The following is a 115,343-nucleotide window of genomic DNA, read 5'->3' as shown; positions in this document are numbered from 1 at the left end:
AATCCGATGATGTGCTGGAACGCGGCGCGCGAGCCGGCGGGCGCCGTCTGCAATACGGAGGTGGCTATGACCGACTTCAAGGAGGCCCGGGAGCGGATGGTCGAATGGCAGATCGTTCGCCGCGGCATTTGCGATCCCCATGTACTGGCGGCGATGCGTCGTGTGCCTCGCGAGGAATTCGTGTCCGCCGATCTGCGGGAATTCGCGTATGAGGACACGCCGCTGCCCATCGGCAACGAGCAGACCATCTCGCAACCGGCCATCGTCGCGGCGATGATCGAAGCGGCGGAACTGAGCCCGGGCGACCGGGTTCTCGACGTCGGCACCGGTTCGGGCTATGCCGCCGCTGTCGCCGCCGCGATTGCGGAGCACGTGTACTCGATTGAACGCCACGCCGGGCTTGTCGATACCGCTCGTGAAATCCTGCGGCGACTGGAGATCGGTAATGTGACAGTTCATCTCGGCGACGGCACCATCGGGCTCGCGGAACATGCACCGTACAACGCGATCATTGCGGCCGCCGGTGGCCCCCATGTGCCGGATGCGTGGCGTAAGCAACTTGCTATCGGCGGCCGGATCATCATGCCGGTGGGGCGCCATTTGCATTATCAGCGGCTCATCAAGCTGGTCCGCCGCACTGAACAGGACTATGACAGGAGCTGGCTCGGCGAAGTGCGGTTTGTGCCGCTTGTTGGTGAAGATGGGTGGGCGGCGGAGGACGGCGGGCCGCGAAACGCCGGTAGTGGCTTTTGTCGCGGGAGGCTTGGGGCGATTGCGCGTGCTGCGGGGGATTGGTTGTGAATTGCTGGAGGGTCGGGTGGCAGGTGGAATTTTTGAACTACAGCGGGAATATTTGATGTACAGCGGTCGTTTAGTCTCCTCTGGCACCAGCTCAAGCTTCTTTTCACCGGTAGCTAAGGAGGGTAGTCATGTCTCAGGTCTCTTGGGGTCTCAAAGCTGCGGCCGTGGTTGTCCTCGCCGCCGGTTTCACAATCGGGCATGCCGCTGACGATAATGCTTACGTGGTCACACCACTCGTGTCCAACGTGGCGGGCGCTGCACCGATGCCCGACACGGTACTACAGAACGCATGGGGTATTGCCTTTAGTCCGGCAGCAAGTCCATTCTGGGTCAACGACAATGCCACAGGCTGTTCCACGCTGTATGACGGCGAGGGGGCAAAGGTGGCGCTGCAGGTCTCCATCCCGCTGCCAGGCAATGTCGTACCGCACAGCGCCTGTCAACCCGTCTCTCCCACCAACCCACCGAATCCCGCGCCTGCGGCACCGACCGGAATAGTCTGGAATCCCTCAGCAGCGTTTCTCGTGCCTGGTACCACGATCCCCGCCGTATTCATTTTCGCGACGGAGGACGGCACGATCTCCGCCTGGGCCGGTGGGTTGAATCCGCCTGACCACGCCGTGATCGCGGCCGATAACTCGGCCTCTCCCTCCGCCGCCAATGGGGCCGTGTACAAAGGTCTCGTCTTCGGTGTCAATGCGAAAGGTGGATTCCTGTTTGCGACGAACTTCCGCTCGGGGCGGATCGATGTGTTCGGGGCGAGCGGCGGTACGAACGGCCTGTTCACGCCCGCGACGACGGACGGCGGCTTTATCGACCCACGCATCCCGGCCGGATACGCGCCGTTTGGCATCGCGAACATCGACGGCGATCTTTTTGTCACCTATGCGAAGCAGAACAAGGAGAAGCATGACGATGTTGCAGGCAACGGTCATGGATTCGTCGATGTATTCGATACAGACGGTCACCTGCTGCACCGCTTCGCCCGCCGGGGGCCGCTCAACTCACCCTGGGGAATCATGCGCGCATCGTTTGCATTCGGCCGCTTCAGCGGCAAAATCCTTATTGGCAACTTTGGCGATGGGCGAATCAATGTCTTCAACGATGATGGCACGTTCGTCGATCAGCTGGAGGATGCGAACGGCAATCCACTGGCTATCGACGGCTTGTGGACTCTGACGCTCGGTGGCGGTCGCAACTCGAGCCCGGACACGTTGTACTTCTCGGCTGGTCCAAACAAGGAGGTCAATGGACTGTTCGGTACCATAACTCCGAAGCGCGCCTCCAAGGGACATGCGTCGGCTGACGACGGGCAATAGCTGGCAATCGCGCGTGGCTCCCTGCGCCACTTTCTGGCGGCGACGTCGTCACCGCCAGAAAGTGCGAGCAGACGTCAGCTTGAAATATCGAGGCTGGATGCTATAAGGTGACTACCAGGCTTATTGCGCATCGCACCGAGAACACGTACAAGGGCGACGAACCGCGAAACGCTGGTGCCGATGATCCAGGAGGTGCTGCGCACACGCACCATCGCGCAATGGATCGGGCCGCTCGAAAGGGCAGGCGTGCCGTGCGGGCCGATCAACGACATTGCACAGACGTTCGAGCATCCGCGGGTCAGGCATCGCGCGATGCGCGTCGACCTGCCCCACCCGCTGTCGGGCAGCGTGCCGACCGTGGCGAATCCGATCCGGATGTCCGGTTCGCCGATCCACTATCGACACGCACCGCCGACACTCGGACAGCATACCGACGACGTGCTCTCAACTCTGGGCGGCATGAGCGCGGCGGAAATTGCGACTCTGAGAAGGGAACAAGTTGTTTGATGCCGCGAATGCTGTGATCTCGCGAAAGACGGGAACGTGCATGTTTGTTTTTCATGACAACGCTGGACAAAGTCCTCGCGCGAGCGTTGATCTGGTGCAAGAGAACTGTCATTCGCGAGAGCCCGTCACCGTGCAGCAGACGCTATTCTTAACGGAGTAAGATGGACGCGCGGCTAGGTCGGTGGAAAGTTGCGAAATAGCTGCGCCGTGTTCGCTGTCAGCACGAGTCTGCTGAACGGTCTGTTGAACGAAGTGCGAGCACCCCTGCCCTGCTGTTGACCCAAACCGGAAGGAGACATTCATGACCGCCATGATGAAAGCCGCCGTATTCATCGAACCGGGCCGTATCGAACTCGCCGACAAGCCCATGCCCGACGTGGGAGCCAACGACGCGCTCGTGCGTATCACCACCACCACGATCTGCGGCACTGATGTGCACATCCTGAAAGGCGAATACCCGGTTGCCAAGGGCTTGACTATCGGCCACGAGCCCGTGGGCGTTATCGAAAAGCTCGGCAGTGCGGTGGTCGGCTACCAGGAAGGCCAGCGAGTGATCGCCGGCGCCATCTGTCCTAACTTCAACTCATATGCCGCGCAAGACGGTGTCGCGTCGCAAGACGGCAGCTATCTGATTGCCAAAGGCCTGTGCGGTTGTCACGGCTATAAGGCTACGGCGGGCTGGCGTTTCGGCAACATGATCGACGGCACGCAGGCCGAATATGTGCTGGTGCCGGACGCGCAGGCGAACCTCGCGCCCATCCCCGACGGCCTGACCGACGAGCAGGTGTTGATGTGTCCCGACATCATGTCCACGGGCTTCAAGGGCGCGGAGAACGCCAACATCCGCATCGGCGACACGGTGGCCGTATTTGCGCAAGGGCCCATTGGTCTGTGTGCGACGGCGGGCGCACGCCTGCTCGGCGCCACCACCATCATCGCGGTGGATGGCAACGATCACCGCCTCGAAATAGCCCGGAAGATGGGGGCCGACATTGCCCTCAACTTCAAGAATTGCGATGTGGTGGACGAGATCATGAAGCTCACCGGCGGGCGCGGTGCGGATTCGTCGATTGAAGCGCTCGGCACGCAGGGTACGTTCGAGTCGGCGCTGCGCATCCTCAAACCAGGCGGCACGCTTTCGAGTCTTGGTGTGTACTCGTCGGATTTGACGATTCCGCTTGGAGCCTTCGCTGCGGGTCTTGGCGATCATAGAATCGTCACCGCGCTGTGTCCGGGTGGCAAGGAACGCATGAGGCGTCTTCTGAATGTAGTGGAGTCCGGGCGCGTTGACCTTGGCGTGCTGGTCACACATCACTACAAGCTGGACGATATCGTCGCTGCATATGATCTGTTTGCCAATCAGAGGGATGGGGTGCTTAAGGTGGCTATCAAGCCGCATTGAGTGAAGTGTGGCGCGTCATGAACTATCGTGAAACGTGACGCGCTGTCATGGCGCGTCACGATGTCATTGGGCGAATCTGCGCGCTCGCGATGAGCGCGACGCTTGTGGGACAAGATGCGTCAAAACGCCTTTTTTGGAGCGCCAGACTTTCGCATCCGAAAGCAGAGCATGAGCGAAACGAAATCCACCCGTGTACCGCACCCCAGTTGATTTGCCCCAGGTTGTCACCTAGAATTTTTGCTAGCGCCCTCTTTGGGAACCTGAAGACGTGGCTTCGAACAGCGGAAAACCGGTGTCGTCGTTTGTTCCTCAGGGCATGCCTGGCCTCTGGGTCGAACTGTTCGTGATCTGGATGATCGCCAACGCGTCGCTAGCAGTCGAGCCGGCACTCGTCGGCGCTGCGATCACATTCGTACTGGCCCGTGCCTTCGCGTCCTCCAGCGAAGCGTGGAGACGGCTGCGCCTGACGCCTCGCGCGCTCTATCACTTTGTCGCCTATAGCGGAACCTTCGTCGTCGAACTGGTGCGCGCCAACCTCAACATGATGGCGTATGTCTACGCGCCGCGTATCGACATCAAGCCAGGCATCGTCAAGGTTCGCACTCGCCTTGAATCGCCGATCGGCCGCCTCGCGCTGGCCAATTCGATCGCGCTCACGCCGGGCTCGCTGGTCATCGATATTCGGGACGACACACTATTCGTCCACTGGCTCGACGTCAAGACCACCGACATCGACGAAGCCACTCAGGCGTTGGTCGTTCCGTTTGAAAAGCATCTGGAGAAAGTCTTTGGCTGAGATCATGCTGCGGATCGCCACGGTACTGATCTTTTTCGCGATCCTGTTCGGCGTGATCCGCCTGGTGCTCGGCAAGACGCTGATCGACAGGATCGTCGCCATCGACATGCTCACGGTCATCTCGCTCTCGCTGATTGCGCTTTATGCCCAGCTGTCGGGCCGTTTCGTCTATATTGACGTGGCGCTCGTCTATGGGCTGCTGAGCTTTCTGGCCGTTCTCGCGATTGCTCGCTTTCTGGAAAGGGGGCTGTGAACCGTGCTCGAACTGCTCCTCCTGCTGGTGTGCGCCAGTATTCTCGTCAGCGGCATCCTGGCCGTCTGCCTGAAGAATCTGATGGCGGCAATGGTGAGTTCGGGACTGGCGAGCCTGTTCGCCGCGGTTGCCTTCCTGCTGCTCGCCGCGCCCGACGTGGCAATGGCGGAGGCGTCGATCGGCTCGGGGCTCGCGACCTTCATCTTCCTCTACGCGATTCGTAAGACCGGCTATGAGAAGGGCTAGCGCATGATCGAACTGATCGGCAGCGCGTTCATCCTGGTGGGCGCCGTCTTCCTGTTCTCCGCCGGTCTCGGCCTGCTGCGCATGCCGGATGCCTATACCCGTATCCAGGCCGGCACCAAGGCCTCGACGCTCGGCAACATGCTGGTGCTGATCGGGCTCGCCTTTTATCACCCGAACTGGACCTTCAGGCTGATCCTCGTCGCCTATTTCGTGCTGGTGACCAACCCGGTGTCCTCGCATGCGTTATCGCGTGCGGCGTGGCTGATCCGTACGCCGATGACATCGTCCACCGTGACGGACGCGCTCGCCGAAGAGGATGAGCGCGGCGCCGGAGAGAAGGAGGCATGATGCGCCGCGTGTTTGTCCTGCTGACGGTCGCGCTGTTTGCGCTGATCTTCTGGCGTCTGGTCGGCGGCTATAGCGAGTTGCAGGCGCTTCGGCCGCTTGCCGAACACTATGTCGTGCAGGGGCCGATCGAGCTCGGTGCGCCGAACATCGTCACCGGCATTCTGATCACTTACCGCGGCTTCGATACGCTCGGCGAGGTCGCCGTGCTGTTCATGGTCGCGGCGAGCGTCGGCGTACTGCTGAAGGGGGAAAGCGCCGCCGCTGAAGCTGAAGCCGAAACCGGGGCCGAAGCCAACGACGACAGCGGCCCGCGCCGGCCAGCCGGCGAGATCGTCCGGACCGGCATGCAGATCCTGCTGCCGATGATCCTGACCTTCGGCGCCTATGTGATCGTCAACGGCCACCTCTCCGCCGGCGGCGGCTTTCAGGGCGGCGCGATCGTCGCGTCCGGCGTCATGCTGATGCTGCTCGCGCGGCGGGGCGCCACGCTGAATGTCGCGCTGCTGAGCGTGGTCGAATCCTTCGCCGGCGTGATCTATGTGTTCATCGGTATTCTGGGTCTGGTGCTGGCGGGCGGCTTTCTCGATGCGCGCTTTCTGCCGCGAGGCGAGTTCGGCGCGTTTTTCAGCGCCGGCGCCATTCCGCTGATTTCGGCATTGCTCGGCGTCAAGGTGGGCGCGGAGCTGAGTGTCATCATCGACCGGTTCAGAAGCTGAGCAAGGAGAACAGCGCATGACCACGGGCCTGCCGGTTTCGACCATCCTTCTGATCACGGGCTTCTGCCTCGCGTTGATCGGCCTGTGGGGGATGCTGACCCAGCGCAACATCCTGCGCATCATCATCGGCTTCGCGCTGATCGACACGGGGCTGCACATCGTGATGGTCGCAACCGGCTATATCACGCGCGGCACTGCGCCGATCATCGACGCGGCGCTGAGCAAAGCGGACGCCGCGCGGCGCGCGATCGATCCAGTGCCGTCGGCACTGGTGGTCACCGCGATCGTAATCGGCCTGTCGGTCACGGCCGTCATGCTGGCATTCGCGATCCGCCTCTACGCCGCCAAAAAGACGCTTTCCATCGACGCCTTCACAGAGTCGAAATGGTAGCCGCGCTGTTTCATCCGCTGCACATCTTCATTCTCGGGCTGGGCGGCGGCTTCGTCATTCCGCTGCTGTACCGGCTCGGCAAGCCGTGGCTGACCGGCGGCTTCTTCGTCGCGCTCGGCGGCATCGTGCTGGTGAGCGGCGTGTCGTTCTTCGGTCTGCTCAATGGCGGCCAGACCATCGACGTGCTCACGGCGGGCGCGCAGCCGCCCGTCTCGATCAGCCTGCGCTTCGGTCTGTGGGAAGGCTTCTTCACGCTCAGCGTCAATGTGGTGGCGCTGCTCGGGGCGCTGCAACTGTGGGATCGCCTGCGCGGCAACTACGCCGCGCTGCTGCTGTATCTGATCCTCGTGATGGGCATCGACGGCATGGTGATGACCCGCGACCTGTTCAATCTCTTCGTGTTTCTCGAGATCGTCTCGATCGCCACCTACGGGCTGCTCGGGCTGGATCGCACGCCGGCCGCGCTGGCCGCCGCGTTCAAATACATCATGGCGACGGTCATCGCATCGACCTTCTTCCTGCTCGGCTCGGTGCTGCTTTACTACGTCACCGGCACGCTGAATATCGACGACCTGATCGCGGTGCGCGCCGAGCTCAACGGCCCGATCGCCGTCACGGCGGTGCTGCTCGTGTTCGCCTGCCTCATCATCGAACTCAAGCCGTTTCCGGCCAACGGCTGGGGACTCGACGTCTACGAGACCGCCCCGAGCGGCGTTGCGGCAATGGTGTCGGTCGGCGTCTCGGCCGGCGTATTCTTCGCGCTGCTCAAGCTGCTGCCGCTGTTCGAAAACCAGCTCGGCCTGATTGCCGTCTCCGGTGGCGTCACCTTCCTGTTCTCCAATCTGCTCGCGCTCAAGCAGACGAAACCGCAGCGGGTGCTCGGCTATTCATCAATCGGGCAGATGGGACTGCTGATGCTGGCTCTCGCGCTGCTGCACCAGGTGGGAGCCGATACGTCGATCCCGCTGGTGGTCGGCGGCCTGTTCATCAACCATCTGTTCGCCAAGGCAGGCCTGTTCTGGCTGATCGGCATTCTGCGTCGGCATGGCAGCGATGCGCGCGCCATCCTGTCGCGCAGTCCGCTACTGATCGGTCTGCTCGGACTCTTCATGGTGGCGATTGCCGGCCTGCCGCCCTTCCCCGGCTTCTGGGCGAAATGGGAGCTGGTCATGCAGTTGACGGTTGCCGGCAAGCCCTACTGGATCGGGCTGATTCTGACTGGCTCGCTGCTCGAAGCGGCCTACATGTTTCACTGGTTCGTGCGGGCGCTGCATCCGTCGGAAGAGGCGGTCAAGGCCGGCCCCGATCCGGTTGCGCTGTTGCCGCTGTTCGGCGTCGCGGTGCTCCTGATCGCCGCGGGCTATGCCGGTGCTTCATTCTCGGGCGCGGCATCGGCGTGGATATTTTCGCCTCTCGTCGCGGGTGCGTTGTTCTATGCGGGGGATCGTCTGCCGGGTCGGCTCAAGGGTGTGCTGACGCTGATCACGGTCGCGCTGGTGGGCTCATGGCTCGCCGAAGACGCGCATGGCATTGCCGTGCTTTTTGCGTGGCTGCTGCTGGCGGGCAGCTTCGTCATTGCCGCGGCGAGCCTCTACCGCAGTGATGTTCGCCACGGCTTCTATCCGATGCTGGTGGTCCTGCTGCTGTCGATCCCGGCGCTGCTGCGCTCCACGACGACCCTCGAATTCTTCTATAGCTGGGAGATCATCACGCTGTCTTCGTGCTTCCTGATTGCGAAATGCCGGAGCGCTGGACCGCACGTGCTGACCTTCCTGCTGTTTTCGCTGCTGTCGGCGTTTTTTCTGCTGGCCGGATTCGCCGCCGTCGCCGCGCTCGACGGCAGTATCGAACTGGCGGCGCTCATCCGCTCGGGCCCGGACGCGAGCCGTGCGTTCGTGCTGCTGGCCGTCGGCTTTCTCATCAAGGCGGGCGCCATCGGCGTGCATGTGTGGCTGCCGGGCGCCTACACGGAAGCGGAGGACGACGTCACCGCGATGCTGTCGGCCGTCGTCAGCAAGGTGGCGATCTTCGGCCTGCTGGTCGGCACCTATCTGACGATACGCTCGGAGGTCGGGCTGGAGCTCGCGCATGTGATGGCGTGGATCGGCATGCTGACGACCCTCGCGGGCGCGCTGATGGCGCTGCGGCAGAACGACTTCAAGCGCCTGCTCGCGTATTCCAGCATGAGCCAGCTCGGCTATATCGTCACCGCGATCGCGTTGATGAGCCACCTTGGCTGGGTCACGGCGCTCTATCTGGTCGCCAACCACATGATGGTGAAGGGCATTCTGTTCCTCGCGCTGGCGGGCGTCATCCTGCGCACGAACACGCACAACTTCGCTGAAGCCAATGGCCTTGGCCGCGCGATGCCGTTCACGTTCGCGATGGTGGTGGTCGCGCTCGCCTCGATGTCCGGCTTGCCGCCGCTGATGGGCTTCGGCGGCAAGTGGCTGCTGCTGAGCGCGATGACGGACAAGGGCTGGTACGGCCTGGCCGTAGGCGGGCTGATGGCGACGTTCATCGGCTTTCTCTACATGATCCGTTTCGTCAGCGGTCTGTTCCTCGGGCGCCGCCATCCGGGACAGCCGCCGGTCAGCGAGGCGCCGCTTCTGCTGCTCGTGCCGCAACTCGTGCTGGTCGTCGGCATCATGGTGCTGTCGTTCTTCCCGAAGCTGCTGATCGAACCGGTTTCGGCGGCGATCGATCCGCAGTTTGCTTCGACGCTGGTGTGGGAAGGGATGTCGCTGGAGAGCATCTACGGTTTCTGGAACCCGACACCTGTCGTGCTCGTGGTGCTGGCCGTAGCCGTCGGGCTGTTCGCTCTTTTCGTGCTGTTCTATCGCAGCCGAAGCCGCGATGCCGAGCATGTCCCCGGCTTCTTCAGGTTCTATCGGCCGATCCTCGCCCGCACGGTGCCGCCGTTTGCGCTGATGTTCTGGCGCGGCGTTTCGCACGCGGCGCTCGCCGCGGCGGGGAAAATACGCCTGGTCTATACCGGCAACGCGCAGACTTACGCGCTCTATGTGCTCGGCTATTTTCTTGTGCTTTATTTTGCCAGCACGGGGTTTGGCGGAACTTTGGCGCAATAGGGGTGGCACCCATCTCAAGCAACCGGCGAACTTCCGCCATAAGTCAGCCGGCCGTTCTTCGACAACAGAACGGCGACAGGTCTCGTCATCTCGAACTCCGAGAAAATAATCGTCACACTGACCGTAATCGGCACGGCAAGAAAAGCACCGGGAACACCCCATAACGCCGACCAGATCGCCATGCTTGCCAGAATCGCAAACGGACTCAGGTTAAGCGAGTTACCCATCAGGTACGGATCGAGTATGTTGCCGATCACGAAATGAATGATGGTCAGCGACAGCAGCACGATGAGTACTTCGTTGACCTGTCCAAATTGCAGCACCGACATGAGTCCCGGAAAGATGATGGCCAGCACCGAGCCGATATAGGGCACGTAGTTAAGCAGCGCAGTCAGCACCGCCCAAAGCCCGGAGAATTCAAGCCCGACGCTGAGCATCGCGCCCCAGCATAGGCCGCCGAGCACCACACCGAGCAGCGTCTTCAACGCGAGATAGGCGCCGATGCGCCGATTGATGTCGATGACGACACTCTTGATACGTGCAGCGTTGCTCGAATTCGCCGCCATGTTCGCCAACTTCTCGCCAAACGTTCGTTGCTCGACGAGCAGAAAGCTTGCATACAGGACGACGACAAAGATATTGACGATCACCGATGACAGCGAAGCCAGCATGCTTGCCACGAGCGCCTGAATGTTGAACTGCGCGAGCATGTCACGCCGCAGCGAATCCCAGGTAGGCTCGGCTTCCAGCTGTAGCAGCGCGGCGGCTTTCTGGATCAGCGAGAGGATCGATTCCTGATATCGCGGCGCCAGTGCGACGAGGCCGTCGTAGTTCGCAACGAGCATGTCGATCGCGAGAAAGATCCCGGCCGCGATCAGGAACACCGATAGCGCATAACGCAACTGAATGGGCAGTCGCGCTCCAACGACAGGGATGCGTTCCAGCAATCGCGTGAAGCCGACAATCACATAGACCACGATAACGCCGAACACAATGGGAACGAAAACCGTGCGCCCGATGTAGAGCACCCAGCCCACAATCAGCAGCAGTACGACAACGGATACGGACGCCTGCAATCTGTCGGTCATCTGTCAATGCTCCATTGATCTGCGAACTGCCCGCCCCTGGGTATCGTCGAATGAACGATGCAGGCGGCGACGAAACCGCGTGTCACTCGCCATATCGACTGGTGCTGCCGCTGCCGTACGATTACCTTACACGGTGTGCCGACAGCATGCACGGATGAAACCACGTCAGCACGAATGCTCGCATGTATTTCGGGGTTGCGCGGCAAGATTATCACCCGGCGCTGCCGGCATGATCCATTCACCATCGCGCATCGTTATGTCGAATCGCGGGCAGACGCCAGGTCTCGCCAGCCTTATGCGTCCTCCCGATACCGCTCTCTCAAGAACGACCACCGCGTCGCCCCGCTACGCCTTGACCTTCACCGCCACCTGGGCAATCCGGTCCCGCACGACGCCAATCGCCTGCTTGAGCGCATAAACGTCCTCGAAATAACGATGCGGAATCCTTATCTGGCTGGCATGCGCATCGATGTCCTCGATTTCAACGCGCCATTTCGCGATCTGGGCTGAAGTCGGTTGGGTGTTTCTCCAGGTCTCATCTTCCAGCGATTTGATTTCCCGATACCAAACCACCAGCCGTTTTTTGATCCGCGCCTCCACGAGGCGCGGCAGCGCCTGCAACAAGCCGATCAACAGGGCCATGAAGGGGACCAGGATCAGCAATCGCCTTTCGATAAGACTGGCCAGCCAGAATGGAAGATAGCGCTGCAGGAACGGCCGGCCGGATTTGAAGTAACGCGTGCTTTCATCGGCAATGGGAAATTCCTCGGTGCGCAGGTTGGGAAACGTGCCGAGCGGCGTGAAGTAGTCTTCGCCGCCGTGGACCGTTTTGGCCGCGTCCAGCAGCAGATAGACCAGCGCCGGGTGCAAGCTGTCCTTGGACACCAGCAGCGCCGTGGCGGCCAGCAAGGTGACATCGGTGCGCGGCAGATCGTTGACGATGCTGGTCGAGGCGCGCGGAAAAATGATCTTGGACAGAGACGGGAATTTCTGAACCAGAGCGTCGGCCTGGGCAAAATCCATTAGCTTCAGATTGCTGTTCAGCAGCATTTTCTGTACGGCGGCATCGGGTCTGCCGATAAAGAACGCGGCATCCAGCTGGCCACTTTCGAGGCCTTGATATGCATTGAGCGCGTCCATTTCCAGCAGCGTGGCGTTCTCGCGAGTGACGTCGCTATAGCCGAGCAATACGAGGGAGACGTTAAGCAGGCCGCTACCAGGAACGCCTACCGCAATTCTCTTGCCGCGCAGTTGTGCCAGCCGGTTGATGACGGTGTCGCCACGATAAAACACCCAGATCGGTTCGTATGAGACGGCGGCGATGGTCTGCAGTTGATCGGTCTCTTTGGGGCTTGTGGTGCCCGACTGGATAAAGCCCACTTCGTATTCGCTGTCCGGATTCGTCAGCCGCTGGTAATTGTCAACCGACCCGGAAGAATTGCGGATATCGAGCGTGATGCCATCGCGCTTCAGGATGGGGGCGTAGCGATCCGCAAAGCCTCGATAGATCCCATTGTCCGCGCCGCTTGTGATGACGATCGTGCGCTGCAGGGCGGGCCTGAGTGCTGTCTCCAGCGCCCAGCCCAGCACCGCCACGAGCACGAGAACGCAAATGATGAGAAATCGCCGGCGCCCCCGTGTCATCGGGGCTTTCTGAATACGATGAGGCGCCGGATCGTGTCTGGGCATCGTTAGCTTTCTCTCGTCACGCTTCCCGTGGGCGGACTGGGCTCACCCGAATCACTCGCTGGTCGAATCCACTGGCATCCCGGACCCGCTCCCGTCCACATCCCCTCGCGCTGGCCGCCGGACAGCTCTCACCTTCCCGCTGCCTCCACCGCCGCAGAAGAAGCAATCCTCACCATCGGACTCGAGCCCCGACACGCTCATCCCAGCCGGCATTTCGACGCTCTCCAGCACCTCTCCCGTTCGAGGATCGACCCGCCTCAACTCGCTCGCGTCGTCTTCCCAGGTGCCATGCCAGAGTTCTCCGCCGACCCAGGTGACCCCGGTAACGAAACGATTGGACTCGATGGTGCGAAGAATCGCGCCGGTTTCAGGATCGATCTGATAGATCTTCCGTTCCGGATATTGCCCGACCCAGAGTGTCCCTTCGGCCCAGGTGAGCCCCGAGTCACCGCCATTGCCAGGCGCCGGGATCGTGGCGAGCACGCGGCCGGTCTTCGGATCGATTTTCTGGATGCGCCCGGCGGCGATCTGGAACAGGTGCTCGCCGTCAAAGGCCGTCCCCGCGTCCGCGGCGACGTCGATCGAGCGCAGCGTCTTGCCGGTCGCCGGATCGAACGCATTCAGCGTTGCTCCGCTCGCAATCCAGACCTGCTGTCCATCATAGGTGACCCCATTCACTTTATCGACACCCGGAAAGGGTCCATATTCACGGATGATTTTGGCCGCTGATCGATTCATGTCGCCATCCTAATCAAGGGGGAGTGGAGCGGGAAGTAACAAGGTCGTCGCGAATCCCGGCACGGGCGGGGTCATCCAGCGGCGCGCTCGTCCACGGCCGAATGACTGCACCTTGCCGGCTGTCGCCAGCGCGTCGAGTGCCCGTTGCACGGTGCGCTGACTCGCGCCGAGCACCAGTGCGAGCGCCGAACTCGACCACGATTCGCCGTCGGCGAGGAAAGCGAGCATCTGAGCATGCTCCCCTTCCACGGGCCGTGCCAGCACGACAACCTCGCTGGCGCGGTGCGGCGTCAGCGCGAACCCGCGCTTCGTCGCACTCACGCCGGCTAGCGTCCCGAGCGCCGCGCGCAGCCGCCCGACTTCGACCCGCAGCCGCATGCGATGCGATTCATCGGCGTGCTTCGCGCGGAACGCCCGCGCGACGAGCGTGTCCCTCGGCACATCATCGGGCCACGCTTCGCCCAGCGCGCGGGCGAGCGCGAACAACACCGGGCGGCTCGCGAGCGAAACCACCGTGCCCGCGTCACGCACGACATGACGGCACGCGTCCACGACAAGCGCGTTCGACGCCAGTAACGTCTCGACCTCGTCGAGCAGCAGAAGCCTCTCGTCGCCACGCGCAATCAGGCGCGCCGCCGGCGTGTTCAGCACGAGCGATACGCTTTCGACCTCCGCCATCAGCGCCGGGATGCCGGCGTGGCGCGCCGCGTGCCCAGCCCGCGCGAGCGCGGCGCGGGCCGTCCTGGTCCGCAGGCGGCGCAGCGCGACGCCTGCCACGACCAGTTCATGGGCGGCCCTCAACGCGGGCGGGAACAGCGTGGGGGCGAGCCCGTCAAGCGTTCGTTCGGCCTCGTCGAGGCGGCCGACCAGCAGGAAGCGCCGGACTTCGAGATACCGCGCATGCGCGGCGTTCAGGCGGTCGCCGTGCGCTTCGAGCGTCACCCTCGCGGCGTCGAGCGCCTTCGCAGGCCAGCCCAGCTCGCGCGACGCGAGCGCGATCTCGGCTTCGGCGACGACACACCTCGCACGGGCCACCGCGTCGTCAGGACCGAACGCGCGCGCCGCGCTGCGCACGAGCGCCTTCGCTCGAACCAGATCGCCGAGTTGCGCCATCGCGATGCCGCGCAGCGCGAGCGCAGGCGCGTCGTCGCGCAATGCGACGCGGTCCAGCGCGCCGAGCGGATCACCCGCGGCGAGCGCCCGCGCCGCGGCCGTGATCAGCGAGTCCATGGGTCAGCCCAATCCCGCCACACTTGTCACTCCCATCCGTTCGATGCCCGGTACTAATCTAGCACGACCATCAACCCGTTCACGACGCCGGATCGGCAACCCGCCGAACGGCGCGGGACAACCAACGGAGGAACCCATGATGACGACACATATGACCGCAACGCGTGAAGAGTGGCTAGCCGCGCGGCGCGAGCTGCTCAACGCGGAGAAGGAATTCACCCGGCGCGGCGACGAGCTGGCGCAGCAACGTCAGGCGCTGCCGTGGGTTCGGGTCGACAAGGCCTACCGGTTCGAAACCGATGAGGGCAGCGCGTCGCTGGCCGACCTGTTCCAGGGACGCTCGCAGTTGCTTGTCTATCACTTCATGTTCGGCCCGGACTATAAGGCGGGGTGCCCGTCGTGCTCGGCAATCGCGGACGGCTTCAACGGCTTCGCCGTGCACCTGGCGAACCACGACGTGATGCTGTTGGCAGTGTCGCGCGCGCCGCTCGAGAAACTTCAGGCGTACAAGCGGCGCATGGGCTGGACGTTTCCGTGGGCGTCGTCGTCGAGCGGCGACTTCAACTTCGACTTCAACGTCTCGTTCACCGAGGAGCAGCAGCGCACGGGCGACATCGAATACAACTACGCGCGCGGCGACCACGCGATGGACGCGACGCCCACACCGCAGCCCGTCATCGAATTCGCGGCCATGTCCGGCACCGACGCGGCCACCTACTCGCGCGAGCGGCCCGGCGTGAGCGCGTTCGTGCTCGAGGACGGCGTCGTCTATCACAGCTATTCCACCTATGCGCGCGGCGTGGATGGGTTGTGGGGCATGTACCAGTGGCTGGACCGCGCGCCCAAAGGGCGCAACGAGTCGGGCATCTGGTGGCGCCGCCACGACGAGTACGACAGGCGATGAGCCAGCTCGTGCGCGCCGTTCGTGCAGCCGGCGAGCCGGAGGTCTCGCGACGCAGGGTTTTCGACGCTGCGTTCTTTGGCGTCGCCGCGCTGTGCTTCGCTGCCAGCGCGGCGGCGACGATCGCGGGCAGCGCGTCGATGTCGGCGATGGGCGAGATGCCGATGCCCGGCGGCTGGACGATGTCGATGGCGTGGATGCCGATGTGCGGACAGACGTGGGCCGGCGCGACAGCATCGTTTCTCGGCATGTGGATCGTGATGATGGTGGCGATGATGCTGCCATCTCTCACGCCGATGCTGTGGCGCTATCGTCAGGCGGTCGGCGGGACAGGCGGGACGCGTCTGGGACGGCTGACCGTGCTGGTGGGCGTCGGGTATTTCGCCGTGTGGACCGCGTTCGGCATCGCCGCCTTTGTGTCGGGCGTGGCGCTGGCGGCGCTCGCGATGCGGTTGCCGGCGCTCGCGCGCGCCGTTCCGGTCGCGCTCGGCGTGGTCGTTTTGATCGCCGGCGCGCTGCAGTGCACCGCGTGGAAGGCACGCCAGCTTGAATGCTGCCGCGCGGCGCCGGGGCATTGCGGCGGCTTGCCGGCGGATGCCGGCACCGCCTGGCGACACGGCCTGCGTCTCGGCCTCCACTGCGGTTACTGCTGTGCTGGCCTGACGGTGGTCCTGCTGGTTGTCGGCGTGATGGACCTGCGCGCGATGGCGCTCGTGACGGCAGCCATTACTGGCGAACGTCTGGCGCCGGGTGGAGAGCGCGTCGCGCAAGTCATCGGGGCCGTCGTTGTCGGCGCTGGAGTGGTTCTGATCGCGCGAGCAACCGGGCTCGGATGACGTCTGTTTTGCGAACAAAAGCACGTCTGATAGTGGCCAATCACGTCTCGCAGGGTCAAGCTGCGAGCGCCGTGACTGTGCACTAGACCGCATAACCGGTCGGCTTGCTCTGGAAATGTTCGCCCTATCACCTATTGTCTGCACTATCCGGCTTCAGCGCTCCAACAGACGCATACCAGCGAGGAGTCACATTGATTGCCGATTCGCTCGGGGACCAGACGCATCGCGGAGGCATTCCGATGGCCGAACTTCATGTCGCTAACCCACCCGTCGCTCAAGCCCAGTCGGGCACTTTCGACGAACTCATTTTCAGTCGCGACCTCAATGAGGTGCACCTGCTGTTGGACTATATCTCCGGGCGGCCCGATGTCCATATATCGGAAATAGGCGACATCAAGTTTCCGAATCGGCTTGTCGCCGGATCAATCCTCTCGGCCTACGAGGTTCTCCAACGCATTTGCGAAATGCGGTATCCGCCGCAACCTGCGCTGGATATCACAGCCAGGGCGGACAATGCCGCGCTCCTTCTGTCCGTCAAAGACAAACTGAACGCAATCGCCTATCCGGCTTCCGGTGTCACGATAGCCTATACGTATATTTTTCTTGCGGAGACGGACAAATCCATTTTCGGTAAAACGCGGCAAGAGCCTCGCCAGACGCGCGGTTCAGTGGCGCAGACGGCATATCCCGGCCTGATTACAAGCGCGAAGCGTTTTCGCTGGTTTCATAAAGGTGTGGCGCGGGTGGGTGCCGTGCTCACGCTGTTCGCGGCGTTGCTATTGTGGATCGTGGTTTTCGGGGTGCAAGTGACCTCGCGATTCGAGGAAGACCAGAAGAGCGCGGCCGACCTGACCAATCAGATTTACGCGCAGGCCGACAAGGAAAATGCAGCGTTGCCGGCCGGGCAGCAGACGCACGACCCCGCTCCGGTGCGTTGCAGTGACGAGAAGATTGCCCAGCAAAGCAACCCGATCAAGCTGCTGTGCAATCAGTGGTCCTACTATCAGGCGCGCTATGACAAGTCGATCAGCGACGCCGCGAGTTTTGCCAATCATTGGCCGTCGAAATGGTTGATGTGGCCGTTCCCAACTTCGCATGGAATTCAGCAAAACCGCGGCGACGATTATGTGGCGAAGCAGGAGAATATCCAGTCGATCACCCTGGTGCTTTCCGCGTATGCGAGCTACGTGTTGCCGGTAGTATTTGGCGTAGTCGGCACAATCGCGTCGTTTCTGCGTGACATCGGCAACCGGATCACCTGCAGCCTGCTCGCGCCACGCGACGAAACCCTCGGGATCATCCGCCTCATTATCGGCGCAATTGCCGGGCTTGCGGTCGGGCTGTTCTTTACACCGGCCTCAGTCGCAGCCCAGGTCCACTCCGGGGCGGGGGTGCTGACGTTATCGGCGTCAGCGATCGCCTTCCTCGCCGGCTATGGCGGCGACGGCTTTTTTAGAATGATTGACGCGATGATTGTGCGCGTGTTCAGCCTCGACCCGCCCAGCAGAGCTCCGGTCACCAGGTGAAGTAGGCGGCCCGTAACCGGGGGGCTGTCATCGATTCTGTGCGCAGGCATGACCAAACACCGGTGGTCAGCCCGCGTCGTGTTCACATTGAAGCGCGCTTGACCCGCGAGCGAGCGGTGTCTGCTTCAGAGCCGTCGCGATCGATACGAGCACGTCCGCCGCGTCGCTTGCGCGGGCGCGCTTCGAAGGATCATCGGCTTTTTGCAGGCTGACCCAGCATACGTGTGTCAGCGCAAACAGCGGAGCCATCTGCGCCGGAGCGAGACTGCGTGCGCCGTCGGCACTCCAACCCGTATTGCCGCCAGCCCATACCACGCCCACGCGCGGCAGATCGGTGCGGCGCCGGCCACAACTTGCGGATGATCCTCCAGAAGCTGCGGCTTCTTTCTTCGTTCTCGCTGCCTTGTTCAACCGCAGCGTTGCCGCGGTCCCATCGCCGTAACGCCGGTGGTCGGCAAAGCGAATTGTTCAGGACGGACTATTGAGCCGACGCGGCGTCGTTCGATGCGAATGCCACGAGGCCACGAAGATGCAGGCCGTCGGCGTGTGTCCCGTTCAGTGCGAACAGGTGATCGAGGGCCGCCGCCGCTGCGTCGAAGTGTCCGGCCTGATACGCGTTGAAGGCCTGGTCGTACCAGGCGGAACAGGTTTCGGCTGTCGATGAAAGAGCGGCGGGCATCGTCGGTGATCAATTGATTGGAGATTCGCGGTTCGCTGGAGAATAGTGTAAGCCGCCGAAGGATCAGTCAGATCTGAAATGCGGAATTCTCTGCCGCGAGTGGACTGCCGGCGATTTTCAGAACCGATGCAATGACCTGGTTTCGGACTGCGGCGTGCGGCGGCATCGTGCTTCAGCGCTCCCTTTCGCGCCCCCGCGCTCACGACGCTCAGTTCGCGCGTCGCTGATTCACTGGATCTATACTTCGCGATAGTGCGTGCGATCGAATCGGCAGCTTGATTAGCACAGCCGCTTAATGTCAAACAATCTAACGCGGCTCAGGAAGGTCGAACGCATTGACGCAGCGCCCGAAAACAGAGTACGACCTGTCCTCAACCTGCCCCATCATGCTTGCCCAACAGAGGTGACTTTGATGCTGCGACGTGTCCTGGCTTCGAGCCGCTACATCATGATCATTCCCGTCATCGGGACGTTTCTGGGTTCTGTGGCGTTGACCTTGTATGAGACGGTAGTCTTGTTCTCAAGTGCCATCGATGCGATCCGGGAACGCTCGCTGTCGGCCAAGTCGGTCAAGATTTTCGCGGTTGGGATAGTCGAGGCGGTCGACGTATTTCTGATCGCTATCGCGGTCTACATCATCAGTATCGGTCTCTATTCGCTATTCATCGACGACAAGCTGCCGTTACCGAAGTGGCTGGAAGTCAACAATCTTGAAGACCTGAAGGGGAATCTGGTCAGCGTCGTGATTGCGGTCCTCGCCGTTCTGTTCCTGCGCGAGGCCGTAGCCTGGGACGGATCTCGCGACATCGCCGCTTTTGGTGGCGCGCTAGCCTTGGTCGTTGCCGCCCTTACCTTCTTTCTCATGAAGAACAACGCCCGGCGGCAATGATTCCGCGTCGGAGCCAGCGATACGGCACGGGAAGACTTCATTCGCGCAGCCATGTCGGTCGGAAATCGTGCCGGCAGTTATGTCTTTGCCACCAGCAGTTCTTCCGCATTGTTCGGCGGACGCAGTCCATCTGTCCTGCCCGTGAAGTAGCGCCGGGTAAGATCTGCCGCCGACACGTGCCGTGCTTCTTTAAAGCCGGCTTCGTGGGCCAGCGCCAGCATCTCCTGCGGCGTGAAGAAGCTCAGGAAAGGTGTCCCGCTTGCTCGCGCTCCCTTCTCCGCCATTTCAAGCCCGGGACGTACCCCGGGGTCCGCCATCTCCAGCGGGAGCAGAAACGTCATCGCGAACGTCGATCCTGGAGCGAAGGCCGCGACCTCACGCAACGCGGCCGCGTTCGCATCCGTGGTGAGATACATGCTGACGCCCGTGGAGACCACGACGGCCGGCTTGCCGTCATCGAAGCCGGCCTGCTCCACGACCAGGTCCTCGATGAAGCGGGCACGCGCCACGATCGACGCGCGAAACGGACGCGTGAACTGCGGGTCCATGTCCCCGCGAGCGCGCCAGCCCTCGTCCGGGGCCAGCAGTTGAAGGCCGATTTTGTCTTCCAGCACATGCGGCGGCGGATCGGCCTCGACATGCAGAGCGCGCCACAAGGCAACTCGCGCTGCTGTGCTGTCTGGCGCTACATCTCGCTTGTCGTTCATGACTTTCAATCCTGTTTCTGCGTCTTCGTCTTCGCTTGAAGCTGACTCGCCAGCACTGTGCCACGCCTCCTTGCTGGCAAGCAAGACAACGCACGCACCCGGACGCGAAACACCGCGCCCGGGCGCGCTACAAACTACAACGCCTAGCTCCCTTGCAGCCGGATGTCACGCGACGACGCGCCCACATACACCGTGCCGCCAGGCACATAGCGCCAGCCGTTGCGCGACGTGTCCCACACGCTCTGCATGCGCGGCGTGACCGTGATGCGCACGCGGCGTGTTTCGCCCGGGTTCATGCCGATCTTCTCCCAGCCGACCAGACGTCGCGGCGGCTCGCCGCTGTAGGGCACGCCAAGGTACACCTGCGGCACTTCCGCGCCCGCCACGCGGCCATCGTTGCGCACGGTGAACGACACGTCGAGCGCGCCGTCATGGCGATGGGCAACGGACAGCCCCGAGTAGGTGAAATGCGTGTACGACAGCCCGTATCCGAACTCGAACACCGGCGTGATGTTCTTCGCGTCATACCAGCGGTAGCCCATGTTCAGCTGTTCCGAGTAGACGGGATCCGGCACGAACGCGCCGCTCTGCCCCCACGTCGGCGAGTCCTGGTCGCGCATCGGGAAGGTGACCGGCAGCTTGCCGGAAGGATTGACCTTGCCGAACAGGAGGTTCGCGATCGCCTTGCCGCCGCCTTCGCCCGGATACCAGGCTTCGACGATTGCCGCCACGCTATCCTTCCACGGCATCAGCACCGGGTTGCCGCTTTCCACGACGACGATCGTGCGCGGATTGGCGCTCGCCACCGCGCTGACAAGCGCGTCCTAGTTCGACGGATTGGCGAGGCTCAAGCTTTGCAGATCACCGAAGTCTTCACCGGCCGGCTGCGCGACGACGACCACCGCGACGTCCGAGTGGCTCGCGAGCGCCGCCGCCTGTTCGATCTCCTGCTGCGTGTAAGTGCGGAACGGGTTCTGCTGATCGCTGTTGCCGGCAAAGCTCACCTGCGCCGACGGCGCGAGCGCGCGGATCGCTGCAACGATCGGCGTATCCAGCTTCAGCCACGGATTGGTCCACCAGCTGCACCCTGTCGACGTGCCGAACGTCAAGCCGCCACAACCCGCGAACGAGCCCGTGACCGGATCACGCGTATTGCCCGACCCGCCGCCCGTCAGCACGGCCGCATCGGCGTGGCCGCCGATCACCGCAATCCGGCTAAGCGACCCGGCGGAGAGCGGCAACTGATTGTTGTCGTTCTTGAGCAGCACCATCGACTGCTCGGCGACCGCCTGCACGAATGCGTTCGCGGCAGCAAAGTTGATGGTGCCGCCGCCCTTCGCAGGATCATCCATCACGCCGGTGCGAATCATCACGTACAGCTTGCGGCGCACCATGTCGTCGAGGCGCGCGGTCGAGACCGAGCCGTTCGCGATCGCCTGCTTGAGCGCCGCCGGCGTCAGATAGACGGTCGAGCCGACGTCCTCTTCCTCGTCGAGACCGGCGTTAATCGCGTTCGCCGTGCTGTGCGTCGCCCCCCAGTCGGACTGCACCTGTCCTTCGAAGCGCCAGTCGTTCTTCAGCACGTCGTTGAGCAGATGCGAGTTCTCGCAGGCATAGGCGCCGTTGAGCCGGTTGTAGCTGCACATCACGCTGCCGGGCTGCGCGCGCCTTGCGGCGATTTCAAACGGCAACAGATAGATCTCCCGCAGCGTGCGCTCGTCGATCTGGCTGTTGCCGCCGCCGCGGTTGTGTTCCTGCTCGTTGCCGGCGTAGTGCTTGATCGTCGCGATGACCTTCTGGCTCTGCGTGCCGTCGGTGCGCTCGGCGAGCATCTCGCCGGCAAGCACCGGATCTTCGCCGAGATACTCGAACAGCCGGCCGCCGCGCGGCTCGCGTGCGAGATTGGTGCCGCCGCCGAGTCCCATTCCGAAGCCCTGGGCACGCAGCTCTATCGCGACCTGCTTGCCGAAGTCGGAAGACAGCCGGCGATCCCAGCTGGCCGCAAGCGCGATCGTTGCGGGGAAGGTCGTGCTGGTCTGCGAGGTGCTGCCGGAGCCCGTCGCGGAATCGACCATGTTCAGATCAGGAATGCCGAGGCGCGGCACACCTTGAATGTAGCCCGCACCGCCGCCCGGCACGGCGGACATTGCGTATTCCGAATGAATGAATTGCAGCTTCTCGTCGAGCGTCATTTTGCCGACGAGAGAGTCGGCACGCCGGTGCGCGACCGCTGATTCGAACGCGTTCATCACCGCTGAAGTGGGCGCGAAATCGAGTGGAAAATTGGGCACATCGGCGCGGGCAGCGACGCACACCGTCGCCGCTAACGCGACGACCGGCCATAGTTTCATCTGCATGTCTGTGTCTCCGAAATCCTGCTTGGGTGGGGCGATGCGAAAGCGGAGCGCGTCGGATGGGTTCATTGCGGACGCGAGGGCCGGCGACGCAGGGTGACTGCGTAGACGTGTGCCTGCCAGCAGGGGATTCGGGCCAGCCGGATTGGCTGTTAGCGATCCTCCGTGTGAGGTAATGTAAGAATGTAGTCTGACTACAGCATCGGTATTTTTACTAATGCGACGCGCTTTTATGCTGAATAGCGTCTGCTAATTAAAAACTATTGGCCATTCAGAGCGATTAACGCATGAATTACAATTTATTCAGCACGACAACGACTGAATATCGTTGTAGTGCTGGAACCGGGAGTGCGAATTGCTGCCATTTTCCGACGGATATCGCAGCAATTTTTTATCAAATTTGTGTTTATGCAATATGCACGCGAATAAGCTATTTGTAATATCCGATGATCGGTGCGCAATCGGCGACTACGGCGAACTTGTGGATTTTTCCGATTCGCCCCATTCAATCCAATTCGCATAATTAACGCGCTCTTCGCCGGTCCTTTACTCCACCTCGCACAGGCATGACCCATCGTGACTCAATCCGGATTTCGTTCATTTGCCGTGACATTGACGGCGTGGTCGGTCAGAATTCGGATTCACACGGCAGTCATAGCCGTGACGTCATGCTTGAATCGCGCGGTACAACCGCATGGCCTACTGTTTCAGGCGGCGCATGCGAACGGGGAGCGATCGTTGGGAGAAGAGACGCTCTGGAACTTGCTGGTAAATTCCTGGCCCCATACAAATGAGTACAACCGGAATATCGCCTTGGGGCATTCGCAAGCTGGTGTCGATGCGCCCGTTTCTTGCTCAGGCATTCGTCCCTGCTGCACGCAACCTCCAATACATGCGCCGCAGGATGCGCCCGTTCGCAATCATTGCGATCGTCGGCTTCCCGCTCTATTTCTACGTCTGGCACGCACTGTTTCCCCAGCCTTACGAAAATCTGCCGCTGCGGCTCGTCGGCTCCGCGCTGTTTATCCCCATCCTGTTTTCCGATCGCTGGCCGGCGCGGACCAGGAAGTTCTTGCCGTACTACTGGTACGCGACGATCTTTTATTCGTTACCGTTCTTCTTCACCTTCATGCTATTGAAGAACAACGGCTCCAACGTATGGATCGAAAGCGCGCTGATTGCGGCCTTTGTCATGGTGCTGCTGCTCGATTGGTTCATGCTGCTGCTCAATTTCGTCATCGGCATTGGTGTGGCGTACCTTGCCTATTGGCTGACGACGGACCCTGTCGTGCTCCATACGACCTATGCCGCCCATCTGGCGATCTTCTCGTTCGCGATCGCAATCGGCATCGTGGCGAACTACGACATGGACCGGATCAGAATCGAACAGGAACGCGCGATGCTCGCCACCGCCAGCAGCGTCGCGCATGAGTTGCGCACCCCGCTGCTGGCGATTCGCGCCGGCGCCTCGGGTCTAGGCCGCTATCTTCCATCGCTGCTCGAAAGCTATTCGATTGCGCAGCAAAGCGACTTGCCGGTTCCGAAGATCCGCCTCGTGCATCTTCAGTCAATGGACGGCGTGCTCTCCCGTATCGAGCAGGAAGCCATTCATTCGAATGCGATCATCGACATGCTGCTCGCGAACGCGCGCTTCACGGGCGGTTACTCACATGGCGCGACCGGCTGCTCGATTGCGCAGTCGGTCAGGAGCGCGCTCGAACGTTATCCGTTTCGCGAGGGCGAGCGCGAACGGGTACTCACCGACCTTGCCACGGACTTCACCTTCCATGGGTCGGAAATGCTGATGGTCCATGTTCTGTTCAATCTCCTGAAAAACGCGTTGCGTGGGATGGCAAGCGTCGACAGCGCGCTGATCTCGATCCGGATCGTCACCGGGCCGCGGACCAACCAGCTCCTGTTCCGTGACACCGGCGCCGGTATCGCGCCCGATGTTCTTCCGCACATCTTTACCCGCTTCTATACGTCGTCGGCCGGTATCGACGACGCCTCGATCGGCACCGGCATCGGTCTCGCTTTCTGTCGCGACGTCATGCGCGGGGTGGGCGGCGCGATCGACTGCAAGTCTGTCGAAGGGATGTTTACCGAGTTTGTCTTGACCTTTCCGCGGCCCTAACGATGCAGACGATCAAACCATTCTATTTTCCGACCACGGTCACGTTCGTCGACGACAGCGCGGCCTTCCTGTCGAATCTGTGCCTTCAGCTCGATCCGCAGCTGGCGTTCCGCCTCTTCAGTTCACCGGGGGAAGCGCTCGATTTCGTGAACAGCCGCCCTCGGCCGGGATCGTCCGACGAACCGCTATTTGCGCCGTTTCGCGACCGCACCGACGAGGACGTCGCTCAGCAGGTCATCGCGCTGAGTGTCAACACGGTCCGCAAACAGGTTCACAACGCGCAGCGCTTCCTGGCGACGTCGGTCGTGGTCGTCGATTACGACATGCCCGGCATGAACGGTATCGAGTTCTGCCGCCGCATGACCGATCCTGCCGTGCGCAAGATCATGCTGACCGGCAAGGCGGACGAACACATCGCGGTGCAGAGCTTCAACGAAGGCATCATTCATCGCTTCATTCGCAAGCAGGATGCGTCGGCGGTCCCGGCGCTCAATCGCGCGGTGCGCGAACTGCAGAACGCCTATTTCGACGATGTGTGCCAGTCGATCCTCGATACCCTGGCGGTGTCGGAGTACGCGTTTCTGCGCGACGAGGCGCTGGCTGCGCGGGTGGCCGAACTCTCCGGCTCGCTGGGCATCGTCGAGCACTATCTGTCGTATTGCCCGGGCGGCCTGCTGATGCTCGACAGTGCAGGCAAGTCGTATCTGCTGATCGTCCACACGAACGAGACATTGCGGGGTCTGCGCGAAATAGCCGTCGAACAGGAAGCGCCGGCAGACTTTCTGAAGGAGTTGGACAGTCGGCGCAGCTTGCCGTACTTCTGGCAAACCGAAGGCCATTACCCGACCGATTGCACCGCATGGGAAGACTACATGCACCCGGCAACGCGGTTCAGCGGCCGGCAGGATTACGTCTGCGCGGTCATTGCGAACCCGCCGGGGCTGGACCTGAGCCAGGTCCTCAGCTACGACCGCTACCTCGAACGGCTCGACCGCGACATGTAAAAGACATGGAGTTCGCGAAGCCGAACTCCATGTCGGGTCAGGCGCCTATCAGGCTGTCACAGCCGTCTGTTCGTTCGTGCTCTCGCGTTTTCGTCTGCGGGACGACAATTCATCGCCGCGACGCCGGGTGGACGGCCACTTGTCGAGTTCGACCTCGCTGCGGATGTCGCGACAGACACTCGCGATCTTTTCGACCTCGCCATCGCTCAGCGCGGCGTGAATCGACAAGCGGATCAGCGCGCGGTTTCGCGCAGTCGCGGGCGCACAGAACACCGAGCCGAAAATGCCCCGCGACTCCAATGCGTCGCGTAACACGATCGTGCGCTGCTCCGTACCCGCTTCGAGCGCGATGATCTGACTCTCGCTGCCGTTCAGGTTATACCCGAGTTCCGTCAACCGCTGCCTCAACCAGGCGGCACTCGACGCAAGTCGCGTACGCCGCCGGTCAGCGGCTTCGATCACCGACAGTGTCGCGTCGAGTCCACTGATCTCATGCGGCAACAACGTGGAGCTGAAGATGGCGGGATTCGACTCGAACTTGAAGTACTCCTGGAAATCGACCGGGCAGGTGATGAAGCCGGCTCTGCCGGCGAACGCCTTCGCAAGACTGGCGGTACGAAACGCAACACGAGACTCCAGCCCGAGTTCGACGACGAGTCCGGCGCCGCGCGGACCGTGCGTGCCGAGCGAATGCGACTCGTCGACGACGAACACGCACCCGTGCCGTTCGCAGACGTCCGCTAGCGCAACGAGCCGGCATACGCTGCCGGTCGTGCTGTACACCGAGTCGACCAGCACGACGCCTTGCCCATAGCGCCCGATCTGCTGCTCGAGATGCGCGACGTCGTTATGCCGGAACGCGACCGGGACCGCGCCCGCACTGCGAATGCCTTCCCACAGCGACATGTGCGCCATCATGTCGACATAGACCGGCGTCTGCGCCGATGCGATCGACTGGATCAGCCCGGTATTCGCCGCATAGCCCGACTGGCACAGCACCCCCGCCTCGGCGTGCATGAACGTTGCAAGCCGGCTTTCGAATTGAAGCTGGGGGCAATCGCCGTGCAGAAAGATGCCCGACATCAACAACCCGTTGCCGTTCTCACGCAGCGTCCCGGCCATGCTGCCGATGATGTCCGGATGCCGGGCAATCGCGAGGTAGTCGTTGCTCGATAGATGCAGCGCATCGGGCCCGGCGATTCGGCCGCGCATGATATGCCCGCCGCCCCACGTTTCCTGCACACGCTCGCGGTAATACCGCTCGACGCGCGCTGTGACGAAAGCCGGCAACGCCGGCCGGTTATGCCGCTGTGTCGTCCGATCAAAAATGCTTTTCATTTTTTGGCTCCATATGGTTAGCTGCCGTAGCGGGCAGCGGGTCCATAGTGAGCCCGTCATTTATGACGTGTGTGGAAAGTCGGGCAAGTTATGCGTTATAGATAGCGACATGCTCTGACTCGGTTTTTTAGCAGCCGCTCGATGACGCAGCGCGCGCAATTGGGACCGGCGTCGACATGGATATCGAGCTGCCGACCGGTGCGGAAAATCAAGCTGATTCCTGGATTGCGCGTCGACGATGGTCTTGTTCTCGTCGAAAGTGGCGGCGCTTTGCTCCACGGCTGGTGGGGTCATGATCTCGATCCCGTTCGCCGCCAATGCCTGGACCACCGTAGTTCGGCGGCGTCGCGCATCCATCGGCGACTCCCGATGCGTGTCAGTCAACAGTTTGCAAATACCTCCATCGCCACATCAACAGATACAACCACTTCGGCGATCAGCCTCGACCTCTACGATCAACCCGATGCGCTGAGTCACGGCTTACTCGATGGAATGGGAGAAGCAGACGCGCAAGAGCTATTGAGGCTTTTGCGGAAGTTTGTGCATTTGAATAATGATCAGAGCCGAGCGCCGCTGCGCAGTTCCGGCGATGATGCGATCTCCGGGTAACGTCACAGCGTCATCATGACGAAGCGCATCAAGTTGTAGCGATTGACGAAGCGTCGTTGCGATTTCCGTGTTACCACGCAACGCAAGATGCCCTCCAACCTTCGCCGGATACCCGCGCGCCAGGCACGCCGCGACGGCTTATCGCGCGCAGCCTGCATGGGCCGCGCTGCCCTACGAAGAGCGCGCCGCCGTGCTGCGCCGGACGGCGCAACTAGCCGAAAGCCACTTCGATGAAATCGTCGGCTGGATCGTAAGGGAGAGCGGTTCGACCCGAGCCAAGGCGGCCTTCGAGACATCGGTCACCGTCAAGGCGCTTCACGAAGCGAGCGGTCTTCCGTCACGCTCGGCCGGCGACGTGCTGCCCTCGACGCCAGGGCGTTTGTCGCTGGCACGGCGGCGCCCGCTCGGCGTCATCGGCGTGATCTCGCCGTTCAACTTTCCGCTCTATCTCGCGGTGCGCGCGGTCGCGCCCGCCGTCGCACTGGGCGCCAGCTCAATGGTAATAGCGCATTGTGCCGCCTACTCGATGGCTTTCCCGGAAAGTCCAGCACTCACTGAACCATGGCCTAGTGATGCGGAAACTCCGAGCGCGGTGTCGGGGTCGCCTTCATCTTCGTATATTCAAATTCGGGCACAGCCTTGATAGCCGCCTTCGTGGCGCCCGCCAGCACCAGCTTGCCGTTTGTATAGTCCAGCTGCTCGATCGGGATGGCGACGTCGTGATGCGCTACACCCAGGAACTGGTTCGCGGCGACGATCGCATAGGAAACCGAATGGTCGGGTGCAATAATGATGTCGTGGATAACGCCGACCCTTTCGCCATTCTCGTTGTACACCGGCTTGTTAAGGACTGACTTCTTGGCGCTCCATCCAAGGATGAGATCCGTCGATTCCTCGACGCTAACCCCAAGAGGCTGCGTGCCCGCAACTTGCGCATATGAATGCGATGAGATCATCCCCAACGAGGCAGACATAATCACTAACGCGGCGATGTTTGATTTCATAACTCCCTCTCGAAATGTCGTTCGTCTAATAGATCCTTGAGGCAAAGCTTTTTTATTAAAGTCCACGAGAAAGCAAAAGTAAAGAGTTCAATCTTTGCATATGACGACAACATGTCCCAGTCGAAAAAATTCATGTATGCAATGTACCAGGCGATTCCGGCCATTTCCAAGGAGAAAAAAGATTGGCGTTCCTGGTAAAGAAGGCAACGAAACTCCGGAAAAATCTCCCTCTGCTTGTGCACGTCAGCGCCAATCTGGTGAACATGTGCACCGCTCGATGTGACATAAGGATTCGACGCCTTTCCGTATAGCGCCCTCTCAGTGAGCATTCAGATCGCCCGCCGGCACGCACCATTCGCAGTCTGCAAGAGAAAGCGGGAGAAGCTGAAGCGGCCGCGGCCCTCCGCCTTCGCGTGGTACATCGCGATGTCGGCCTGGCGCAGCAGCGTCAGCACGTCCCGGCCGTCCGCGGGATACATCGCAATACCGACGCTGGCGCTCGCATGGATCAACGCGCCACCCACGACGACCGGCGGCGCAGTCGCGGCGAGCAGACGCTCGACGATGCTCTTCGCCTGCCGCACGCCGCAATTCGGCAGAACCGCGACGAACTCATCGCCCGCGAGACGGCCGAGCAGATCGGAACGTTTCGAAGAGGCGCAGGCCATGAAATTCGGCCGCCTCGTACCTCAGCATTCCCGTGACGGCGCCGCTGATAAACGAAATGGTCCCATCGAGGCTGGCGACGATAATCGCGTTGTCGCTTCCGTTCACCACCATCGACAGTTGCTGCCATTCTTCTCGCTGCCGCTGCTGATCCGTCACGTCCCTGATGAACGCCGCGCGAAATCCGCGCCCTCAGCGGGGAAGCCCCCGCAGTCCTTTGGCGCCCGTTCGTCGAGTGCTTCCCGGCAGTTTCACTGACGAAAATCCGCGTGAGACGCCAGCATTCTTTTTTTATCAGTAGAATGCTGCAATCGCAAAGGTCCGTATTGTTCCGAAACCGGCTTCAGGCCCACCAGGCTAATGAGTCTCGTCAAAACCGTGATGCCATTAGCACACGTGCTGTCGCGAGGTGACGCGGATGAGTCAAATGCGAAACTTGTCTGGCCGATGCAGTTCGGGAGGAAGTGGTACGCCGACAGAAAGGACGCGTTGCTGTGGCGATAACTGAAATACCGATGGCGACGCTTCGTCACTGGACCGAGGAAACCATCGACGCTGAACTGGCCAACCGACCGGCCGGGGTATGGCACCAAATTTCAAACCAACTTCTCGTGGTACTTACCTGGCCGCAATACTGTGTATTCCAAAACGCAAATCGATCCGGTAGTGAGCTTCCGCAACTCGCAGGGCGAGCAGGTGCGGGGCACGATCATCAATCTCCAGCGAAAGTCCTTGGTGATGGAGGTCTATAACCCGTACTCGATTGTCCAGGTCAGTGAGGTGCTGAGCGACCTGTCGGTCAAGATGGGCGTGGAACACGCCTATTCGGGCAAGGCGGTCGTAATCAGCATGGTCAATACCGGCCTGACAGCCATCGTCTCGGTGACGCTGATCGCCGAATGGCGGGAACTGAGTGGCGGCGCGCTCGAAGCGCGCGCGGTGGGGGAAGAAGCCCGCCGGTTCGGGCAGGACTGGGCCGAGCGTTTCAAAATCCGCCGTGACTACCAGATCGCGGTCAACCAGATCCGGGCTTTTCTCTCAGACATGTCGCGCTGGGTCGAGCAGGCGGACCTGACCGACACCATGCCGAAGGAAGGCAAAAGCCTGCGCGAGGACTTCTTCCTCGAACTGGCATCGCCACTGATGGAAAGGACCAAGTTCTACTTCGACGAATTCGAAGGCGAGGCACGCCTGGTCGACGAAGAACTGGCGCCGGCACACCGTGCCTTTGCCCAGGCCGCGCTACATCCGCTGCTGCTGCGCTCGCCCTTCGTCTTCCGCACCTTCACGAAGCCGCTGGGCTATGCCGGCGACTACCAGATGGTCAACCAGATGCTCGACGATCCCCGCCAAGGCCCGAGCACGTATTTCCAGATCGTCAACGCGGCCTTTCTGCAGACGGCCGTGGCACGCGCGCACCGCAATCGCGTCGAGCTGCTGGTGGACTACCTGACCCGGCTGGCCAATGAAGCGCGCGCCGCGCGGCGGCCGTTCCGGGTGCTGAACGTGGGTTGCGGCCCCGCTCAGGAGATCCAGCGCTTCATGCATGAATACGACGAACCGGAGTGGCTGACGTTCGAACTGCTTGACTTCAGCCAGGAGACACTGGACTGGACGCGCGACCGCCTGGGGTCCATCGCACAGCAAACGGCCACGCGCATGACCATTAGCTACACGCACGATTCGGTCCACCACCTGCTCAAGCGCCGGATGGATGCGGACGCATCGGACGTCCGCGAGTTTGACGCGGTCTATTGCGCCGGCCTGTTCGACTACCTGTCGGACAAGGTCTGTGCCCGGCTGAACCAGCATTTCGCCAGCCGCACCCGACGAGGCGGCCGCCTGCTGGTAACCAATGTCCACGCCGACAACCCGGAGCGCTTCAGCATGGAGCACGTGCTGGAGTGGTACCTGATCTATCGCAACGAGGCACAGATGGCCGAAATCATGCCGGAGAACTGCGGCGAGCCGCGCCTGTACACGGACCCGACCGGGGTTAATGTGTTTGCCGAGGTGACGATCGGCCAGCAACAAGCAGCCTGAGATGACAACATCCGTGGCTGGGTTACATTCGAACTATCGTGAAGAGCTGCGCGACTACCGGTTGCTGTGCAGCAAGGCTGGCGGCCTGACTGTGATCGTGCTGGTGCTGATGGGCATGGCGATGGACTATGTCGTGTATCCGGCTGAGCAGAAGCGCTTTGCCATCGTTCGGCTGCTGACCAGCGCAGCCATCGGCTTGGCATTGCTCGCGCTTTACACGGAAACGGGCAAACGCCACGTGCAGGTCATCACCTTCTTCTGGCTGCTGCTGCCGCAGGCAATGATCTCCTGGATGATTTATGTCACGCAGGGCGAGGAGTCGCTGTTCTATGCCGGGCTTATGCTGACGATCTTTGCGGTCGGGATCCTGTTCCCCTCCGGCTACTGGCAGACGCTGGCATTCGGCCTGGCCACGGTCTGGCTCTACTACATCGCCTGCGTGGCACATCCGGGCGGCATACAGGACCCAAGCAAGTTTCAGTTCCAGCTAATCCTGATCTTCTTCTGCGCGTTGGCCAGCTCCATTTATACCTACTTCAACGAGAAGGGCCGTTTCCAGCTTTTCCGGCTAAAGGATGAGGTGGCGCACAAAAACGACCAGCTCGCCCGTACCAATGAAAGCCTGGCAAAGATCAAGGGCCAGTTGCTGCAGCAGGAGAAGATGGCTGCAATCGGTACGTTGTCCGCGGGGCTGCTCCACGAGGTCAACAACCCGGTGAACTTCTGCCTGATGGCCATCGAAATAGCCATGGAGGAATCGCAGGCCAAGGACAGCCCGTCGTTGCAGGAGTGCCTGATGGATGTCAAGCAGGGCATGCACCGCATCCAGCATATCGTGTCGGACCTGAAGACGTTTGCCTACCGCAAGCCCGGCGCGGCAGCAGACGGCGTGCCGTTCTTGTTCGAGAAGGCGCTTGACTCGTCGATGCGGCTGAGCGCACATGAGCTGCGCGGCGTGACGGTCACGCGCGAGCTGCCCGGCGACACCCTTGTGCTGGGCGACGAAGCCGCCATCATCGGCGTGCTCATCAACCTGTTCTCGAATGCCGCACTGGCCATGCACAAGGCCGGCACCGTATCGCCGCAGGTCCATGTCACGGCGCAATGGCACGACGACCGGCTGCACGTGAATGTGCGCGACAACGGCCCGGGGATCGCCGCGGAGAATCTGGCGCGGGTGTTCGAACCATTCTTCACTACCCGCGAAGTCGGCCAGGGCCTCGGCCTTGGCCTGTCCATCAGCTATGCGGTGGTGGAGCGGCACGGCGGCACACTGTTTGCAGAAAGCCAGTTGGGCAAGTGGACCGCGTTCAACTTCGACCTGCCGCGTGTGGAGTGATGTCGAGATGAGAGAGACCCAGCAAGCGCGGCAGACTGTCGTCTATGTCGATGATGAGGAGTTGGCCCGCAAGTACTTTGCGCGCTCGGCCGGCAGCGACTATGAGGTGCTGCTCGCCGGCTGCGCGGACGAGGCCATGTCGATCCTGCGCCGCGAAGGTGCACGGGTGGCGATCCTGGTGACCGACTTCCGCATGCCGGGCCGGCACGGCGACGACCTGCTGCGGCAAGTCTCTCAGGAGTATCCGCATATCGTGCGAATCCTGGTGACAGCCTACGCGGACAACAACGCGCTGCTGGAAGCGGTCAATTCCGGCAAGGTGTTTCGAATCCTGGAGAAGCCGCTAGGCATAGGCACGGTGCGCGAGGTGCTGGCATCAGCGACAACGGCCCCGGTGTTGCCCCCGAGGTGATACAGCGCTTGCTGGTCGACCCAGTTATCACGAACGCCGGCGTTAGCGGCTTCGGCATGATTTTCTACAACCGCGTCATGCAGTCCTCTGGCGAGAGTATCAGGATTGCATCCGCGTCCGGCGCCGGCACGACCGTGACGCTGGAATTCCAAAATTTCAAGGATCGAATGCACAGGAGTTACCAATGAGCAATACGATTGCTAACCAGACACCGCCCCCGGCGATTCTGTTCGTTGATGACGAAGCCACCGCGGTCAAATACTTCGAGCGCGCCATCGGCGCGATCGCGCCGGTGGTGACGGGCGCCTCCGTGGAGGACGGCAAGGCAATGCTGGATGCCCACGCCGCCAGCCTGGCCGTGCTGGTGTCCGACCAGCGCATGCCGGGCGAATATGGCAACGAACTTCTGCGCTATGCGCGCGAGCGCTATCCCCACATCGTCCGGATCCTGACGACGGCCTATTCGGAGCTAGACCAGACCGTCGAGGCCGTCAATCAAGGCCAGATACATCGCTATATCAAAAAGCCGTGGGACATCACCGCGCTGCGCATGGAGATGAAGCAGGCGCTGGAGCTGGCGGGACTGCGCAAGGAACGCGACCAACTGGTGCGCGAGAAGCTGGGCGTGCTGCAGACGCAGACCGTGGCCACCCGCATCGGCATCGTGCACACGCTGTGCGCCAGCCTGATCGGCCCGGGCCGCTTCCAGCCGGTCGAAACCTACCTTGCCGGTACCGAACTGGCTGGTACGCGCAATGCGGAGCCGGACTGGCAGCGTATGGACTACGCCGACCTGGTGCGTGCCGAGAGCGAATGCAGCGGCAGCTTCGGCCACGCGGTCAGCATGCGCCTGGTGGAGCTGCGTGCGCAGAATGCGGGGCGTAGCGCTGCCGATGCGGTGCAGGTCTTCGCTGAAGTCCTCGGCGCCACAGTACGCGGCGGTGGCGATGCGCTGATCTGGACTTCGCCGACCACGCTGAGCGAGTTCCTCACCCGGCCGGTGGGTCAGTCCGTATCGGCCGAGCATGCTGCCTGGCTGGCCTGCCTGCTGTGGGTGGAAGAAGCCGGCGGCGCCCTGCAGTTTGGGCGTGAAGGTGACACCATCGTCTGCCGCGCCGGCACACGCGCTGCCAGTTTTGCGGCCGACCGCCTGGCAGTCTGGATCGAGCGGTTCTCGGAGCCGGCGTTCGACCACGCGAAGTAGATGATCCGCGCTCAAAAAGGGCGCAACGGGCGGTGATCGGCTCGTAAGACCATAGGACGAGTGAGCGCTGTACTTGGGGAAAGGAAAAGACGTCGGGCCAGCCGAGTGTTGAACGGTCGAGAGGGGTCGTCTATGGAAGTTTAGCGTTCGGCCGGGATGGGTGCGGCTCAGACCGTCCATGGACTTCCGGGTTACCGGCCATCAACGGTCATCCGTCCCCACTCCGATGCTGACGTTCGAACGTCGGCTACGCCCAAGTACCGGACGTTGAGGTGCAGACTCCATCCAACAAGTCGTCGGCCAATATAGCTGCCGCTCGTCGATAGCCACTGACGTGACAGCTTACGCACTACGAACCCGACAGGTGACGGCAAATTTCAAAGGCTGTGCGACGTCGGATTTGCACATCGCCTGCCCATCGCGGTTGGGGGGCTCGGTGGGTAGTTCAGCGCTGCGACATGCAATCGCTTGCTGATCTCGTTACCTATGGAGACCGGCACTTCGTGCTCGACGGTTCGGCCCGAAGCCGCCGCCGAGTACCGGTTCGCTCCGCCACCGGAGGGAACGGAGGCACCGCCTGAGCTGGAGCGCAGGGGATACGGCGCGTCTGGGCGAGTGAACGCAGCTTCTATCGTGGGCCCGGATCCGGATCGACCCCAGGTTCCGGCCGGCAACCGTCGATCAAAGGGTGGACAGCCCACTGGTTTTCCGGACGTGCCTGCGCGGCGACCGTGAGCGGGTCCGACGTGGTACCCACGTGGTCGCACCAGAATGCGACCCAATCGGTCCAGTCTCGCGGTTTGGGCGGTCCGTCCAGCTTGATCGGCGTGCGAACGGGCAGTTTGGTGGCGTCCCAGGTCCAGCGGTGGATTGCCACCATGTAGCTCGCAATTGCATCGTCCCAGTCGATCACGTCCGCACGCTCGAAGCGAGCGGTGGCGATGCGATAGCACTCCTTCACGGGATGGATTTCGTTCCAGCCTTCGTGGAAGGTGTCGAAAACCCATGTGCCCTTCACGAACAGGATGTCGCTACCGCTATGCATCTCGCTGGATGTCTTGCCGGTCACCGGATCGTAGACCGTTGGTTGGGCTTTGTCGTTCATAGCTCCGATCACGCCGACGATCGCGATGATCGCCGCAACGACACTCAGCACCGCGCACACGACCCAACCGACAACGGGTATTGCGCAGAAGACCGCCGCTGCCGTCGCAAACGCGAGCGCAGCCTCAGCCGCGTGGAGCAGATCCATCACCCCGGCTCCTTCGAACTCGCAATGCAGGTAGGGCTGGAAGGTATATTTGACCGACCAGCCGCCGAGCGTCGAGAAATAGCCCTGGAAGTCATATTTCTTGGTGCCGAAAATGGTTTTTTCATCGCCGGTGGTAGCGGTCTCCTTGATCAGGACGCCCTGCAATCCGTCATCGGCGATTTGCCTATGCAGCGCCTCCTTGAACTTCTTTTCCTCCTCCTTGGGGTCCGGTGGGAACGGCGGCGGGCCCGGGGGCGGGTAATCCGGCGGCAGTTCCTGGTACTGGTGTGGGGCGAGCACGAGATTGAAGCTGAAATCGGTGTCGAACGCCTCCAGACCGGACTTGCCGCTGGACGGCTCGACCGCACCCAGGAACCCAATGGCACAGCGATCGCCGCCGAGGCAAAGCAGACGGTCGTAGAGCCACCAATTGCAGAACCCGATCACGATTAGCAGCAGGGGGATTGCGGTGTATGGCGAGAGGCCTCCGCCGAACACCAGTATCGCGATGGCGGCGAGCACAGCCGCCACCGTCGGCACGCCAGGGTAGACCTTGTCCTTCACGTCGACGCATTTGGTGAACTGGGTAAAGGCCACGACCGCCTCCTTCCGCATAGGTTACGGCACCTCGACATACAGCGTCACACCGCCGGCGAGGCCCTGGCCGTCGAATGCATGGACGTTGACAGGCAGGCGGCCCGTAAAGCCAGGCGGCGGCGTGATCTCGACAGCGATGGTCATCTCGTCGCCCGGTGCGAGGCTCGGTTCCGGGGGCTGGATGTCCACCGTCCACCCCGCCGGCAGAGGATAGTTTTTTCGGTCGTGGACCGGAGGCACGGTCGGGCGCGTCGCATCCATGAGTGGCAGGTTCTTCGGTGGCTGCAGAGGTTGCTGCCGACCCGGATCGCAACTCGCCACCGGCGGTATTGCGTAGATATCGACCTCGAACCGAAAGCGCTGATCCCGGCTGCTCTGATTGCCGAGTTGGAAGGTGACGTTGGCCGGCGACGCTGCCTTGCCCACGAGAACATTCTCCTGGCCGAGATTGTTGTTGTAGTTGGTGTCGTCAGTAGGTGCCAGGAACGCGAGGAGACAGTAGTGCCCAGGCGTCGAAGGAGTCTTCCAGGCAATGCTAGCGAACGCCGGGTGATCGGGTCCGCCCTTCACACCCAGACGCGGCACCGACGTGGCACCGATCGGATTGATCTTCACCCCGATCCCGAAGCTCAGATATGAGAAGATGACCGGGAGGGCGACCACGACGGCGTCAGGAGCCCCGTTCCAGATGCGGGCGACGATCTCGTAGTCAGTGGCCGGTTCTATTGCCCAAGACGGCACTACGGCGCCGCCCTTGCGCAACTCGATGTCGGGATTGTCCCATGTCACGGCGTAGCCACGCGCCATCAAATCGTATTGAGAGTAGATGAGCGGGTCGGGATGCTTGAAGGCTGGCTCATTGATCGGAACGCACCGGGAATCGGTGGCCCTGCGGGCCCGATCGGGCAACCGCCTGCGCGTCCACCACCGGGTGAAAATGTTGTGGAGGTTTTGCCATATGCCCCGTAGCGCCGTGGTCCATCCGAAGATGAGGATGTGGACGAAGCCCGTTAGCAGGTGCAAGAGGATTCTGAAGAATTTCATCGGAACAGCCTGCCTCATCTTTGACCGACGTAAGATACGTCGCGGATATAGCCCCGATCATCTGGCGAGCAGTTCGGGTTTGCGACCCTCCGCAGCGCTCTAGTCGACCCTGAATGCGGCCATGACAGCCAAAACAAGCATCGTCGCCGTTCCGCCGTAACGCATCAGCGTCTGTGGCAATCTGTGCCGAAGACCCGTCCCGACTCCGGCCGCGAACAACGTCTTGGTAATCATCGCAAGCATGGCAGCCAGCCATACAACGAGGAAGGACCGATATGTGGCTGCAAGGCCAGCCGCCGCGAGCTGCCCCGCATCCCCCCACTCTGCGAAGAAGACTGCGGAAAATGAGACGACGGCACTGCGCAAAAAAGAAGGCACGGTTGTCGGCACAACGATGGGCTCCTCGCTTGGTAACTTCTCCTTCCACAGTATTATCGCCGTCGAAATAAAGGTTAGCGCGCTAAGAGTCGCGATTATCCAACCGGCCAACCGCAATATGAGATAACCAAACCAGACAGCAACTAACATCTTCAGTGCGAACGCGGTCACCACTCCAATTAAGATTGGACTAGCTCGGTATCGGGTCGCAAGTATCCCTGTAGTGAATAGCAGCTTGTCTCCGACAAGCTCTGCCAGCAGGACAACCAGGTAGCTAGTAAAAAAAACTTGAATCACTGTCCAGTCCTCAACGGCCGGTATGTTCCAAGAAATACCCACTCAACGACCGGGCGCACATATTGCCAAGGAATGCTGCTTCGTGCGTCGCAGCCGTATACCTCTCCTTTGTCCGCGCCGATAGAAAGTTGACCCGCGGATTGGCGTGAACCGCTGAACGGAAGTCATTACAGCCTTTGGATTCCATCCAGCCTTTCTTCACGCTGGACCGGTGTACCGACGACGAACTGGCGATCTGCTTTCCACGCTTTCGGCTCGGCCTTTCGATAGTGCGTGGCGTACCGACTGGCATTTGGCTTTGATACGAGAGGTGGGTCCACCCGCGCGTGCTTGACGACAACGTTGAAAGCCTGAACAAAGACTAGTCCAAGTCTTAGTGAAAGTTAGTTCGGACGAGCCGGGTATGTGCGATTCCGCACATATGAATGCTTTTCGAAAAACGCCCGCCTGCGACTGATCCATACGGCATTTTGGGCGCAATTTCGGAGTTAAAGTCGGCCGGTGTGAAAGATCGAACGACCGTTGCAGTTTTGAAAGCAGCCGTCGAGACGGCGTAGCGGCGACCGGCAGAAGTGGGTCGACTGCTGCCCGACGTGGACGCATTAACGGCGCAGCGTTCCATCGACTCATCGTCGGACCGGGGTCGGGCCAATTGCTGCCGCTCGCAGAGTCCGCAAAGCCGCCATTCGAACGGCTGGTCACCGAAACCTGCCTGATGCCCAAGGCGAGCATCTCGGCCATTGCGGCCGTTGACCCGTCAAACCGACACCGGCCGCTATAGGTTGCTCGTCCGACATCGGTCCGGCAATTTCAATCGAACGGCAACTTCGAACGCGAAAAATGCTCGCCAGCTTCAGGATCTCATGGGCACGGCGCAGTTCCTTGACCTCGCGGTAGAGTGCCTTGAGGCGTTCGTGTTCTGACGTGGTCACGCCCTCGCGCTCGCCGCTATCGACTTCATCTCGCTTGCCCCCAGTAATGTCTGGCTCGTGCAGGCGATCTGGGGGGCGATGGATGGATTCGATCGCCGCCCACTGTGACGGATACTCGTCGCGATGCTCTCGTAACATGCGGACTGCACGTTCCCGGACTTCAGCAGAAAACTTGCTCGACTTCTTCACGGCCGGGCGAAGACCACAGGAGAGCGCTATTCCAACATTCTGCTCACACAACGCAACAATGCTACGGAAAGCGCGCAGTAATGTAGCTTGCTTGTTTCTGTTGTTTCGCCTATAAAGTAGCAAAAAATACGAGTTCAGGTGATGTCAAAGGTCGGTCCTGAATCTTCGTCCGGTATCGTATTTCGTTGCTCTCCTCATTTTCGGGATTGTCCTTCTAACAATCCCAGCGTTTCAAAAACGGCTTCACCTTGACAGCATAGAACTTTTCTTTGATTGTCGCTAACCGACGAACTGCCGGACGAAGTCGGGCGATATAACGATTTTGACTCTGCTCCATTTACTGGCATCCCGATGTCGGAGCCCTCGAAGTACATGGAGCCATTCGAGAGTGTTGGTTGGCGAATGGTGGTTTCGCGCGAGCTCGGCTTTCCGACCTCAGATGACAGTGACGCGGCACGTTGCAAATTTTCAGATTTCAGCATCCTAGTGCCAAATCCACCTTCGCCCGAAGGCGCAAACGCGTCGTGATCGCGATGAAATACGGCATAGGGACCATGGCCGCAGTTGCAATTGGCTGCGTTACCGACTGTGTGGGCGAGAAGTTGATTTACGGTTGACCACGGGCAATAGTACGGTTACGGAAGTTTCCCAGAAAGGTGAAAAAAATGCGAGTGCGAGTTACCGCTGCCTTGATTGCTGCCTTGTTAGTTGGGTTGTTTCTTTCGACCTCTTCTTTATCACGCGTACTTGAAACGATGACAGACAGGTGTAGCGGTGATGTCTTCATTTCCACATCTTACGTTGACGTGTTCGATCCACGAACCGCAAGCGGGATCCTGCTACAGCGTGGTAGCCGGGACAGCGAAAACTGGACTGGCCGGGTGCAGATCAATGGCCACACACACATAAGGTGGTTTTGTCGATCGACAGTGGGGAACTGGGCAGACCCGGGCACTTGGCGAATTAGCAACGGCAGTGTATATGCCTCAGTCTGCGGCAGTTTTGACGAGACAACTGGTGATGTCCAAGGTCAGCCGTGCTCAGCAAACGTATCAGGAACCATCGTATCGTCGGCGGTTGGCGGATGGACGCCTGAACGTTCTCGTTGTGCTTCATCCAAGACGCGCTGGATCGATGCGAAGCTTGGCCCAAACAGGTTACTTCAAATTCGATGCTGGGACCGCTGACTGCCCTCGAGCGATCGTTTAACCGCATAGTGCGAATTCTCAGTTCGTGCGCCCGGTTCCTTCATCGCCAAACGCCGTTGTCGACGATGAGGTCGCACCCGTGGTATCAACGACTGCTTTGACATTGACATTGTCTGCGTTCACACGAGCTATCCTGCCTTAGCGACAGGCTCTACTTGAGGTTGTTGGGTGGCAGGACAGCCGACGGATCGAGATCTCTATAGCGTTTACCGACGGGTGGACCAATGTCTGGAAGCAGACCTACCGTTCACGGAACGATCGATGTGAAACTGTGCGGAGTACAGGTCGCCGTCGCGTTCATCTTGCTTCAATTACTCTCAGCGCACGCCAGCTGTAGTGATCGACCGGGAACGCCGAACCAGGAACAGGCTGTGGTCATTTCCGACACTGAGATCTACTATTCGTGGCGGGTCGCTACACGTGAAACGCCAATCTACTATGACATCTATGTGCGAGGTCCCGACGATCGGGACGTGGGCAAGAACCGAACCGGAGACGGTCCGTATCGGAAAAGATTTGGCCAGCGTGATGGTGTCGTCATCAGCGGTCTGAATAGGAATACACAATACTGCTTTGCCATCCGAGCGCGCACCGAGGGCGGAACGCAGGGATGCGTCTCAAAGAAGCAGTCCGGTGGGATATGCGTTACGACGATGGCCGAGAAGCCTCGAGCGCCTTTTGTTCCGTGCCCAAGTTCGCCGTCGTGTCCCCTCCCGACAGATTTCCCCTACAACTGCCCGCACCCGCCGTGTGCTCCGACTCAGTCGCCGCCTAAGACAAGTGGTGGCGCCAAATGCTGTGTCTTGCCCGGTAATCCGCCACTTTATGGCTGTGGTGCTCAATGCCCCTGAGGACGCGGGGAGTTGATCTGCTTGCTGGCGCGGGAGTGGACTTCCTGAAGCTCGCGAGGATAGTAGATAGCTAACCTTCCGGAGGCGCGGCTCGATGTGCGTCTGTTCAACCGCACGACCCGCTCGGTCGCGCTGACCGAAGCGGGCGAACAGCTGCTGCGTCGCGTCGGGCCCGCGATCGCCGATCTCGAAGACGCGGTCAATGAAGTCGCGTCCGCGCGCGACCGGCCGTCGGGCTCGATCCGCATCAGCTCGTCAGAGAATGCGGCGCGGCCGCTGATTCGCCACGTACTGCCCGATTTTCTCGCCACCTATCCTGACATCGACATCGAGTTCGTCGTCGACACGCGTCTGGTCAATATCGTCGCCGACGGTTTCGACGCCGGCATTCGCGTGTTCGACGACGTGCCGCGCGATATGATCGCGATCCGCTTCGGACCCGACATGCGGTTCGCGGCCGTCGCGTCTCCTGCGTATCTCGCGCGACACGTGCCGCCGCAAGCGCCGCACGATCTCGCGCAGCATCGCTGCATCCGGTTTCGCTTCGCGAGCGGCGCGCTCTATCGATGGGATCTCGAACATCGCGGCAAGAGCGCCAGCATCGATGTCGACGGACCGATGACGCTCGGAAATACCAACCTGATGGTCGAGTCGGCGCTCGCCGGCATCGGCATAGCATGGGTTCCGGAAGATCTCGCCGCCGACCATCTGGCGGCTGGCCGCCTGATTCGATTGCTGCCCGAGTGGAGTCAACCTTTTCCCGGCCTGTGCCTCTACTATCCAGCCAATCGACATCCGCCGACCGCATTACGGCTCTTTTCCTGGGCGGTAAGGGATTGGGCAAATAGTCGCTAACGGACGGCGCGGCAACACTGGCTTTCACTGGCTTCGCGGGCTTTGCTCACGAAACGGAGAAGTCAGACGCTAGGACTTTTCAGTGCTCCCGTTGTCATTCCCGACGACCCCGAATTCAACAGCTGTCTTGACGTAGAACAGATGCACATTCTCGGCGCGCAGCCGGTCGAACAACCGGTCGGCTTCTTCGCTCGTCATCGCCATCACGACGGATAAGGGTTGATCCGCCAATTCAAAAAAGTGTGCGGAATGAACGCGGTGATGGTGGCCAATTCCTTCGGAGGCCGGTATCACCGTAGCACCGCGCAGACCAAGTTCACCCGCAAGACGGACGAGCCAATCGGCCAGCGGCTTGCCATGATGACGGCGATCCTGTTGGGTGAAGAAGGTGACCTGGTAGCCGTTCATGCTGGTGTCTCCTCAATGCGGTTCGGGCCACTGCCAGCAAGCGCTGCCTGCCGGCGTCAGCGCCAGCGTTCCTATGAGATGGACATGTGAGTGCCGTGGTTATTGCAGCAATACCGCCGCCGAACCTCACAACTTCATCAGGGTGTGGAATAAGTGTAGATGTCAGGCTGAACTAGCGCCAGCCCGCGGCGGCTCGTGATGCTGTCCGCCGATTGCAGCCGCGGGCGGCGGGCGGGTTGGACTCGACACTCGAACCTGCATTGGCAATATCTCAGGCGGGACAATATTCATGATTTTCGGTGGACGCGTTAATGTACGAGCGCCGCAAGGCCGGGTACCTGAAGTCGCGGGTACTCGCGTACCACACGCACGAAACGTACTTTTACCCACCGAATTATTTTTTTCATGGATTTTTTATGCTCATCAAGAATGTAGCAGTCAGCCTGCCGTCCAGGGTCGTTACGAACGATGAAGTTGTCGATATGATTCGTTCCATTCGACCGACTACGAGGGCGACATCGACCGGGGGATGCGCACCATCAAGACACAGCTCGACAGGAGCGGGCTGGTCAACCGACGCTGGTGTGAAAGCCACGAGGCACCGATCGATCACGTTGCGATGGCCACGCGCAAGGCGCTAGCGGAAACGTATCTGCGGCCGGAACATATCGAGCTGTTCATTTATGTCGGCATCGGCAGAGGACTCCTTGAGCCAGGCAACAGCCACATGATGGCGAGCGCACTCGGATTCATCAATGCCGAGTGCTTCGACGTGGTCGACGCCTGCATGAGCTGGACCCGAGCCATGTCAATTATCGACAGTCTCTTCAAGTCCGGTCAGTACAGAAACGCTATGATTGTGAATGCCGAGTTCAATATGCTGGCAGGTGGCCCACTGTATCCCGGGAATTTTGCGTTGAAGAACAAAGCCCAGATCGAATATACATTGCCGTCGTTCACGATAGGTGAGGCCGCAACCGCTACCCTGCTCGTCGCGAAGGAACCGGAAAACTTCAGCTTTGCTTTTCGCGCGAAGCCGGAAATATCGGACCTGTGCACCATCCCGATTCCGGGCTACGAAGGGTATTGCCACCCATCCGAGCGGGTCGGGAAAAATGGCGACATGCGTTTCACATCATTTGGCCATGAACTTCACAAGAATTCGGACGAGCTGTCCGAGGTGCTGACCAAGCTGCCTGTTCCAAAGCAAGACATCGACATTGTCTTTACCCACGCCTTCTCGAAGCAGCGTGGCACGGCTACGGGGCGAAGGTGGGGATCGAGGACAAGATGTATCACATCTATCCGGAGACCGGCAATCTCGTTTCGGCCTCGATCCCGGCTGCCATTTCATTGGCAAAGGACAGCGGGCGGCTGAAGCGGGGAGACAGGGTGTTATGCTGGGTCGGCAGCGCCGGCATGTCATTCAACGTTAGCAGCTTCAAATTCTGAGGCTGAATTAAAAAAGATAAAAGAGCAACATGAGAGCCATTTCAGGGGGCATCCGCTATCTCAACCGGGTGGTGTCTGACTCTGCCAAGGTATCGGACTACAGTGTGTTTGCTGTTGGCGTGATCGGCACAATCGGACATCCGGTCTACTGGCTGTGGTGGACGTACATCGTCAGCGCGAACCCCATCCGCTCCGATCACCTCTCCTATCTGAGCGCGGCGAGCGCCACCCGCAAAGCGCTGGACGAATACGGCTTCGGCGATCAGAAGGAGCGCGGCAAGGTAAGACTGGTGGTGCTGGAGGATTTCACCTTCAAGGTTGACGAAACCGTCTATCTGTTCACGCTGTTCAATCTGATCAAGAACGCGCTCCATCACATTGCCGCGCATGCTTCGGCGACGCTCACGCTCACGGTCGACCGGCAGACGCTGAGGGTTCATGACACCGGGCCCGGCATTGCGCCCGAGATGCTGCCGCATCTGTTCGAGCCTTTCCGTACCGCGGGGAATTCGGCGGGTACGGGGCTCGGGCTTGCCTATTGCCAACGTGCGTTGCGCGCCTTCGGCGGCACCATCCGCTGCCGCTCCGAAGTCGGCGAATTTACGCAGTTCACGCTGCAGTTTCCGGTCGTTTCGGAGAGCGAAGTCGCGGACCACGAACAGAAAATTTTTGAGCGCGCCACGCCGTTGTTCAGCGGGAAGCGCATTCTCGTCGTCGACGACGATGCGGCTCAGCGGGCGAGAATCCGCCGCGCGTTGTCGAAGCTGGGCGCGCACGTGAGCGAGGCGGCAGACGGTGAGGCGGCACTGACCCAGCTGCGCCAGCCGACGCCATCGGACCTCGTGCTGATGGACGTCAACATGCCGGTTCTGGATGGCTACACGACTACCGAGAGAATCCGCGCCGACCACCAGAATCCGAACTGGAATGTTCTGATCGCCGCCTGTACGGCGGAGCCAGGCAATGTGGCACGCGCGCTTGCCCGGCGAGCCGGCATGGACGACCTCGTCAGCAAATCCAGCAGCATGGTGGATTTGATCCGCGCGCTTCAGACGCTTTTCGAAAACGGCAATCGGTATCACCTGCGCCAGCGCGTCGACGGGTTCACCGGCAAAACGATCCTGGTGGCGGACGACGACACCTACAGCAGACTGGTTGCCAAAACTTATCTGGAGCGATGCGGTGCGAGCGTCATCGAGGCCGAACACGGGCGGGCTGTGCTGGCCCGCCTGCAGGAGGACGTGATCATCGACGCTATCGTGATGGATATGAACATGCCGGGAATGGGCGGCGTGGAAACGACCGTGTCGATTCGCGCTCGCACCGACGCGTACGCCGAAGTGCCGATCATTGCGTTGACCAGTCAAGCCGATATGGACGCCGTGCAGACCTGCGTCGCCGCGGGCATGAACAAGGTCTTGATCAAGCCGGTGCAGGTCGGCTCCCCTTACGCCTGCGTTGCCAGACAGTTCGCCCAGCACCGTGCGCTGAATGCGCGCGGCAACGCAGATCCGTCGCACACGCCCGTTGCGCCAGTGGGCAAGCCTGCGCCGGTCAAGGAAGGACCGCTGCTCGACGAGAAGCATCTCCAGGAACTGGTGGCGCTCGACTTGCTCGACCAGACGTTCCTCAACGGCATCGAGCAGATTCGTTCGACTGTCGCGCAGCTCGCGGCCAGTGTCGCGGCCCGCGACCTCGCTTCGACACGTGGAACCTTGCACGTCCTGCTCGGCATCAGCGGCAATATCGGCGCAAATGCTCTGCATCAGTTCGTCCGGCAGATCTATCCGCGCGTGGTGGAAGGCGAATGGCCCGCGGAGGCCGACTGGCTGGCACGAATCTGCTCGTTGAACGACCGTTCCGCCCCCGCGTTGCAGACGTATTTCGCATCGGTCAAAGCGCATCGCGACGAACCGAACACGCTGAGTGATTGATGCGGTCTTGCCTTCCGTGCCGCACGGACTGGCCTTATCGAGGCGCGATGGGCCGCAGTCCCCGCCCCGGATTCATGATGCTCGTCCGTCCGGCCTGATGTGACGGAATGCGACGAGCAGCGCAAGATCGTAGGTGAGTAACGGCCATAGCGACGACAGGCTGGCAAATGCAATGCCGGTGGCTGCCGTCAGGCCTGCCGCGAAGAGCAGCAGTAGAGGCCGGCTGACTCCGGCGTGAGACCGAGGCGTCCGGTGTCGGCGCCGCGTACGATTTGTGCCAGCCGCTGCGCCCCGGCCAGCCTCATCCCTGCGCCGACAGCAGCGGTGTTGTGCGGAACGGTACGACGTGTTGCCACGTGTATTCCTTGAGGATATCGCGCACGCGTCCGGTCACAGGGCGGTGGTCGCGGCGGGAATCACATAAGGCGCTTACTGACTGGACGCATGAGCCCTGAGAAACGCCACATAGCCATTCTGAGTCTTGAGGATCTTGTCGGCGCACTCGTCATAATCCGAACCTTTCGCGCTGTCCGGCCCATACATACCGCGGCACTGCGCAAAGAGCGTTAGCGTCGCGCCCTCACCTTTCGCATCGCGGCTCGCGGAAAAGGCGGCCTTGCCCGAATCATAGGGCACGTCTGTTTCGATTGCGACCGCATCGGCGCGCGTGACGGGCGTGTCGGAATGCTGCTCGATATAGCGTTTCGTCAGCGCCCAGGCGGCGTCGCAGTTTGCCGGTGTGCAATTGACCGTCGCATTGCGTTGGGCCGCGAGAAGGCTGGTTTCGTTGTGCAGGAATTGCTCCTCTTGCTTCGCCTGCTTTTCAGCTGACGAGCAACCAGTGAGTACAAGCGCAACAAGCGTAAAGACAGCGATCTTTTTCACGAGTAAAACCTCTGTAGCTACGTTCGAGCGCGATTATAGCTGTGCGCCGGAAACGCTCGCCCGAAGAGCTCACGTTCATCGCATGCGTTGGCGCTTACGCACGGACAACGGTCACGCCGGCGGCCTCTAGCGGCTCCGTCAACGCGGCATCAGTCGACCTCTCGACTACTATCGTCTGCGCAAGCGTCACCTCGCCGATTGAATAAGCCGACGCCGCATTGAGCTTTTCCTTTGACGCGAGGACGACAGTCTCGGCCGACCGTGCGGCAAGCGCGCGCTTCACGTAGGCCTCTTCGAGATCGCCGGTGCTGAGCCCCGCTGTCGGATGAACGCCGGTCACGCCCATGAAGTAAATGTCGGCGTGGATATGCGACATCGCCTCGATGGCGGCTGCGCCAACGGTCACGATCGAATGCTTGTATAGCCTGCCGCCGATCACGATCACCTCGATTGACGGATGCTCGACCAGCGCAACGGCAATCGTCGGGCTGTGCGTCACGACCGTCGCCGACAAGGAGCGCGGGTCGGTGACGGAGAAACTCCACTTTTTCATCGCCGAATACGATGCGGCGGCGCGTGTCGGAGGTGGCGGCGGAATTGAAGCCGAGGGAGAGGACATCGAAGTCATCGAACTGGCGCTGGAGGAAGCGTTAGCAGCGATGCGTTGCGGCGAAATTGTCGATGCCAAGACCATCATGCTTTTGCAATTCCTGGCACTGCGCGAATTGACGGAGCAGCCGACACAATGACACCGCAGCTCATCCTCATTGCCGGTCCTTATCGCAGCGGTGCACAGGGAGATCCCGAGCGCGTCGCGCGCTCGTCGGTCATGTCGAACACGTCGATCTGCGGCACTGCGCCCGCGATGTTGAGCAATGCGTCGATCTGCCCGAACGCGGCGAGTGTCTGGTCGACAACTTGCTGCGCGGCGTCGGGGTGAGCGAGGTCGACTTCGATCACGAGAGACCTGGCACTGGCTTTCTCGACGTCGATGGCAACCTGTTCAAGGTTTTCCCGAATGCGGGCGACAAGTACGACCGACGACCAGGCCGAACTTTTCGAGCACGATTGCCCGCATGACTGCACTGCTATGAACGGATGACACGCTTGTCCATGCGGACCAATCGCATACGCGGCTCAGCGATTCAGGAAATCCGCAATGGCCGCCGCAATCTCATCCGCGTGCGTCTCCAGCGCGAAATGGCCGGTATCGAAGAAGCGCACGTCCGCGCCCGGTATGTCGCGCTTGAATGCCTCGGCGCCCGGGGGCAGAAAGAACGGATCATTCTTTCCCCACACAGCGAGAAACCGCGGCTGATGGGTACGGAAATACTGCTGGAACGACGGATACAGCGCGACGTTGCTTCGGTAGTCCCCGAACAGATCGAGCTGAATCTCGTCCGCACCCGGCCGGCTCAGATAGAAGTCGTCGAGCGAGTAGCCGTCCGGCGACACGGCAGCCGTATCGCGAACGCCATGCGTGTACTGCCAGACCGTCGTCTCGTGCGTAAGCATCGCGCGAAGCGCTTCGCGATTGGCGCTAGAGGGCTCTTGCCAATACGCGCGGATCGGATTCCAGCCGTCGCTCAAGCCTTCCTCATAAGCGTTGCCGTTCTGCGAAATCAGCGCCGTGATCCGCTCGGGATGCTTGAGCGCAAGCCGGAAACCCGTCGGCGCACCGTAGTCGAATACGTACACCGCAAAGCGATCGAAACCGATCACTTCAGTAAAACGATCGATCACGCTGGCGATGTTGTCGAACGTATAGGCAAAGCGGTCCCGAGGCGGCATGTCCGACTGTCCGAAGCCGGGCAGATCCGGCGCGACGATATGAGACCGGTCGGCGAGCTTCGGAATCAGATCGCGAAACATATGGCTCGAGCTCGGAAAGCCGTGCAGGAGCAGCAGCTTCGGCGCGCCGGCACGACCGGCTTCGCGATAAAACACCTTGAAACCGTCGACGTCGGCATGGCCATAGGAAATGGACGACATGGTTTTCCTCCACAGATGAACAGGATTAAGCGGCTAACGAAACGCGCCGTGTGACTGATTGCATGAACAACAACACCGTCGGCCTCTTCAACGAGCCGACACCGCTTGCGCCGCTTTGACGATCAGGTTTGTCACGGTGTCCGGGGCCGTAATGATCGGCGAGTGATCGACCTGGCACGCATGCAGTTCGGCGCCCATCCGGCGTGCCATGAAATGTTGAGTGTCGGGGCTGATCATCCGGTCCTGTTCGGCGACGAGGTACCAGCTCGGCCTGTCTCTCCAGAGCGGTCGCCCGACCTTTTCGCCAATGCAGCACGCTGCGATCGGACGCTGAACCGCGGCGAGCAGCGTCAACTCCTGCGGCGTCGCGTGTTGCGCAAACGCGCAAGCGAACGCGTCTTCCGGCAGCCATATGAGGCCATGCGAGTCGGGTGCGAGCCGCGGTGCTTGCGGATGCGCTGCGCCGCGATAGAACACGTCGGCCTCGATCCATCCGCCCATGCGCCATGGACCAGCACCACATTCACGTTGCTCAAAGACATGTCTCGTTCCTTTGAAGAGAAGTAAGCGCTTCCCGCAGTCGGCGCGCATTTGTTGCGACCACGACCTGTAACCGTCTTAGACCTTATATTTAGGTTACTCACTTGGTCTGTAACTTGTCAACCTCATTTTTACTGGTTACACTTTCCTCACCCTGTTTTGCTTTCATGGTGAAAGATGGACTACCGCCAAATTCCCCCGATATTTGTGGCCGACGCGCCCGGCCTGGATTTTCTGAACTCGGTTGCAACGCCGGTGGATGAGGAAGTCGACTGGATCAGCGATGGCGCGGGTCTGCTGGCCTGGCTGGAACAGGCCGGGCTGGTGCCTCGCAACGCACTCGCGGCCGTACGGGCACAGGCCACACCCGCCGAACTCGACGCCGTTGCGGCGCAAGCGCGCTCGCTGCGCGAGTGGTTCAGGGGCTTTGTCCAGAAAAGGAAGGGACGGGCGCTGGTCGCGCGAGACCTGCGTGATCTCGCGCCCCTGAACCAGCTGCTCGAGCGCGACGAGCAATATGGGGAAATCGCCGCGGGCACCGCCGGCAGCGAGACGAGCTTTGAATTTCGCGCAAATCGACGCTGGAAATCGCCGGAGTCGTTGCTGATGCCTATCGCCGAATTGCTGGCGAAGCTGGTGTGCGAGGAAGACTTCACGTATGTGAAAGCGTGTGAAGGTCCGCGGTGCACGTTGATGTTTGCCGATCACACGCGAGGTCATGCGCGCCGATGGTGCAGCATGGCGATCTGCGGCAACCGCGCGAAGGTCGCAGCTCACCGGCAACGGCTCAAGGAACAGAAGAACGGCTAACGCGACGACGGCGCTAAACCGGCTCTTCGTTATGCTGAGCAGGGGGACGCTATGTATGAAGTGAAGCTGACCGCGGAACGGCTGACCGCATTTTCAGACGCGGTCTTCGCCGTGATCGTGACCATCATGGTGCTGGAACTCAAGGCACCAGACCAGCCGGCATTCTCGGACCTGTGGCCTCTGTGGCCCATGGCCGTCAGCTATGCGGTGAGCTACCTGTTCATCGTCATTATCTGGATCAACCATCATCATCTGATGAGGTTCGCAGGTGCTCCGACGCTGGGATTCATATGGATCAACTTCATCCATCTCTTCCTGGTCTCGCTACTGCCCTTCGCCACCACCTGGGTGGCGCGCACACAGCTCGCGTCGGCCCCGGTTGTGTTTTATGCGGGATTGTTCGTGTGCATCGACATTGCCTACAACGTTTTCGAAGGCCGGATATTGTCGAGTGCGGACGCCGGCCAGATTCCCACGCGCATGCGTCGCGCGGCGAGGTCGCGGTCACTTGTCGTCCTTGCAGGCTTCGCACTCGCCGTGCTGGTTGCAATCGTCGCGCCGCGCGTCGCCTTCGGTGTGATATGCGGCTCGCTGATGCTCACCTTCGGCCAGATGTCTCCGCTAAGCGGTCGTGACCGTGCTTCAGCAGCTGCCGCTGTGAAGACTCGACCATCTTCAGCGGCAAATCCGCTCAAGGTCACAAATCGATCACTACGTCGCGAACCGGTCGTGAGCAGCAAACCAGCAGGTTACCTTGCGTTGCCACGACAACTTCCCGCATATAGTATGCGTGCGTTCGCAGGCGCGCCGGCGACCAGCGCCGCTGCACGAAGGGCCGCGATTCGCGCCGCCGGCACCCTGTATGATGCCGGGTTCGCGCCGGATCGAAATCCCGCGCAGGCGGCCCGTGCAGATCGTGCGCCGCCCGCTGCGGCTACACGGCGCCAACTCATTCATTCACGATGACCCAGAGGAAGACCGCCATGACGGCCGCAACGCAATTCGATCAGGTTTCCGTTATCAAACGAGCCAACATCTATTTCGACGGCAAGTGTGTCTCGCACACCGTTCTCTTCGCCGACGGCTCGCGCAGGACGCTCGGCGTGATCCTGCCCGGCGCGCTCAACTTCGGCACCGACGCGCCGGAACTCATGGAAGTACAGGCCGGCCAATGCCGCATCCGCCTGGAAGGCAGTGACGAGTGGAAAACCTATGGCGCGGGCGAGTCGTTCTCGGTGCCCGGCAAGAGCCGCTTCGACATCGACGTGATCGAAACGCTCGACTACGTCTGCAGCTATCTGTAAAGACCGACGGGCGCATGGCGCCCGACGCCGCACGCGACTTCGCGCGTGTGCGGCGGCAAAGACGTCGTCCGGTTGTGCCGCGCGGCCAGTGATGATTTGCGGCTCACGAGCAATCCGCTAGCGTAGCCTCAAGCCGGCGCCACGGCTTGCGCGATCGCGTGGGCCGATTACCCGACGCGGCGTGGCAACTCATCACGCGTCGATCAGCTTCGTATCGACCGCCTGGCTTCGGCATAGCAGCGTCAGCGGCTAAGGTCTTACCCGAAGAGCAATAAGCGACCCCCTCAGGCCATTCAACTTCGCAGAAGGAAAGGGCGCCTTCCAAAGGTGAAGGAGACGTTCGAGTGACGCAGTTGCCGCCAAGGCGCCACAACCGAACGCGGCCGATTACTACCGTTCCCTTCCGGAGGGTCGATAAGCGGCTCTCCGTGCCTTGTGGCAAGGAGAAGTCAGCCGTATGGTAGCTCGGCATTCAGTCCCAGGATGTCCATGTGACGGTGCAGGGGGCGTGGCCGGCCAGCCGATGATCCATTCGCGCCAAAGATTTGATAGTGGGATTCAATTGGCTCAGGCGTCGGGCAACCTGTGTAATTGAATCTGTCCCTGTCAGGTTCATTCACGTTAGCCAGGAGTCCGTTATGGCCACGCCCAATGTCGACGATGAGATGGTCAAGATGATCGCCACCGACACCAATACCCCCGTGGAAACGGTCTCAAGAATGTTCGCAGAGACGTGGGCAGAGTACAGCGAAGGCGCACAAATCATGGACTACCTGTCGGTCCTCGTGGCCCGCCGTGTCCGGGACAATCTACAGAGATGGAAACAGGATTCGCATTGAGGGCTCGCACTCTTCTCACGAGCGACGGCACGCGACCCGTGCCGGGCATACGACTACGCATCCGGCGCACGCTGATTGCCGCGGCTGGCCACCTGCAACTTGCGCAGGCGGGCGGTTTTTTTGTAATGGTGCTCTTCAATCCGCTCCAGCACACCCGCAAGGAATCCAAGTGTTTCAAGAATGTAAGGTCCTTTGTTCAGCATCACACATTCGGCACGGCTACCCATCGCCGCATCGCTGACCTCCGCGCGTGAAGGCATCCCTCCCTTGGCCAGCGATTCGAGCACCTGCGTGGCCCATATGACGGGCACATGCGCCGCTTCGCACAGCCAGAGGATCTCTTCCTGCACTTCGGACAGCCGCTCGAAGCCCACTTCCACGCCAAGATCGCCCCGGGCAATCATTACGGCAATGGGAGGATGTCGCATCGCGCTCAGCAAGAGGTCCGGCAGCCGGGTGAACGCGGTCTTCGTTTCGATCTTGAGCACGATGCCGAGCTGTACTGCGTTGAGCTTCCCAATCTCGTGCAGCAGGTCGTCGATGTCTCCCGGCTGCTGTACGAACGACATCGCCACCGCGTCTGCGTGGTTCGCGACGAACGCCAGGTCTTCGATGTCCTTGACCGTCAAGGCTGGCAGTGCGAGCTCCGATTCCGGCAGGTTGATGCCCTTCTCGGACCTGAGCTTCGCCCTTTCTCCGGCCGCCCCGGTAATATCGACCCGTAGCCGGTCTTCGGCGACGCCACAGATCACACCCCGGATCTTGCCATCGTCAAACAGGATCGGTTCGCCGATGCGCACGCCGCTGAACACTTCGTCAAGCGCACACGAGATAAATGCCGGTTCGGCGATCCGCCCGTCGTCGTCGTAGATTGCATCGCGACCGGGTGCCTCGCCGTGCACGACCTCCAGGGTATCGCCCACCTGCAGCGCGATCCACTGATCAACCGTCGTCAGCGCGCCCACTTCGCCCTGCGCGATCGACGATTGCTCTCGCCGCAATGTAAGTCTCGTTCCGGGCACTACATATGCCGGTCTGTCGGTTTCGCACAGACACTCGCCTGGACGAACTTCAGTGACGCGAAGCACTCGCTTGCGATTGCGCGCATCAACGAACGCCAAGGTATCACCGGGTTGAGCGTTGTCGAGGAGCGCAGCGTCGACGGGGATCGCATCGTCCGCATCGGGTTGACTGCCGTCCGCCACCAGTCGCACACGCGCGGGTTCGGTCACCTGTCCCACTGGATTGCGGGTCGGCCGCAACTTGACGACGGCCGGTCCCGGTGCAATCGGACCGGTGCGGAGCTTCGGACCGGCGAGGTCAAACGAAACCAGGCAACGCTTGTCCAGGTCGCGCTCCGCGTGGCGAAGATGCCTGACCATCCGCTCCCAGGTCGTTGGCGAATCGTGCGCGCAATTGATGCGCATGATTCCCATGCCGGCTTCGACCAGACTTCGAATCAGATCCGGGTCGTCGGCTGCCTCACCGGGCATCGTCACCATGATCCGGGTCTGGCGCCCTTGCGGCGCCGTTCCCAGGATCGCATTTGTGTGCTCGGCGAGCAACGCTGGGCCGGTATCGAACGTGATCGGCGGATCCTCGACGACTTCGACGGGAACCGGTTCGCCCAGCAGCGTGTGGAGTACCCGCAGCACTGCCTGAAGCGAGGCCATGACGTGCGCCTCCATGCGTCCCAGGGAACTGAGTCCAAGGCGCGCCAGCTCGTCCTGCAGGGCTCGCACGTCATGGCGCCGTACCGCGAGATAGTGAACGAGATTGATGGCACTCTCGCGCATCGAGGTCGCCGTCGACTGGAACTCGGCGCTAAACTCCTGCTCTGCTGCGAGGGCAGCGCGGCGCAACTCCTCGACGCCGTGTTTCGCCTGGGCGAGCCGAACCGCCCAGGCAATCTCACTTTCTGTTCTGCGCCTGGCGCTCATCGTAGGCACCTCCAGCGTTCATTGGCCTCACCTTGCCGCAGCGTCATCAAGCAACGCCCGCGCCTGTCCGACCCACGCTTCGCGCATGACGCACCCGCGTGCGTTGAGCTTGAGATCCAGCCAGGCTTCTTCCGGCTGCAGGGCCGCAAGCTGTGCATAGCGGCGGAAGCTTTGCGCAGTTCGGTCGAGAGATACGCACGAACTGGTCGTATTGATCGGCGAAGGCGCTGGATCTATCAACGTCGGCTGCAGTGCGAGTTGCCATGCTGGACGCGTCTTTGCGCACAACGCCGATTCGGCACTTGCGTGAGAAATACCGGCACCATCCAAGGGATCGGGAGTGCAATTCCGACGCTGTGACGAGTGCTCGTACTGACATTCACGGTAGTCAGGGAGCGTGACAGTCGCGTGACTTCGCCTTCATACGTGACCTGGAACACAAGACTGTCGCTGTTGTGTGGCACCGATGCCCGATGCACAAATGAGCCCGTGCCTCGTCAGGGAGCCCGTCAAAAGCTGGTCAGGTCATGACCGCACATCTGAGTAGCAGGCAGCTACTTTGCAGAATTGTGACCGTTAATTGATCTGACATTTTTGCCACGGTCGCATATTGCGACGCAGCAAAACGTGTAGACTGGAAAGCGAAGCGCAGGCCCTCTGGCGCGCGTAGTTCAGATATGACGGGAGAATGTGACATGACGACTTCTCAGTCTTCACACACTCCAGCCGCCCCTGTATTGCATGTCTTCGAGCAAGCCGGCGGCTGGCATTGGGGCATCACCGTGCCGCGAGTGATGGGATCCGGATTTAAAGTGATTGCGTTCAGTGAGAGAGCGTTCCCGGTTGAAGATGCCGCCCGCACGGACGGGCGGCAAGCCCTAGGCAGCCTTGCAGACCGCGGCGCACGCGACCGATGCCGAGTCGGTTGAATCTCCGACGGGAACAACAAGGCTTAGCCCGCGCCAGGCCCAGGCCGTCGATGGTCCGCTCGTGCCCGGACTGCGAGGGTGGTGACTCGCGGCACCCACCGTGGGTAAAAGGCTTTTGCAAGGTCGCTGTGCGAAAATCGTAGTCCACCCCTATCGGTCAGAAAAGTGATAGCCATGGACGAGCCCCATATGAAACTTACGCCCCCTCTCCTTTCCGCCGATTCGACACTATGGTTTTCGGCCTACGGCTTCGGCTGGGGATACTGCGCCTTTGCGCTCGATGCTGAAACGGTTTGTGAAAAACTCGGCGCTGCGAACGAAACCCCGAAACAATTGATGCTTGCCTTCGAACTTGGCAAGCGCCGCCTTTTGCAGGCTATCGAGCCGAAAACGTTGCCTGGCACTGGCGAGCGGGTAACGCTTTCGGCCGCTGATCTCTGACGACGAATTGACGTGCCGCTGTATCACGGTATTGCGACACCGTGTGCGCAATGGGCGACTGCGAACGTCCGCTGCGGCATGCTGAACTGACGTTTGACTGTCCGTCCAAATACGCAGGTGAAAGGCTGGAAGTGGCGCGCGCCGTGTAAAGGCGGCGCTTTTCCCAGTGGGTGTAAGCCCCACCCGGCAACCGCTCCAGCCGGAAGCAACCGATAGCAGTCGCTCAACCAACCTGCTGCACTCTGTCCGCAGGCCGCAAACGCCAGGGCTTTTGCGGCCTGCGGCACCCACCAATCCAACTCTCTAAGGCTGCGGGACGGCGGTTCGATTCGCCGGTACGATCTGCGGCTGAAAAGAAAAGACTTCACGGGTGCGGTCGTCGACGAACACTTTTAACCAGTGGACATCGTTGTCGCCGTTCGCCTGGTTATCGCCAAAGGTTTCGACGCGGATGAAATTCTCGAGCCGCCTGCCTTGCGCGTCAAGGAAAGGTCGATCAATGCGGAAATAGTGGGAATCGCCATGGACATAAGCAACGGGTTTCCTGAAGGCGATGACCTCATCACGCAGTGCAAGCAGGAAGTCCTTGAATCCGTCAGGAGTCGGGCCGGGATACGCGGGGTCCGAACTGGGCAGCATGTCGTTTTCGACCAGCGTTTTTGGATCGCGAGTCGGCGCGCGTGTAGCATCGGAATTGTCCCAGCCAGGATCGGCTTGTGAAATGAACATGACGGCCGACGCGTTGTGCTCTATCGCCGCCCGGAACGTCTGCTGCATCCAGAGGATATCGGCATGGTTGCGCGCCGCAAATTCCGCCTGGTCGGGTTTCGTATCGCAAAGGTTGTTGCACGACCCCTGGATATTGAGAGTCGCATATACGACACCATTCACCGTCCAGCGGCGATTCTCGACACAACTTACGAGGTGACTGTCATTGTCCAGGCAAAGCCGGTCCATCTGTACCTCCTGAAGGATCGGACGCTGCCCCATTGAATAGGGGGTGCTGAAGAAGACCTGGCGCTCGTGGTCGAGCCGTTCCCTGGACGAAAACCCGCCGTTCGACACACGGTCGCAGTCGGTCCAGTCGTTATCACCGGTAGTAAACATCGCCGCCGATTTCAACGCGTTGAAGTACCCGAGCGCCTGCACGTAGAGAGCGTCGCTGCAAGTCGTAGGCGTTGCCGATCCGGGCGTGCCGTTGCCAGCCTTGAGATCCCCATCATGGACCGTGAACGCGAGTTTCTGCGCGTTCATGTCGGCTATCAGATTCGGTACGCCGACCTGTGCTTGCGTGTCGGAGTACGGCAAATCGCCCCAGAGCCCGATCGCGTACGCTCGACTTTCGCTATTTCCATCATCATTTTTGGCGAACGAATCAGCGGTAGGCCAAATCACCGAGGCGACCGCTACCACTACGCAGGCGATGTTCCTTAACGATCGCCGCCATTTCGCGTTCAATTCAGTGCGCAAGCCAGACAAGGTACACGGATCTTTTGTCATCTTTAGCTCCTTTGTTCACGGCGCGAATTGCGCGTCCTGAAGTGAAGGCGCTGCATATGACAGCTGAGTGTCATCTGTCGCAATTCGTCTTTGGATGCCATGCACTGTCAGCAAACACAATCCAACGATGCCAATGTGAACGAGACCGTGCTTCGGTCCACGCGTCAGGTGCTTTGATCGCTGCATACGCTAGCTGCGTCTGCAAATGAGTGCCTCGGCGGCCGATGTGGCAACGGACTGTTGCCGACCACTACGGACTTTCAACCCCGACATTGTTCAGCAGCAACTTCCTATCAGCAGCCGTTGCCACTAGCACGGCGGTCAACGAAGGTACGGCACTTGATCGGTGCCTCGTTGCTGGCCTGGTGGCTACTGCACGAGCCGGTCGGTGTGGTGCAGGCTCTGGGCGGTCTGATCGTCATCGCCGGCATTCTGGTGGCGCGCAACGGGTGATCCACGTGCATGAAGGTGCAGATGGATGCCGTTCTTGAACGTGAAAGCCATCGCAGGGCATTGAAACACTCCCGTAATTCGCCATTCCTAAGTGACGCATTTTGTTCGATCGGCGCCAAAAAATGCGCATTCATCGTGGCGATCCGGTGTTCCGGCCGCGTGCTGGGTGGATCCGACGTCTGAACGTCCGAGCTGCGGTGCGTGCGAATGACGCTTCGTGGCCACATCCGGAAGTTCGCCGTCCGCCAAGGTCGACCAAGCCCCGACGGTGCGGCGAACTACCTTTGTCGGTGGGCGTGAGGAGTGGACGGTGAGGCCCGGTTGCGTGCGTCCCAATCCGCCCGCTGAACTCACGCGCTGCCAGTCGAATGGCAAAGTTACTTCAGGTGAATGAGGACTGATCCCTCCGATATCTCCGGCGCGCCCACGCCCGTGCTTGCGGCGTTTTTCGCGATCCAGTCCTTCGCCTTTTGCACGCTTTGATCAATGCCTGCCTTGTCCTGGCAAACAGTCACCGAGAATCCGCCATCGCCGCTGCGTGCGAGGGTGTAACCGACAAAGCCTTTGATCGAACGCATCAGTTCTTCGACCTCAGCCGTGCGCTTCTCCAGCAGATCGAACAACTCCTTTGCGCCCTTTCCGGAAAATCTCCTTATAACAGTTTGCATGATTGCATCCTCCTGTTTGATGGACCAGCGAGACGAGCATGCCGCACGAACAATGTGTGCAGCGTGGAACTGCTCTTTCCGACAGCGTGTCGTGCGTGGAAGTAATTGAGAAGGCCGCGCACCCGATTTCCGCGACCCATACCAAGTGTAGTCACTGTGCCTTCGTAGTAAACCCGGGAAGCGGTGCAAAAATCCTGGTGCCTTCAGCCAACGTCCGGATCTGGCCGGCCCGAGCCCGGAAGTTCGGCAGCCGGCCGAGTCCGGTCAGACGCCCCTCGGCCGCGAACTTCGATAGTCGGCCCTTACCGCACCTTCGCCTCGCGAGAAATCACCCGCTCGCGGGCTACGCTTGCCACCCCGGACCGCCAGTTGGCAGGTGCGCTCATCCACCTCGCGGACCGGCTGAAAGCGCTGCTCCGGCTGGCGTCTAGCGCGTTTGCCTGTACTGGAAACGCGAACAGCTCAACCTTTTCCGCACCTCGCCGATATACCGCCTGAACGCAGCGTTGAGTTGGACAGACGCGACACTTGCTGGAGCGGCCAGTGGACAAGGACAGTTTCCTGCGAAACGCCGCTTGCCGAACGGGCGAGCGGCGCCGGGCACGCTTCGAAGACGACCCTTCCCGATCGAAGAATCTTCCAGCCCATGGCGCGCGGGCCAGCACGACAAGGAAGGCAGCCACAGGAACCATCAGCCGGTGGTCCCCATGTAAAGCCCATCAGGTTGTCAACGCTGCGAGCATGGGCAAAACCGCAATCCCCAATTCAGGTGCCTCAGGAGGGCACGCTTCATGATCACGAAACGAATCTATGTCACGTTCCTCGCCACACTGCTGATCGCTACGCTTGCGCCGGAGTGCCAGGGACAGTACACCACCGACTGGGTGGCGAACACATTTGGGACCAACGCTACCCGCGTGGGTAGCGTCGCGCGCTCCATGTGGATAGCGCCCGAGGGGGTCATCTACACGGCTTCCATGTGGGACGAAAACGAAGGTGGTGTCGCGATATACCAGAACGGCCAAAGCCTGGGGTCCATAGGAGGTCACGGCGAGTTTCAGGGCAGCGCCATTACGGGTAATGCAACTTCGATCTTCGCCGCTCTGCAATTTAATACCACTTACGGCAGCGGCGCGGTGGGGCGGTACAACCGAACCACTCAAACCCGCGACTTTCTCATCCCGGTCAGCGCGACAACGACAGAACGGCGGGCTGATGTAATCACGGGACTCGCAACGTCTGGCTCGCTCCTTTATGCGAGCGACTTTCCTGGAAATCGCGTCCGCGTCTACACCACCGACGGCGTCTGGCGGCAGGATATCGCCGTCTCAGGTCCTGGCGCGCTCGCGGTGGACAGTGCAGGAAACATCTGGATTGCGCAGCGGAGTGCGGGCGCGATCCTCGAATTCAATCCGGCCGGCGTGCTCGTGAACACCATCCAGATGCCCGTCGCCTCCCGACCGTCCTCGCTGTATTTCGATTCGTCGACCGGGTGTCTCGTGATCGGTGACGAGGGCCCCGACATGAACATCAAGATCTATAACATTTTGGGCATTCCATTTCTGGTCAGTACATTTGGCATTCAGGGGGGATATCTCGATACGACAACGGGAATCAAAGGCCAGGTCGGCGATAAACGTTTTACCCGCGTCACCGGCATCGGCAAGGACGCCGCCGGCAACCTGTACGTGCTCAACAACCCGTGGGGCGGAAGCTGGGACCTGGGCCGCGACGGCGGCACCGACATTCATTCCTACGACAGTTTTGGCCACCTGCAATGGAAGCTTCAGTCTCTCAACTTCGAGGGGGGCGCCGCTCCGGACCCGGGTACTGACAGCACGTACTTCTATGGAGGCACCAACATCTACACCGGCACCGCGGGAGGAACCTTCGTAGCGAACACCGTCGATCCGATCGACTATCCATCCGATCCGCGCATCAACATCAACGATCGCTCACGGGATGAGCACTTTGGTCAACTTGCCACCGTCGGCGCCAACCGGATCCTCGTGGCGTCGGGCCAGAATCCCGATACCTTCTACTTTTTCCACTTCAATGCTGCGAATGGCTACATCGCAATACCGGACGCCACGCTGCCAGGTACGGCGTTCAATACGACCGCGCCGGTCAGGGACGGATTCTGCCTCGACAGCAAAGGGGAAGTCTGGGCCGGTTTGGACAAGACGAATGCCATCTGGCACTATCCGCTGACCGGCTTCGATGCCAACGGTCAGCCGAGTTGGGGAGCAGGAATTGCAACGCCCATTCCGGGCACGATCACGCCATTGACGCGGATCATCTACCTGCCGGAAAGCGACACGATGATCCTTGCACAGGGCGTTGTCGGGAGCACGGACTGGACCTCGATCGGAACGCGGATTGAGGTGTATCACGGCTGGCTCGCAGGCAACACGACCGTTCCCAATCCGGTGATCAACCTCACCAGCGCCAATCCCAAGTCGATCACGGCGGCCGGCAACTATCTCTTCGTCGGATACGTACACACCGTGCCCAACATCGATGCTTTCAATCTGACCACAGGCAGCCTGGACAGCACGTTGATCAACAGCAACCCCAACACCGTGTACGTCGGCAATGACGTGGATTCGATGTACGGCCTTAGATCGTACCGTCGGTCGACCGGGGAGTATGTGATCACGAAGGACAACTACAACGGGACCAGCGTCGTCATTTATCGCTGGACACCCTGATCAACAGTGCTCGTCGCGGCTACGCCCCGGCGAGCACATCACGTCATGTCGACTGATTGACGTTGTTTCTTTCCGCAGGCAGCGTTCGACCGGAAAATCCGGCGCGGCCTTCCGGAGCGCTAGCCGCTTACCAAAGGATGATTGTTGACGATCCAGGTCGTACTTTCCAACGTCCGGCCTCGGCCGAACTGAGCCAAACACTCGCCTCGCAGCATGAACAGACATGGCCGAGCCGGCTCGGTCGCAAGTCCGCCAACCTGCACTATCATGGTGGACTCAAGGAGGGCGCACATGTGTACCTGCGAAGCCAACCCGAATGACGCCCGCTGCTCACGAATCAGGATGTCATAACCGACATGCGAGATGCGCCACACATTAAAAGCCAATTGCTGATCGTCGCGGCATTCGCGCTCCCCGCGTTCGTGTTCATCAACGGCTGCAAGTCGACAGCGACGCAGGCCGTGACCGCGCCGGGGAAGATCGCCACTGACGACGCTGCGCTCGCCGCCAGGGTGAAGCAGGCGCTCGTCGCAGACCCGGGGCTGAGATCGTTGCCGATCAGCGTCGCGACGTATCGAGGCGTCGTGCAGTTGTCAGGATACGTGGATTCAGAGGTACAGATTCAGAAAGCGCTTGCCGTGACGCGCGGCGTGCCGGGGGTGCAATCCGTGAGCAACGATCTGCACCTCAGGCCGCAATAACGCGCGCTCGCCGGAAAGCAGATGACGAACGAATAACGCAGGAGAGTGCGCCAAAGCGGGGACTGCCTCACCATTGACAGGATCCAGGCGCGAGACAGCGATGCCTGTGATGCGCGCGATCAGCGGTTCCGCCAACGGAGTAGTGCATCTGCGCTTTGACGGCCATTCCCCTTCGTTCTATCACGTTCGCCGGTTTCGGGGCCGACCGTGATCGACCCACTTCGGCCCTTCAGACCAGCCGATCTCAACGTCAGCTTCAAGGCGGAACGGTCGTTCGTTGATCCGCATGACCAGGTGCGGCAGAGCCCGCTAATGTGACAGCGCCACAAAAATGTCATTGTGCGCTATCGCACACTTCTGCCTGGTTTCATCTTCGGGTTTCACGCCCAGAGCACTACTTTTCAGAAGCACGTCGATCGACTGAAAAAGCCGTCATGGAACGTGCCGGCCTGTACGTCCCGCCGATTTCATTGCGCCGGACCGCATCCCACACTTCCGGCCGCTTCAGTGATAAATCAATTCGACATCCTGATGGAATGTGTTGCGCATGTTGCAAATTGGGAGTAAGTCATGAAACGAATCTACACCGCATTCCTTGCAGCAGTGCTGAGCGGGACGATTGCGCCAGAATGTCAGGGGCAGTACACGACTGACTGGATAGCGAATACGTTTGGGACTAACGCCACTCACGTAGGTAACGCCGCGCGTTCGATGTGGGTCGCGCCAGAAGGCACCATCTACACCGCCTCGATGTGGGATGAGAACGAGGGCGGCATCGCGATATACAAGAACGGTGTGAATGCTGGATCCATCGGCGCGCACGGCGAGCCGCAGGGCTCGGCGATTACCGGCAATGCGACGTACCTGTGGGCCCCCCGCCAGTTCGGCCGTGTCAACGGCGTCTTCGCGAACGGGATGGTCTTCCGCTACATCCGCGCGACCGGTGCGAACGACCAGCAGATTCAGGTCAGCGCCGACACCACCGAGCGCCGCGCGGACGTCATTACCGGCATCGCGACGTGGGGCCAATACTTGGCCGCATCAGATCATCCAGGCAACCGCGTCCGCGTCTACAAAACCGACGGCACATGGATTCTTGACATCGCCGTGACTGATCCAGGCGCAATTGCCTTCGACCGCAACGGCAACCTGATCATCGCGCAGGAGACTGAAGGCGCGCTCCAGCGCTTCAATCTCGCCGGCCAGTCTCTCGGCACAGTCACCCTCGCCGCAGGCGTCCAGCCCGACGCCCTCTACTTCGACCCAACTAGCCAGTACCTCTGGATTGGCGACGCCGGGCCAGACCAACAGGTCAAGATCTACGACACGCGCACTTACACGCAGGTCTCAACCTTCGGCATCAAGGGCGGGTACCTCGACACAAGCACTGGAACTAAAGGCCAGGTAGGCAGCCTGCGCTTCGCTCGAATCGATGGCATTGGGCGAGACTCTGCGGGCAACACCTATATCCTCTCCCAGCCTTGGGGCGGCAGTTGGGACCACGGACGAACAGGAGGCACGGACATCTACGCGTACGACTCGACTCGAGCACTCAAGTACAGATTACAGGCACTCAATTTTGAAGCCATTGGAGCGCCTGATCCTGCAACAGATGCTACAGTTTTCTACAGTGGAACCAACATCTATAGTGGTACAGGCGGATCAAACTGGACCTTTGTCGCGAACACTGTCGATCCCTTCGCCTACCCCACCGACCTTCGACTAAGCACAACGTACGCCGGTCGTGGCTTGCACTTCGGTATGGTCGCAAATGTGGGCGGGAACCGCATATTGGCATCGACAGACCAGAACCCGGATAACTTTGCAATTGAGCATTTCAACCCTTCGGTATCGGGGTATATTGCGATCCCGGATGGCTGGGTGACCAGTGTGCTGGGCATGGCTTCCACGCACATTCGCAAGGGGTTTGCGCTCGACTCGCAGGGCGGTGTGTGGGCAAGTCTGGACAGAAACACCTGCTCTACCACGATCTGTTACTGGCCCCTTACGGGGTTCGCTGCGGACGGCACACCTCAATGGGGTGCGGTGCAATCATGGCCCATCCCCACTTCGATTGGTGCTCTAGGCCGCATCATCTATCTGCCCGAATCCGACACACTCATCCTGGCTAACATCGCAGGCACAGACTGGACGTCGATCGGTACTCGCGTGGAGGTCTACCACGGCTGGAAGGCGGGGAATCAGACCAACCCTCTAGTTATCAATCTCACGAGCACGAACCCGAAGTCGATGACCGCAGCCGGCAACTACCTCTTTGTTGGCTACGTCCACACCGTGCCGAACATCGATGCCTTCAACCTGACGACGGGCAGCTTGGACAACACGTTCATCAACAGCAACCCCAGCAACGTGTATGTCGGCAATGACGTGGATTCGATGTACGGGCTGAGATCGGTGCTGCGTTCGAACGGTGAGTATGTTGTGACCAAGGACGACTACAACGGCACCAGCATCGTTGTTTATCGCTGGACTCCCTGATCACCCGTCCCCGTCGCGCCTACTCCCCCGGCCACAGACTGCCTCAGACTAGCAATCTGGCAAACCGAAGCGCGCAGACAACGGCGCGCTGCCAATGGATCGTTGACCGATGAACGGTGAAACTCGCAGTGGAATCGCGTCCGTCACATGTCAGGTTGCAAGCGGACCGTCGCTACATTTGTTCGAGCGGCAGAAACTGGCCGACCCCGGTCCGATGTGGAATCGCAGACCTTGACCATCGTCGATCCGGCTGCATCCGGCAGAAGTCGACCCCAAAGGGACATTAAAATTTCCCTCAAACAGTCGTTCAGAATGCACGGGAAGGCTCATCCTGTAAGTGCTGCGTATGGTGCAGGTGGCACTTCGACCAACGGGCGAGTGCGGTCGGTGAGACGGCATCCACGAACACCTCGCCAAAAGCTTTCATTGCGCTTCCGTCGGATGCGAGTACTGACATAGCACGTAAAGGTAGACGCCCTCAGTCTCGCTCGCGCAGCACAACGTTAAGTTTCCTCCTACCCAGACTCGAATTGCGCTTCAAAATGACACAACCGGGCTTAACCTACTATAAAGAATCAAAAACCGGATTTAGACTGCTTATACTGCAAGCGTCGCCAACGCCTAACTTAACGAAGGACGGGGGGAGCTGTGATTGATCCGATCAAAGACGAAGTCGACGTGATTTCGGACGATTTCCAGAATTCCACTGGGATCAAGGTTTCGAATAATACGCGCAACCTGATTGCCGAGACAATTAGCTCAATCATCGAGGACCCTCATCCGGCGTGGCAGCTAGCGGGTGGACAGAGGGAGGTGTTCGCCCAAGCATATATCAAAGCTCTGCCTCTTTATCTCTATGGCATCTGGAAAGAAGGCCCAATTGGCGGTCCAATCACCTCATTTCAGTTCTTGCACTGGCTGTCAAATAACCTAGACGCCGGCCTTTGTGTTATCAGGAAACCGTAGAAGCAGTTGGCGATTATGCCCCCGCCACCTACAGATGATGCCCCGAGCGGGTGGTTCGTCTTAAATGACTTCACGAAGACGATAGTTACTTTGTCCAGCGCGCTGTTTGCGCTTTCAGTGACATTCTCGGCGAACCTCTTAGGCAAGACCACCGCAGAGTACCAGATCATACTTCTCGTGACTTCGTGGGTCGGGCTTGCTTCGTCTATTGCTTTCGGGGTTGCCTCTCAGGGATTCTTGATCAACTACCTGAGAGAAGGGAGAAATGGCGCCGCCGCAGTGGCGTGCGCGAACCTTTCCTTCATTCTCGCTGCGAGTTCGGTTCTCTTGTTCCTTGCCTTTGGACTGGCAACATTTAACGAAGCTCGAAACTCATCTTCTGATGTGCTTTCCGTGCTTCCGAAAGCGCGGGACGCCGCGGGTCAGGTATCAGGGATCCCCACGGTTCAGGTGAAGGCGGAATCTGCGACGTTCCAGGAGAAGGAAAAAACGATCGAATACCTATTTTCGACCGGCGCGGGCGGCGACAAGTATCGGGTCACGTGGGACGCATCGACTGGAAAAGCCATCCGAATCGTTAAAGAGACGCCTGTGCTAGCAGCTCCAAATCTGGGTATCCCCGGTGTGCAAAGTCGACTGTTGCAGCTTGGTTACTCAGTGGGTCCGATTGATGGAATCATTGGTGCAAAGACCACTGCGGCCATCGGGCGTTTTCAGCGCGATCGGGGCCTGTCGGTCACACGGACGATAGATGATGCCACGACCAATGCTTTGACTTCGACGACACATACTCCGTGAGGCGATATCGCGAGCCACTTTGACGGATGTTTTCGCGCCGGAAATTGAAGCTGAAACATTTAAAGGTAGGCCTCGGCTGAGTGAGGATCCAGTACGTGGGCCACGACTAGATTGTCGACAATTCGCCCCAAAATGTCGAATGTCTCAAACTGGCCGAGAGTGTGTGGAAACACCATTTTTTTCCGCTGAGCGCGAGATCACCGGTCAGGTCGATAGAGTTTAATACGTCGAGCTTGCGCTAGTCGAACATCGCGGGCGCAAGAAAGCCCCTCTGGGCTTTAGCTTCCGGTCACCTTCATGGCCTTCATCATCTCGGCAACCCCAAGTATGTTCATGACCCGCTTGAGGTTGTAGGCCAATACCTGAAGGCTCATCTCCGTACTCACTCGGCCAAGCGTCCTGGTCAGGAAGTGTGCAGGACCCATCCAGTGCTTGAGCGTACCGAAGACATGCTCGACCGTACTTCGGCGGATGGTCATCGCATCGGGCTTCCGGTCAAGCCGGCGCTGCATGGCTTCCAGTGTATTTTCGTGCTCCCATCGTCGGATGCGGCGATAGTCGCTGGGCGAACATCGCTCCTTCAGATGGCAACGCGGGCAGGCGCTGGGCCAGTACACCCGCAGAGTCATTTCGTTCTCAACGGTGTTGAATTGATGAATGGCACGCTCGCCAGAAGGGCATCGATACACATCGCTGTTTGACTCGTACACAAAGTCGGCCTTCGTGAAGAGACCTTTCTTCCTTGATGCGGAAGTGAGTGGCTTGGGAACGTACGCTCTGATCTTGTTCAGATCGCATGTCCGTATCTCGGGGCCGCTGAAGTAACCCCGGTCAGCCACAACCTTCAGCTTCGGCTTGCCCATCGCGCTCTTCGCTGACAGTGCCATTCCGCTAAGTTGCCCGTGATCGTTTCCGACGTTCGTCACCTCGTGTGCGACGATCAGGTGATGCTTCGCATCCACGGCGGCCTGAACGTTGTAGCCCACTATGCCGGAGCCTCTTCCGCTTGTTGCCATGGACCGTGCGTCTGGATCCGTCATCGACAGTTGTTTGTCCGGTTGTTTTTCTAGCTGCTTCTTGACCCGTGCAAGCTCACGCATCTGCTGGCGCAAGCGGGCGATCTTCTCGTACAGGCGCACGGTCTTCACATCGAAACCTGTTGGACTGGTCCGGTCTGCGGTCTCAATCAGGTCGAGATATCGCTGAACGCTTTCCTCAATCTGTTGCTGACGCTTGTCGATCTTGCCGGCAGTGTAGTTCCTGTCGCGACTGTTTGATGCCTTGAACTTGCTACCATCGATTGCCACCATGTCACTGGATAGCAGCTTTAGCCCGCGACACAGTTCGACGAAACGCCGGCACACATTGCGAATGGCTGCGCCAGTGTCGCGGCGAAAGTCGGCGATCGTCTTGAAGTCCGGAGCCAGACGTCCCGTTAGCCACATCAGCTCGACGTTGCGCTGACATTCACGCTCAAGACGCCGGCTCGAAGGTATCCGGTTCAGGTATCCGTAGATATAGATCTTCAGCATCACACCCGGATGGTAGGACGGGCGACCCGTGATCGCCGGCGTGCTGCCGTCGAAACCGAGTTCCGCAAGGTCCAGTTCGTCGACAAAGACATCGATGACTCTCACCGGATTGTCCTGTCCAATGTAGTCATCGACGCATTCGGGAAGTAGTGCGACCTGCTTAGGGTCATCGCCTTCAACGAATCGCTTCATGAGTCACCCGGCCCAGTGCGTTGATTCAGTTTAGGCGATCAATGCGTTTTCACACACTCTCGACCCGTTGCTGCCGGTCACCATCGTGCAACCCTTGCGGCGCGTTTCGGAGCACGGCGGCCAGTCGGGGGGAATTCGCCGGCGAGTTCCCGGCCTTGGCGGTCATGCGCGGTCCGTTGCACCCTGCCCTGAACGAGTGGCCGTTTACGCGCGGTGCCGACGTCAATAGCCACACCGAACTACAATCATTCAACCGGCCTGAACCCGCTCCATCCGAACTCGCATCGCGCAGGTCATGGGGCGGCAATGCGCGGACTATCCGGCTGCGTTGACAGGCCGTTCGGCCGCGCTCCCGGCAGATCGGCGGTGCGCGATTGATCCGATCGCAGCAAGGCATGGGCGATGGCCAGCATAGGAGAGACTATGCAGTCGGGAGTGAAGTCCGGCGTGCGCCTGAGACGTTATGCGATCATGGCGATGGCCATCATCGCCGGCCTGATTGTTGTCGGACGCATCACCGGCATCGTGGTCGACTGGCTGTGGTTCTCTTCGATCGGCTACGGCGGCGTTTTCTGGACCCTCCTCTCCACGAAAGCGCTACTGTTTGCCATCGTGTTCGCAGCCTCGGCGGGGCTGATATGGCTGTCCGGAATCCTCGCGCATCGTTACGCGAGGCGCGTCGATATCTCGTGGCCGAGAGCAGCCGACCCGTCGGCCACAACGGTAGTCGCTGGCGATCTGGTCGAACTGGTCGCGCCTCGCATTCCCTGGCGCTCCAGTATTGCCTGCGCTGCAATCGTCTTCGGCCTCGTTATCGCCGCCAGCGAAATCTCAAGCTGGGACCTCGCGCTTCGCTTCGTTTATCAGGTGCCGGTTGGCGAGCGCGATCCGATCTTTGGCAGAGACGTCGGCTTTTATCTCTTCTCCCTGCCCGTGTATGTCGCGGTCAAGAACTGGCTGCTGCGGCTCCTCTTCTGCAGCGCGATCGTCACGGTTGCCGTCTACGGGTTGCGCGGCGACATCGCGCTGGAGCAGCCGCCACGGACGCTCTCGCGCGCCGCGATCACGCACGGTTCGGCACTGCTCGGCGGGTTCTTCGCGGTGTTGGCCTGGTCGTGGTGGCTCGACCGCTTTCTGCTGCTCTATGGCGACAACGGCGTCGTGGTCGGCGCCAGCTATACCAGTGTCCACGTCGAACTGCCGGTCCTGTGGATGCTCGTCGGCCTTGCCGCGGCCTCATCCGTCGCCCTTTGGATCAACATGCGCCAGCGCAGCTACCGGCTGCCTGTCGCCGTCGCGCTGCTCGTCTTCGGCAGTGCGTTGGTGTTCGCCGTGATCTATCCGCCGCTGTTTCAGCGCTTCTATGTCAAACCGAGCGAGCTGAAACTGGAAACACCTTATATCCAGCACAATATCGCGCTGACGCGACAGGCTTACGGCCTCGCACAGATTGCGGTCAAACCGTTCAACGCCGAGCCCGGACTGACGCTCGACTCGCTGCAGGCCAATCGGGCCACCATCGACAACATCCGGCTATGGGATGGGCAACCGTTGATGGATACCTACGCACAGTTGCAGGAGATCAGGACTTACTACAAATTTCTCTCGGTGGACATCGACCGCTATCAACTCGACGCCGGGTACAGGCAGGTGATGCTGTCGGCGCGCGAACTGGAACCGGCGCTGCTGCCGCCCAACGCCCAAACCTGGGTGAACCTGCACCTTATCTTCACGCACGGCATCGGCGTCGTGATGTCGCCGGTCACCGAGAAATCCGCTGAAGGCTTACCCTTCTTCTATCTGCGGGATATTCCGCCGGTCGCCAATGGCGGCCCAACCATTCGCGAACCGCGTCTTTATTTCGGCGAAGGCCGCCACGACTACGTGATCGTGAAGGGCAACGTCGCCGAATTCGACTATCCGAAAGGAGCGGACAATGCATACACCACATACAGCGGGAGCGACGGCGTCGCCATCGGCGGTGCGGCGCGACGCAGTCTGTTCGCCTGGCAGTTCGACGATCCCAACATCCTGCTGAGCGGCTATATCACCGACCAGAGCCGCATCCTGCTTCACCGCAACATTCAGGATCGCGTTCGGACGATCGCGCCGTTCCTGAGGCTCGACCATGACCCCTATGTCGTCGCAAGCAATGGGCGCCTGTTCTGGATCCAGGACACCTACACCGTCAGCCAGTGGTTTCCTTACTCCCCGCCGGGTTTCGGCGACGGTGCCAATTACATCCGCAACGCGGTCAAGGTGGTGGTCGACGCGTATGACGGCACGGTCGATTTCTACGTCAGCGATCCCGCCGATCCGCTCCTGCGGACCTACGAGCGCATCTTCCCGGGTCTGTTCAAGCCTTTGGACGCGATGCCGCCGGAGCTTCGGCGGCATATCCGCTACCCCGAAGATCTGTTCCTGATCCAGGCGCAGCTCTACCGCGCCTATCACATGGATCAGCCGGAGGTCTTCTACAACCGCGAGGATCTGTGGCAGTTTCCCCGGGAGCTGGTCGGCATGGATGGAGAGAGCACCGCCAGCACGATGCCGCCGTACTACACGATCATGCGGCTCCCCGGCGACGCACGCGCCGAGTTCATCCTCATGTTGCCGATGGTGCCGAGCCAGCGGGAGAACATGATTGCGTGGCTCGCGGCGCGTTGCGATCCATCCGGGTACGGCAAGCTCATCGTCTTTACGTTTCCGAAGGACAGGCTGGTCTTTGGGCCGTTTCAGATCGAAGCGCGCATTCAGCAGAATACCGGGATCTCACAGCAGATCTCGCTGTGGAACCAGATGGGCTCACGCGTGATTCGCGGTCATCTCGTGGTCGTGCCGATCGAGAACTCGATCCTCTATGTTTCTCCGCTCTATTTGCGCGCGGCGTCCGGTCAATTGCCGGAGTTAAAGCGCGTGATCGCCGCCTATGGCGAGCGCGTGGTGATGGAGGAGAGCCTGGGCGAAGCGCTGGCGGCGCTTTTCAAGGAAACCGCGCAAGCGGCGTCGCCAGCCCGGGGCACAACGAACGCGCCGGACGCACGCGCACGCGAGGCACTTGCCCACTATGACCGCGCCATCGAGCGGCTGAAGGCGGGAGACTGGAGCGGCTTCGGCGCAGAACTGGACGCCCTGCGGCCGTTACTCGAAGGGCTTGGCGCCGGCCGTTCCGACGACCGGAAGTGACCGGCGTGAGACTTGAAAGGTGTCCCACGATACCGCGCCCCTGATCCGTTTCCGCAATCAGGACCTGCGTGGGATTCACCGTGGCGTGGCGTGTCGCGTCGCGTCGCGTTTCAAACTACAACGTCATAGCGCAAACAGCCGCCCAAGATGAGGCTCGCCATCTCGCACGCCGGCGAGCCGCAACGCGTGCCAGGCCATCGCGTAGTTGCTCGATATCACCGGCTTGCCGATCGCCGCCTCGAGCTCCGGAATCAAGCCGGCGATGCGCAAGCTCGTGCACGATACGAAAATCGCATCCACGTCATCATTGCGCGCAAGTCGCTCAACGCCCGTTCGCAACGACGCCGCATCGATCCGCGCCACCTCGTTATCGTTCGCATGCTCGAACGACGCCATGCGCGTAATGCCGTGGCCGCGCGACTCGATATAGTCGCGCATGTAATCGTTGATCGAACGCACGTAGGGCGTAAGCAATGCGGTGCGCTCGACGCCGAGTGCGCGAAGCGCCGCCAGCGCCGCGGTGATCGGCGTCGTGGTCGCGGCATCCGGGCGCGCTTCGCGAATCCGCGCGAACACCTTCTCCTCCCCGATCACCATCGACGCGGACGTGCAGCCGAACGCCACCACGTCGATACGCTCGGCCGGACGGATCAGCGCGACCGCCGGTGCAATGCGGTCCTCCATTTCCGCCAGCCGTTCGGGCGTGATATCCGCCGAGTTGTACACGCGGCTTTCATAGAACGCCACGCCGTCCTGCTTCAGCAAGCCCCGCCACTCATGCTCGATCGTATGATCGGTGGCGAGCACCACGAGGCCGATCGCGGCGCGGCGGCAGATGCCGTCGTCCAGCGTGAAATCGAGCCTCGCATACGCGTCATCCTGTTGTGCAATTGCCCTCATTTCAGCGTCATCCTGTCGTATCGCGTTCGGGTTCGCGGGTGCCGGCCGTCACTGCCTTTTTAAAGGTAGAGGATTGCCGGCGCCTTTGTGTAACCGTTTATACGCAAATACCCTATACCGTCACAACGCACACCGCCTCCTATCATGAAAGGAGCGCTTTCGTGCCAGCACTCCGGTGAAACCAGCAGTCACGCCGTCGACCTGGCTGGCGGACATGAATCCCGTGCAATCGCCCCTTTCCGTCCGTAGGTTTCTTATGTCACCCGTATAGCCGAGTGGCGGATCGTCCGATCCCTTTCACAATAAGGAGTCACTAACATGATTGCTCAGAAGAATGACTGGCCCGGTGCAGATCGGGGCTTGCGGCAAACGGCCGTCACGGCCATCGCGGCTGCTCTCGCCATGCTCGTCGGCATGGCGCCCGGTTCGGCGCTAAGCCAGGGCGCCACCATCAAGATCGGCGTGCCCGTCCCGCTGTCGGGCAGCAGTGCCAATGCCGGCACGGACATCGTCAATGGCGCGAAGCTCGCCGCCGCCAGAATCAACGCGGCCGGAGGCGTGCTCGGCAAGCAGATCGAGCTGGTGCCCGAGGATGACGCCTGCGATGCGCAGACAGCCGTGCAGGCGGCCCAGAAACTCGTCGATGCGAGCGTAGTCGCGGTAGCGGGCGGCTATTGCTCCAGCGCGGCGCTGCCGGAATCGACCACCTTTCATCGCGCCGGGATTCCCTATGTGCTGGATGCGTCGACCAATCCGCAACTGACCGAGATGGGGTACGACAACGTGTTCCGCACGATCGGCCGTGACGACCAGCAGGGTCCATTCGCGGCAAACTTCATGAAAGACGTGCTGCACGCGAAGCGCGTGGCGGTGATCGACGACAACACGACCTATTCCAAAGGCCTCGCGCAGAACACCGTGGAAGCCCTGAAGAAGAACGGCGTCGAGGTCGTTTACGCGAATTCGATCACGCCCGGTCAGATGGACTACTCGCCGACACTGACGCGGGTTGGCTCGCTGAAACCCGACGTGATCTACTACACCGGCTATTTCTCCGAAGCCGGCCTGATGGTCAAGGAGGCGCGGCAACTGGGTCTGAAAATGACCTTCATGGGTGGCGACGCCACCAACGATCCCACGCTGATGAAGACGGCCGGTCCCGCCGCCGACGGCATGATCATCACGACGGCCCCCCTCGCGCAGTTCCTGAGCGGCGCGCACGCCTACGTCGATGACTATACGAAGGCTTACGGGCAAGGGCCGGGACCGTACTCGGTCTATGAATACGATGCGGTCGGAGTCACGGCGAAAGCCATCGCGGACGCCAAATCGGCACAGCCCGCCGCGATCACCGCTGCTCTGCACAAGATCTCGAACTACCCAGGAGCTACTGGAACGATCGCCTTCAATCCGAAGGGGGACCGCAGTAAAGCGGTGTACATCACCATCATCGTGCACAACGACAACTTCGAGCCCTATCAGCGGCAGGATGCGAGCGGACACTGGGCAGCGATGAAGTAAGCGGAATTGCGCGCGCCGCCCCCGTCATGAGCGACTTCTTCCAGTTCGTTATCGAAGGGCTGACGACCGGCTCGTTCTATGCGCTCGTCGCCCTCGGCTACACGATGGTCTACGGAATCATCCGGCTGATCAACTTCGCTCATGGCGACCTGTTCATGGTCGGCGCGTTCATCGGCTGGACCGGCCTGATGGTGCTGGCGTCCGCGCATCTGCCGCTCGCCCTGGCGCTGCTGATCGCCCTGGTCGCCGCGATGACGGTCACCGGCGCGCTGGGTCTGCTGATCGAGCGGCTCGCGTATCAGCCGTTGCTGCGCGCGCCGCGGCTGTCGATTCTGATCACGGCGCTAGGCGTCTCGCTGGCGCTGCAAAACGGGGTGCTGCTGATCTACGGGGCGGGCTTTCGCACCTATCCGCATGTGCTAAGCCAGGCGGGATTCGAACTCCACGGCGTGCAGATCACCTTCGCGCAGATCGGCATAATCGTGGCGAGCCTGGCGCTGATGCTGGCGCTGTATTTCTTCGTACACCACACTTTTCTTGGCACCGCGATGCGCGCGCTGGCGATCGATCAGGACGCCGCGCGCCTGATGGGCATCGACGTCGAGCGCCTGATCCAGCTGACCTTCCTGCTGGGTTCGGTACTGGCCGCCGTGGCGGGCGTCATGGAGGGGCTTTACTACACGCAGATCAATTTCTTCATGGGCTTCGTGCTGGGCCTGCGCGCGTTCACCGCCGCCGTGCTCGGCGGCATCGGCAACATTCCGGGCGCGATGGCGGGCGGCATTCTGATCGGCCTGCTCGAAGCGTTCGGCGCGGGCTATGTGTCGTCGCAATGGACCGACGTGTTCGTGTTCGGCGTGCTGATCGCCGTGCTCGTGATCAAGCCGACCGGGCTGTTCGGCGAACGCGTCGTCGAGAGAATGTAATCCATGAGCGCCACTCAGGCTTCCGCGCGTTGGGCGAGACCTGCCGGCGGCGCGCTGCTCGCCGCCGCCGTGGCGCTGCCCGCGCTCGCCAGCAACTATGTCGTCGATGTCGGCCTGACCATCGTCACCTATTCGATCCTGGGCCTCGGGCTGAACATCGTGGTCGGCTATGCCGGACTGCTCGATCTGGGCTATGCGGCCTTCTTCGCGATCGGCGCGTATTCGACCGCATTGCTGGAAACCTTGCTGCACCTCTCGTTCTGGGAAACGCTGCCGTTCAGCCTCGCGTTCGCCGGGGTGTCGGGCATCGTCATCGGCTACCCCACGCTGCGCCTGCGCAGCGACTATCTGGCGATCGTCACGCTGGGGTTCGGCGAAATCACGCGTATCGTCGCCACCAATCTCGACATCACCGGCGGCCCGAACGGCATCTTCGGCATCGCCAGCCCTAGCCTGTTCGGTTTCGAGATCAGTTCGCCGCCGGCGCTCTACGAACTGGGCATGGCGTTCCTCGTGCTGGTGCTCGGGTTCGCCATCCGGCTCGGCCAGTCGCGCCTCGGCCGCGCCTGGACCAGCATCCGCGAGGACGAGGCCGCCGCCGAGGCCGTCGGCGTGCCGACGCTGCGCGTCAAGCTGCTCGCCTATGTGATGGGCGCGCTGATCGGCGGGCTCGCGGGCAGCCTGTTCGCCGCCCGCTTCGGCACCATCGATCCGACTGGCTTCACCTATCTGCAGTCCGTCACGATCCTGATCGTCGTCGTGCTCGGCGGCCGGGGCAGCATTCCCGGCGTGATCCTCGGCGCCGTCATCGTCGCCGGCCTGCCGGAGATGCTGCGTTTTCTGAACCTCTGGCGCATCTTCGCTTTCGCGATCGGGCTCGTGATCCTGATGCTGCTGAGGCCGCAGGGATTGTGGCCGGCGCCGTTGCGCCGCGTCGCGCCGCCGCGCAAGGGCGCCGACGCCGATCGGGCCCCGGTGCCCAGCCACGCCGTCACCGACGAAATCCTGCTGGAAGTGCGCGACATGCAGCGCCGCTTCGGCGGCGTGCTGGCAGTCGGCGGGGTGAGCTTCACGGTGCGCAGCGGCGAGATCGTGAGCCTGATCGGTCCGAACGGCGCCGGCAAGACCACCGTGTTCAACTGCCTGACGGGCGTGATCCGCCCGACCGGCGGCCAGATCATCTGGTGCGGGGAACGGCTGGCCGGCGGCGCACCTCATCGCATCGTCCATCAAGGCATGGCGCGCACCTTCCAGGGCATCCGCCTGTTCGGCCAGATGACGGCCTTCGAAAACGTGCTGACCGGCATGGATCATCGGCTTCGGACAACGCTCGCCGCCGAGCTTCTGGCGTTGCCGTCCGCGCGCGCCGAGGCGGCGGATCATTCGACCGAGGGCCTGCGCTGGCTCGCCTTCGTCGGTCTGGCGGGCCGCGCTGGCGAGCGCGCCGCCGATCTGCCCTACGGCGACCAGCGCAGGCTGGAGATCGCCCGCGCGCTCGCCAGCAGCCCTCGCCTGCTGTTGCTCGACGAGCCGGCAGCGGGCATGAACCCGACCGAGAAACGCGCGCTGATGGAACTGATCCGGCGAATCCGCGATCATGGCGTGACGGTGCTGCTGATCGAGCACGACATGATGCTCGTGATGGGCGTGTCGGACCGGATCATCGTGATGGATCACGGCGTCGTCATCGCCGAAGGAGAGCCCGCTGCGATCCGGGCGGACCCGCGCGTGATCGATGCCTATCTCGGCACAGCTGAAAAGGACGAAGCCAGCGACGATACTGGCGGGGAGAAATCGCTGTGGGACTCCTAGAAATCCGCGACTTGCGTGTGAGCTATGGGAATGTCGAAGTGCTGCACGGCGTCTCGCTGGACGTCGCACAGGGCGAGATCGTCGCGTTGCTCGGCAGCAACGGCGCGGGAAAGACGACCACGCTGCGGGCGATTTCCGGATTGATCCGGCCGCGGACGGGCGATATCGCGATGGATGGCCAGCGCCTCACGGGACTGCGCGCCCATCAGATCGTGGCGCTGGGTCTGGGTCATGTGCCGGAGGGACGGCGCATTTTCGGCGCGCTGACGGTGGAGGAAAATCTGCATCTCGGCGGCTATCTGATCCGGCGCGACAGTGCGGCGCTGCAGCAGCGACGGGATCAGCTCTACGCGACTTTCCCGCGGCTCGGCGAACGACGCAGTCAGTTGGCAGGCACGCTCAGCGGCGGCGAACAGCAGATGCTCGCGATTGCCCGCGCGCTGATGCTGCGCCCGCGTATCGTGGTGCTGGACGAACCCTCGATGGGGCTCGCGCCGAAGCTGGTCCGCGCGATCTTCGGCATGATCGCCGACATCTGCAGCCAAGGCACTTCGATTCTCCTCGTCGAGCAGAACGCCCGCCAGGCGCTGCGCATCGCTCATCGGGCCTACGTGCTGGAAAGCGGGCGCATTGCGCTCGCGGGGTCCGCACAGGAGCTGGCTCAGGATAGCCGGGTCCGCGCCGCCTATCTGGGCGGCAGTGCTGTCGCGGCGGAGTAACCCGCCCAAGGATTCAACGAGCTTGCTTGAAACGGGTACCACGCAAGGGAGGGCAACATGTCAGCGGTCGAAAAGGAAGAGGTCGTGCCAGTGCTGAACCGGATTCTCGAGTCGGAACTGGCTGGGGTCGTTCGCTATACTCATTATTCATTGCTGGTATTTGGATTTGGCCGCATCCCGATTGTGGCGTGGCTGCGGCAACAGGCCGACGAATCTCTCGTGCACGCGCAGCAGGCCGGCGAATGGATCACCACCCTGGGCGCCTACCCGTCTCTGGCGATCGGTCCGCTTCTCGACTCGCACGTCTTCGACATTGCGTCCATTCTGCGCGAATCGCTCGAAGCCGAGAAAGTCGCTCTTGACCTGTACCGGGAACTCCTTGCGCGAACGGAAGGTCGTTCGGTCGCGCTGGAAGAATACGCACGTCAGATGATCTACGCCGAAGAACTGCACGCCGGCGAGGTGGACAAGATGCTGCGCCGCCCCGGTGCGATGACGCCGCCGCCTGGGCGCGGCACGACGCCGGCCTGAATTCGCGGGAGAATCCATCATGCTGAATTACCCTGCCGCCTATCAGTCCACCAAAGGCTCCGCGCTCGACGTCGACAAGGCGTTCTATCAGCGCATCGCTTCACAGCACGACACCCGCACGCTGGTCGAAGCGATCGTCGTGCCGATCCGCTCGGGGCAAGCGTGGACCGTGCCGGCTGGCCACGTGTTTCGCATTGTCACGATCGAAGGCCCGCAGGTTGCCGACCTGAACCTGTGGAACCGGCACGACCCGCGCGAGCGCATGTGGGCATCGCGCACGCGCCAGTTGCAGCAGGCGCACGTGAGCACGTTCGACCGTCTGTGGTCGACGCTGCCGTTTCTGCGTCCGATGGTGACCATCACTGACGACAGTCTCGCAGACTACGGCGTCGACGAGCATGGCGGCCGTGTCCACGATCTGCTCGGCACGCGCTGCGACCCCTATGTGAACCGGATGCTGACCGGCGAGGACTTTCATTTCCACTGCCACTCCAACCTGACGCGCGCCATCGCCCCGTATGGATTGACTGAGTACGACGTCCACGACGTGCTCAACGTGTTCCAGTGCACCGGCCTGAATCTCGAAGACAAGTACTTCATGAAGGCGTGTCCGGCAAAGAAAGGCGATTACCTCGAATTCTTCGCGGAGATCGATTTGCTGTGCGCGCTGTCGACCTGTCCGGGCGGCGATCTGTCAGTGCCGATGTGGGGGCCCGACGCGCGCGATCCGCTGGAAGTGTGCCGGCCGCTTGGCATCGAGGTCTGGCAACTCGCGCCACAGTTGCTGGAGGGGTGGACGCCGCCGGCTGTGGCTGCCTACAAGGGGCAGCACGGAATGGTGCTGAATCAGCCGCAATGGAAGTGAGACTGCTGCCGGCCGGCGGGAATCGATTTTGGCGCAGCACAAAAGCCGGAGCCGCACCGCGCTGCCGTGAATAACCGCCAGCCTCCCTGCATCTGAGGACATCATGAAAGTTATCGTGCTCGGCGGCGGGGTAGTCGGTGTGACAACCGCGTACCAGTTAAAGAAGGATGGCCATGAGGTCGTGATTGTCGAGCGGCAGCCTTTAGTCGCAGCGGAGACCAGTTGGGGTAACGCGGGCATGATCGCGCCCGGGCATTCCTTTGTCTGGTCCTCGCCCAAGGCGCCAATGATCCTGCTCAAATCGCTGGTGCTGAAGAATCAGGCGTTGCGCTTCAGATTCTCGGCGGATCCCCGGCTTTACAGCTGGTCGTGGCGCTTCCTGATGGAATGCACATCAGAGAAGGCACGCCGCAATACCCTGCTCAAGCATCGGCTTGCCGCGTACTCGCAACGTGTGCTGCACGATGTGATCGCTGAGGAAGCCATTGAATACGATCGAAATGAGCGCGGAATTCTGTATTTCCATCGGACTCAGGAAGCGCTGGACCGCGGAGTCGAACACATGAAACTGCTGGAATCCGATGGGCAAGTCATCAGGGTTCTCAGCCGCGATCAGGTCGTCGCACTCGAGCCGTCGCTGGGTTCGGCAAAAGACAGGATAGCGGGCGCCATTCACTGCCCGACCGATGAGACCGGAGACCCTGCGAAGTTCACCCGCGCCCTTGCGGAAAAGATTGTCGCGCGCGGCGCTACGCTTCTGACGGATACCACCATCGACGGCTTCGAAACCGCCGGGCAGGACCTGGTGGGCATCAGAACGAGTCGAGGCCTTGTAAAAGGCGACGCGTATGTGCTCGCCCTTGGCCCCTACAGTCCGGTTCTTGGCCGACAGATCGGCATCGATCTGCCGATCTATCCGATCAAGGGATACTCGCTGACGATTCCGATCGATGGCCGGCCCTTGCCGCCTACCGTTGCAGCGGTCGACGAGCACAACCTGGTCGCCATCTCGCGCTTCGGCGACCGGATTCGGGTCACCGCGACCGCGGAGTTTGCTGGCTACGACACGAGCCACGAGCCTTCTGATTTCGCGTTTATGAAGAGTGTGACGCAGGAACTCTACCCCGCCGGCGCCAACTACGATCGCGCCGAAATGTGGGCCGGGCTGCGGCCGATGACGCCGACGAACTTGCCGTTTTTTGGGCGCAAGAAGTATCGCAATCTTTATCTGAATACCGGTCACGGCCATATCGGCTGGACCATGTCGCACGGATCGGCTCGAATCACCGCCGACCTGATCGCGGGACGAACGCCGGCGATTCCGATGGTGGGGCTGCTTTGCGAGTGAGGGCGACGCGTTTTGTAGTCAATGCGTCGTACGTCTTCAAAAACGGTGGATATCGTGAGCGACCGCGTGGCGAGCACGCTTTGGGCACCTTTCCCGGTCAACACCGTGATGTCCGGTCATGATGATGCGCTATTTCGCGGCGCTGCTTCGATTGCAGGCGAGGGAACCGATAGTACGGACCTCCGGTTGCCCTGCCAGACCCGCCTTGCGATCGCAGGACTGAGCAGCGACGACGGCGGCATCATCAGATTTATAACCTTCAAAAACTCAGTCGCCAGCGTGCTGTCGCGTGTCGCGGCAAAGTGAAGCTTGCCAATGTACCAGTTGATGAAACGCAGCATCGGCGGGCGCGCTCCCTTGACTTGTGGATGGCGGAGGTCGTTACCAACTGCAATGTCCCACGGAATGTCGACGATCTTCGCGGCCGCCCTGAAGAATCGGCGCGCAAGATCGTTCGAACCCGCGCGCAGGCATCGTTGCAGCGTCAGCGCTTCCTCCGCCGCGACCGTCATGCCCTGCCCGTAGACAGGGTTGAAGCTGCAAACGGCGTCACCGAAGATCAGGTAGTTCTCGGGGAAGCGTGCGAGCTTCTCATACCGCCGGCGCAAGCTGGAGACGTAGCGGTAGCGCCTGTAATCGGTTAGCGGCTCCGCTCTTGCGACAACGTCGTGAATTTCCATGGTCGGCAGCGTCGCCAGATACGCGAGAAAGCCCTGCTCGTTGTCGGGTGCGTCGTCACCAAGAAAACCGCCGGCACTGACGATCCAGCTGTCGCGTTCCTGCGCGAGCATGACGCCATTGCGCCAGTTCGGCGCACTACCGGCGACAACGATACCGTGCTTACCGTCAAGATCAGTCGGCCGGCGCCGATAGGTACGGGTCATGTAGCAGATACCGATCTCGACCTTCTCATTGGCGGGAGGTTGGTAGCCGAGCTCTTCAAGCCACGCCGCACTGGACGAGCCACGGCCTGTCGCATCGACGACAAGGTCCGCGTCGATGATCGCTTCCGGCTCGCCCTCGACACTTGTGCGCACACCCGTCACGCTCTTGCGAACCGGGTCGGTGGCAAGACCCCGAACAGCGCAATTTTCTATGAGGCGCACGTTCGGCAACCCCAGGAGCCGTCGGCGTAGATGGCCTTCGAGCACTGGTCGGCTCGCAAGCAGGCCGATCAGGTCGCTCTTTCCGTTAGCAAGCCTAACGTTGCGACCGATCCAGATCACATCGTTGGCTACATCACCGATCAAGCCGCCGCTTTGCGTGACGACCTCGGTGTTATATCCAGGGAAGAATTCCTCGAGTACCGCGCTGCCTCGCGCAAGGAGCCCATGGGTATGGCGACCCTGTGGCACGCCCTTGCGCGGGGTGTCTGCCGCTGCAAACGCATCGCGCTCGAGCACGGTGACGATGGTATAGAAATCCGACAGTCCGCGGGCGGCCAGGAGCCCACCCATGCTGGCGCCGATCACGATTGCATGCTCTCCCAGGTCCTTCATGGCAAACCTCCAGTCATATCCGTAAAACGAGTCCAGCACCCCCCGTTTGCAGCAATGGTAGGATTGCCTCGTCCCCTGAGCGTCCCCCGGACGCCGTCATGGAGGTCGCCTCGCCATGGCTCTGTTCAGCGTACGGACGCTTGGATTTCCGGAGATCCGTCGGGACGAAGAACTGTGCCAGTTGGCCTTGCGCAAAGGCCTGGCCCTGTTGGTCTACCTCGCCGAAGCGAAGGGCCCAGTCGGGCGCGACGTCATCGCCACGATGTTGTGGCCGGAAGGCTGCGAGGAGGTTGTACGGGCACGGCTGCGGCGTCTGTTGCATCGCCTCCAGCTCACGCTCGGCGACGACTTTTTCACCGCCGACAGGTCAACAGTTCGATGGTCGGCAGCGATCGATCTGCGGGTGGATTCTCAACTGTTCGAGCAAGCCTGCGACTGCGGCGAGTTCGAGCGGGCGTGCCGCCACTATCTCAGCGACTTTCTCGAGGGTTTTTCGCCCGGCGACTGCCCGCAGTTCGACGACTGGGCTTTCTTCCGCCGCGAGGCCTTGCGCGGCCGGGCGATCCAGGCGCTCGAACGAGTGGTGCACGACAAGAATGCGGCCGGCGACTACGGGGCCGCGGCCGCGCACGCCGGCCGTCTTGTTGAACTCGATCCGCTCAGCGAAGTGTACGGCCGTCACCTCATCCGCAACCTTCTGCTCGCCGGAGACCGGGCCGCGGCCCAGCGGCACCTCGAGGCCCTGACGAAGCGCCTTCGCGACGAGCTCAATGTGGCTCCCGAATCCGAGACCCGCGCGCTGCTGAATGCCGGCGTACCGTTGCCGATCGAGGATCCGCCGTCGACGCGCTACGCCAGCGGTGGCGGCGTCCATCTTGCATTCCAGACCTACGGCGCCGGCCGCATTGATGTTCTGGTGCTGCCCGGTTTCGTGTCCCACGTCGAACGGGTGTGGGAGGAGCCCCGGTGCCGGGCGTTCCTGTCCTCCCTCGCCGGGATAGGTCATCTCATCCTGCTCGATCGTCGCGGCGTCGGGCTTTCCGACCGGGTCGGGTTCAATCCCGGCGTCGACGCGACCGCGCAGAACATCGGCACCGTGCTTGACGCCGCCGGCAGCCGCCGGGTCGTGCTGTTCGGCGCGTCAGAGGGTGGACCGGCATGCATCAAGTTTGCCGTTGATCACCCGAGCCGCGTCGCTGGCCTCATTCTGTTCGCCTCATTGGCGAAGGGAACGGCAACGCACGACTATTGCCACGCACTGGAGGCTAGTCAGTATGAGATGTGGCTGCAGCAGCTCGTCGCGGTCTGGGGCGGGCCTGCAGGCATCGAGACATTCGCGCCGAGCCTGTCTGGCGATGCTCAGACAAGAGCATGGTGGGCAGGCTTGCTTCGGGCAGCGTCAAGCCCGGGAGCCATCAAGGGCGTGCTCGAGGCGTTGCGCGATATGGATGTGCGGCATCTCCTGAGCCGAATTTCAATGCCCACTTTGGTGCTCCGCCGTCACGACGACCGCGCCGTTCGCATCGGCGCCGGCCGGCATCTCGCCAGCCACATCGCGCAGGCACGATTCGTCGAACTCGACGGCGCTGATCACTGGGCCTTCGCGGGCGATCAGCAACCCATTTTGGACAACATCAGGCAGTTCATCGGCAGTCTCGCTGAGTAACTGCAAACGACAGATGCAACACAAGATTCAGTCGGGCAGAGTGCGATTCAGGGGGAATCCACCACGTCGGCGCGCGACAATGGTCGGATATCCATTGCGAACCGGCCACTCGAGGCCCATCGCAGGGGCGCTCGCGCGACACACGCTTCATCCCATCGGCTTCGTACCAACCCACGACTCATGGAGAAAATACGCGAACGCAATCCAGGCGACGACGCCAACCACGACTGGAATCAAATCGCGCGAGAGGCTTCCATCGGGATAAACAATCCCTTCGACGCGATCGCGCCGTCGCGCAGCAGCGAAATCAAACAGCCCCCAAACGAGGAATGCGCCGAACAGCAAGACTGCGTTCAGCGTCCCGTTCGCCAGCAGATGAGCCAAAGCCCACAGCACGACACTGATCGCCATCGGATGCTTGACCAGCGACTTGAAATGATTGCCCCGGACATACGCCGCCGGAAAGAGGATGAACGCCACGAGAGTGAGCACGCTTGCGAAATGCGGCGTCCATGCTGGCGGCGACCAAAGCATGACGGGCTCGCGCCGCGCCATGCCGTATCCCCAGACGATCAACGCAAGTCCGATGATCGACACGACTGAATACGCCGCTTTCCAGCTCATCTCGCCCATCCGGGCGATCCGCGCCTTGCGCCATTCTTCCGCGAAAATCCGGACCGAATGTGAACCAAGGAATATCAGCAACCCCAAGATCAATACCGACATGGCAGGCCCCTCGCGACGGATGTCGACAGATTGGCCACGATTGTCCCGCATGACGCCGGCTGTGCCAACCTGCGCACCGATGCCCGCGCGGCCTCGACCGCCACTATTTTCCGTAATCGACCGATTGTCTTGAAGCAGTGATGTTTTGGCTTGGAACACCGGTTTTGATCGAGTAGGCAAAGAACGCGGGACTGGCAGAAGCGGCTTGTTCAGTTCGAAGCAGTATCGGTCAGCGATGGTGGCAAGGAGTCGGAGCATCCGCCAAACAATAAGCGCCGCCTATACTCGGTGGACTAGCGCTTTTGCGGACTTGAGGTCGAGTCATGAACAACACCATGGTCTGCAACGGCGAAGCGTCACAACTGGATGCGCCGATCAACGAAAGTTTCGACGTCTTGATCATCGGCGCGGGCCTCGCCGGGTGTACGGCCGCCCGGTTGTTTGCGTTGCAAGGCCTGCACGTGGCGCTGGTTGAACGCCACGCGGACGTGGCGGCGTTCAAGCAGTTATGTACCCATTACATTCAAGCGTCGGCCACGCCAACGCTACGGCGTCTTGGTCTTGACCGGCTGATCGAGGATGCAGGCGGGCTGCGCAACGGCGTTGACATCTAGACTCGTTATGGCTGGACCGGAGACATCGCGCCACTCGACGAACGCGGTGAACCCGTCTTCGGTTACAACATTCAGCGCCGCACGCTCGATCCGATCCTGCGCCAACTGACAGCGAACACGCCCGGCGTCACAACCTTGCTCGGTTACAGCCTGCGCGCGTTGACACGAGATGGCGTCGACTGCGGAGTCGAACTCGGTGGAGCACCCGCGAGAGTGATCTCGGCCCCGCTGATCGTCGGCGCTGACGGCAGAAACTCTCCGCTGGCAATGCTCGCCGGCGTCAAGTCCGCTTCCTCGAAGAACAGCCGCTTTGGAGCAATTCGCGCTTATCGCAATGTGGCGCTCCGGCGGGGAACCTGCTCGCAAATGTGGTTGCGCGGTCCGGAGACCGCTTGCGTATTTCCCAACGATGGCGGCGTCACCGTGATTGCCTACATGGCGACCAAGGACAAGCTCGACGGCTTTCGGGTCAATCCGAGCGACGCACTTGAGCGAAGCATGACGGGATTCCCCGATGCTCCTGATCTGTCCAGCGCGGAGCCGTTGCGCAATGCCTTGCTCGTCAAGGGCTATCCGAATGTGTGGCGCCAGCCGGCGGTGGGCAACATCGCTTTCGTCGGCGACGCGCTGATGAGTATCGATCCCCTGTGGGGTGTGGGTTGCGGCTTCGCGTTCCAGACAGCGGAGTGGCTCGTTGACACGCTGGCTCCGGTTCTAAAACAGCATGGCCCGACTGCGCCCGCCTTGCGCCGCTGCGCGAAGCGTGTCTCCGGGGAACTCAATGGACACCGTTTTCTGATCGTTGACTACGCGCGCCGGCACGGACTCAACGCTATCGAGCGGCTCACCTTCCGCGCCGCTGCGAAGGACCCTGCAGCGTCGAGACATCTGCACGCGTATGGCGCGCGTCTGATCGGTCCGGCCAAATTCCTGGCGCCTCGCGCGCTGCTACGCGCGGCGTGGGTCGATCTGCGGCGTCCCGCTGCGCACACTGCGCAACCCGACGCTCCGGTGTGAGTGGCAGGTTCGCGCCGGTCTGCCTTGCCATGGCGCAGACACCTGGCCGACCCCGATCCTGGACTTGAGAAATCGTCGCGCGCAGCCTAAGCGGAATTCGCATCGCACCACTGGATCGCCCATCGCTGCGACGCTTCGATTGCAGCCGCGTCGGAGGGATAGTCGCCGAGGTCGCCCGAATACTTCACCTCAACGGCGTCGCCACCCAACGAGGCACGCCGGTAGATTTTCGCGCGGGCGTAGTAACGGCCGCCTTCATCGAGTGGCGACGCGTCGATGTGGAAGTGCTTGTAGTCGAACTGCATGGCCATCTCCCTGTTAAGCGGAGGATTCCTGGTGTCTGGTGCTGCGCCCGGCAGCACCTCAGGACGTCAATCCGTGGGTGGGTGTGGTCGAGTCCAGGAGGGCTTGGGTTTGAGCGCTGGCCGGAATCCCGAACCGCCTTGAATAGTGGCAATACTATCGAGAAATCCGCAAACTTCGAAACCAGGTGAAACGACTGTGCCCCTTGGGAAGCCGCTTCGGATCGCGTTCTTCTGGCAATTTCGGATGCCTGCGCTAGCCCCCGAAGGACAAATATGTTGAGGAAATGTCCTTGAAAGTCGATTGATATTGACTGGTCTATCGCAATTGCATGGATCTCAAGGGCGTAAATTATTCTGATTCCGTTGAAAAACTTCGGAAGTGGCCGCCGCCGAAACGACCACTCCAAATTCGGTTTTCCGGTACCAGTTATAAAACCGGATTTTTGTCGGTGCTGGCCGTTCTTTGAGCAACAGCTGAGGCTCACTTGTATTTGCCTGTGCACTTTTATTGTAAATAGACTGCCACATCGCCAAGCGAATGATTGCAGCACCTGAACATCTGGATCTTCGGGTACGTCGTGACGGTTCAGTCGCAGAGCACCAGCGAACTGGCGCTCTGCGACCGGGTTCATCAACCGCCGCGATACATCGGGTCGATGCTGTCAGTTGGGACACGCCGGCCAGACTGCGACCTGACCGATTCCTCGCCACCCACGCCTCTGCGCTTTACGCCAACCACGCTGCCCTGGCCGTCTTCCGCGGCCTTTGCATGAATGGTTTGACCGCGTTGCGCTGCTGGCGCACCGGCGTCGGAGCCATTGGAGGGTGACGGGCCGTAACCACTCGCGATGGAAGGAACCGCCAGTGATGCGGAGCTTGCGACTAACAGCGCAGCGATTGATTTCGCTTTCATGACGACTCCAATAAGCTTGGTGAACATATGAATGCACCTGGATGAGGTCCATTGCGGCGCGCTATGTTCAACGTTGCGCCCGCAGCTACAAACGCACGGGCTATGCCAAGCCTGATCCGCGCAACCTCCGAGCGATCCTAACCACCTGAAAACAAACAAGATCGATCTCGGCCGCGCAGCTTTTACCGGTGGATTGGGGAGTCGCGATGTCTGGCCGTAGCCAACGTTTTGTGGCCGCTGTGTGAGTTCGCCCAACAGAACCAGGGAGCTGCGCGGTCTGGCGCGACGAACGGGACGCGCTGTCGTCGGGAAAGCCGCAGAGGCAGAATGCCCCCGGATCTGCTCCAGCAAGCAGTCGGTGCTTGCGCATGACCGGTCTCACTGAACCCGGATACGCACGGCGCAAGTGGCGAAAGCGCGCATCGGGTTCAATGATCGACTGCCTTCACCGACAGGATGCCCGTCTGCCCATAAAACTCCTGCAGCACGAACGCGTCCCGCTCTCGCTGCGCACGGGCGCCGCGATCCAGCATCGAGACGACCCAGATGCCCGCGAACGCGAGCGGCACGGAAACCAGCGCGGGGTTGTCGAGGAACACCAGCGGGCGTGCCTGATGCAGCACGTCGACCCATACCGATTTCGAAAAGAGTGTCAGCAGCACCGCGCAGATCAGCCCGAGACTGCCGCCCACCACAGCGCCGCGGGTCGTCATGCCGCGCCAGAAAATCGACGACACCAGCACCGGAAAATTCGCACTCGCCGCGACCGCCGCCACCAGACCGACCAGGAACGCCACGTTGATGTGCTCGAAGAGAATGCCAAGTCCGATCGCGACGATGCTCAGGATCAGTGTCGCCACGCGGGATATGCGCATCTCGTGGGCTTCGTTGACCTTACCGCGCGCGAGCCAGCAGGCGTAAAGATCATGCGAAACCGTGGTCGCCCCGGAGAGCGTGAGACCCGCGACCACCGCCAGGATCGTCGCGAAAGTCACTGCGGCGATGAAGCCGTAGAACAGGTTGCCGCCCACCGCCTGCGCCAGCTTGACGGCGACCATGTTCGAGCCGCCCAGCAGGTCGCGTGTGAGATTGAAATGCCCACCGACAGCGCTCTTGAAGAACTCGGGATGCTGGGCGAGCAACGCGATCGCGGAGAAGCCGATGATGAAGGTCAGCAGATAGAAATAGCCGATCAAACCGGTGGCGACGAACACGGACTTGCGCGCCTCCTTCGCGCTGGGCACCGTGAAAAAGCGCATCAGGATGTGAGGAAACCCCGCGGTGCCGAACATCAGCGCGATGCCGAGCGAGAGTGCGTTGAGCGGATCCTTCAGCAGTTTGCCGGGGCCCATGATGCTGAGTGCGCCGGGATGGACGTCGACCGCGCGGCGAAACATCTCCTCGGGACTAAAGCCAAATTGCGCAAGCGCGGTGACGGCCATGAACGTCGCGCCGCACAGCAGCAGCACGGCTTTGATGATCTGCACCCAGGTGGTCGCCGTCATGCCCCCAAAGAAAACGTAGATCACCATCAGCGCGCCGACGATGACTTCGGCCATCCAGTACGGCAATCCGAACAGCAACTGGATCAGCTTGCCCGCGCCGACCATCTGCACGACCAGATAAAAGCACACGACGACGAGCGACGTGCTGGCAGTCAGGAGACGAATCGGCGCCTGCTCGAAACGGTAGGCGACAACGTCGACGAACGTATATTTGCCGAGATTGCGCAAAGGCTCGGCGAGCAGGAACATCACAAACGGCCAGCCGACCAGAAAGCCGATCGAATAGATCAGACCGTCGAACCCGAACACGAACACCATGCCGGAGAGCCCCAGGAACGAGGCCGCGGACATGTAGTCGCCGGCGATGGCAAGCCCATTCTGCAAGCCGGAGATGCCGCCACCCGCGCTGTAGAAGTCCTTCGTCGTGCGGGTTCTGCGCGATGCCCAGCGCGTAATGCCGAGCGTGACAAGTACGAACACGAGGAACATGCCGATCGCGACGGGATTCAGTTCGACATGATCCGGCACTGGGCCTTCGACAGAAGAGGCATGAGCGAGCCCGGCCATCGAGGCCAAGCTCGCGCCGAGCAGGAGGCGCACGAGTTTCATCAATTCGTCTCCTTGGCTGCGTTGACGTTGGCGTTGGCGAGAAGCGCCCTCATCGACGGATCGAGCGTGCGGTTCGCACGCAGCACATACCATCCGGTCATCCCAACCGCGATCAGGATGATGCCGACACCCGCGACGATGCCGATGCTCGTCGTGGCTCCCGCATAGAGCGGATGGGCGAGCACTTGCGGTGCGAGGGCGACGAGCAGGATAAAGCCGTAGTAGGTGATGATCATCAGGGCCGTCAGCGAGAAGCTGAAGCGGCGGCGTGATGCGATGAGCCGCCGGTACGCGGGGCTCGCCTTGATTGAATCGATGTGGGCCTGCTGCATGGGTTTGTCTCCTGCCGGTTATCTGCTGACGTCTTCGACGACGAATGGGATGAGCCTCGGTGGCTGGATGCAGCTGCTTTGCGGGCTGCTTTCGCCAGCGCTTGTTCTAAAGGAGCACAGCGCTTGACTGTGCGCCGGGATCTTCACCGCGCGCTACGCCGGCACACCCCGTGCAGCGTCCACGAACCCCGAGCAGTTGTTTGCCAGCCGCGTCAGCGCCTGCCACATGTCGCTCTCGAAGCGGCGCACGATGTCGGCAAGCGGTTCGACGCGGTCGACGAACGCGAGAGACTGCCCCGCAGCGAGCAGCCCTTTCGACCAATCGCCCGTCACGTAGGCGTCGCGGCCGATCTTGCCGGCAACCAGCGGCATCAGGTCCTGAATGGTCACATTCGGGTTCCGTGCCTCGATCTCCTTCACAGCGGCCGTGGTCTCGTTGCGCAGCGTCCGCACGGTGTTGCGCACGGACTGCATGCAGAGATCCGTGTCGGTCGGTCCGGCGTCTACCAGCCGATACTTGTAGTCGTCATGTGCCCAGATCTCCTCGGCCACCACGAAGCGCGTGCCGACGACGACACCGGAGGCGCCCATCGTGAGCGCCGCGGCGAGTTGCGAGCCGCGGCCGATGCCGCCGCCGACGAGGTACGGAATGTCCAGCTGGCTTTCGGCCCACGCGGCGTTGACGAACGATCCCACCATGTCGAGTCCCGGATGTCCGCCGCATTCGGCACCGACGATCGCGACGGCATCGACGCCGATCGAAGCCGCCTTGATTGCAAACCGTACCGCCGGCACCTTGTGGAGCACCTTCACGCCGGCCTGCTTCAGAAACGGCATGAACTCCTGCGGATTGCGACCTGAGGTCTCGACGAACCGCACGCCTTCGTCGACGATGAGCTCGAACACTTCCCGCGTCTTTTCGCCGGGGACGAGCTTCGGCAACATCGAGACGTTCACGCCGAACGGGCCGCCTTCGCACAGGTCGCGACAGCGCCGGATCTCGTCGCGCAGGGCGCGCGGCTCGGGAAAGCTCGCGGCCGTGAGGAAGCCGATGATGCCGGCACGCGAGGCGGCCGCGACATAGTCCGCATCGGCGAGCCACATCAGGCCGCCGGCGACGATGGGCAGGCGCGTGCCGAACAACTCGGTGACGGCATTGGAAAAAGCAATCTGGCTCATGGAACGATCCCCTGAGTAAGGCGCAGTACGGCGTCAGACGACACCGTCAGCCTTCAGTTGTGAAAGTCGTTGCTCTGACAGTCCGAGCAGCGACCGGAGTACCTCGTTCGTGCCTTCCCCGAGTTGCGGCGGGGCGCTTCGCACAGGCAGGCGCGCACCGTCGAAGCGATAAGGCGGCGCGAGCACGTGCGTGCTGCCGGCCTCGGGATGCGTGCAGGTCGTCACGAGCCCGGCCTCTGCCGCGCGGGTCGAAGTGAGCGCTTCGTGAAGGCCGGCGACCTCGCCACAGGGAATGCATGCCCGCGTCAGGCGTTCGAGCAGGACCTGGCGCGTTCTTTTGCCGATCTCGCGTTCAAGTTCGGGCGCGAGCACCTCGCGGTTGGCGGTCCGGGACAGGTTGGTGCGGAAACGGTCGTCTTCGACGAGATCGGGGCGTTCGATCACCTCGCGACAGAAGCGCTCGTACTGGCGGTTATTGCCGACTGCGATAACGAGCGGCCCATCCTCTGCATCGAACACGCCGTACGGCATGATCGAAGGATGCGCGTTGCCGTAGCGCAGCGGATCCTCTCCCTTGATCAACGCCTCCAGCCCGTAGTACGAGGTGATCATCAGGCCGCAATCAAACAGCGCCATCTCGATGTGGCGTCCGTTGCCCGTCTTCTGACGCTCGAAGAGCGCAGCGAGCACGGCCTGGGCCGAGTACATCCCGGTGAACAGGTCGACGGCGGCCACGCCGAACTTGAGCGGCGGCTGGTCGGCTGTTCCGTTGAGCGCCATCAGGCCGGCCTCGCCCTGAATGACGAGATCGTAGCCGGGACGTGCGGCTTCCGATCCGCGGCGGTCGTAGCCGGAGATAGAACAGTAGATGAGATCCTCGTGTGCTTCCTTGAGCTGGTCATAGCCGAGGCCGAGCTTTTCCGCGCCGCCGAACTTGAAGTTCTGGATCACGACATCGCTCTGCTGCGCCAGCTCCCGCGCGATCTGCTGACCCTCGGCGGTTTGCAGGTCGAGGCACACCGAGCGCTTGTTGCGGTTGACGCTGTTGAAATAAGCGGTCTCGGTCGCGCCGACGCGCGCCCCCCAGTCGCGCGTGTCGTCACCGCGCTTTGGGTGCTCGACCTTGATGACTTCGGCGCCGAGATCGCCGAGCACCATCGCGCACCACGGTCCCGCAAGCACGCGGGACAAATCGAGAACGCGAACGCTGGCGAGCGGCAGGGAGGAAATCAGGTTCGACATGGCAAATCCGCAATGACAAGGGGGGTGACGAAGGTGCCGCGCTTACTGTGAATCGACGGTTGACGCGCGGCGCAACGCGGAGAAATCCGCGGGGCGTTTTTCGAAGAAGGCGCCAATGCCTTCGGCCGCCTCGTCGTCGCCGAGCGACTCCGCCATGTACCGGGCTTCACGGTCCAGTTGCGCTTCGAGGGTGTTTTCACCTGCGTGACGGCACAAGGACTTGATCCGCGTGGTCGCGCGCAGCCGGAAGAGCCTTGTACACCTCGGGCGTGAGCGCATTGCGCGCGGCCGGGTTGTTGAAGGACAGCATCTGCACCGCGCCGTCACGGTGCGCAAGGATAGGTTCATTCATGACGTTGACTCCGGGTCAGTGTGATATAGCGTTCGAGATGGTGATCTTCGTCACCGAACTGATGGTCGATCATGACAAGGCGCTTCGCGTAGTGCGCAAGCGGCAGCTCCCACGTCATGCGGATGCCCCCATGCAGTTGGATGCACTCCTCGGCAACGCGCGCGCCGATGCGCCCGATCGTGTGCTTCGCCGCCGACAGCGCGCGTTCGCGCTCATCGCGGCCCGCACCGAGCGCGGCGGTGGCGTGGATGACGGCCGAACGAGCCTGCTCGATTTCCAGCAGCAGATCCGCCATGCGGTGCTGCAATGCCTGGAAGCTGCCAATCGCGACGCCGAACTGCCTGCGCGTGCGCAGATATTCGAGCGTGTGCTCCTTCGCCACCTCCATGGCGCCCACTGCCTCCGCGCACAACGCCAGCACGCCGGCGCCGATGCTGGATTCGAGCGTCGCGAATCCCGCGTCCGGTTCGCCGAGCAATGCGTCGTCGGCGTGCGTGCGGTGGAGACAACGACAGCTTCACGCATGGTCTGAATCCTCAAACTGAAACGGGTAGTTGACGGGTCGAATGGATCAGGCGGACCGATTGAGGCTCGCCTGCGTGGCGCGGCGCTCCACGAGATCGACGATGAGCGGTGATGGTTGCGAGAAACGCGGGTCATGCTGCGTGAACTCGCGGATGGCGGCGGCTGCGGACAATTCGCGAGTCATTGCCCTTGTCTCCATGCGTTTTGTGTAGGGCCATTGTGAAAGGCACCTACCGCATTGACAATTCCACTGGCAATTGACGAACTGTTAACTGAAACTTGACGCTGGAGCGATAAGGTCTGGACGACCCGAGCGCGGCGCGAAGCCGGAGGACCGCCCGTCTCAGGCCCAGGTTTGTGCGAGCGAGACGATTTCAGCTTGCAGATAGTCGATCAGGGCTCGCGTCGCCGGCGACGGATAGCGGTTCGGGAGCGTCACGATATACAACGTGTTCTGCTGGCCGGCGACACGGTATTGCGGCAGGATCCGCAGCAGTCCGCGGCTCATCGGCGCATACGGCACGTATGCCGGCAACAGCCCGATGCCCATGCCGTCACACACAGCCTCCGCCAGAAACGGATAGTCCCCCGACTGCAGCGCGGGCTGCATCGTGATCACGTGGACGTCGGCTTCGTCCTGCCGGTGCGTGAGCGTCATCGTGACCCGCCGGCCCGGGTAAGGCGATGCGACCAGCGTCTGCGTTTCGAGGTCTGCTGGCGAGTCAATCGGACCGTGCTTCTGCATATAGTCGGCCGACGCATACAGGTTCCAGTCAATCGAGCAGATATTGCGCGCCACATAGTCCAAAGGTGGCGTCGTCGTGATCCGCAACGCCACGTCGACTTCCGCGGCGATCAGATCTTCGATCCGGTTGTTGAACGTGACATTGACCGCGATGCCCGGATGCATGCGCGCGAATTCGAGCAGCTTCGATCCGATGAACATCCTGCCGAAACCGGTCGGCACGCTGATGCGAACACGGCCGGTCAAGGTTTGTCCGAGGCTGTCAATCGATGCGCGGGCCGTGCCCAGGTCTTCCAGCATGCGCTGGCCACACTCGTAAAGCGTGTGCCCGGCTTGCGTCAGTTCGAAACTGCGCGTCGAGCGGCGCAGCAATTGCGCGCCCGTTTCGCGTTCCAGCAGTTTGAGCCGCTGGCTGATGTTCGCGCGTGTCATGCCGAGCTTGCGCGCTGCGGCGCTGAGGCTGCGCGATTCGACGATCTCGACGAACAGGCCGATCAGGTTCAGGTCCATGGTGCGTCAATCAATCCAGCTTGCGTGGGCGTTCATCGCGGAGGCGGCAAAATGAAAGTGGTGGTGGTAGCCGCCACTGCTATCGGCTGATATTACGACGCCAGCCTTCTCGAAGCAGGTGTGGACGTAACCTTTTTCGTGCGGCCAGGTCGAGCGGCCATGCGATGCTTAGGCTGGCTGTCGGCGCGGCGGCCGGCGAGTCACCGCTTTCAGGTGTGAGACCCGAGGATAAACGTCCATGGCATACGACAGAGGTTAGAGGAATGGCGAAATGTTCGCCATTGCGCGCGTCACGTAGGTCTCCTTCTCTCCGACTGGGGCGACATAGTGAATCGCGCTGCGTGCAGCCTCGACACTCTCCAGCCGCGCGATGAACCAGGCCGCCAGATACTGCGACGACAGGCACCCGCCTGCGGTCGCGACGTTCCCCTTCGCCACGAACGGCTGGTTGAGCACAGCTATGCCGGCCTCTTCGACCCACGGCTTGCTGGTCAGGTCCGTGCACGCCAGCTCGCGGCCGCAGGTGACCTGGAAGCCCTGCTTCGATACCAGCCTCAAGGCGGGCGCGAGCACGAACGGGCGACAGTGGCGCGCCATCTGGCTAGCCGGGGTCTCCCGGCAACGGTCGAAACCACCTTGCTCGTGAGCGGCGCGCAGCACGGGCTGACGACGACCGCCATGGCGTTACTCGAGCCCGGCGACGTGGTGGCGGTGGACGCGCTGACTTACCCGGGATTCAAGCTTGCTGCCGAGGCCAGTCGACTGGAACTCGCGCCGATCCCGGCCGCCGGCAACGGACCCGATCTGGACGCACTGGCGGCCCTGTGCAAACGCCGGCGGGTACGCGCCGTCTATGCGATGCCGACGCTGCACAACCCGCTTGGCTGGGTGATGAGCGCGAGGCGACGCCGGGAACTCGTCACCATCGCTCGGCAACATGGACTGATTCTCATCGAGGACGCGGCCTACGCTTTCCTGGCTGAAGGCGCGCCGCCTCCGTTGGCATCGCTTGCTCCGGAGATCACGGTCTATGTGTCGAGCCTGTCGAAGAGCGTCGCGACAGGGCTGCGCGTCGGTTTCGTCCGTGCGCCGCGCGAGTGGGTTCCCAGGCTCGAACGAGCGATCCGGGCAACGACCTGGAACACCCCGGCGACCATGACGGCCATCGCCTGCGGCTGGATGGAGGACGGCACGGTAGCCCGGCTTGAAGAGGACAAGCGGCGCGATGCCACGATGCGTCAGAACCTTGCCGCCGAAACTCTGGGCCGGCTCAAGCGGATCAGCCATCCTGCGTCGTACTTCGTTTGGATTCCTCTGGAGCAGGAGGTTCGCGCGGACGCGATTGCGATGGCGTTGATGCGCGAGCGGGTTTCGGTGTCGACAGCCCTGCCGTTCTCGACGTCGACTCACGTGCCTCACGCGATTCGATTGGCGATTGGCTCCGTCGACCTGGCCACGCTCAAGCGATCGCTGGAAACAGTCGCGCGGGTTGTCGCCGACCAGACCTATTGACCGGCAGTCGCGACGGCGATGCATTGACGTCAGTCGGGTCTCCGGGGGCAACGTCCGCCCTCAAGGTAAAGCGCGGCAAGATCAAGGTGTGACCCCATGATGTTCGCTCCTGTGTGTCGGTCAAAAAAGTTAGACCCTAATGCATTCATGCGAAAGCATCTGCCTTTCGCAAGCAAACCCAGGCTGGGGAACGCATGGCAAAACATCAGGTTACGGCGGCTTCAGGCTCATCCGTATTATCAAGAATGTATCGATCGATGGGTCCGTCTGATAACTGCCGGACTCCTGAACGTCGGCATTGTCCTCGTGTTTGCAGCCTTCTATTTGCGATTTCTGAACAACCCGTAAGCGAGGCGACGCGCGCCGCCGCGGCGCGGCGCTTTCATGAGGGTTCGTTGACCTGAGCAGCGCAGCCACTCGAATGACCAGGCGACCGCGAAGACGAATGGCAGCTGTGGCCGCGCGCAGACGCGCGGCGAACTTGCGTCGACCTCAGACCCAGCATAGCCGCGATCGGCTCCAGCCGACCCGGTTCCGCCGCTCGGTACGTCACCTTTCGAATGGCTGCAACCGGAAGATCAACCGACATCGCGTTACCTGCAAGACACATCGATGGACCAGATGAGTATCGCCATCAAGTCGCTGCAATGCGCTTCAGCACGACATCCAGCAGAAGGTTTGCACCGTCGATGAGTTGATCGTCGTCCGTGTGTTCGCCTCGATGAAACGCACCTTCGCGCAGTGCGCCCTGATTGCGCAGTGTTATTACGTTGCCGGAGAATGGGACTTCGTGCTGGTATTGAATGTGCGCAACATGGACCAGTACACAGAGCTCACGAGAGAGCTCTTTTTCTCCAACAACAATGTCAAACGCTTCAAAACGCTGGTGAGCATGAGCAGCGTGAAGGTTGTGTCAGGCGTACCTGTGGATGTCGTCGAGGAGTGAGGCGTCACCAAACCACAAATCCGTCACTCCAGTTGCGTCAATCGAACTGGCGAACGGTCATCGCTCCGCCCCGCGCGAGGTGGCAGCGGATGACCGATGACAAGCGGCCATCGGGATGTACTATTCTATTCGCAGGGTCACCCTGCGAGCGGCATTTGGGTACGTCGTCAATAGCGGTCAATCAACCTCGATGGGGCCCTTGGGGAACAGCATGAGGGGCTTGCTTCTGGCATGGGCATGCGCGTGTATGCTGTCGGCCGCCGCGGCGCCGGGTATACCGACTGCCCCCGTGCCCAGGGCCGCGGTCGCCGCGAGGGACTACCTGGCCGAAGCGAAGCGCGTCGTCGATGCCGCGGCGCAACCTGCTGCACCCTGGAACGGGCCGCGCAACGGGCCGCGCGCCCAACCTGGGAAACGCATCGCCGTCGTCGCCGAGGATTTGCGCAACGGCGGCATCGTCGGCGTCGTCGACGGTGTGCTGGAGGCGGCCAAGGTCATCGGCTGGCGCGTGAAGATACTCGACTCCAGCGGCACGCCGGACCTGCGGCTGAAGATGCTTGCGAATGCGTTGGCAAGTCGTCCAAATGGTCTGATCATTGTCGGTGGCGATGTACATGCCCTGCTGCCCGGGCTGCAGCCGTTTGCCGAGCGGAGCATTCCGATCGTGGGCTGGCATGTCGCGGCCCACGCCGGATCGGTGCCCGGCACGCCCGCGGCGATGAACGTGGCGACGAATCCGCTCGAGGTCGCGCGCGTGACCGCGCTGGCGGCCATCGTGCAGTCCGGCGGGCATGCGGGAGTCGTCATCTTCACCGACTCCAATTTCCAGATTGCGAAAGACAAGGCGGATGCCATGGCTGCCGTCGTGCGCGCGTGCAGCGGCTGCACCTTGCTCGAAGTGCGCGACGTGGCGATCTCACGCAGCCAGGAACTGATGCCGGACACGACACGCGCCTTGCTCGCGCGTTACAGCAAACACTGGACGTATGCGCTGGCTATCAACGACATCTACTTTGACTACGCCGCCCCGGTGCTGACCCAGGCCGGAATGCCGAACACCGCCATCGCCATGCTGTCGGCCGGCGACGGCAGCGAGTCCGCCTTCCTGCGCATCCGGACGGGCACGTTCCAGACGGGCACGGTGGCCGAACCCCTGAATCTGCACGGCTGGCAACTGGTCGACGAGATGAACCGGCTCTTCGCCGGGGAAGGCGTCACGGGTTACGTGTTTCCGGTGCATCTCGTGACGGCGGACAACATGGCCGCGGACGGCGGCGATCGTCTGATCTACGATCCCGCCAACGGCTATCGCGACATCTATCGCCACATCTGGCAACGCCCGTGAAACTTTCGCTCCCACAGTCGCTCACCGCGCAGTTCGCGCTCGTGGTTTCGTGCCTCGCTGCCCTGGTGGTCGCGGTCGGTGCCACGACCCTTTACTCGTTGGCCGGTTCGGCCCACGCGATCCGCCAGTTGGCCGAAGACCGGCTGGCGCACCACGAGGATGCACAGGACCTCGCGCAGCGCACCCTGATGATCGAGCGCCTGGCGTTGCAGTTGTCCAGTGACGATACGGTCGACGCCGTGCGCGAGACGCATCGGCATATCATCGAACAGTTGGCATCCTTCGACCGCCTGGTAGACCGCCTCGCCTCCGCGGCCACGAGCGACGACGTCGGTGTCGACGCGCTGCAGATGCATCGATCGAGCCAGCGCTTCCGCAACACGGTCAACATCGAGGCGCAGGTGCGCGAGACCGCGCTAGGCGCCGGTGCTGCGGCGGCGCCCACGCCGCGGCCCGGCACGTCATTGGCCAGCCTGGACGACGACCTGCGCCGCCAGGCCGACGCCCTGGCCACCGCGGCGCGCCAGCAGGCGGATTATTTCACGCGCGACTACCGTAAAGCGGTCCAGGATCTAGCCGAAAGCGCGGACCGCACGCGCAGGTGGGTGAGCGGCGAAGTTGCGGTGAGCCTGCTGCTCGCCTGGCTGATCGCCCGCGGATTCCTCGGTCGCCAGGTCGTGGCACGGCTGCGCCGAGTCAGTCACGCCTTGCGGCACGGGGACGCCGAGAGTACGCCAGCCGGCGTCCCCGTGCACGGCGGCGACGAGATTGCCGACATGGCGCGCGCAGTCGAACAGTTCCTTGAAGACCGGCGCCAGCGCCGGCAGGCCGAGGACGCGCTGAAGGAGCTCAACGCCGACCTCGAGGCGCGCGTCGCGCAGCGCACGGCCGAACTCAGCGCGGCGCTTGCGGGCCAGGCGGCCGAGATCGTCGAACGCCAGCACGCCGAAGAGGCCGTGCGTGCGAGCGAGTGCTTCCTGAACAGCATCGTCGAAAACATCCCGGACATGATCTTCGTCAAGGATGCGGCGACGCTGCGCTTCGTGCGCTTCAACAAGGCGGGAGAGCAACTGCTCGGCTACCGGCGCGAGGAACTCATCGGCAAGTCCGTCCACGACCTGTTTCCGGCACAGGAGGCCGAGTTCTTCGCGCTGAAGGATCGTGCGGTGCTGGAGTCGCGGCAGATGGTCGACGTGCCGGAGGAGCCGGTTCACACGCGTCACGGGCCGCGCTTTGTGCACACGATGAAGATCGCGATCCTCGATGTGCACGGTGAACCGCAGTTCCTGCTCGGCATCTCACGCGACATCACGGAGCACAAGCGTGCCGAAGAAGAACTGCGGCGCTATCGCGAGCACCTCGAAGAGATGATCCTCGAACGAACGGCTGAGCTGGCCGTCGCCAAGGAGCACGCTGACGCGGCCAATCAGGCCAAGAGCGACTTTCTTGCGCACATGAGCCACGAGCTGCGCACGCCGCTGAACGGAATTCTCGGCTACGCTCAGATCCTCAAGCGCGACAGGAGCCTCGATCAACGCCAGATCGACGGGCTCACGGTGATCCAGCGCAGCGGCGAACACCTGCTTACGCTCATCAACGACATCCTTGATATGGCCAAAATCGAGGCCGGAAAGGTGGAGCTCAACCTCTCCGATGTTCCGCTCGACCGGTTCATCCACTTCATCGCCGAGACGATGCGGGTGAAGGCTGCGGAAAAGGGCTTGGCCTTCGCTTGCGAGATGGCACCCGATCTGCCCGCGGGCGTACGGGTCGACGAAGGCCGGCTGCGCCAGGTGCTGCTCAACCTGCTCTCCAACGCAATCAGATTTACCGAGGAAGGGAGTGTGCGTCTGCGCGTCGGTTTCGTCGCGCCCGCGCGGCTGCGTTTCGAAGTACAGGACACCGGCATCGGCATCGACGCAGCGCGTCTGGAGGCAATCTTCCGACCTTTCGGGCAGGTGAGCGACGCTCGGCACCGGTCTGGCGGCACGGGACTGGGCCTCTCCATCAGCCGGCGGCTCGTGCGCCTGATGGGTGGCGAGATCCACGTCGAGAGCCGCGTTGGCGCTGGCAGCACCTTTTCGTTCGCGCTGAACGTCGCGGTGGTGACGCCTCAGGCGGCTGTCGTCCCGCCCGAATCGACGGTAAGCGGCTACAAGGGGCCGCGCAAGACCGTCCTCGTCGTGGATGACGTGGCGGAAAACCGTGCCGTGGCGGTCGATATGCTCGGCCAGCTTGGCTTCGACATGGCGGAGGCCGGCAACGGACTGGAAGCGTTGGAGAAAGCCAAAGCCCTGCGGCCGGCGCTCGTCCTGATGGATGTCGTCATGCCCGGGATGGATGGGCTCGAAGCCACGCGCCGCCTGCGCGAAATGCCGGAGTTCAAGGATCTGCCCATCGTCGCAGTCTCCGCCGGCGCCTCGGGGAGCGATACGGCGAAAAGCCTGGCGGCTGGTGCGAACGCCTTTCTGTCAAAACCGGTCGACTTCAGTGCGCTGTTATCGCAGGTCGCGGCCCTCCTGAATATCGAGTGGCGTGACGAAGTTCAAGAGACGCAAGCCACCGAACCTGGCCGAACGGCTGTACCGACCGCCGATCCTTCCACCGGGATCCTGGTCGCGCCGCCGCCGGGGGAGATCGACGCGCTGCACCACCTGGCGAGACTGGGCGACATGCGTGCCATCGTGCAATACGCCACACACCTGACCGAGCTTGATGAGCGCTATCGTCCTTTCGCCGACCACCTTTGCCAGCTGGCCAAGGATTACCAGTCCAAGGCAATCCTCCGCTTCGTCGAGCAATATCTGGAAAGGACGGGCGAATGAGACCTCATGGCCGGCTGTTGCCCGACGTGCGTTCGCCAGATGTCGGCCCTGCCGAATGGGGGCAACGACGACCAACCGTGACGGCTTTGGCATCTGCTTATACGGCTGACCACATGAAGCCCCGTTTCGTTACCGCAGCATAAACCCCGCATGGAACGACCAAAATTTACGTGAAGCAGCACGAGCGATTCATTCACCGCTCTTCGTCGCACATATCCGCGCGGCAACCGAGACGCCGGCGCAGGAATCCAACTGTCATCCGTTTCGCCATAACCAGTGGTTGTTCGCTCACAACGGCCTGATTCGCAGCTACCGCGCTGTGCATCGCGACTTGATGTTGAGCATCGATCCAGCACTCTTCGGATCGATCGAGGGCTCGACCGAGGTCCGTTGCTTGGGTGGGAGCAGACGCTCGAACCTGCAAACGCGAGCCCGGGCCAACGTCCGTAGGTGGCCGATTGCGGTTAGTCGGACAGAGCATCATCGGTGCCGCTGGATGGTCACCGCTCTCGTGCGCCTGTGAGTCTGCGCCGACGGTCCATACGGGGCTGGCCGATCTCGCGACGCCCGGCATTCCGCCCGGGCCGCTTCACCGGATTGAACGCTGCCGCGCGCAACACGCTCAAGAGCGTGCAGCCCCCCTTCGGTCATCGCCGCCTGCCTGCTGGAAGCAGGCTACGCCTTGGTCATGTCATGACTCACGGAAAGACAAGTCGCTCCGAGCCGCCTTGGACTGGGGGCGCAGCAGCAAATAGAAGGCGGCAACATGGGTAATCATCAGCACCGGCACGTAGATGATCGGAATCGCGTACATCGCCCCCAGCTCTCCCGCGCGCGCAGGAAGATCGGACTGGATAGCGTGGTAGTAGTCGAGGATGAGGTCGGTCGCTCCCACAAGATTGAAGGCTACGACGAACAACCAGAAGAGTGGGCGCATCCGCGCTGTGAGTAGCGCCAGCATCGCCAGAACTCCCGTTGCCAAGTCACCGTATGCGGCGAACACGGCAAAGCCGGCAGGCAGTTCGGGACTGACGACGCCCGGCAGAATGAAGACCAGACCGAAGAACCGGAAGCTGTGCAAGGTGGCGATGGCGCGTTGGGCGTCGAATGGGTCCAACGACTTGAGCCTGGGCCAGACGTATGCACGGAAGCAGAGCAGCCACGCGACGTACCCTAGAACGAGCTGCAATTGGAAAAGAAGGTCCGGTGACATGTTGCCTCCTGTCAGGTGTTGTCTGACGCATTGAAGGATAGGAAGGAGATCAGCCGGCGCGTCGCCGGATCAACTGGCGCAGCGACAGCGCGTGCAGCAGGATCGAGCTTGGCACCACGAACGCAGGGGTTAGCACATCCGGATAAGCGCCGGCGCCGATGCCCGGCACGTTCGGAACGATCAACTGGAACCGGCCGGGCGAGGTGATAATCCCCAACGCAATCGCGACCGCGAAGTCGGCGAGGCCGAAGATGTTCCAGGCGATCGCCGCCTTGCGCCCTTGAGCTGTGCCGCTCGCCACAGCGATTGCCGCCGGCACGGCGAACAGGCCGGTCAACACATCGCCGATTCCCGCCGGCAACGTGAACACGCCTGGCAGCACCCCATGCAGCCACGCAGCGAGAGCCCAGCCGCCGAATATCCGGTAAAGCTGAAGAGCGACCAGCCAGGTCGCGGGCATCGCATCGAGCACCTGCCCCACCCGCTTCGACAACAGCAACAGCGGCGCGCCGATCACCACCGGCAGGAAGATCGCCATCGGCAACCACGGCAACGGTGAGGCGCCGGTGCGGAAGACGCCATTGATCGCTGCGCTCCAGGCAACAGCGAACCAAAGCGTGTCTGGGAGCATGACCGCCAGCCAGGTCGAGCGGCGTTGGCCCGGCGTCAGGTCGGTGCTTTCGAGGCCGAGCCACAAACCGACCGCAACAAGCCCGTGGGCCATCAGCTGATGGGCTGTGGTCGGAACGCCGCTGGTCGGAATAATCGGCTTCCAGTAGATCAACGCAATCCACAGCACCACCAACGGGATGAGCCAAAGCAGGCTGCGCCAGGCCGGCCGCGGCGCGACGATACCGGCGGGAACAGAGGCAGCGGTCATCAGCGGTTCTCCTGCTGAATTCGGGTCTTCGCGGATGCGGCCTCGAACACCGCGGTGAGGATGCCGAGTCGGCCTTCCAGGAGATTTCGCCCCAGGTTGCTGGCAAGCTGCGCGAAGTCCGGCCCCATCACCACGCCAAGATTCGGCGAGGGTGGCGGCCCCGACGCACGCAGTTGGGTGATCCAGGCCTTGGCGGCCTCCGTGTCGTCTTGCCATGCCAGCGTGCTGAAACCAGCTTCTTCGATTGCCTCGCGTGTTGCGTCGGCCGTCAGGAGAAAGCTCGTGGCCAGTGTCCGGGCCCAAGGAACCGGGTAGTGCGGTTCAACGCCGTTTGCGACGACGTCAAAAGTCGCGAACCTGCCGCCTGACTTCAGCACGCGCCGGATCTCCCGGTAAAGTCGTGCGCGATCGGCGATGTTCATCGCCACGTGCTGCAGCAATACGACGTCGAAACGGCTGTCGTCGAAGGGAAGTTCCAGCGCGCTGGCGGTACGAAACGACACCTGTTCGCTCTGCCCTGTGCGCTGGGTGAGATAGCGCGCGGCATCCACGAACGGCTCGCTGAGGTCGATACCCGTCACCCGGCAGCCATAGGTTGCAGCCAGAAAACGGGCCGGCCCGCCAACGCCCGAACCGACGTCCAGCACCGACATGTCGGCGGTGATCCCGGCCAATTTGGCAAGCTCGGCGGTGGCGGCAAACCCACGGGTGTGAAACTGGTCGAGCGCGCCCAGTTGCTGCGGTGTGAGCCGCTGATCCTCCGGCCCGAAGACCGCGAGCGCGATCTTCAGCCGCTCGGTCAGGCCGCTCGCGCGATAGTGATCGCGCACGCCATCAAGTGCATCAGTCATGACAAGGTTCCTCCATGGTCCGGGCGGATTGTTCAGGGCTCGCGAGCCGACATCGGCGTGACTTCTCTTCTGCAGGCGTAGGTGTACCATGGCCTCACGCGAGCGACTATTCATCACAATGTTGACGGGCTATGAAGCAGAACTTCACAGTCAGGCAGGGCGCGCTCGACGGCGTGGAGGTGTTCCTGAGCGTCGCCCAGCATCGCAGTTTTCGCCGGGCAGCCGCGGAACTCGGAGTGACGCCGTCGGCCGTCAGTCAGACAGTGCGTGTACTTGAAGCGCGCATTGGCGCAGCCCTCTTGATACGCACCACGCGCAGTGTCGGCCTGACCGAAGCCGGCGAACGGTTTCTTTCGCACGCAAAGCCTGCCTTCGAGGAGCTTGTCGCCGCTGGTGAGGTTGCGCGCGGACTGGGGCAGCGGCCCGCCGGACTATTGCGTCTTTCAGTGCCGCGCGCGGTGGTGCCAATCCTGCTGGAACCACTGCTTGCATCGTTCTGCCAGGCTTATCCCGAGGTCGAAGTGGAGATCGCCGCAAGCAACGAGCTGATCGATCTTGCCGCGCAAGGGTTCGACGCCGGTATCCGGCTGGGTCAGTTCGTCGACGCCGACATGGTCGCGGTGCCAATGACGCCACCATTTCGTTTCATCGTCGTCGGCAGCCCTGCCTATTTCGCAGCGCACAGCCGGCCCAGGCGCACGGACGATCTGCGCGAACACGCATGCTTGCGATGGCGGCGATCCAGCGGCGCGCTCGCGCTATGGTCATTCAACGACAACGGCCACGCGATCGAGATCGCCGTATCCGGCCCCCTCATCGTCAGCGATTTCCCCACCATGCTTGGCGCGGCAATCGAAGGCATTGGCCTTGCCCAGCTACCTGAGCCGATGGCCGCTGAAGGGTTGGGAGCGGGAAAACTGGTGCAGGTGCTGGAGCCGTTTGCGCCGGTGATACCGGGCGTGTTTCTCTACTATCCAGGCCGCCGGCAGATCATGCCGAAGCTGCGCGCCTTCATCGATCATGTGAAGAGCCGCCCGGCAAGCCATGGCAAAGTCCCCGATACAAAGTGACTATTGGCGTGCCGGGTTGCCGCAACGAGGCTGATGTTTTCCTTTATGTGGACGTCATTTCGGCGCAGCCTCCACTTCCCTTCAGGGACGCACAAGAGCACCGCTGCCATGGCTCTCGTGTTCGCAATGGGATTACACTGAAAGAGTAATGGAAGCAGGAGAAAGCCATGACAAACTCTGACCCCCAAAGCACCTTCCGAGGGCTGCCGCTTACTGGAGAGCAGGACGCGGAAGTGAGGCACTACATAAAGGTCCGAAAGCAACGTGGTCTGCCGTGGGACACGCAGGAACTGAGCGCGATGCTCAAGGACATGCTGCGGCCCCCACCCCCAGATGATGGTGACAGCAACGACGATGTCGACGCCCCGGCAGACGAAACGAAAGCGGCCGCCGAGCGCGCAATGGCGTCGGTTGACGAAGCGATGGACCCCATCGAGGCGAGTGAGGAGCGCAATGCGGCCATGGAGTCGGAAAGCATGAAAGGGCCCAGGCGGTAGAACCGCCAGCAGCGATGCTTGCTTCCACGTAGCGCCGCGGGGGGGATGACAAAGCGGGCGTCTTCGATAGGCATGCGTCGCTTCATGCCGGCCAACTTACCTGGTTAAGCCAGGTTAGTTAGGATGCACGAGAAACCAACCAAAGACTGCGACCCGCAGGGACAGGATCGCCTTGTTTTGTTCACCGTTGGGCGCTCAGGTGTTGTCCCGGGTACAAACCACCAGTTTGTGGTGCGACACTCTCCGGGCGACTCGCCGTTCCACGGTGCGGTTGCCCTGCACATCAATGGCCGGCTCAACCAGAATGGAGCAGAACATGCATCGCCACTTCTATCTTGCGGCTATTCCTGCTGCCTTTGTTGCTGGCCTGTTTGTGTCTCACCTGAGCGCGCCGGCTCAAGCTCAGGCGCCAGACGGCAAGCTCACGGCGCAAATCATAGACCTGGTGGCGATGACCGATGCCGATCTTGGCGCACAAATTCCGAACATGGGGCCTCCGAGTTCGTGGCCAGGGTTTCGCGCCTTGCCGACGCCGAGGGACACTATCCCGACATCTGTTTTGGCTGGGGCTGGGTCACCGTGTCGCAGCAGACCAGGAAGATCAAGGGCCTTCACGAAAACGACATCATTATGGCGGCGAAAACGAACGATCTTGCCGGATTGTAAAGCAACGGATGCCCAGGTTGCGGGCTGACGCTTCAACGCGAGGTTGAACATGGATCAAACGAAACTGACTGCCCACCTTCCGACGGTCGATGTGCAGATCACCCGAAGGACCCACCCCGAGCAAGGTGCCGAAACCATCACCATTCACATTACTGCGGCACCATCATTCGACGCGGCAGCGCAATGGCTCCTGCACGCGAGTCTGTTTCCCATCGCGCCCCCGCTCTCGCTATGGGCCGACGTCATGCGAGCCTGGCAGCCGTGGTTAGCGGTCCGTGCCGGGTCGAGCCCGTCGTTGCCAGAGCCCGACTAGCGGCATCTGGCCGGCAATGTGGCCGCGCTGCGGACTATCAACTGTCACCCAGGACGCGCATAGCGGACACCGAACGCCGTCGTATCGCATCCCCGATCTAACCGTCGGAGCGTTTCAGCCGCATCGAAACCGAGAAACGTTCCGCGGGGTGTACGCTGATCGACACCTCGAACGTTTCGCCTGTCGAGTCGAGATAGCGTAGCGCCGCACGATTTCCAGCGCGGCAGTCCCCTTGCCGACCTTCAGCCGTTCCGCCATCTCCTCCGAAATTAGCGCGCCATGCACGTCCTGCTGAATTTCCGCGATGCATCGACCGTAACGCGCTTCGATCAATGAACTGATCAGCATATCCGGCTGCTCTCGCGCCGCTTCCGCGACTTCCGTGTAAGCCGGGTCAATATAGACATCGGTCCAGCCCACCGGCGGACTTTCCCTGTCGCCGTCGATTCGCAAGCTGGAAACGCGCAGCCATCTCGAACCGTTTGCGCATTTCAGCGTCTTCGCGAGCTTGCCGGTCGCGACGATCTCCTCAGTCGACTGCACCAGACGCAAATGCTCGGAGCCGACACAACACGCACGCCGACAGCTGGATCTGACCTCTACATCCTGCGAGCACATCGCCGATGAGCCGAGATTCAAATTCATCCGCCCATGCGTCTATGGGCACAGCGCGTCATTCATCGCGTGCTCGGTCAGCGCAATGCGCTGCATCAGCTTCACCGCGCAATTGGGGCGAACCTGGAAGTGCCGGGCCATAGCGTGCGTTCATCCGCGCCCGGTTTGCGGCGTGATCCGCACGGATCTGTGAAGCAGATACACCACGAAGAATTGGAGGACGGCGATAAAGAGTGGTCCAGCGCATTTCCCCAGATCATGCTCGAACAGACCGATGCCGGCATCCAGCAATTGCATGGCGCCGGCGAGCGCACCTAAGATCAGCAACGAAGGCGCCGCCTGCTTGAAGATCGCCCCCAATGCGAACAAAGCGAGAGGAACTGTGCGGGCCGCCGCGTACATCGCCAATAGCAACGACGCCTCCGTTGGAACGGATTCCGCAGGGACCAGGTATTGCGGACGACTGATCGCCGCGATGGAAAAGCCGCTCGCGACCAGGACATTGATTGCCGTGACCAGCGAAGCCAGCCGCATCGCCTTTGTTGTTGTCATTTATTCCTCTCTCTTATCGCGGCACCCATTGCTGACCTCCGCGTCATGTTGTCAATTTTCCTGGACGTTACGGCGATCGTGTTTGCAGGTTGATCACACTTGCGACCTTCCTCGAGCGCGAACGGGCCATCCGGGATGTTTAGAGATGCGGCACAGTAGACGCGAACGCGTCGATCTTCATCGCGCGCTCGGTCAGCGCCGCCAGGCGAGGAAAGTTCTTCGCGGTGACGTGATCAGGAAGGACAAACGTAGACGCCGCCTGATAGCAGATGGCGGTCATGATATCGGCCTGGCCGAACTTGTCGTTCACGAGCCAGCCGTCTCCGGTCTCCTTTTCGAGCAACGTCAACCCGATGATCGCCTGTTCGGCGAGGCCCTCAAACACGGATTGCAGTTGATGCTCTTTCGGGCGAAGGGTTTCGTCGTATAGGGAGCTGAGCTTCGGGTAGATGTTCATGCCGATTCCCAGGAGCTGCAACGCCCGGAAACGCGCCGGGCCTGACGGTGGGATGAGCGCCTTCTCGGGCCCGACCATTTCATGCAGCACGTCGATGATGCCGCTGCTATCGATCATGGTTTCGCCGTTATCGAAAATAAGCGCCGGCACCTTACCCATCGGGCTGTAGCGACGAACCTCGTCTTTATCGGTGTAGGCGTTGAGGTTGAGATGCTCGAAAGGAATGCCGAGCAGTTTCATCGTAATAGCAGTCCGGCGCGTAAATCCAGAAATCCAGGGGCCTACAAGCTTCATCATTTTCTCCATGTGACGGTTAGTGTCAAAGCATCAGAACGATTCTTTGAACGGGCGGACGTCCAACTCGTGCGTCCAGGCGGAGGGATGTTGGAGATGGAGCTGCCAATAAGCCTCGGCGATCGCCTTGGTATTGAGCATGCCGTTCTCGCCGAGCTGCTCGAAGGCGCCAGGGAACAGCGATCGCACCCGGTCGCCGTCGATCGCGCCGTCGACGACGACGTGCGCGACATGAATACCCTGTGGCCCGAACTCGCGCGCCATGCTCTGCGAGATCATGCGCAGACCCGCCTTGCTCGCAGCGAAATGGGCAAAACCAGGCATGCCGCGAAGCGCCCCCGTGGCCCCGGTGAAGAAGACGGAACCGCGACCGAGCGGCACAAAACGCCGCGCCGCCTCACGGCCCACCAGAAAGCCGCCAAGAGTGTTCATCCGCCAGAAGTCCTCGAATGTCGAGGCATCCATCTGCCGAAAATCGATCTTCAGGTTCTTGCCGGCGTTATAGGTGACCAGGTCGGCGGGAGCGCCATCCTCGTCGTTGGTCATTGCGGCATCGAACAGCCCAATTACATCCTCTTCCTGCGTCGTGTCGATCGCATAGGCGGTCGCGCGGCCACCGTTTCGCCGGATCGTGGCAGCAACCTTCTCCACTTTCTCGAGCGTGCGTCCGGCGACCAGGACGTGACGATTGTTGGCCGCGTAGCAACGGCTTATCGCCGCCCCAAGACCATCCTCGGCACCGACACCCACGACTACGGCCTTGGCACGTGACATAAAGCCCTCCTTTTCCTCGATTGGCGGCTGGGCCACCCGGCCCAACCCAACATAAAAGACAATGCCGATCACCAGAGCAGCGGCAAAACCGCTTGCGGCACGAGTGACCTGCTCGGGTCCAATCGAAGCGCCGTTTAAGTTCGTCAACGATTGCGATGGATGAACAATACCTGGCGCGTGCAAAGGGATAAACCGCTGCTACGAGTCCACATTGTTTCTTCTGTGAAACAATGCAGGCGGGTTGGGAAAGCGAGGAGTCGGATCGTGGACAAGTTTCAGGCCATGCAGGCGTTCATTCGAGTGGTCGAGAGCGGGACCTTCACCAAAGCTGCACAGATGCTCGATTTACCCAAGACGGCTGTCACCCGTCTGATCGCGTCGCTCGAAGCCGAGTTGGGCACGAAACTGCTCAACCGGACAACGCGCAAGGTGTCGACGACGGCGGATGGCGCCGCGTATTATGAGCGCGCGCTGCAGTTGATGAGCGATCTCGCGGAGCTCGAGGGCTCGATGTCGCGTGCGAAGAGCAGCCCGCGAGGACGCCTGCGTGTCGATCTGCCTGTGCCGTTAGGTCTGTCCGTGATCCTTCCTGCGTTACCGGCGTTCGTCGAGCGTTATCCGGATATCGAGTTCGAGTTTGGACTCAGCGACCGCCCGGTCGACCTCATTGCAGAGAACGTCGACTGCGTCGTGCGCGCGGGGGAGATCTTCGATCAATCGCTCGCGGCGCGACAGATCGGCGCCGTCAGGCAGATTCTGTGTGCGACGTCGGCGTACTGGGACAAGCACGGGCGGCCTTCGCATCCGTCGGACCTCGAGCACGGCCATGTCGTCATCCGAACCATCGCTTCGCGAACCAACCGGCCCTTTCCGATTGTGGTAACGAAAGATCGTGAACGTGTGGAAGTGCAGAATCGGCGCGGACTCACCTCGAACGACATCATGGCGTGTCTGACCATGAGCCTGGCCGGGCTCGGTGTCGTACACGCGTTGACGTTTTCCGCCACTTCACACCTTCGAAGCGGCGCGCTCGAAGCCGTCCTGAACGACTGGGTATCGGATTCCGTTCCTGTTTTCGTCGCGTATCAGCCAAACCGGCACTTGAGCACGAAGGTTCGCGTGTTCATCGACTGGCTTGCCGCACTGTTTGCGAGCAATGAATCAACCGCGAAGAGCCAGCGCAGCGCGAAGACGTAGCGGATGCCAGCTGTCGGCGCGGCATAGTGGGTGCCTATGACCAGGATCGGCTGGTCGGCCCGTCTACCCCCTCGCCGAAGCAGGGGAAGGTCTGTTCATGGCCGGCGCCGCGAGTCGACGGAGCCGTGCGCCGTTAATGCTTCCACGTGGGCCAGCAGTCGACCCATCACTGCCCCTCGCCTAACTACCACCAACGTCCAAACCTCGAAGGATTTCAGCCACTCACGCCTGCGATTCGAAGATTAAGACTTGCAGTCAGGCATTGCGTTGCCGGATCGATGTGCACCAGGTGTCATTTCAGATGTGCGCATGCCGGCTAACCCCGAGATCGTCGCTTCGATTCAACAGTGACGCGTCCGAAGGGATGAATCACACAGTCACTGTGCCTTTGCTGGCAGAGATGTCAGCAGAATTGTGACAAATTTGTGGCGAATTATCTCAAGAAAACGTAACGGTCCTATCCGGACCGGAAATGACGTGGTGCTACTCCTGCGCGCTTATACTCGCCCCGCTGTTTTCTGACTCAATCTCAACACGCTAGAGCCAATTCATGAAGAAAATTCCCGTCGCCCTCGCTGTCTCCGCTGTGCTTGCCACTTCAGCCGCCCATGCACAAAGCTCGGTCACGCTGTACGGCCTCATCGACGCTGGTATCGCCTATACGAATAACGTTGGCGGAAGCGGCCGAGTCGCACTGGCGAGCGGCAACATCAGCGGTAGCCGCTTCGGCCTGCGCGGTTCAGAAGATCTCGGTAGTGGCCTCAAGGCTATCTTCGTGCTTGAAAATGGTTTCAACGTGAACAACGGCACGCTCGGTCAGGGTGGCCGGATGTTTGGTCGACAAGCCTATGTTGGCCTGACCAGCAACGAGTTTGGCACCGTCACGCTGGGGCGCCAGTATGACTCCATGGTCGATTTCGTCTCACCGCTGTCGGCCACGGCAGGCACGTTTGGTGACTCGGGTTTTGCGCACCCGTATGACAACGACAACCTCCAACATACCGTTCGCTTCAATAACTCGGCCAAGTTCAGCAGCCTCAACTATGCCGGCGTCAAGTTCGGCGGCATGTATGCGTTCAGCAACAGCTCGAACGGCTTTGCCGTCAACCGTGCATACAGCGCGGGCGCAAGCTACGACTATGGTTCGTTGAAGGTGGCTGCCGCTTATCTGCAGATTAACGGTTCAGGCGCTTCGAATGCCACTGGTGCCGCTGACCCGACTGAGTTTAGAGGCGGCCTGACGTCGGACGTGCAGCGTACGGCCGGCGCCGGTTTGAGCTATGGGTTCGGCCCTGCGGTGGTCGGCTTTGTCTACACGCACAGCCAGTTCCAGGGTACTAGCGCGTTCGGTCTGAAAAACGGTTCGGCTCATTTCGATAACTACGAACTCAACGGCAAGTACGCAGTTACGCCGGCACTTAATCTCGGCATTTCGTATGCATACACGGATGCACATCTGGACGGTGCGACCTCGTTCGGTGCGGATCCGAAGTGGAGTCAGGTCAACGCGATTGCGCGGTACTCGCTATCGAAGCGTACGGAGCTGTACGCAGAAGCAATGTATCAGCACGCAATAGGCAACAAGAACGTCGCCTTCCTGTACAACGCCGGCGGCGCATCGTCGACGGGCAATCAGGTCATGGGCTCGGTTGGCATGTTGACCCGCTTCTAAGGCGGCCCGACGCAGAACGGTTTTTTCCTGTGTCAGGGCGCAACAGCAGTGCGCGCCGGCAAGAACACCCGTCGGCGAAAATTCATCTGGGCGCGACCGATACGGCTTGATTGAAAAGGCCGCGTCCAGATGTGCCGGGACTCTCGTCGCGGGTCCAGGCGAAGCGGTAGTCATGGCGCAGTGAATGCGGAGAAAGCGTCCGCTGATACTTCCGCCAACGCGACTTTCTCTCCGTAATATTTGGCCCGTCCGGATGGACGGGCTTTTTTTTCGACCGGGTACAGGTGAGCGGGTCGCCATCCATCGATACCTCGCATTGGCTCTTTCTATAATTGATACTGCCTTATTACACAAAGATTGGCCGGAAGAACTCGACTGCCGAGTAATGCCGCCGCAGACGGCAGTGCAGCCGCGATGATCCCGCACCCGCGGAAAATCAAATTCAGATGCTGGCAACAACAAGCAGGAAAGTCAGGGTTGAACGCTGGCGTATTGCCCTTTGCCAACTATGTCGCTCAGTTGCCTTCTGGCAGTTTCGACGAATGATGGCTGGTAATCAGCCATTTGTGCCCATTCCACTCATAGGTGAACGTATAACGCGCCTTGACAACTGAGCCGTCTGCATACTTGAACGAGTAGAGCCCCGCGTCGATCGCTGTATTGCATTCGATCATGATGTTGCGGAAGTCGATGGTGCCGACCGGTTTGTTTTCGAGAAAATGCCTGAAATAGTCGACCTTCTCATCAACGGTCAAACGCGGCTTGTTCGAAACGGTCGGCAACAAGATTGAGCGCGGCGCGTAGTTCGCCACGACCTTCTCCGGGTCGCCAGTTTTCAGCGAATCGTTCCAGCGATCGAAAAGCGCAGCAATCTGCTTGTCCGATGCGGGATGGCAGGTTTCGGTCCTCGCGAACACGCTGTCGTGGACGACAACCACAAGCACTGCAATAGCTACGAACGATCTTGGCAGGCAGATATTCATGAGCGCCTCCCTGCATATCGAATGAGCTTTCGGCGAAGCGCCACAGCATTGGGGGCCGTCTGCAATTTTATAGCTCAAAATGGCGCTATTTCCAACCAGCGCCGGTTTCCCCGCGCGAAATACTCGATAGCGTCACAGCAGCGTAACGTTGTTCGGATGCTCGTCAGAGTCTCGTTATCGGCGCCCACCAGCCATTCGCCGAAACAATCCGAGCGTCTCTTCCTGACCCGAGGGCGGCCCGACCCGCACTGGACCTTCAGATGCCGCACACGCCACGCATGACGTGTGCTTGCCGACGAAAGACTGACGCTCTCCTGCCGCGTCAGTCGTAGGCCAAGGCCGACTGAGTTCCACGCGCCCGATCGTCGCCGCCTTTCGTCACACGCCTTCGACGAGAACGGCGCGATAGCGCGCGCCCTTGAACCGGTGCTGCGCGACCTCCTGATACGCCGGGCTGTCGTACCACGCACGCGCGGCCGCCGTCGACGGGAACTCCACGATCACGACGCCCTGTGGCGCGTCGCCCTCAAGGACCTGCTGAGGTCCGTAAGCAGCAAGAATCTTGACAGGATGACCATTGAAGGTCTCGCCAACCTTACTTTGGTAGATGTCGAGTTCGCCCTGATCCTGCGTGGTTTCCTTTGTGAAGACAATATAAGCCGCCATGGCGTGCGCTCCCGCAGTGGTGTGAAGGTGCGCACGATGATGCCATGAAACCGCGTTCGACCTCGATACGCAGCGCTGGTGCATTGTCGAGCCGTCCTTGTGCAAAAGAACGACGACAACAATGGAGACCGCCGTGAGATTGATGGCCGTGATCACCACCCTTTTTGCCCTTGTTGCCGCGCCTGCCCTCGCCGCCGAGGTCGGCTTCGAAGAGGTGAAGATAGCGTCTTTCGGAGATCGCCCCGTATTGCGAGGCCCACCCGGAGCATGACCTGTGCGCGGCCCTGAAGCATGCCGGCGTCGATCCCCATTTCGGCGCGGATGTTCCCGCCAGCGCGTGGATCCACGATCCGCGCATCAAGGCCGTCGTCATCGCCGCGCCCGCATTCGGATTCAGCTTCGGCCGCGCAGGGCTAAGCAGCGTGCACGCCCCGATCCAGCTCTGGCGAGCAGCCGACGATCGCCATCAGCCACATCCCTACTATGACGAGGCGGTACGCGCCGACCTGCCCCGAACGCCCGAATATCACGTGGTCGCCAGCGCAGGCCACTATGACTTCCTGCCACCCTGCAATGCGCGCCTGTCGCGGAAGACGCCGGAAGTCTGCAACAGCCTGCCGGACTTCGACCGCGCGGCGTTCCATGAACGATTCAACGCCAATGTGGTGCAGTTTTTCCAGGCAATGCTGCGATAGGAAGCTTCTCGTCTTTAGTGTGCTGGCACCGGGCGTCATGGGATCCTTGCTCGAACTTGCGGTTGCTCTGGTTTGACGCCCATGAAGCGGACTACACTTCAATTCGACACTGATTGAAAAATGGGCAGGCAAATAACGGACGTGGAACACAATGGCCGAAATTTTGCCCGGTGACTACGCAGGTTCTGCGGACGCCACCCTTTCTTCGTGAGCAGATTGATGGCACTGGCATGCGCAAATGCCGGTCCTCTACAGGAGACGACCATGAAAAAGGAGAGAAAGACGGCTCGGCAAATTCTGTCTGAGAACCCACGCGAGGTGATCTCGGTCGGCCCCGCTGACGCAGTGCTAACCGCGCTGCGTCTGATGGCCGACAAGGATGTCACCACCGTGTTGGTGTTGCACAGCGGCAATCTTGTCGGCATCCTGTCCCAGAAGGACTACGCCCGCAAGGTCGAACTGGCCGGCCGCAGCGCCGCCGAGACGAAGGTCGGCGACATCATGACTACCCAGGTGTTTTACGTCACGCCCGAGCACACCTGTGAACAGTGCCTGGCGTTGATGCACACCAGGCGGATCCGGCATCTGCCGGTCATCGATTCCGGACAGATGATCGGTGTGCTATCCAACAGTGACGTCCTCGAAGAACTGATTCAGGAGGACGAACATTTCATCAGCGTTCTCGAGCATGACATGCTCTACCTGACCATCGATACCGGCGGCGCCTATTAAGCATTCGCGCGCAACGAGGCATGAGTGTGGCGCCGCCTCCAATCAACCTTGGGTGATCCCAGCCAGCCTCGCCGTCCAGAAACGCCTGACCACTCTCAATGCGTTCCACAGTTGCTGAGCCGCTGGCCGGCGACGACGATTCACCGGTCGTCGTGCGGCGACGCGCTGGGCGTGAACGACAGCGAAAGCTGTCAGCTTGAACATCGCCGGGCATAGCGGCGGAAGTCGCTCACGCGCTGGACTTAATCGTCGTCATCCTCATGGTGATGAGTTCTCCAGCCTTTGTCGCGCCAGTGCCGGCGGTCCCGGTACTCGCCCTCATAGGCGTAGCCGTATTCAGCAGGCGCTGTCGCGTAAACGTAGACAACAGGCGCTGACCCGTAGGCGACTGGAGGATTCTGGCGAACGAGCGGAGGCGCTTCGTAGACGAGGGGTGGTGGTGCGTCATACGCAGGAATGTGCGGCGTCCAGTGGCGGCGACTCTGCGCGGCAACATAGCCCGCTTGATCCGGCCGCTCCGCAGGAGGATGCGGAACGGCATGGTTCTGAAACGCGGCGGAAGACGCAGGTGAGGCGAGTTCAGCACGGTTAACTGCGGTTCCGCCAGCCGGAGGTGACGAGGATAGCGCGACACGAGGGGGCGAAGGCGTTTGTTGCGTCGACGAGCTTGGTCCGGCGATGGCGAGCGCCGGCCGCGCGCTCGTCACCACGTGCGACGCCGAATGGCTCCGATTTTGCGCGGCAAGATGGCTCGCTTGATCCGGCCGCCTGGCAGCCAATTGCCGTGCGGGTGCATGCGGAGAAGGTACGGCGCGGTGATGGAACGCAGCGGAAGACGTGGAAGGAGCGAGCTCCGCACGGGCAACCGCGGTCCCGCGAGCAGGCGGCAACGATGGCCGCGTGACACGAGCGGACCACGACGTTTGTGGCGTTGGCGAGGCCGGTCCGGTGATCCCGAACGACAGCGGTGCGGTCGCCATCGCTTTGACATGGGCGAGCTGATCACGGTTGAGCCAGACGCCATACACGAAGGTACCCGTGGCCGCGACGGCCAGCGCGCTCGTCGACATAACCCAAAGTGCTCGCCGCCCGAATCGCACATGCAGGGCGGCGGGCGCTGCAATACGCTCAAGACCGGCGTTCACATTCGGACTGCCCGCACCCGCACGGGGCAACCCGGCCGGTCCGGATGCGGCAACAGGCTTCGAGCCGTTTCGTCTGATGCTTCGATAAACCGCGTTCGCCCGGGCGAGAAGCCCAGGGAACCGCTTGAGAAGGATGATGAGAGAGACGACGAGACACATCAGCGTGTTGGCCAGGTTCATCCAGAACATCTGATTCGGAATGCCCCGGCTCATTTCGAGGAGCGTCAGTGCGAACGTGCCATTGCTGAGCGCCCAGCTTCCCCAGCTCAAGAGGCTGTAACTGCGCACGTCGGCTCCTCTCGCCAGCAGTTTGCCGATGGTCGGAATGTAAGTGAGCACGCGTGCCCCGTTCCAGAAAAGGAACATCGCGCTAAGCACCTGGACGTAGAGGTCGTGAGACATCTCGACTCCTCACTGTGCCGACGGTGATCCGCATCGGCCTCGTCAATCACATGACTCTCACACGCTCGCAGTCCGTGCGCAATACATGAAGTCGGCGCCACTGGATTTTATTCGTCATCAAACTCGATTCATGAAACGA

Annotated in this window: 100 protein-coding genes and 12 pseudogenes; 64 read left to right on the top strand and 48 right to left on the bottom strand. The window is 61.3% G+C overall.

What is annotated here, in order from left to right:
- Nucleotides 1–66: 66 nt before the first annotated feature.
- From HV744_RS18620 to HV744_RS18570, 11 genes are all read left to right on the top strand, one after another.
- Entirely contained in the window at nt 67–801 is a 735-nt protein-coding gene (locus tag HV744_RS18620) for a protein-L-isoaspartate(D-aspartate) O-methyltransferase (protein ID WP_175150913.1), read from the top strand.
- A gap of 128 nt (nt 802–929) precedes the next feature.
- Complete coding sequence (locus HV744_RS18615) at nt 930–2,120, top strand: TIGR03118 family protein (RefSeq protein WP_175150912.1); 1,191 nt, start codon at nt 930–932, stop codon at nt 2,118–2,120.
- A 123-nt stretch (nt 2,121–2,243) separates the two neighbouring features.
- Entirely contained in the window at nt 2,244–2,627 is a 384-nt protein-coding gene (locus HV744_RS18610) for a CoA transferase (RefSeq protein ID WP_281363656.1), read from the top strand.
- A gap of 301 nt (nt 2,628–2,928) precedes the next feature.
- Nucleotides 2,929–4,029, top strand: a complete 1,101-nt coding sequence (locus HV744_RS18605) for an NAD(P)-dependent alcohol dehydrogenase (RefSeq protein WP_175150911.1) — start codon at nt 2,929–2,931, stop codon at nt 4,027–4,029.
- A gap of 268 nt (nt 4,030–4,297) precedes the next feature.
- Nucleotides 4,298–4,825 (top strand): Na+/H+ antiporter subunit E, encoded by a 528-nt coding sequence (locus HV744_RS18600; RefSeq protein ID WP_246279106.1) that lies wholly within the window; start codon nt 4,298–4,300, stop codon nt 4,823–4,825.
- On the top strand, nt 4,818–5,078 hold the full coding sequence (locus HV744_RS18595) for an MrpF/PhaF family protein (RefSeq protein ID WP_175150910.1): 261 nt from the start codon (nt 4,818–4,820) through the stop codon (nt 5,076–5,078). Before HV744_RS18600 ends, HV744_RS18595 begins: the two co-directional genes overlap by 8 nt.
- A 3-nt stretch (nt 5,079–5,081) precedes the next feature.
- On the top strand, nt 5,082–5,324 hold the full coding sequence (locus HV744_RS18590) for a hydrogenase subunit MbhD domain-containing protein (protein WP_175150909.1): 243 nt from the start codon (nt 5,082–5,084) through the stop codon (nt 5,322–5,324).
- A gap of 3 nt (nt 5,325–5,327) precedes the next feature.
- The gene (gene mnhG, locus HV744_RS18585) at nt 5,328–5,672 is read left to right on the top strand and encodes a monovalent cation/H(+) antiporter subunit G (RefSeq protein ID WP_175150908.1); all 345 of its coding nucleotides are present in this window, start codon (nt 5,328–5,330) and stop codon (nt 5,670–5,672) included.
- Entirely contained in the window at nt 5,669–6,388 is a 720-nt protein-coding gene (mbhE, locus tag HV744_RS18580; RefSeq protein WP_175150907.1) for a hydrogen gas-evolving membrane-bound hydrogenase subunit E, read from the top strand. Before mnhG ends, mbhE begins: the two co-directional genes overlap by 4 nt.
- Before the next feature lie 16 nt (nt 6,389–6,404).
- Nucleotides 6,405–6,779, top strand: coding sequence for a sodium:proton antiporter (locus HV744_RS18575; protein WP_175150906.1), 375 nt, complete (start codon nt 6,405–6,407; stop codon nt 6,777–6,779).
- Nucleotides 6,773–9,868 (top strand): complex I subunit 5 family protein, encoded by a 3,096-nt coding sequence (locus HV744_RS18570; RefSeq protein WP_175150905.1) that lies wholly within the window; start codon nt 6,773–6,775, stop codon nt 9,866–9,868. Before HV744_RS18575 ends, HV744_RS18570 begins: the two co-directional genes overlap by 7 nt.
- Before the next feature lie 14 nt (nt 9,869–9,882).
- Here the strand turns inward: HV744_RS18570 and HV744_RS18565 are convergent, their stop codons facing one another.
- The 4 genes from HV744_RS18565 to HV744_RS18550 form a co-directional block, all read right to left on the bottom strand.
- Entirely contained in the window at nt 9,883–10,956 is a 1,074-nt protein-coding gene (locus tag HV744_RS18565) for an AI-2E family transporter (RefSeq protein WP_175150904.1), read from the bottom strand.
- Nucleotides 10,957–11,301: 345 nt separating this feature from the next.
- Nucleotides 11,302–12,600 (bottom strand): TAXI family TRAP transporter solute-binding subunit, encoded by a 1,299-nt coding sequence (locus tag HV744_RS18560; RefSeq protein WP_175150903.1) that lies wholly within the window; start codon nt 12,598–12,600, stop codon nt 11,302–11,304.
- A gap of 96 nt (nt 12,601–12,696) precedes the next feature.
- On the bottom strand, nt 12,697–13,383 hold the full coding sequence (locus HV744_RS18555) for an NHL repeat-containing protein (RefSeq protein WP_175150902.1): 687 nt from the start codon (nt 13,381–13,383) through the stop codon (nt 12,697–12,699).
- A 9-nt stretch (nt 13,384–13,392) separates the two neighbouring features.
- Nucleotides 13,393–14,613 carry a helix-turn-helix domain-containing protein gene (locus HV744_RS18550; protein ID WP_175150901.1) on the bottom strand — a complete coding sequence of 407 codons (1,221 nt, stop codon included), beginning with the start codon at nt 14,611–14,613 and terminating at the stop codon, nt 13,393–13,395.
- A 139-nt stretch (nt 14,614–14,752) separates the two neighbouring features.
- Here HV744_RS18550 and HV744_RS18545 point away from each other — a divergent pair, with 139 nt between their 5' ends.
- The 3 genes from HV744_RS18545 to HV744_RS18535 all read left to right on the top strand — a co-directional run bounded on the left by HV744_RS18545 (nt 14,753) and on the right by HV744_RS18535 (nt 17,876).
- Nucleotides 14,753–15,517, top strand: a complete 765-nt coding sequence (locus tag HV744_RS18545) for a DUF899 domain-containing protein (RefSeq protein ID WP_175150942.1) — start codon at nt 14,753–14,755, stop codon at nt 15,515–15,517.
- The gene (locus tag HV744_RS18540; protein WP_175150900.1) at nt 15,514–16,350 is read left to right on the top strand and encodes a DUF2182 domain-containing protein; all 837 of its coding nucleotides are present in this window, start codon (nt 15,514–15,516) and stop codon (nt 16,348–16,350) included. Before HV744_RS18545 ends, HV744_RS18540 begins: the two co-directional genes overlap by 4 nt.
- A 191-nt stretch (nt 16,351–16,541) precedes the next feature.
- A complete protein-coding gene (locus tag HV744_RS18535) occupies nt 16,542–17,876 on the top strand; it encodes a hypothetical protein (RefSeq protein ID WP_175150899.1) in 1,335 nt (444 codons plus the stop codon).
- A gap of 478 nt (nt 17,877–18,354) precedes the next feature.
- On the opposite strand, the gene HV744_RS18530 is transcribed toward HV744_RS18535, so the two are convergent.
- On the bottom strand, nt 18,355–18,555 hold the full coding sequence (locus HV744_RS18530; RefSeq protein ID WP_175150898.1) for a hypothetical protein: 201 nt from the start codon (nt 18,553–18,555) through the stop codon (nt 18,355–18,357).
- 412 nt (nt 18,556–18,967) lie between these two features.
- Between HV744_RS18530 and HV744_RS18525 the strand changes: the two genes are divergently transcribed.
- Entirely contained in the window at nt 18,968–19,444 is a 477-nt protein-coding gene (locus tag HV744_RS18525; RefSeq protein ID WP_175150897.1) for a YqhA family protein, read from the top strand.
- A 77-nt stretch (nt 19,445–19,521) separates the two neighbouring features.
- Here the strand turns inward: HV744_RS18525 and HV744_RS18520 are convergent, their stop codons facing one another.
- On the bottom strand, nt 19,522–20,151 hold the full coding sequence (locus HV744_RS18520) for a class I SAM-dependent methyltransferase (protein WP_175150896.1): 630 nt from the start codon (nt 20,149–20,151) through the stop codon (nt 19,522–19,524).
- A 143-nt stretch (nt 20,152–20,294) separates the two neighbouring features.
- Nucleotides 20,295–22,508, bottom strand: a pseudogene (locus tag HV744_RS18515) (beta-glucosidase).
- Nucleotides 22,509–23,295: 787 nt separating this feature from the next.
- On the opposite strand from HV744_RS18515, the gene HV744_RS18510 reads away from it, so the two are divergent.
- Together HV744_RS18510 and HV744_RS18505 are read left to right on the top strand one after the other, a co-directional pair.
- The gene (locus tag HV744_RS18510) at nt 23,296–24,639 is read left to right on the top strand and encodes a sensor histidine kinase (protein WP_246279104.1); all 1,344 of its coding nucleotides are present in this window, start codon (nt 23,296–23,298) and stop codon (nt 24,637–24,639) included.
- A gap of 2 nt (nt 24,640–24,641) precedes the next feature.
- Nucleotides 24,642–25,643: a response regulator gene (locus HV744_RS18505; protein ID WP_175150895.1), complete on the top strand. Its 1,002-nt coding sequence runs from the start codon at nt 24,642–24,644 to the stop codon at nt 25,641–25,643.
- 48 nt (nt 25,644–25,691) lie between these two features.
- Here HV744_RS18505 and cqsA read toward each other — a convergent pair whose 3' ends face one another.
- Nucleotides 25,692–26,981: an alpha-hydroxyketone-type quorum-sensing autoinducer synthase gene (gene cqsA, locus HV744_RS18500; RefSeq protein WP_175150894.1), complete on the bottom strand. Its 1,290-nt coding sequence runs from the start codon at nt 26,979–26,981 to the stop codon at nt 25,692–25,694.
- A gap of 141 nt (nt 26,982–27,122) precedes the next feature.
- On the opposite strand from cqsA, the gene HV744_RS37415 reads away from it, so the two are divergent.
- Nucleotides 27,123–27,590, top strand: a complete 468-nt coding sequence (locus HV744_RS37415; RefSeq protein WP_246279103.1) for a hypothetical protein — start codon at nt 27,123–27,125, stop codon at nt 27,588–27,590.
- A gap of 67 nt (nt 27,591–27,657) precedes the next feature.
- On the top strand, nt 27,658–28,233 hold the full coding sequence (locus HV744_RS38500; RefSeq protein ID WP_246279102.1) for an aldehyde dehydrogenase family protein: 576 nt from the start codon (nt 27,658–27,660) through the stop codon (nt 28,231–28,233).
- Here the strand turns inward: HV744_RS38500 and HV744_RS18480 are convergent.
- Both HV744_RS18480 and HV744_RS18475 read right to left on the bottom strand, forming a co-directional pair.
- The gene (locus HV744_RS18480; protein ID WP_175150892.1) at nt 28,157–28,594 is read right to left on the bottom strand and encodes a PRC-barrel domain-containing protein; all 438 of its coding nucleotides are present in this window, start codon (nt 28,592–28,594) and stop codon (nt 28,157–28,159) included. The genes HV744_RS38500 and HV744_RS18480 overlap by 77 nt on opposite strands.
- 329 nt (nt 28,595–28,923) lie before the next feature.
- Nucleotides 28,924–29,262, bottom strand: coding sequence for a diguanylate cyclase domain-containing protein (locus HV744_RS18475; RefSeq protein WP_246279101.1), 339 nt, complete (start codon nt 29,260–29,262; stop codon nt 28,924–28,926).
- Here HV744_RS18475 and HV744_RS18470 point away from each other — a divergent pair.
- The 6 genes from HV744_RS18470 to HV744_RS18450 all read left to right on the top strand — a co-directional run bounded on the left by HV744_RS18470 (nt 29,261) and on the right by HV744_RS18450 (nt 34,258).
- On the top strand, nt 29,261–29,518 hold the full coding sequence (locus tag HV744_RS18470; RefSeq protein ID WP_175150891.1) for a hypothetical protein: 258 nt from the start codon (nt 29,261–29,263) through the stop codon (nt 29,516–29,518). The genes HV744_RS18475 and HV744_RS18470 overlap by 2 nt on opposite strands.
- Nucleotides 29,519–29,896: 378 nt before the next feature.
- Entirely contained in the window at nt 29,897–31,303 is a 1,407-nt protein-coding gene (locus HV744_RS18465; RefSeq protein WP_175150890.1) for a class I SAM-dependent methyltransferase, read from the top strand.
- 1 nt (nt 31,304) lies between these two features.
- Nucleotides 31,305–32,642, top strand: a complete 1,338-nt coding sequence (locus HV744_RS18460; protein ID WP_175150889.1) for a sensor histidine kinase — start codon at nt 31,305–31,307, stop codon at nt 32,640–32,642.
- A 7-nt stretch (nt 32,643–32,649) separates the two neighbouring features.
- Nucleotides 32,650–33,054 (top strand): response regulator, encoded by a 405-nt coding sequence (locus tag HV744_RS18455; protein ID WP_425497760.1) that lies wholly within the window; start codon nt 32,650–32,652, stop codon nt 33,052–33,054.
- Nucleotides 33,051–33,242 (top strand): ATP-binding protein, encoded by a 192-nt coding sequence (locus HV744_RS38495; RefSeq protein ID WP_425497759.1) that lies wholly within the window; start codon nt 33,051–33,053, stop codon nt 33,240–33,242. Before HV744_RS18455 ends, HV744_RS38495 begins: the two co-directional genes overlap by 4 nt.
- Nucleotides 33,239–34,258, top strand: coding sequence for a response regulator (locus HV744_RS18450; RefSeq protein WP_175150888.1), 1,020 nt, complete (start codon nt 33,239–33,241; stop codon nt 34,256–34,258). Before HV744_RS38495 ends, HV744_RS18450 begins: the two co-directional genes overlap by 4 nt.
- 628 nt (nt 34,259–34,886) lie before the next feature.
- Here HV744_RS18450 and HV744_RS18445 read toward each other — a convergent pair.
- The 4 genes and pseudogenes from HV744_RS18445 to HV744_RS18430 form a co-directional block, all read right to left on the bottom strand.
- Nucleotides 34,887–36,107 (bottom strand): hypothetical protein, encoded by a 1,221-nt coding sequence (locus HV744_RS18445; protein WP_175150887.1) that lies wholly within the window; start codon nt 36,105–36,107, stop codon nt 34,887–34,889.
- Between the two features lie 21 nt (nt 36,108–36,128).
- Nucleotides 36,129–37,151, bottom strand: coding sequence for a COG1470 family protein (locus HV744_RS18440; protein ID WP_175150886.1), 1,023 nt, complete (start codon nt 37,149–37,151; stop codon nt 36,129–36,131).
- Nucleotides 37,152–37,250: 99 nt separating this feature from the next.
- Nucleotides 37,251–37,826: a TMEM165/GDT1 family protein gene (locus tag HV744_RS18435; protein ID WP_175150885.1), complete on the bottom strand. Its 576-nt coding sequence runs from the start codon at nt 37,824–37,826 to the stop codon at nt 37,251–37,253.
- A gap of 836 nt (nt 37,827–38,662) precedes the next feature.
- Nucleotides 38,663–38,947 (bottom strand): annotated as a pseudogene (locus tag HV744_RS18430) (IS3 family transposase); the annotation flags it as partial.
- 335 nt (nt 38,948–39,282) lie between these two features.
- Here HV744_RS18430 and HV744_RS38490 point away from each other — a divergent pair.
- The gene (locus HV744_RS38490) at nt 39,283–39,390 is read left to right on the top strand and encodes a hypothetical protein (RefSeq protein ID WP_175150940.1); all 108 of its coding nucleotides are present in this window, start codon (nt 39,283–39,285) and stop codon (nt 39,388–39,390) included.
- 1,697 nt (nt 39,391–41,087) lie between these two features.
- Nucleotides 41,088–41,861, top strand: a pseudogene (locus HV744_RS18420) (LysR substrate-binding domain-containing protein); the annotation flags it as partial.
- A gap of 69 nt (nt 41,862–41,930) precedes the next feature.
- Here the strand turns inward: HV744_RS18420 and HV744_RS18415 are convergent.
- Nucleotides 41,931–42,269 carry a DUF190 domain-containing protein gene (locus tag HV744_RS18415; protein ID WP_175150884.1) on the bottom strand — a complete coding sequence of 113 codons (339 nt, stop codon included), beginning with the start codon at nt 42,267–42,269 and terminating at the stop codon, nt 41,931–41,933.
- Between the two features lie 529 nt (nt 42,270–42,798).
- Here HV744_RS18415 and HV744_RS18410 point away from each other — a divergent pair.
- The 3 genes and pseudogenes from HV744_RS18410 to HV744_RS18405 all read left to right on the top strand — a co-directional run.
- A complete protein-coding gene (locus HV744_RS18410) occupies nt 42,799–43,647 on the top strand; it encodes a beta-ketoacyl-[acyl-carrier-protein] synthase family protein (RefSeq protein ID WP_246279100.1) in 849 nt (282 codons plus the stop codon).
- Nucleotides 43,605–43,721: a hypothetical protein gene (locus tag HV744_RS37410; protein ID WP_246279110.1), complete on the top strand. Its 117-nt coding sequence runs from the start codon at nt 43,605–43,607 to the stop codon at nt 43,719–43,721. Before HV744_RS18410 ends, HV744_RS37410 begins: the two co-directional genes overlap by 43 nt.
- 170 nt (nt 43,722–43,891) lie before the next feature.
- Nucleotides 43,892–45,655 (top strand): annotated as a pseudogene (locus tag HV744_RS18405) (ATP-binding response regulator); the annotation flags it as partial.
- A 429-nt stretch (nt 45,656–46,084) separates the two neighbouring features.
- Here the strand turns inward: HV744_RS18405 and HV744_RS18400 are convergent.
- Both HV744_RS18400 and HV744_RS18395 read right to left on the bottom strand, forming a co-directional pair.
- A complete protein-coding gene (locus HV744_RS18400) occupies nt 46,085–46,540 on the bottom strand; it encodes an META domain-containing protein (protein ID WP_175150882.1) in 456 nt (151 codons plus the stop codon).
- Nucleotides 46,541–46,634: 94 nt separating this feature from the next.
- A pseudogene (locus HV744_RS18395) lies at nt 46,635–47,063 on the bottom strand (DeoR/GlpR family DNA-binding transcription regulator); the annotation flags it as partial.
- Here HV744_RS18395 and HV744_RS18390 point away from each other — a divergent pair.
- Nucleotides 47,062–47,289, top strand: a pseudogene (locus tag HV744_RS18390) (NUDIX hydrolase); the annotation flags it as partial. The pseudogenes HV744_RS18395 and HV744_RS18390 sit on opposite strands and share 2 nt — an antisense overlap.
- Nucleotides 47,290–47,317: 28 nt before the next feature.
- On the opposite strand, the gene HV744_RS18385 reads toward HV744_RS18390, so the two are convergent.
- The 3 genes from HV744_RS18385 to HV744_RS18375 all read right to left on the bottom strand — a co-directional run bounded on the left by HV744_RS18385 (nt 47,318) and on the right by HV744_RS18375 (nt 49,033).
- Nucleotides 47,318–47,626, bottom strand: coding sequence for an SDR family NAD(P)-dependent oxidoreductase (locus tag HV744_RS18385; RefSeq protein ID WP_246279099.1), 309 nt, complete (start codon nt 47,624–47,626; stop codon nt 47,318–47,320).
- 51 nt (nt 47,627–47,677) lie between these two features.
- Nucleotides 47,678–48,532, bottom strand: coding sequence for an alpha/beta fold hydrolase (locus HV744_RS18380; RefSeq protein ID WP_175150881.1), 855 nt, complete (start codon nt 48,530–48,532; stop codon nt 47,678–47,680).
- A gap of 87 nt (nt 48,533–48,619) precedes the next feature.
- Nucleotides 48,620–49,033 (bottom strand): alpha/beta hydrolase, encoded by a 414-nt coding sequence (locus HV744_RS18375; protein WP_175150880.1) that lies wholly within the window; start codon nt 49,031–49,033, stop codon nt 48,620–48,622.
- Nucleotides 49,034–49,249: 216 nt separating this feature from the next.
- Between HV744_RS18375 and HV744_RS18370 the strand changes: the two genes are divergently transcribed.
- From HV744_RS18370 to HV744_RS18355, 4 genes are all read left to right on the top strand, one after another.
- Entirely contained in the window at nt 49,250–49,882 is a 633-nt protein-coding gene (locus HV744_RS18370; protein ID WP_175150879.1) for a CGNR zinc finger domain-containing protein, read from the top strand.
- Nucleotides 49,883–49,933: 51 nt separating this feature from the next.
- The gene (locus HV744_RS18365) at nt 49,934–50,848 is read left to right on the top strand and encodes a TMEM175 family protein (RefSeq protein WP_175150878.1); all 915 of its coding nucleotides are present in this window, start codon (nt 49,934–49,936) and stop codon (nt 50,846–50,848) included.
- 17 nt (nt 50,849–50,865) lie between these two features.
- A complete protein-coding gene (gene ppnP / locus HV744_RS18360; RefSeq protein WP_175150877.1) occupies nt 50,866–51,186 on the top strand; it encodes a pyrimidine/purine nucleoside phosphorylase in 321 nt (106 codons plus the stop codon).
- Nucleotides 51,187–51,824: 638 nt separating this feature from the next.
- Nucleotides 51,825–52,025 carry a DUF3562 domain-containing protein gene (locus tag HV744_RS18355; RefSeq protein WP_175150876.1) on the top strand — a complete coding sequence of 67 codons (201 nt, stop codon included), beginning with the start codon at nt 51,825–51,827 and terminating at the stop codon, nt 52,023–52,025.
- Between the two features lie 53 nt (nt 52,026–52,078).
- Here the strand turns inward: HV744_RS18355 and HV744_RS18350 are convergent, their stop codons facing one another.
- The gene (locus HV744_RS18350; protein WP_175150875.1) at nt 52,079–53,965 is read right to left on the bottom strand and encodes a pyruvate kinase; all 1,887 of its coding nucleotides are present in this window, start codon (nt 53,963–53,965) and stop codon (nt 52,079–52,081) included.
- A 1,118-nt stretch (nt 53,966–55,083) separates the two neighbouring features.
- Between HV744_RS18350 and HV744_RS18345 the strand changes: the two genes are divergently transcribed.
- Nucleotides 55,084–55,335, top strand: coding sequence for a hypothetical protein (locus tag HV744_RS18345; RefSeq protein WP_246279098.1), 252 nt, complete (start codon nt 55,084–55,086; stop codon nt 55,333–55,335).
- A 303-nt stretch (nt 55,336–55,638) separates the two neighbouring features.
- Here HV744_RS18345 and HV744_RS18340 read toward each other — a convergent pair whose 3' ends face one another.
- The gene (locus tag HV744_RS18340; RefSeq protein ID WP_217469138.1) at nt 55,639–56,835 is read right to left on the bottom strand and encodes a hypothetical protein; all 1,197 of its coding nucleotides are present in this window, start codon (nt 56,833–56,835) and stop codon (nt 55,639–55,641) included.
- Between the two features lie 830 nt (nt 56,836–57,665).
- Nucleotides 57,666–57,956, bottom strand: coding sequence for a hypothetical protein (locus HV744_RS18335; protein WP_175150873.1), 291 nt, complete (start codon nt 57,954–57,956; stop codon nt 57,666–57,668).
- A gap of 791 nt (nt 57,957–58,747) precedes the next feature.
- Between HV744_RS18335 and HV744_RS18330 the strand changes: the two genes are divergently transcribed.
- The 5 genes from HV744_RS18330 to HV744_RS18310 all read left to right on the top strand — a co-directional run bounded on the left by HV744_RS18330 (nt 58,748) and on the right by HV744_RS18310 (nt 65,631).
- Entirely contained in the window at nt 58,748–60,667 is a 1,920-nt protein-coding gene (locus HV744_RS18330; protein WP_175150872.1) for an SMP-30/gluconolactonase/LRE family protein, read from the top strand.
- A gap of 356 nt (nt 60,668–61,023) precedes the next feature.
- The gene (locus tag HV744_RS18325; protein ID WP_175150871.1) at nt 61,024–61,368 is read left to right on the top strand and encodes a BON domain-containing protein; all 345 of its coding nucleotides are present in this window, start codon (nt 61,024–61,026) and stop codon (nt 61,366–61,368) included.
- A 570-nt stretch (nt 61,369–61,938) separates the two neighbouring features.
- Nucleotides 61,939–63,867: an NHL repeat-containing protein gene (locus HV744_RS18320; RefSeq protein ID WP_175150870.1), complete on the top strand. Its 1,929-nt coding sequence runs from the start codon at nt 61,939–61,941 to the stop codon at nt 63,865–63,867.
- A 648-nt stretch (nt 63,868–64,515) separates the two neighbouring features.
- Nucleotides 64,516–64,833, top strand: coding sequence for a hypothetical protein (locus HV744_RS18315; protein ID WP_175150869.1), 318 nt, complete (start codon nt 64,516–64,518; stop codon nt 64,831–64,833).
- A 90-nt stretch (nt 64,834–64,923) separates the two neighbouring features.
- The gene (locus HV744_RS18310) at nt 64,924–65,631 is read left to right on the top strand and encodes a peptidoglycan-binding domain-containing protein (protein WP_217469137.1); all 708 of its coding nucleotides are present in this window, start codon (nt 64,924–64,926) and stop codon (nt 65,629–65,631) included.
- Nucleotides 65,632–65,909: 278 nt separating this feature from the next.
- On the opposite strand, the gene HV744_RS18305 is transcribed toward HV744_RS18310, so the two are convergent.
- Nucleotides 65,910–67,355: an IS1182 family transposase gene (locus HV744_RS18305; RefSeq protein ID WP_175150868.1), complete on the bottom strand. Its 1,446-nt coding sequence runs from the start codon at nt 67,353–67,355 to the stop codon at nt 65,910–65,912.
- A gap of 423 nt (nt 67,356–67,778) precedes the next feature.
- On the opposite strand from HV744_RS18305, the gene HV744_RS18300 reads away from it, so the two are divergent.
- Nucleotides 67,779–70,541 carry a UPF0182 family membrane protein gene (locus HV744_RS18300; protein WP_175150867.1) on the top strand — a complete coding sequence of 921 codons (2,763 nt, stop codon included), beginning with the start codon at nt 67,779–67,781 and terminating at the stop codon, nt 70,539–70,541.
- A gap of 123 nt (nt 70,542–70,664) precedes the next feature.
- Here the strand turns inward: HV744_RS18300 and HV744_RS18295 are convergent, their stop codons facing one another.
- Nucleotides 70,665–71,441, bottom strand: coding sequence for a maleate cis-trans isomerase family protein (locus tag HV744_RS18295; protein WP_175150866.1), 777 nt, complete (start codon nt 71,439–71,441; stop codon nt 70,665–70,667).
- 318 nt (nt 71,442–71,759) lie between these two features.
- Here HV744_RS18295 and HV744_RS18290 point away from each other — a divergent pair, with 318 nt between their 5' ends.
- The 7 genes from HV744_RS18290 to HV744_RS18260 all read left to right on the top strand — a co-directional run bounded on the left by HV744_RS18290 (nt 71,760) and on the right by HV744_RS18260 (nt 79,163).
- Complete coding sequence (locus HV744_RS18290; RefSeq protein ID WP_175150865.1) at nt 71,760–72,962, top strand: branched-chain amino acid ABC transporter substrate-binding protein; 1,203 nt, start codon at nt 71,760–71,762, stop codon at nt 72,960–72,962.
- Between the two features lie 26 nt (nt 72,963–72,988).
- Nucleotides 72,989–73,888, top strand: coding sequence for a branched-chain amino acid ABC transporter permease (locus tag HV744_RS18285; protein WP_149669379.1), 900 nt, complete (start codon nt 72,989–72,991; stop codon nt 73,886–73,888).
- A 3-nt stretch (nt 73,889–73,891) separates the two neighbouring features.
- Nucleotides 73,892–75,700 (top strand): branched-chain amino acid ABC transporter ATP-binding protein/permease, encoded by a 1,809-nt coding sequence (locus HV744_RS18280; RefSeq protein WP_175150864.1) that lies wholly within the window; start codon nt 73,892–73,894, stop codon nt 75,698–75,700.
- The gene (locus HV744_RS18275) at nt 75,688–76,419 is read left to right on the top strand and encodes an ABC transporter ATP-binding protein (protein ID WP_175150863.1); all 732 of its coding nucleotides are present in this window, start codon (nt 75,688–75,690) and stop codon (nt 76,417–76,419) included. The genes HV744_RS18280 and HV744_RS18275 overlap by 13 nt, the downstream gene beginning before the upstream one ends.
- A gap of 57 nt (nt 76,420–76,476) precedes the next feature.
- The gene (locus HV744_RS18270) at nt 76,477–76,950 is read left to right on the top strand and encodes a ferritin-like domain-containing protein (protein WP_175150862.1); all 474 of its coding nucleotides are present in this window, start codon (nt 76,477–76,479) and stop codon (nt 76,948–76,950) included.
- Between the two features lie 19 nt (nt 76,951–76,969).
- Nucleotides 76,970–77,815 carry an urea carboxylase-associated family protein gene (locus tag HV744_RS18265; RefSeq protein WP_175150861.1) on the top strand — a complete coding sequence of 282 codons (846 nt, stop codon included), beginning with the start codon at nt 76,970–76,972 and terminating at the stop codon, nt 77,813–77,815.
- A gap of 103 nt (nt 77,816–77,918) precedes the next feature.
- Entirely contained in the window at nt 77,919–79,163 is a 1,245-nt protein-coding gene (locus HV744_RS18260; protein ID WP_175150860.1) for a D-amino acid dehydrogenase, read from the top strand.
- A 116-nt stretch (nt 79,164–79,279) separates the two neighbouring features.
- Here the strand turns inward: HV744_RS18260 and HV744_RS18255 are convergent, their stop codons facing one another.
- Nucleotides 79,280–80,662, bottom strand: a complete 1,383-nt coding sequence (locus HV744_RS18255; RefSeq protein WP_175150935.1) for an FAD-dependent oxidoreductase — start codon at nt 80,660–80,662, stop codon at nt 79,280–79,282.
- Nucleotides 80,663–80,777: 115 nt separating this feature from the next.
- Here HV744_RS18255 and HV744_RS18250 point away from each other — a divergent pair, with 115 nt between their 5' ends.
- Complete coding sequence (locus HV744_RS18250) at nt 80,778–82,328, top strand: bifunctional AfsR/SARP family transcriptional regulator/alpha/beta hydrolase (protein ID WP_175150859.1); 1,551 nt, start codon at nt 80,778–80,780, stop codon at nt 82,326–82,328.
- A gap of 147 nt (nt 82,329–82,475) precedes the next feature.
- Here the strand turns inward: HV744_RS18250 and HV744_RS18245 are convergent, their stop codons facing one another.
- Entirely contained in the window at nt 82,476–83,054 is a 579-nt protein-coding gene (locus HV744_RS18245) for an NnrU family protein (RefSeq protein WP_175150934.1), read from the bottom strand.
- 323 nt (nt 83,055–83,377) lie between these two features.
- Between HV744_RS18245 and HV744_RS18235 the strand changes: the two are divergent.
- Nucleotides 83,378–84,685: pseudogene (locus HV744_RS18235) on the top strand (NAD(P)/FAD-dependent oxidoreductase).
- A gap of 86 nt (nt 84,686–84,771) precedes the next feature.
- On the opposite strand, the gene HV744_RS18230 reads toward HV744_RS18235, so the two are convergent.
- From HV744_RS18230 to HV744_RS18180, 11 genes and pseudogenes are all read right to left on the bottom strand, one after another.
- Complete coding sequence (locus HV744_RS18230) at nt 84,772–84,990, bottom strand: hypothetical protein (RefSeq protein ID WP_175150857.1); 219 nt, start codon at nt 84,988–84,990, stop codon at nt 84,772–84,774.
- A 631-nt stretch (nt 84,991–85,621) separates the two neighbouring features.
- A complete protein-coding gene (locus HV744_RS18225; RefSeq protein ID WP_425497758.1) occupies nt 85,622–85,930 on the bottom strand; it encodes a hypothetical protein in 309 nt (102 codons plus the stop codon).
- Between the two features lie 401 nt (nt 85,931–86,331).
- Nucleotides 86,332–88,017 carry a cation acetate symporter gene (locus tag HV744_RS18220; protein ID WP_175150856.1) on the bottom strand — a complete coding sequence of 562 codons (1,686 nt, stop codon included), beginning with the start codon at nt 88,015–88,017 and terminating at the stop codon, nt 86,332–86,334.
- Complete coding sequence (locus HV744_RS18215) at nt 88,017–88,349, bottom strand: DUF485 domain-containing protein (RefSeq protein ID WP_175150855.1); 333 nt, start codon at nt 88,347–88,349, stop codon at nt 88,017–88,019. The genes HV744_RS18220 and HV744_RS18215 overlap by 1 nt, the downstream gene beginning before the upstream one ends.
- A 153-nt stretch (nt 88,350–88,502) precedes the next feature.
- The gene (locus tag HV744_RS18210) at nt 88,503–89,492 is read right to left on the bottom strand and encodes an NAD(P)H-dependent flavin oxidoreductase (protein WP_246279096.1); all 990 of its coding nucleotides are present in this window, start codon (nt 89,490–89,492) and stop codon (nt 88,503–88,505) included.
- Between the two features lie 69 nt (nt 89,493–89,561).
- Nucleotides 89,562–90,770, bottom strand: a complete 1,209-nt coding sequence (locus HV744_RS18205; protein WP_175150853.1) for a CaiB/BaiF CoA transferase family protein — start codon at nt 90,768–90,770, stop codon at nt 89,562–89,564.
- 196 nt (nt 90,771–90,966) lie between these two features.
- Nucleotides 90,967–91,122, bottom strand: a complete 156-nt coding sequence (locus tag HV744_RS37400; protein WP_246279112.1) for a hypothetical protein — start codon at nt 91,120–91,122, stop codon at nt 90,967–90,969.
- Nucleotides 91,115–91,609, bottom strand: a pseudogene (locus HV744_RS18195) (acyl-CoA dehydrogenase family protein); the annotation flags it as partial. The gene HV744_RS37400 and the pseudogene HV744_RS18195, both read right to left, overlap by 8 nt.
- Before the next feature lie 84 nt (nt 91,610–91,693).
- Entirely contained in the window at nt 91,694–91,831 is a 138-nt protein-coding gene (locus tag HV744_RS18190) for a hypothetical protein (protein WP_175150798.1), read from the bottom strand.
- A 159-nt stretch (nt 91,832–91,990) separates the two neighbouring features.
- Nucleotides 91,991–92,902, bottom strand: coding sequence for a LysR family transcriptional regulator (locus HV744_RS18185; RefSeq protein WP_175150852.1), 912 nt, complete (start codon nt 92,900–92,902; stop codon nt 91,991–91,993).
- Between the two features lie 255 nt (nt 92,903–93,157).
- Nucleotides 93,158–93,409: pseudogene (locus tag HV744_RS18180) on the bottom strand (AraC family transcriptional regulator); the annotation flags it as partial.
- On the opposite strand from HV744_RS18180, the pseudogene HV744_RS18175 reads away from it, so the two are divergent.
- The 5 genes and pseudogenes from HV744_RS18175 to HV744_RS37395 all read left to right on the top strand — a co-directional run.
- A pseudogene (locus tag HV744_RS18175) lies at nt 93,380–94,414 on the top strand (aminotransferase-like domain-containing protein); the annotation flags it as partial. The pseudogenes HV744_RS18180 and HV744_RS18175 overlap by 30 nt on opposite strands.
- 718 nt (nt 94,415–95,132) lie before the next feature.
- Nucleotides 95,133–95,360: pseudogene (locus tag HV744_RS18170) on the top strand (Lrp/AsnC ligand binding domain-containing protein); the annotation flags it as partial.
- Nucleotides 95,361–95,571: 211 nt separating this feature from the next.
- Nucleotides 95,572–96,705 (top strand): substrate-binding domain-containing protein, encoded by a 1,134-nt coding sequence (locus HV744_RS18165; RefSeq protein ID WP_175150851.1) that lies wholly within the window; start codon nt 95,572–95,574, stop codon nt 96,703–96,705.
- Nucleotides 96,702–99,530, top strand: a complete 2,829-nt coding sequence (locus HV744_RS18160; protein WP_175150850.1) for an ATP-binding protein — start codon at nt 96,702–96,704, stop codon at nt 99,528–99,530. The genes HV744_RS18165 and HV744_RS18160 overlap by 4 nt, the downstream gene beginning before the upstream one ends.
- Before the next feature lie 52 nt (nt 99,531–99,582).
- Nucleotides 99,583–99,915 (top strand): annotated as a pseudogene (locus tag HV744_RS37395) (class II glutamine amidotransferase); the annotation flags it as partial.
- 306 nt (nt 99,916–100,221) lie between these two features.
- Here the strand turns inward: HV744_RS37395 and HV744_RS18150 are convergent.
- The 3 genes from HV744_RS18150 to HV744_RS18140 are packed head-to-tail and all read right to left on the bottom strand — an operon-like array spanning nt 100,222 to nt 102,474.
- Nucleotides 100,222–100,743: a hypothetical protein gene (locus HV744_RS18150; RefSeq protein WP_175150849.1), complete on the bottom strand. Its 522-nt coding sequence runs from the start codon at nt 100,741–100,743 to the stop codon at nt 100,222–100,224.
- Nucleotides 100,744–100,792: 49 nt separating this feature from the next.
- Nucleotides 100,793–101,623, bottom strand: coding sequence for an MFS transporter (locus HV744_RS18145; RefSeq protein WP_175150848.1), 831 nt, complete (start codon nt 101,621–101,623; stop codon nt 100,793–100,795).
- Entirely contained in the window at nt 101,623–102,474 is an 852-nt protein-coding gene (locus HV744_RS18140) for a class I SAM-dependent methyltransferase (protein WP_175150847.1), read from the bottom strand. The genes HV744_RS18145 and HV744_RS18140 overlap by 1 nt, the downstream gene beginning before the upstream one ends.
- A gap of 131 nt (nt 102,475–102,605) precedes the next feature.
- On the opposite strand from HV744_RS18140, the gene HV744_RS18135 reads away from it, so the two are divergent.
- The 4 genes from HV744_RS18135 (at nt 102,606) to HV744_RS18120 (ending at nt 105,020) form a co-directional block, all read left to right on the top strand.
- On the top strand, nt 102,606–103,544 hold the full coding sequence (locus HV744_RS18135; protein WP_175150846.1) for a LysR family transcriptional regulator: 939 nt from the start codon (nt 102,606–102,608) through the stop codon (nt 103,542–103,544).
- Nucleotides 103,545–103,711: 167 nt separating this feature from the next.
- Entirely contained in the window at nt 103,712–104,041 is a 330-nt protein-coding gene (locus HV744_RS18130) for a hypothetical protein (protein ID WP_175150845.1), read from the top strand.
- Nucleotides 104,042–104,545: 504 nt separating this feature from the next.
- Nucleotides 104,546–104,707: a 4a-hydroxytetrahydrobiopterin dehydratase gene (locus HV744_RS37390; protein ID WP_246279095.1), complete on the top strand. Its 162-nt coding sequence runs from the start codon at nt 104,546–104,548 to the stop codon at nt 104,705–104,707.
- A 49-nt stretch (nt 104,708–104,756) separates the two neighbouring features.
- Nucleotides 104,757–105,020: a hypothetical protein gene (locus tag HV744_RS18120; RefSeq protein ID WP_175150843.1), complete on the top strand. Its 264-nt coding sequence runs from the start codon at nt 104,757–104,759 to the stop codon at nt 105,018–105,020.
- A gap of 114 nt (nt 105,021–105,134) precedes the next feature.
- Here the strand turns inward: HV744_RS18120 and HV744_RS18115 are convergent, their stop codons facing one another.
- The 4 genes from HV744_RS18115 to HV744_RS18100 form a co-directional block, all read right to left on the bottom strand.
- On the bottom strand, nt 105,135–105,665 hold the full coding sequence (locus HV744_RS18115; protein WP_246279094.1) for a UTRA domain-containing protein: 531 nt from the start codon (nt 105,663–105,665) through the stop codon (nt 105,135–105,137).
- Between the two features lie 120 nt (nt 105,666–105,785).
- On the bottom strand, nt 105,786–106,187 hold the full coding sequence (locus HV744_RS18110) for a hypothetical protein (protein WP_175150842.1): 402 nt from the start codon (nt 106,185–106,187) through the stop codon (nt 105,786–105,788).
- Between the two features lie 139 nt (nt 106,188–106,326).
- Nucleotides 106,327–106,941, bottom strand: a complete 615-nt coding sequence (locus tag HV744_RS18105; RefSeq protein WP_246279093.1) for a glutathione S-transferase family protein — start codon at nt 106,939–106,941, stop codon at nt 106,327–106,329.
- A 30-nt stretch (nt 106,942–106,971) separates the two neighbouring features.
- The gene (locus HV744_RS18100; RefSeq protein ID WP_246279092.1) at nt 106,972–107,859 is read right to left on the bottom strand and encodes an SDR family NAD(P)-dependent oxidoreductase; all 888 of its coding nucleotides are present in this window, start codon (nt 107,857–107,859) and stop codon (nt 106,972–106,974) included.
- Between the two features lie 117 nt (nt 107,860–107,976).
- On the opposite strand from HV744_RS18100, the gene HV744_RS18095 reads away from it, so the two are divergent.
- Nucleotides 107,977–108,909 (top strand): LysR family transcriptional regulator, encoded by a 933-nt coding sequence (locus HV744_RS18095; protein ID WP_175150841.1) that lies wholly within the window; start codon nt 107,977–107,979, stop codon nt 108,907–108,909.
- Nucleotides 108,910–109,459: 550 nt separating this feature from the next.
- Entirely contained in the window at nt 109,460–110,581 is a 1,122-nt protein-coding gene (locus HV744_RS18090; protein ID WP_175150840.1) for a porin, read from the top strand.
- Nucleotides 110,582–111,096: 515 nt separating this feature from the next.
- On the opposite strand, the gene HV744_RS18085 is transcribed toward HV744_RS18090, so the two are convergent.
- Together HV744_RS18085 and HV744_RS18080 are read right to left on the bottom strand one after the other, a co-directional pair.
- On the bottom strand, nt 111,097–111,564 hold the full coding sequence (locus HV744_RS18085) for a DUF4440 domain-containing protein (RefSeq protein WP_175150839.1): 468 nt from the start codon (nt 111,562–111,564) through the stop codon (nt 111,097–111,099).
- Between the two features lie 378 nt (nt 111,565–111,942).
- Entirely contained in the window at nt 111,943–112,230 is a 288-nt protein-coding gene (locus HV744_RS18080; protein WP_175150928.1) for a DUF1330 domain-containing protein, read from the bottom strand.
- Between the two features lie 422 nt (nt 112,231–112,652).
- On the opposite strand from HV744_RS18080, the gene HV744_RS37385 reads away from it, so the two are divergent.
- Together HV744_RS37385 and HV744_RS18070 are read left to right on the top strand one after the other, a co-directional pair.
- Nucleotides 112,653–112,925, top strand: a complete 273-nt coding sequence (locus HV744_RS37385; protein WP_246279091.1) for an alpha/beta hydrolase — start codon at nt 112,653–112,655, stop codon at nt 112,923–112,925.
- Between the two features lie 264 nt (nt 112,926–113,189).
- Nucleotides 113,190–113,657, top strand: coding sequence for a CBS domain-containing protein (locus HV744_RS18070; RefSeq protein ID WP_175150838.1), 468 nt, complete (start codon nt 113,190–113,192; stop codon nt 113,655–113,657).
- A 242-nt stretch (nt 113,658–113,899) separates the two neighbouring features.
- Here HV744_RS18070 and HV744_RS18065 read toward each other — a convergent pair whose 3' ends face one another.
- Nucleotides 113,900–115,204: a hypothetical protein gene (locus HV744_RS18065; protein ID WP_175150837.1), complete on the bottom strand. Its 1,305-nt coding sequence runs from the start codon at nt 115,202–115,204 to the stop codon at nt 113,900–113,902.
- Between the last annotated feature and the right edge of the window lie 139 nt (nt 115,205–115,343).

The sequence above is a fragment of the Paraburkholderia ultramafica genome (assembly GCF_902859915.1).
GTDB lineage: Bacteria > Pseudomonadota > Gammaproteobacteria > Burkholderiales > Burkholderiaceae > Paraburkholderia > Paraburkholderia ultramafica.
Note: the sequence above shows the minus strand (reverse complement) of the source record. Positions and strands in the feature narration are given on the sequence as shown.

Coding starts and splice junctions, on each gene's coding strand:
- HV744_RS18320 (WP_175150870.1), top strand. CDS start 61,939: ATGAAACGAATCTACACCGCATTCCTTGCAGCAGTGCTGAGCGGGACG.
- HV744_RS18090 (WP_175150840.1), top strand. CDS start 109,460: ATGAAGAAAATTCCCGTCGCCCTCGCTGTCTCCGCTGTGCTTGCCACT.
- HV744_RS18065 (WP_175150837.1), bottom strand. CDS start 115,204: ATGTCTCACGACCTCTACGTCCAGGTGCTTAGCGCGATGTTCCTTTTC.
- HV744_RS18575 (WP_175150906.1), top strand. CDS start 6,405: ATGACCACGGGCCTGCCGGTTTCGACCATCCTTCTGATCACGGGCTTC.
- HV744_RS18225 (WP_425497758.1), bottom strand. CDS start 85,930: ATGTTCACCAAGCTTATTGGAGTCGTCATGAAAGCGAAATCAATCGCT.
- HV744_RS37415 (WP_246279103.1), top strand. CDS start 27,123: ATGACGCAGCGCGCGCAATTGGGACCGGCGTCGACATGGATATCGAGC.
- HV744_RS18375 (WP_175150880.1), bottom strand. CDS start 49,033: ATGGGCGGATGGATCGAGGCCGACGTGTTCTATCGCGGCGCAGCGCAT.
- HV744_RS18380 (WP_175150881.1), bottom strand. CDS start 48,532: ATGTCGTCCATTTCCTATGGCCATGCCGACGTCGACGGTTTCAAGGTG.
- HV744_RS18410 (WP_246279100.1), top strand. CDS start 42,799: ATGCGCACCATCAAGACACAGCTCGACAGGAGCGGGCTGGTCAACCGA.
- HV744_RS18475 (WP_246279101.1), bottom strand. CDS start 29,262: ATGGCCTGCGCCTCTTCGAAACGTTCCGATCTGCTCGGCCGTCTCGCG.
- HV744_RS37400 (WP_246279112.1), bottom strand. CDS start 91,122: ATGAATGAACCTATCCTTGCGCACCGTGACGGCGCGGTGCAGATGCTG.
- HV744_RS18120 (WP_175150843.1), top strand. CDS start 104,757: ATGGATCAAACGAAACTGACTGCCCACCTTCCGACGGTCGATGTGCAG.
- HV744_RS18165 (WP_175150851.1), top strand. CDS start 95,572: ATGAGGGGCTTGCTTCTGGCATGGGCATGCGCGTGTATGCTGTCGGCC.
- HV744_RS18510 (WP_246279104.1), top strand. CDS start 23,296: ATGAGTACAACCGGAATATCGCCTTGGGGCATTCGCAAGCTGGTGTCG.
- HV744_RS18335 (WP_175150873.1), bottom strand. CDS start 57,956: ATGCAAACTGTTATAAGGAGATTTTCCGGAAAGGGCGCAAAGGAGTTG.
- HV744_RS18530 (WP_175150898.1), bottom strand. CDS start 18,555: ATGCCCGCCGCTCTTTCATCGACAGCCGAAACCTGTTCCGCCTGGTAC.
- HV744_RS18300 (WP_175150867.1), top strand. CDS start 67,779: ATGCAGTCGGGAGTGAAGTCCGGCGTGCGCCTGAGACGTTATGCGATC.
- HV744_RS18145 (WP_175150848.1), bottom strand. CDS start 101,623: ATGACCGCTGCCTCTGTTCCCGCCGGTATCGTCGCGCCGCGGCCGGCC.
- HV744_RS18620 (WP_175150913.1), top strand. CDS start 67: ATGACCGACTTCAAGGAGGCCCGGGAGCGGATGGTCGAATGGCAGATC.
- HV744_RS18190 (WP_175150798.1), bottom strand. CDS start 91,831: ATGACTCGCGAATTGTCCGCAGCCGCCGCCATCCGCGAGTTCACGCAG.
- HV744_RS18070 (WP_175150838.1), top strand. CDS start 113,190: ATGAAAAAGGAGAGAAAGACGGCTCGGCAAATTCTGTCTGAGAACCCA.
- HV744_RS18085 (WP_175150839.1), bottom strand. CDS start 111,564: ATGAATATCTGCCTGCCAAGATCGTTCGTAGCTATTGCAGTGCTTGTG.
- HV744_RS18415 (WP_175150884.1), bottom strand. CDS start 42,269: ATGAACGGCTACCAGGTCACCTTCTTCACCCAACAGGATCGCCGTCAT.
- HV744_RS18370 (WP_175150879.1), top strand. CDS start 49,250: ATGGACTACCGCCAAATTCCCCCGATATTTGTGGCCGACGCGCCCGGC.
- HV744_RS18605 (WP_175150911.1), top strand. CDS start 2,929: ATGACCGCCATGATGAAAGCCGCCGTATTCATCGAACCGGGCCGTATC.
- HV744_RS18340 (WP_217469138.1), bottom strand. CDS start 56,835: ATGACAAAAGATCCGTGTACCTTGTCTGGCTTGCGCACTGAATTGAAC.
- HV744_RS18470 (WP_175150891.1), top strand. CDS start 29,261: ATGAAATTCGGCCGCCTCGTACCTCAGCATTCCCGTGACGGCGCCGCT.
- HV744_RS18140 (WP_175150847.1), bottom strand. CDS start 102,474: ATGACTGATGCACTTGATGGCGTGCGCGATCACTATCGCGCGAGCGGC.
- HV744_RS18455 (WP_425497760.1), top strand. CDS start 32,650: ATGAGAGAGACCCAGCAAGCGCGGCAGACTGTCGTCTATGTCGATGAT.
- HV744_RS18135 (WP_175150846.1), top strand. CDS start 102,606: ATGAAGCAGAACTTCACAGTCAGGCAGGGCGCGCTCGACGGCGTGGAG.
- HV744_RS18555 (WP_175150902.1), bottom strand. CDS start 13,383: ATGAATCGATCAGCGGCCAAAATCATCCGTGAATATGGACCCTTTCCG.
- HV744_RS18355 (WP_175150876.1), top strand. CDS start 51,825: ATGGCCACGCCCAATGTCGACGATGAGATGGTCAAGATGATCGCCACC.
- HV744_RS18565 (WP_175150904.1), bottom strand. CDS start 10,956: ATGACCGACAGATTGCAGGCGTCCGTATCCGTTGTCGTACTGCTGCTG.
- HV744_RS18545 (WP_175150942.1), top strand. CDS start 14,753: ATGACGACACATATGACCGCAACGCGTGAAGAGTGGCTAGCCGCGCGG.
- HV744_RS18365 (WP_175150878.1), top strand. CDS start 49,934: ATGTATGAAGTGAAGCTGACCGCGGAACGGCTGACCGCATTTTCAGAC.
- ppnP (WP_175150877.1), top strand. CDS start 50,866: ATGACGGCCGCAACGCAATTCGATCAGGTTTCCGTTATCAAACGAGCC.
- HV744_RS18540 (WP_175150900.1), top strand. CDS start 15,514: ATGAGCCAGCTCGTGCGCGCCGTTCGTGCAGCCGGCGAGCCGGAGGTC.
- HV744_RS18570 (WP_175150905.1), top strand. CDS start 6,773: ATGGTAGCCGCGCTGTTTCATCCGCTGCACATCTTCATTCTCGGGCTG.
- HV744_RS18330 (WP_175150872.1), top strand. CDS start 58,748: ATGATCACGAAACGAATCTATGTCACGTTCCTCGCCACACTGCTGATC.
- HV744_RS18255 (WP_175150935.1), bottom strand. CDS start 80,662: ATGAAGGACCTGGGAGAGCATGCAATCGTGATCGGCGCCAGCATGGGT.
- HV744_RS18345 (WP_246279098.1), top strand. CDS start 55,084: ATGAAACTTACGCCCCCTCTCCTTTCCGCCGATTCGACACTATGGTTT.
- HV744_RS18230 (WP_175150857.1), bottom strand. CDS start 84,990: ATGCAGTTCGACTACAAGCACTTCCACATCGACGCGTCGCCACTCGAT.
- HV744_RS18305 (WP_175150868.1), bottom strand. CDS start 67,355: ATGAAGCGATTCGTTGAAGGCGATGACCCTAAGCAGGTCGCACTACTT.
- HV744_RS18520 (WP_175150896.1), bottom strand. CDS start 20,151: ATGAACGACAAGCGAGATGTAGCGCCAGACAGCACAGCAGCGCGAGTT.
- HV744_RS18560 (WP_175150903.1), bottom strand. CDS start 12,600: ATGACACGGGGGCGCCGGCGATTTCTCATCATTTGCGTTCTCGTGCTC.
- HV744_RS18250 (WP_175150859.1), top strand. CDS start 80,778: ATGGCTCTGTTCAGCGTACGGACGCTTGGATTTCCGGAGATCCGTCGG.
- HV744_RS18115 (WP_246279094.1), bottom strand. CDS start 105,665: ATGAATTTGAATCTCGGCTCATCGGCGATGTGCTCGCAGGATGTAGAG.
- HV744_RS18185 (WP_175150852.1), bottom strand. CDS start 92,902: ATGGACCTGAACCTGATCGGCCTGTTCGTCGAGATCGTCGAATCGCGC.
- HV744_RS18215 (WP_175150855.1), bottom strand. CDS start 88,349: ATGCAGCAGGCCCACATCGATTCAATCAAGGCGAGCCCCGCGTACCGG.
- HV744_RS18105 (WP_246279093.1), bottom strand. CDS start 106,941: ATGATGAAGCTTGTAGGCCCCTGGATTTCTGGATTTACGCGCCGGACT.
- HV744_RS18270 (WP_175150862.1), top strand. CDS start 76,477: ATGTCAGCGGTCGAAAAGGAAGAGGTCGTGCCAGTGCTGAACCGGATT.
- mnhG (WP_175150908.1), top strand. CDS start 5,328: ATGATCGAACTGATCGGCAGCGCGTTCATCCTGGTGGGCGCCGTCTTC.
- HV744_RS18325 (WP_175150871.1), top strand. CDS start 61,024: ATGCGAGATGCGCCACACATTAAAAGCCAATTGCTGATCGTCGCGGCA.
- HV744_RS18505 (WP_175150895.1), top strand. CDS start 24,642: ATGCAGACGATCAAACCATTCTATTTTCCGACCACGGTCACGTTCGTC.
- mbhE (WP_175150907.1), top strand. CDS start 5,669: ATGATGCGCCGCGTGTTTGTCCTGCTGACGGTCGCGCTGTTTGCGCTG.
- HV744_RS18220 (WP_175150856.1), bottom strand. CDS start 88,017: ATGAAACTCGTGCGCCTCCTGCTCGGCGCGAGCTTGGCCTCGATGGCC.
- HV744_RS18440 (WP_175150886.1), bottom strand. CDS start 37,151: ATGAAATTCTTCAGAATCCTCTTGCACCTGCTAACGGGCTTCGTCCAC.
- HV744_RS18350 (WP_175150875.1), bottom strand. CDS start 53,965: ATGAGCGCCAGGCGCAGAACAGAAAGTGAGATTGCCTGGGCGGTTCGG.
- HV744_RS18480 (WP_175150892.1), bottom strand. CDS start 28,594: ATGAAATCAAACATCGCCGCGTTAGTGATTATGTCTGCCTCGTTGGGG.
- HV744_RS18080 (WP_175150928.1), bottom strand. CDS start 112,230: ATGGCGGCTTATATTGTCTTCACAAAGGAAACCACGCAGGATCAGGGC.
- HV744_RS18245 (WP_175150934.1), bottom strand. CDS start 83,054: ATGTCGGTATTGATCTTGGGGTTGCTGATATTCCTTGGTTCACATTCG.
- cqsA (WP_175150894.1), bottom strand. CDS start 26,981: ATGAAAAGCATTTTTGATCGGACGACACAGCGGCATAACCGGCCGGCG.
- HV744_RS18265 (WP_175150861.1), top strand. CDS start 76,970: ATGCTGAATTACCCTGCCGCCTATCAGTCCACCAAAGGCTCCGCGCTC.
- HV744_RS18460 (WP_175150889.1), top strand. CDS start 31,305: ATGACAACATCCGTGGCTGGGTTACATTCGAACTATCGTGAAGAGCTG.
- HV744_RS18110 (WP_175150842.1), bottom strand. CDS start 106,187: ATGACAACAACAAAGGCGATGCGGCTGGCTTCGCTGGTCACGGCAATC.
- HV744_RS18615 (WP_175150912.1), top strand. CDS start 930: ATGTCTCAGGTCTCTTGGGGTCTCAAAGCTGCGGCCGTGGTTGTCCTC.
- HV744_RS18450 (WP_175150888.1), top strand. CDS start 33,239: ATGAGCAATACGATTGCTAACCAGACACCGCCCCCGGCGATTCTGTTC.
- HV744_RS18295 (WP_175150866.1), bottom strand. CDS start 71,441: ATGAGGGCAATTGCACAACAGGATGACGCGTATGCGAGGCTCGATTTC.
- HV744_RS18290 (WP_175150865.1), top strand. CDS start 71,760: ATGATTGCTCAGAAGAATGACTGGCCCGGTGCAGATCGGGGCTTGCGG.
- HV744_RS18150 (WP_175150849.1), bottom strand. CDS start 100,743: ATGTCACCGGACCTTCTTTTCCAATTGCAGCTCGTTCTAGGGTACGTC.
- HV744_RS18280 (WP_175150864.1), top strand. CDS start 73,892: ATGAGCGCCACTCAGGCTTCCGCGCGTTGGGCGAGACCTGCCGGCGGC.
- HV744_RS18285 (WP_149669379.1), top strand. CDS start 72,989: ATGAGCGACTTCTTCCAGTTCGTTATCGAAGGGCTGACGACCGGCTCG.
- HV744_RS18205 (WP_175150853.1), bottom strand. CDS start 90,770: ATGTCGAACCTGATTTCCTCCCTGCCGCTCGCCAGCGTTCGCGTTCTC.
- HV744_RS18260 (WP_175150860.1), top strand. CDS start 77,919: ATGAAAGTTATCGTGCTCGGCGGCGGGGTAGTCGGTGTGACAACCGCG.
- HV744_RS18550 (WP_175150901.1), bottom strand. CDS start 14,613: ATGGACTCGCTGATCACGGCCGCGGCGCGGGCGCTCGCCGCGGGTGAT.
- HV744_RS18130 (WP_175150845.1), top strand. CDS start 103,712: ATGACAAACTCTGACCCCCAAAGCACCTTCCGAGGGCTGCCGCTTACT.
- HV744_RS18525 (WP_175150897.1), top strand. CDS start 18,968: ATGCTGCGACGTGTCCTGGCTTCGAGCCGCTACATCATGATCATTCCC.